96 protein-coding genes and 1 tRNA gene (1 of these 97 only partly in view) are annotated in these 113,376 nt (G+C 73.2%); 70 read left to right on the top strand and 27 right to left on the bottom strand.

Features of this window, described 5'->3' with window-relative positions:
* The 3 genes in view from P2H44_RS23105 to P2H44_RS23095 are tightly spaced (each overlapping or abutting the next) and all read left to right on the top strand, a layout consistent with a single transcriptional unit that may run on beyond the window.
* Positions 1-573 carry the 3' portion of a F0F1 ATP synthase subunit B family protein gene (locus tag P2H44_RS23105; RefSeq protein WP_275767471.1) on the top strand. It extends 183 nt beyond the left edge of the window, so only the last 573 of its 756 coding nucleotides appear in the window; its start codon lies off the left edge, out of view; the stop codon is at positions 571-573.
* On the top strand, positions 566-2,062 hold the full coding sequence (locus P2H44_RS23100) for a F0F1 ATP synthase subunit alpha (RefSeq protein ID WP_275767469.1): 1,497 nt from the start codon (positions 566-568) through the stop codon (positions 2,060-2,062). Before P2H44_RS23105 ends, P2H44_RS23100 begins: the two co-directional genes overlap by 8 nt.
* Positions 2,059-2,874: a F0F1 ATP synthase subunit gamma gene (locus tag P2H44_RS23095; RefSeq protein ID WP_275767467.1), complete on the top strand. Its 816-nt coding sequence runs from the start codon at positions 2,059-2,061 to the stop codon at positions 2,872-2,874. Before P2H44_RS23100 ends, P2H44_RS23095 begins: the two co-directional genes overlap by 4 nt.
* A gap of 7 nt (positions 2,875-2,881) precedes the next feature.
* On the opposite strand, the gene P2H44_RS23090 is transcribed toward P2H44_RS23095, so the two are convergent.
* The 14 genes from P2H44_RS23090 to P2H44_RS23025 all read right to left on the bottom strand — a co-directional run bounded on the left by P2H44_RS23090 (position 2,882) and on the right by P2H44_RS23025 (position 19,792).
* On the bottom strand, positions 2,882-4,282 hold the full coding sequence (locus tag P2H44_RS23090) for an MBL fold metallo-hydrolase (RefSeq protein WP_275767466.1): 1,401 nt from the start codon (positions 4,280-4,282) through the stop codon (positions 2,882-2,884).
* A gap of 73 nt (positions 4,283-4,355) precedes the next feature.
* Positions 4,356-5,309, bottom strand: coding sequence for an LOG family protein (locus tag P2H44_RS23085; RefSeq protein ID WP_275767464.1), 954 nt, complete (start codon positions 5,307-5,309; stop codon positions 4,356-4,358).
* Entirely contained in the window at positions 5,306-8,551 is a 3,246-nt protein-coding gene (locus tag P2H44_RS23080; protein ID WP_275767462.1) for an efflux RND transporter permease subunit, read from the bottom strand. Before P2H44_RS23080 ends, P2H44_RS23085 begins: the two co-directional genes overlap by 4 nt.
* On the bottom strand, positions 8,548-9,564 hold the full coding sequence (locus P2H44_RS23075) for an efflux RND transporter periplasmic adaptor subunit (RefSeq protein WP_275767460.1): 1,017 nt from the start codon (positions 9,562-9,564) through the stop codon (positions 8,548-8,550). Before P2H44_RS23075 ends, P2H44_RS23080 begins: the two co-directional genes overlap by 4 nt.
* Positions 9,565-9,816: 252 nt before the next feature.
* Positions 9,817-11,289, bottom strand: a complete 1,473-nt coding sequence (locus P2H44_RS23070; RefSeq protein ID WP_275767458.1) for a mannitol dehydrogenase family protein — start codon at positions 11,287-11,289, stop codon at positions 9,817-9,819.
* A 75-nt stretch (positions 11,290-11,364) separates the two neighbouring features.
* Complete coding sequence (locus P2H44_RS23065) at positions 11,365-12,132, bottom strand: L-iditol 2-dehydrogenase (protein WP_275767608.1); 768 nt, start codon at positions 12,130-12,132, stop codon at positions 11,365-11,367.
* Between the two features lie 20 nt (positions 12,133-12,152).
* On the bottom strand, positions 12,153-13,157 hold the full coding sequence (locus tag P2H44_RS23060; protein ID WP_275767456.1) for an ABC transporter ATP-binding protein: 1,005 nt from the start codon (positions 13,155-13,157) through the stop codon (positions 12,153-12,155).
* Positions 13,158-13,179: 22 nt separating this feature from the next.
* A complete protein-coding gene (locus tag P2H44_RS23055) occupies positions 13,180-14,010 on the bottom strand; it encodes a carbohydrate ABC transporter permease (protein ID WP_275767454.1) in 831 nt (276 codons plus the stop codon).
* 2 nt (positions 14,011-14,012) lie between these two features.
* A complete protein-coding gene (locus P2H44_RS23050) occupies positions 14,013-14,885 on the bottom strand; it encodes a carbohydrate ABC transporter permease (protein ID WP_275767452.1) in 873 nt (290 codons plus the stop codon).
* 254 nt (positions 14,886-15,139) lie between these two features.
* Positions 15,140-16,450, bottom strand: coding sequence for an ABC transporter substrate-binding protein (locus P2H44_RS23045; RefSeq protein ID WP_275767450.1), 1,311 nt, complete (start codon positions 16,448-16,450; stop codon positions 15,140-15,142).
* Between the two features lie 121 nt (positions 16,451-16,571).
* Entirely contained in the window at positions 16,572-17,531 is a 960-nt protein-coding gene (locus tag P2H44_RS23040) for a sugar-binding transcriptional regulator (protein WP_275767449.1), read from the bottom strand.
* Positions 17,528-18,223: an HAD family hydrolase gene (locus P2H44_RS23035; RefSeq protein WP_275767447.1), complete on the bottom strand. Its 696-nt coding sequence runs from the start codon at positions 18,221-18,223 to the stop codon at positions 17,528-17,530. Before P2H44_RS23035 ends, P2H44_RS23040 begins: the two co-directional genes overlap by 4 nt.
* Positions 18,224-18,341: 118 nt before the next feature.
* A complete protein-coding gene (locus P2H44_RS23030; RefSeq protein ID WP_275767445.1) occupies positions 18,342-18,575 on the bottom strand; it encodes a GDCCVxC domain-containing (seleno)protein in 234 nt (77 codons plus the stop codon).
* A complete protein-coding gene (locus tag P2H44_RS23025) occupies positions 18,572-19,792 on the bottom strand; it encodes an ROK family transcriptional regulator (protein ID WP_275767443.1) in 1,221 nt (406 codons plus the stop codon). The genes P2H44_RS23030 and P2H44_RS23025 overlap by 4 nt, the downstream gene beginning before the upstream one ends.
* Before the next feature lie 243 nt (positions 19,793-20,035).
* Here P2H44_RS23025 and P2H44_RS23020 point away from each other — a divergent pair, with 243 nt between their 5' ends.
* From P2H44_RS23020 to P2H44_RS22880, 29 genes are all read left to right on the top strand, one after another.
* Positions 20,036-20,980, top strand: coding sequence for a carbohydrate kinase family protein (locus P2H44_RS23020; RefSeq protein ID WP_275767442.1), 945 nt, complete (start codon positions 20,036-20,038; stop codon positions 20,978-20,980).
* Complete coding sequence (zwf, locus tag P2H44_RS23015) at positions 20,980-22,446, top strand: glucose-6-phosphate dehydrogenase (protein WP_275767441.1); 1,467 nt, start codon at positions 20,980-20,982, stop codon at positions 22,444-22,446. The genes P2H44_RS23020 and zwf overlap by 1 nt, the downstream gene beginning before the upstream one ends.
* Positions 22,443-23,129, top strand: coding sequence for a 6-phosphogluconolactonase (pgl, locus tag P2H44_RS23010; RefSeq protein WP_275767439.1), 687 nt, complete (start codon positions 22,443-22,445; stop codon positions 23,127-23,129). The genes zwf and pgl overlap by 4 nt, the downstream gene beginning before the upstream one ends.
* Before the next feature lie 59 nt (positions 23,130-23,188).
* Positions 23,189-24,994 (top strand): phosphogluconate dehydratase, encoded by a 1,806-nt coding sequence (edd, locus tag P2H44_RS23005; protein ID WP_275767437.1) that lies wholly within the window; start codon positions 23,189-23,191, stop codon positions 24,992-24,994.
* A 172-nt stretch (positions 24,995-25,166) separates the two neighbouring features.
* Positions 25,167-25,787, top strand: coding sequence for a bifunctional 4-hydroxy-2-oxoglutarate aldolase/2-dehydro-3-deoxy-phosphogluconate aldolase (gene eda / locus P2H44_RS23000; protein ID WP_275767435.1), 621 nt, complete (start codon positions 25,167-25,169; stop codon positions 25,785-25,787).
* Positions 25,788-25,973: 186 nt separating this feature from the next.
* Positions 25,974-26,243 (top strand): DUF3467 domain-containing protein, encoded by a 270-nt coding sequence (locus tag P2H44_RS22995; RefSeq protein ID WP_275767433.1) that lies wholly within the window; start codon positions 25,974-25,976, stop codon positions 26,241-26,243.
* Positions 26,243-26,851, top strand: coding sequence for a Pvc16 family protein (locus tag P2H44_RS22990; RefSeq protein ID WP_275767431.1), 609 nt, complete (start codon positions 26,243-26,245; stop codon positions 26,849-26,851). Before P2H44_RS22995 ends, P2H44_RS22990 begins: the two co-directional genes overlap by 1 nt.
* The gene (locus P2H44_RS22985; protein ID WP_275767429.1) at positions 26,848-27,666 is read left to right on the top strand and encodes a hypothetical protein; all 819 of its coding nucleotides are present in this window, start codon (positions 26,848-26,850) and stop codon (positions 27,664-27,666) included. Before P2H44_RS22990 ends, P2H44_RS22985 begins: the two co-directional genes overlap by 4 nt.
* A 113-nt stretch (positions 27,667-27,779) precedes the next feature.
* The gene (locus P2H44_RS22980) at positions 27,780-29,504 is read left to right on the top strand and encodes a phage tail sheath subtilisin-like domain-containing protein (RefSeq protein ID WP_275767427.1); all 1,725 of its coding nucleotides are present in this window, start codon (positions 27,780-27,782) and stop codon (positions 29,502-29,504) included.
* A 25-nt stretch (positions 29,505-29,529) separates the two neighbouring features.
* The gene (locus P2H44_RS22975) at positions 29,530-29,985 is read left to right on the top strand and encodes a phage tail protein (protein WP_275767425.1); all 456 of its coding nucleotides are present in this window, start codon (positions 29,530-29,532) and stop codon (positions 29,983-29,985) included.
* Between the two features lie 4 nt (positions 29,986-29,989).
* The gene (locus P2H44_RS22970) at positions 29,990-31,615 is read left to right on the top strand and encodes a hypothetical protein (RefSeq protein WP_275767423.1); all 1,626 of its coding nucleotides are present in this window, start codon (positions 29,990-29,992) and stop codon (positions 31,613-31,615) included.
* Entirely contained in the window at positions 31,615-32,142 is a 528-nt protein-coding gene (locus P2H44_RS22965; protein WP_275767421.1) for a phage tail protein, read from the top strand. The genes P2H44_RS22970 and P2H44_RS22965 overlap by 1 nt, the downstream gene beginning before the upstream one ends.
* A complete protein-coding gene (locus tag P2H44_RS22960; RefSeq protein WP_275767419.1) occupies positions 32,139-33,404 on the top strand; it encodes a CIS tube protein in 1,266 nt (421 codons plus the stop codon). Before P2H44_RS22965 ends, P2H44_RS22960 begins: the two co-directional genes overlap by 4 nt.
* A 3-nt stretch (positions 33,405-33,407) precedes the next feature.
* Positions 33,408-33,581 carry a hypothetical protein gene (locus tag P2H44_RS22955; RefSeq protein ID WP_275767417.1) on the top strand — a complete coding sequence of 58 codons (174 nt, stop codon included), beginning with the start codon at positions 33,408-33,410 and terminating at the stop codon, positions 33,579-33,581.
* A gap of 3 nt (positions 33,582-33,584) precedes the next feature.
* The gene (locus P2H44_RS22950; RefSeq protein WP_275767415.1) at positions 33,585-34,667 is read left to right on the top strand and encodes a phage late control D family protein; all 1,083 of its coding nucleotides are present in this window, start codon (positions 33,585-33,587) and stop codon (positions 34,665-34,667) included.
* Positions 34,664-35,344 (top strand): phage baseplate assembly protein V, encoded by a 681-nt coding sequence (locus P2H44_RS22945; protein ID WP_275767414.1) that lies wholly within the window; start codon positions 34,664-34,666, stop codon positions 35,342-35,344. Before P2H44_RS22950 ends, P2H44_RS22945 begins: the two co-directional genes overlap by 4 nt.
* Complete coding sequence (locus tag P2H44_RS22940) at positions 35,341-36,996, top strand: hypothetical protein (protein WP_275767412.1); 1,656 nt, start codon at positions 35,341-35,343, stop codon at positions 36,994-36,996. Before P2H44_RS22945 ends, P2H44_RS22940 begins: the two co-directional genes overlap by 4 nt.
* On the top strand, positions 36,993-37,412 hold the full coding sequence (locus P2H44_RS22935; RefSeq protein ID WP_275767410.1) for a GPW/gp25 family protein: 420 nt from the start codon (positions 36,993-36,995) through the stop codon (positions 37,410-37,412). Before P2H44_RS22940 ends, P2H44_RS22935 begins: the two co-directional genes overlap by 4 nt.
* Positions 37,412-39,601, top strand: coding sequence for a putative baseplate assembly protein (locus tag P2H44_RS22930; RefSeq protein ID WP_275767408.1), 2,190 nt, complete (start codon positions 37,412-37,414; stop codon positions 39,599-39,601). Before P2H44_RS22935 ends, P2H44_RS22930 begins: the two co-directional genes overlap by 1 nt.
* Before the next feature lie 16 nt (positions 39,602-39,617).
* Positions 39,618-42,290, top strand: coding sequence for a phage tail protein (locus P2H44_RS22925; protein WP_275767406.1), 2,673 nt, complete (start codon positions 39,618-39,620; stop codon positions 42,288-42,290).
* A gap of 13 nt (positions 42,291-42,303) precedes the next feature.
* On the top strand, positions 42,304-42,642 hold the full coding sequence (locus tag P2H44_RS22920) for a hypothetical protein (protein WP_275767404.1): 339 nt from the start codon (positions 42,304-42,306) through the stop codon (positions 42,640-42,642).
* Positions 42,643-42,647: 5 nt separating this feature from the next.
* Complete coding sequence (locus P2H44_RS22915; RefSeq protein ID WP_275767402.1) at positions 42,648-42,923, top strand: hypothetical protein; 276 nt, start codon at positions 42,648-42,650, stop codon at positions 42,921-42,923.
* 24 nt (positions 42,924-42,947) lie between these two features.
* A complete protein-coding gene (locus tag P2H44_RS22910; RefSeq protein WP_275767400.1) occupies positions 42,948-43,805 on the top strand; it encodes a hypothetical protein in 858 nt (285 codons plus the stop codon).
* A 13-nt stretch (positions 43,806-43,818) separates the two neighbouring features.
* A complete protein-coding gene (locus P2H44_RS22905; protein WP_275767398.1) occupies positions 43,819-46,116 on the top strand; it encodes a hypothetical protein in 2,298 nt (765 codons plus the stop codon).
* A gap of 28 nt (positions 46,117-46,144) precedes the next feature.
* Positions 46,145-50,452, top strand: coding sequence for a hypothetical protein (locus tag P2H44_RS22900; RefSeq protein ID WP_275767397.1), 4,308 nt, complete (start codon positions 46,145-46,147; stop codon positions 50,450-50,452).
* A gap of 151 nt (positions 50,453-50,603) precedes the next feature.
* A complete protein-coding gene (locus P2H44_RS22895) occupies positions 50,604-52,178 on the top strand; it encodes a hypothetical protein (RefSeq protein WP_275767395.1) in 1,575 nt (524 codons plus the stop codon).
* Between the two features lie 37 nt (positions 52,179-52,215).
* Entirely contained in the window at positions 52,216-54,171 is a 1,956-nt protein-coding gene (locus tag P2H44_RS22890) for an ATP-binding protein (RefSeq protein ID WP_275767394.1), read from the top strand.
* Positions 54,168-62,771 carry a hypothetical protein gene (locus P2H44_RS22885; protein ID WP_275767392.1) on the top strand — a complete coding sequence of 2,868 codons (8,604 nt, stop codon included), beginning with the start codon at positions 54,168-54,170 and terminating at the stop codon, positions 62,769-62,771. Before P2H44_RS22890 ends, P2H44_RS22885 begins: the two co-directional genes overlap by 4 nt.
* Before the next feature lie 113 nt (positions 62,772-62,884).
* A complete protein-coding gene (locus P2H44_RS22880) occupies positions 62,885-63,463 on the top strand; it encodes a fasciclin domain-containing protein (RefSeq protein ID WP_275767391.1) in 579 nt (192 codons plus the stop codon).
* Between the two features lie 138 nt (positions 63,464-63,601).
* Here the strand turns inward: P2H44_RS22880 and P2H44_RS22875 are convergent, their stop codons facing one another.
* Complete coding sequence (locus P2H44_RS22875; RefSeq protein WP_275767389.1) at positions 63,602-64,510, bottom strand: DMT family transporter; 909 nt, start codon at positions 64,508-64,510, stop codon at positions 63,602-63,604.
* Positions 64,511-64,958: 448 nt separating this feature from the next.
* Positions 64,959-66,437 carry a signal recognition particle-docking protein FtsY gene (gene ftsY, locus P2H44_RS22870; protein WP_275767388.1) on the bottom strand — a complete coding sequence of 493 codons (1,479 nt, stop codon included), beginning with the start codon at positions 66,435-66,437 and terminating at the stop codon, positions 64,959-64,961.
* Between the two features lie 336 nt (positions 66,438-66,773).
* Between ftsY and P2H44_RS22865 the strand changes: the two genes are divergently transcribed.
* Positions 66,774-67,745, top strand: a complete 972-nt coding sequence (locus tag P2H44_RS22865; RefSeq protein ID WP_275767386.1) for an endonuclease/exonuclease/phosphatase family protein — start codon at positions 66,774-66,776, stop codon at positions 67,743-67,745.
* 12 nt (positions 67,746-67,757) lie between these two features.
* Here P2H44_RS22865 and P2H44_RS22860 read toward each other — a convergent pair whose 3' ends face one another.
* The 3 genes from P2H44_RS22860 to dapF all read right to left on the bottom strand — a co-directional run bounded on the left by P2H44_RS22860 (position 67,758) and on the right by dapF (position 70,844).
* Entirely contained in the window at positions 67,758-68,324 is a 567-nt protein-coding gene (locus P2H44_RS22860; protein ID WP_275767384.1) for an HdeD family acid-resistance protein, read from the bottom strand.
* 356 nt (positions 68,325-68,680) lie between these two features.
* A complete protein-coding gene (gene mtaB, locus P2H44_RS22855) occupies positions 68,681-69,982 on the bottom strand; it encodes a tRNA (N(6)-L-threonylcarbamoyladenosine(37)-C(2))-methylthiotransferase MtaB (protein ID WP_275767382.1) in 1,302 nt (433 codons plus the stop codon).
* A gap of 4 nt (positions 69,983-69,986) precedes the next feature.
* Positions 69,987-70,844, bottom strand: coding sequence for a diaminopimelate epimerase (dapF, locus tag P2H44_RS22850; protein WP_275767381.1), 858 nt, complete (start codon positions 70,842-70,844; stop codon positions 69,987-69,989).
* Between the two features lie 185 nt (positions 70,845-71,029).
* Here dapF and P2H44_RS22845 point away from each other — a divergent pair, with 185 nt between their 5' ends.
* Entirely contained in the window at positions 71,030-71,440 is a 411-nt protein-coding gene (locus P2H44_RS22845) for a DUF983 domain-containing protein (protein ID WP_275767379.1), read from the top strand.
* Positions 71,441-71,477: 37 nt separating this feature from the next.
* Here the strand turns inward: P2H44_RS22845 and P2H44_RS22840 are convergent, their stop codons facing one another.
* Positions 71,478-72,224, bottom strand: coding sequence for an SDR family NAD(P)-dependent oxidoreductase (locus tag P2H44_RS22840; RefSeq protein ID WP_275767377.1), 747 nt, complete (start codon positions 72,222-72,224; stop codon positions 71,478-71,480).
* 203 nt (positions 72,225-72,427) lie between these two features.
* Here P2H44_RS22840 and P2H44_RS22835 point away from each other — a divergent pair.
* Positions 72,428-72,503: transfer RNA gene (locus tag P2H44_RS22835), tRNA-Lys, on the top strand.
* Positions 72,504-73,966: 1,463 nt separating this feature from the next.
* Positions 73,967-74,839 (top strand): DUF3800 domain-containing protein, encoded by an 873-nt coding sequence (locus tag P2H44_RS22830; RefSeq protein ID WP_275767375.1) that lies wholly within the window; start codon positions 73,967-73,969, stop codon positions 74,837-74,839.
* A 202-nt stretch (positions 74,840-75,041) separates the two neighbouring features.
* Here the strand turns inward: P2H44_RS22830 and P2H44_RS22825 are convergent, their stop codons facing one another.
* The 7 genes from P2H44_RS22825 to P2H44_RS22795 all read right to left on the bottom strand — a co-directional run bounded on the left by P2H44_RS22825 (position 75,042) and on the right by P2H44_RS22795 (position 78,561).
* On the bottom strand, positions 75,042-75,323 hold the full coding sequence (locus P2H44_RS22825) for a hypothetical protein (RefSeq protein WP_275767373.1): 282 nt from the start codon (positions 75,321-75,323) through the stop codon (positions 75,042-75,044).
* A complete protein-coding gene (locus P2H44_RS22820; RefSeq protein ID WP_275767371.1) occupies positions 75,320-75,814 on the bottom strand; it encodes a transglutaminase-like domain-containing protein in 495 nt (164 codons plus the stop codon). The genes P2H44_RS22825 and P2H44_RS22820 overlap by 4 nt, the downstream gene beginning before the upstream one ends.
* Positions 75,811-76,077 carry a hypothetical protein gene (locus P2H44_RS22815; protein ID WP_275767369.1) on the bottom strand — a complete coding sequence of 89 codons (267 nt, stop codon included), beginning with the start codon at positions 76,075-76,077 and terminating at the stop codon, positions 75,811-75,813. The genes P2H44_RS22820 and P2H44_RS22815 overlap by 4 nt, the downstream gene beginning before the upstream one ends.
* Positions 76,074-77,288 carry a tyrosine-type recombinase/integrase gene (locus P2H44_RS22810; RefSeq protein WP_275767367.1) on the bottom strand — a complete coding sequence of 405 codons (1,215 nt, stop codon included), beginning with the start codon at positions 77,286-77,288 and terminating at the stop codon, positions 76,074-76,076. Before P2H44_RS22810 ends, P2H44_RS22815 begins: the two co-directional genes overlap by 4 nt.
* The gene (locus P2H44_RS22805) at positions 77,285-77,602 is read right to left on the bottom strand and encodes a helix-turn-helix transcriptional regulator (RefSeq protein WP_275767365.1); all 318 of its coding nucleotides are present in this window, start codon (positions 77,600-77,602) and stop codon (positions 77,285-77,287) included. Before P2H44_RS22805 ends, P2H44_RS22810 begins: the two co-directional genes overlap by 4 nt.
* Positions 77,603-77,700: 98 nt before the next feature.
* Complete coding sequence (locus P2H44_RS22800) at positions 77,701-78,015, bottom strand: hypothetical protein (RefSeq protein WP_275767364.1); 315 nt, start codon at positions 78,013-78,015, stop codon at positions 77,701-77,703.
* 252 nt (positions 78,016-78,267) lie between these two features.
* Complete coding sequence (locus P2H44_RS22795; protein WP_275767363.1) at positions 78,268-78,561, bottom strand: helix-turn-helix domain-containing protein; 294 nt, start codon at positions 78,559-78,561, stop codon at positions 78,268-78,270.
* Positions 78,562-78,667: 106 nt separating this feature from the next.
* Between P2H44_RS22795 and P2H44_RS22790 the strand changes: the two genes are divergently transcribed.
* The 34 genes from P2H44_RS22790 (at position 78,668) to P2H44_RS22625 (ending at position 112,387) form a co-directional block, all read left to right on the top strand.
* Positions 78,668-78,904, top strand: a complete 237-nt coding sequence (locus P2H44_RS22790) for a helix-turn-helix transcriptional regulator (RefSeq protein ID WP_275767361.1) — start codon at positions 78,668-78,670, stop codon at positions 78,902-78,904.
* A 5-nt stretch (positions 78,905-78,909) separates the two neighbouring features.
* Positions 78,910-79,440: a hypothetical protein gene (locus P2H44_RS22785; RefSeq protein ID WP_275767359.1), complete on the top strand. Its 531-nt coding sequence runs from the start codon at positions 78,910-78,912 to the stop codon at positions 79,438-79,440.
* A gap of 136 nt (positions 79,441-79,576) precedes the next feature.
* Positions 79,577-79,942 (top strand): hypothetical protein, encoded by a 366-nt coding sequence (locus tag P2H44_RS22780; protein ID WP_275767357.1) that lies wholly within the window; start codon positions 79,577-79,579, stop codon positions 79,940-79,942.
* Positions 79,939-80,349: a hypothetical protein gene (locus P2H44_RS22775; RefSeq protein ID WP_275767355.1), complete on the top strand. Its 411-nt coding sequence runs from the start codon at positions 79,939-79,941 to the stop codon at positions 80,347-80,349. Before P2H44_RS22780 ends, P2H44_RS22775 begins: the two co-directional genes overlap by 4 nt.
* Positions 80,346-81,503: a DUF7146 domain-containing protein gene (locus P2H44_RS22770; protein ID WP_275767353.1), complete on the top strand. Its 1,158-nt coding sequence runs from the start codon at positions 80,346-80,348 to the stop codon at positions 81,501-81,503. Before P2H44_RS22775 ends, P2H44_RS22770 begins: the two co-directional genes overlap by 4 nt.
* Positions 81,500-81,718: a hypothetical protein gene (locus P2H44_RS22765; protein WP_275767351.1), complete on the top strand. Its 219-nt coding sequence runs from the start codon at positions 81,500-81,502 to the stop codon at positions 81,716-81,718. Before P2H44_RS22770 ends, P2H44_RS22765 begins: the two co-directional genes overlap by 4 nt.
* Positions 81,715-81,945 (top strand): hypothetical protein, encoded by a 231-nt coding sequence (locus P2H44_RS22760; RefSeq protein ID WP_275767349.1) that lies wholly within the window; start codon positions 81,715-81,717, stop codon positions 81,943-81,945. The genes P2H44_RS22765 and P2H44_RS22760 overlap by 4 nt, the downstream gene beginning before the upstream one ends.
* Complete coding sequence (locus P2H44_RS22755; protein WP_275767347.1) at positions 81,932-83,851, top strand: hypothetical protein; 1,920 nt, start codon at positions 81,932-81,934, stop codon at positions 83,849-83,851. Before P2H44_RS22760 ends, P2H44_RS22755 begins: the two co-directional genes overlap by 14 nt.
* Positions 83,852-83,864: 13 nt before the next feature.
* Positions 83,865-84,311, top strand: a complete 447-nt coding sequence (locus P2H44_RS22750) for a hypothetical protein (RefSeq protein ID WP_275767346.1) — start codon at positions 83,865-83,867, stop codon at positions 84,309-84,311.
* The gene (locus P2H44_RS22745) at positions 84,308-85,015 is read left to right on the top strand and encodes a hypothetical protein (RefSeq protein WP_275767344.1); all 708 of its coding nucleotides are present in this window, start codon (positions 84,308-84,310) and stop codon (positions 85,013-85,015) included. The genes P2H44_RS22750 and P2H44_RS22745 overlap by 4 nt, the downstream gene beginning before the upstream one ends.
* Positions 85,016-85,334: 319 nt before the next feature.
* A complete protein-coding gene (locus P2H44_RS22740; RefSeq protein WP_275767343.1) occupies positions 85,335-87,020 on the top strand; it encodes a hypothetical protein in 1,686 nt (561 codons plus the stop codon).
* Positions 87,020-87,568 carry a hypothetical protein gene (locus tag P2H44_RS22735; protein WP_275767341.1) on the top strand — a complete coding sequence of 183 codons (549 nt, stop codon included), beginning with the start codon at positions 87,020-87,022 and terminating at the stop codon, positions 87,566-87,568. The genes P2H44_RS22740 and P2H44_RS22735 overlap by 1 nt, the downstream gene beginning before the upstream one ends.
* A gap of 2 nt (positions 87,569-87,570) precedes the next feature.
* Complete coding sequence (locus P2H44_RS22730; protein WP_275767339.1) at positions 87,571-87,768, top strand: hypothetical protein; 198 nt, start codon at positions 87,571-87,573, stop codon at positions 87,766-87,768.
* Position 87,769: 1 nt separating this feature from the next.
* Complete coding sequence (locus P2H44_RS22725; protein WP_275767337.1) at positions 87,770-89,401, top strand: portal protein; 1,632 nt, start codon at positions 87,770-87,772, stop codon at positions 89,399-89,401.
* Positions 89,398-89,769: a hypothetical protein gene (locus P2H44_RS22720; RefSeq protein ID WP_275767336.1), complete on the top strand. Its 372-nt coding sequence runs from the start codon at positions 89,398-89,400 to the stop codon at positions 89,767-89,769. The genes P2H44_RS22725 and P2H44_RS22720 overlap by 4 nt, the downstream gene beginning before the upstream one ends.
* Positions 89,726-90,799 carry a hypothetical protein gene (locus tag P2H44_RS22715; RefSeq protein WP_275767335.1) on the top strand — a complete coding sequence of 358 codons (1,074 nt, stop codon included), beginning with the start codon at positions 89,726-89,728 and terminating at the stop codon, positions 90,797-90,799. The genes P2H44_RS22720 and P2H44_RS22715 overlap by 44 nt, the downstream gene beginning before the upstream one ends.
* 67 nt (positions 90,800-90,866) lie before the next feature.
* Positions 90,867-91,619 (top strand): glycoside hydrolase family 108 protein, encoded by a 753-nt coding sequence (locus tag P2H44_RS22710; RefSeq protein WP_275767334.1) that lies wholly within the window; start codon positions 90,867-90,869, stop codon positions 91,617-91,619.
* A gap of 11 nt (positions 91,620-91,630) precedes the next feature.
* Positions 91,631-92,197, top strand: coding sequence for a hypothetical protein (locus P2H44_RS22705; protein WP_275767332.1), 567 nt, complete (start codon positions 91,631-91,633; stop codon positions 92,195-92,197).
* Between the two features lie 255 nt (positions 92,198-92,452).
* Positions 92,453-93,262 (top strand): TIGR04255 family protein, encoded by an 810-nt coding sequence (locus tag P2H44_RS22700; protein WP_275767330.1) that lies wholly within the window; start codon positions 92,453-92,455, stop codon positions 93,260-93,262.
* A gap of 5 nt (positions 93,263-93,267) precedes the next feature.
* A complete protein-coding gene (locus P2H44_RS22695) occupies positions 93,268-93,879 on the top strand; it encodes a hypothetical protein (RefSeq protein WP_275767328.1) in 612 nt (203 codons plus the stop codon).
* Positions 93,880-95,017: 1,138 nt separating this feature from the next.
* Positions 95,018-95,935, top strand: coding sequence for a phage capsid protein (locus P2H44_RS22690; RefSeq protein WP_275767327.1), 918 nt, complete (start codon positions 95,018-95,020; stop codon positions 95,933-95,935).
* Between the two features lie 67 nt (positions 95,936-96,002).
* Complete coding sequence (locus tag P2H44_RS22685) at positions 96,003-96,461, top strand: hypothetical protein (protein ID WP_275767326.1); 459 nt, start codon at positions 96,003-96,005, stop codon at positions 96,459-96,461.
* Between the two features lie 62 nt (positions 96,462-96,523).
* On the top strand, positions 96,524-97,114 hold the full coding sequence (locus tag P2H44_RS22680) for a phage connector family protein (RefSeq protein WP_275767325.1): 591 nt from the start codon (positions 96,524-96,526) through the stop codon (positions 97,112-97,114).
* A complete protein-coding gene (locus P2H44_RS22675) occupies positions 97,111-99,333 on the top strand; it encodes a phage tail protein (protein WP_275767324.1) in 2,223 nt (740 codons plus the stop codon). The genes P2H44_RS22680 and P2H44_RS22675 overlap by 4 nt, the downstream gene beginning before the upstream one ends.
* A gap of 8 nt (positions 99,334-99,341) precedes the next feature.
* Positions 99,342-99,953 (top strand): hypothetical protein, encoded by a 612-nt coding sequence (locus P2H44_RS22670; RefSeq protein WP_275767323.1) that lies wholly within the window; start codon positions 99,342-99,344, stop codon positions 99,951-99,953.
* Entirely contained in the window at positions 99,950-102,160 is a 2,211-nt protein-coding gene (locus tag P2H44_RS22665) for a hypothetical protein (protein WP_275767322.1), read from the top strand. Before P2H44_RS22670 ends, P2H44_RS22665 begins: the two co-directional genes overlap by 4 nt.
* Positions 102,157-105,021 carry a hypothetical protein gene (locus P2H44_RS22660; RefSeq protein WP_275767321.1) on the top strand — a complete coding sequence of 955 codons (2,865 nt, stop codon included), beginning with the start codon at positions 102,157-102,159 and terminating at the stop codon, positions 105,019-105,021. The genes P2H44_RS22665 and P2H44_RS22660 overlap by 4 nt, the downstream gene beginning before the upstream one ends.
* Positions 105,014-107,506, top strand: a complete 2,493-nt coding sequence (locus P2H44_RS22655) for a hypothetical protein (RefSeq protein ID WP_275767320.1) — start codon at positions 105,014-105,016, stop codon at positions 107,504-107,506. The genes P2H44_RS22660 and P2H44_RS22655 overlap by 8 nt, the downstream gene beginning before the upstream one ends.
* Positions 107,503-109,977, top strand: coding sequence for a hypothetical protein (locus tag P2H44_RS22650; protein WP_275767319.1), 2,475 nt, complete (start codon positions 107,503-107,505; stop codon positions 109,975-109,977). Before P2H44_RS22655 ends, P2H44_RS22650 begins: the two co-directional genes overlap by 4 nt.
* Positions 109,978-109,985: 8 nt before the next feature.
* Positions 109,986-110,249: a spike base protein, RCAP_Rcc01079 family gene (locus P2H44_RS22645; protein ID WP_275767318.1), complete on the top strand. Its 264-nt coding sequence runs from the start codon at positions 109,986-109,988 to the stop codon at positions 110,247-110,249.
* Positions 110,246-111,052 (top strand): glycine-rich domain-containing protein, encoded by an 807-nt coding sequence (locus tag P2H44_RS22640; protein ID WP_275767317.1) that lies wholly within the window; start codon positions 110,246-110,248, stop codon positions 111,050-111,052. Before P2H44_RS22645 ends, P2H44_RS22640 begins: the two co-directional genes overlap by 4 nt.
* Positions 111,049-111,249: a hypothetical protein gene (locus P2H44_RS22635; RefSeq protein WP_275767316.1), complete on the top strand. Its 201-nt coding sequence runs from the start codon at positions 111,049-111,051 to the stop codon at positions 111,247-111,249. Before P2H44_RS22640 ends, P2H44_RS22635 begins: the two co-directional genes overlap by 4 nt.
* 56 nt (positions 111,250-111,305) lie before the next feature.
* On the top strand, positions 111,306-111,734 hold the full coding sequence (locus P2H44_RS22630) for a hypothetical protein (protein WP_275767315.1): 429 nt from the start codon (positions 111,306-111,308) through the stop codon (positions 111,732-111,734).
* Positions 111,735-111,829: 95 nt separating this feature from the next.
* Positions 111,830-112,387 (top strand): hypothetical protein, encoded by a 558-nt coding sequence (locus tag P2H44_RS22625; protein WP_275767314.1) that lies wholly within the window; start codon positions 111,830-111,832, stop codon positions 112,385-112,387.
* The last annotated feature ends 989 nt before the right edge of the window (positions 112,388-113,376 follow it).

The raw sequence follows: 113,376 nt of genomic DNA, 5'->3' as shown, positions 1-113,376 counted from the left end.
GCGAAGGCCGAGGCCGAGACCACCCGCGCCGCCCGCGCCGCCGCCCTCGACGCCGCCCACGCCGACGCCGAGAAGGCCCGCGCCGACCTCCTCGCCCAGGCCCAGGCCGAGGCCGAGCGCATCCGCGAGGCCGCCCGCGCCGAGACCGCCCGCCACGCCGCCGAGACCGAGGCCGCCCGCGCCGCCGAGACCGCGCGCCTGGCGCTGGCCGCCGCCCGCCGCGCCCTCGAAGCCCAGCCCGCCGACCGGGCGCTGGCCGGCTACCCCCAGCGCCTCGCCGATGCCCTGGCCGAGATGCCCCCGACCGAGCGCGACGCGCTGCTGAACGCCGGGAACCTCCGCCTCGCCGCCCCCCGCCCCCTGACCGAGGCGGAACTCGCCGAGACCCGAGGCGCCCTCGCCCCGCACCTCCCGCACCCCGAGACGCTGCCCATCGACATCGACCCCGACCTGCTCGCCGGCCTCGACCTGCGCGCCGACACGGGCGTCCTGCGCAACTCCCTCTCCCACGACCTCACCCGCCTCTCCCGCGCCCTGACCGCGCCCGGCGCCGGGGAGGGCCCCCATGTCTGACGCCGCCCCGAACCCGGACTGGACCGCCCGCCTCGACGCCACCCCCCTGGGCCCCGAGGCGGAAGAACTCGGCCGCATCCTCTCGCTGGCCGACGGCCTCGCGGTCGTCTCCGGCCTCCCCGGCGCCGGCATGGGCGAGATCCTGCTGTTCCCCGGCGAGGTCCGCGCCCTCGTCCTGACGCTGGAGGAAGACGCCCTGCGCGCCGCCTTCCTCGACCCCTCCGACGCGCTGCAGGCCGGCGACCCCGTGCGCCGCTCCGGCGAGATCCTGCGCGTCCCCGTGGGCGAGGCGCTTCTGGGCCGCATCGTCGACCCCCTCGGCCGACCCCTCGACGACCTCGGCCCCGTCCCCGCCACGCAGTCGCTGGAGGCCGAGCGCCCCGCCCCCGCGATCATCGAGCGCGACTTCGTCTCCCGCCCGCTGGAGACCGGCGTCCTCGTCGTCGACGCCCTCTTCGCCGTCGGCCGCGGCCAGCGCGAACTGATCGTCGGGGAGCGCGCCACCGGCAAGACCTCGCTCGCCGTCGACGCCATCCTCAACCAGTCCGACGTGATCTCGGTCTACGTGGCGATCGGGGAGCGCACCTCGGCGGTCGAGCGCGTGATCGACGCCCTGCGCGAGGGCGGCGCCCTCGCGCGCAGCATCGTCGTCGTGGCGCCGGCCACCGCCCCCCCCGCGCTGCGCTGGCTCGCCCCCTTCGCCGCCACCGCCATGGCCGAGCACTTTCGCGACGCCGGCGGCGACGCGCTGATCGTCTACGACGACCTGACCAAGCACGCCGCCGTCCACCGCGAGCTCGCCCTGCTGGCCCGCCAGCCGCCGGGGCGCGAGGCGTTCCCCGGCGACATCTTCTACCTCCACGCCCGCCTGCTGGAGCGCTCGGCCCGCCTGTCGCCGGCGAAGGGCGGCGGTTCCCTGACGGCGCTGCCCATCGCCGAGATCGAGGCCGGCGACCTCGCCGGCTACATCCCCACCAACCTGATCTCGATCGCCGACGGGCAGATCGTGCTGTCGGCGCCCCTCTTCGCCGCCAACCAGCGCCCGGCGGTGGACATCGGCCTCTCGGTCAGCCGGGTGGGCGGCAAGGCGCAGCGCAAGGCCCTGAAGTCGGTCTCCGGCCGGGTCCGCCTCGACTACGCGCAATACCTGGAGCTGCGCATGTTCGCCCGCTTCGGCGGCTTCGCCGACGCCGGCATGAAGGCCCGCATCGCGCGGGGCGAGCGCATCGGCGCCGTCCTCTCCCAGGCCCGCTTCTCCCCCCTCTCGCAGCTGACCCAGACCGCGCTGCTGGCGGCGCTGGCCGAGGGCCTGCTCGACCCCGTCCCCCTCGTCGCCATCCCGGCCCTGAAGCCACGCCTCGCCCGCGCCCTCGCCGCCGCCCCCGACGTGACCGAGGACTGGCTCGACGACCTCGACGACGCCCGCCGCGAAACCCTCCTCGCGCTCGCCCGCGACTGCATCGCCGACCTGCCGGCGGAGCCCGCATGACCCGCGCCGCCGACCTCAAGGCGCGTCTCGCCAACGTCGCCCAGATCGAGACCATCGTCTCCGCCCTGCGCGCCGTAGCCCTCGGCCAGCGCCGCGAGGCCGAGCGGCGGCTGGAGGCAGTCCGCGCCCATGAGGCCGCCGTCGCCGGCGCCATGGCCCGGGCCCTCGCCCTCGCCCCGCCGCCCACGGCGCAGCAGGCCGGGCAGGGCGCCTCGCTGCTGATCGTGATGGGCGCCGGCCAGGGCTTCGCCGGCGCTTACGGCGAGCGTCTCGCCCACGCCGCCCTCGCCCAGTCCCCCACGGAGATCTTCGTCCTCGGCCGCCGCACCGCCGAGGCGCTGGAAGAGGCCGACGCCCCCCTGCGCTTCCGCGCCGAGGCCCCGGCCCACGCCGGCGACGCCCCGGCCCTCGCCTCCCGCCTCGCCGACGCTTTGATCGAGCGGCTGGCCCGCGGCGACGTCTCCCGCGTGACCCTCCTCTTCGCCGAACCCGACGCCGAGGCCCTCACGCTGCGCCCCCTGATCCCCTTCGACTACGCCCGCTTCCCCCCGCACGCGGGCCCCGCGCCGTTGCTGACGCTCCCCCCCGAGACCCTCCTCCAGACCCTCGTCGAGGAATACCTCTTCGCCGAGCTCGCCGAGGCCGCCCTCCTCGCCTTCGCCGCCGAATCCGAGGCCCGCGCCGACGCCATGTCCCGCGCCCAGACCAACGTCCGCCGCATCGCCCAGGACCTCGAGCGCGACGCCGCTCACGCGAGGCAGGCCGCCCTGACCGCGGAAATCGTGGAGCTGTCGCTGCACGCGGAGGGGTGAGGCCCGCCTACAGCTCGAACGTCTCCCCCATCCCCGGCGTCTCCACCCGGCGCCCCTCCGGCCCGTTGCGGCGCAGGCGGCCGGCGAAATGCGCCCGCGCCTCGTCCTCGCCATGCACCAGGAAGGTGCGCGTCCTCGGCCCCGCTGCCCGCGCGTGCCAGTCCTCCAGCTCCGAGGCGCCGGCATGGGCGGAGAAGCCGTTGATCGTGTGGATCGTCGCGCGCACCGGGACGTCTTCGCCGAACAGGCGCAGGGTCCTGGCGCCGTCGATCACCCGCCGCGCCGGAGTGCCGTGCGCGGCGAAGCCCACGAAGATCACCGAGCAGTCCGCGTGGGGCAGGTTGTAGCGCAGGTGGTGGCGCACCCGCCCGCCGGTGCACATGCCCGAGCCCGCCATCAGGATCGCGCCGCCCCGCACCCGGTTGAGCTGCATCGACTCCGCCGCCTCGTGCACGAAATGCAGGTTCGGCGGCGCGAACGGGTCGGCGTGCCTGGCGATCATCCCCCGGATCTCCTCGCGGAAGAAGCCGGGGTGGCGCGCGAAGATCCGCGTGGCCGAGATCGCCATGGGGCTGTCGAGGAAGATCTCCATCTCCCGCGGGATCCGGCCCGAGCCCATGCCGTCGAGCAGGTGGTAGAGCAGCTCCTGCGCCCGCTCCAGCGCGAAGGTCGGGATCACGATGTTGCCGCCCCGCGCGGCCGCCTGGCCCACCGCCTCCTCGAACTCGGCCACCGAGTCCGCGCGCGAGCGGTGGTCGCGGTCGCCATAGGTCGTCTCCATCACCACCACGTCGACGTCCGCGGGCGGGCAGGCCGGCCCGATCAGCGGGCTGTCCGGCCGCCCGATGTCGCCCGAGAACAGGACCGAGCGCCGCTCGCCCCCCTCCTCGATCTCCAGCAGGATCGAGGCCGAGCCCAGGATGTGCCCCGCGTCGAAGAAGGTGACCCGCACGCCGGGAAACAGCACGAAGCCGTGCCCATACTGGGCGGTGCGCCCGAAGCGGTCGATCGCGTCCATCACGTCGAGCGAGTCGTAGAGCGGCGGCCGCGCCTTGCCCTTGCCCCGAGGGTGGCGCGCGCGCCGCGCGGCCTCCTCCTCCTGCAGGTGGGCGCTGTCGAGCATCACCAGCCGCGCCAGGTCCCGCGTCGGCGGGGTCGAGACGATCTCCCCCGCGAAACCCCGCGCCACCAGCAGCGGGATGCGCCCGCAGTGGTCGAGATGCGCGTGGGTCAGCAGCAGCGCGTCGACCCGCGCCGGATCGAAGCCGAAGTCGTCGGCGTTGTCCTCGTCGAGCTCGCGCGAGCCCTGGAACAGCCCGCAGTCGATCAGGATCCGCCGGCCCGCCGCCTCGACCAGGTGGCACGAGCCGGTGACTTCGCCCGCGGCGCCGTGAAAGGAGATGCGCATCGGACCCTCCCAGGTCTGGGCCTCGGGGCGCGCGCCGCCCGGGCCTGTCGCCGCCCGCGCCGGGCGGCCCGTTTCAGTCCAGCAGCGGCTTGCGCCGCGCGGCGTACCAGCCGGCGATATGGTCGCGGATCTCGCCCGCGGTCTCGGCGTAGACGAACAGCTCGAGGTCCTCGGGCGCGATCACGCCCTCGTCCACGAGAAAGTCGAAGTCGACCGCGCGCGACCAGAACGCCCGCCCCACCAGCACCACGGGCAGGGGATCGGCCTTGCGGGTCTGCAGCAGGGTCAGCGTCTCGAACAGCTCGTCGAAGGTGCCGAAGCCGCCGGGGAAGGCCACCAGCGCGCGGGCCCGCTGCATGAAGTGCATCTTGCGAAGCGCGAAGTAGCGGAAGCGCAGCGCCAGCCCGTCGGAGAGATAGGGGTTCGGGAACTGCTCATGCGGCAGGTCGATGTTGAGCCCGACCGAGACGGCGCCCGCCTCGCAGCCGCCCCGGTTCGCGGCCTCCATCAGCCCCGGCCCGCCGCCGGTGACGATGGCGATGCGCTCGCCATGGGGGCGGTAGGGCGCGTCGGCCAGCAGCGCCGAGAACTCCCGCGCCACCCGGTACCATTTCGACGAATCCGCCATCCGCTCCGCCCGCCGCAGCAAGCGGGCGGCCTCCGCGTCCGCGGGCGCCTCGGCCGCGGCGGCGCGGGCCGCCGCCAGCGCCCGCTCGGCCGCCGCCGGCTCGGGGATGCGGGAGCTTCCGAAGACCACGATGGCGTGACCGATGCCATGCGCGCGCAGCGCCGCCTCGGCCTTGTAGTACTCCAGCTCCAGCCGCACCCCGCGCGCGACGTCCGATTGCAGGAACCCCAGGTCCTCGTCCGCCAGCCGATAGGCGGGCGAGGCCATCAGCGCCGCCACCCGCGAGGGCGCCTCCGGGTCGTCGCAGGCCGGCTTGGGGCAGGAGCCGGGGACGCGCGGCGGGATCTCCGCCGCCGCCCCGCCCGCCCGCTGGCCTGCCCCGGTCGCCTCGTCCGTCATCTCGCGCCCTCCCTGCCGCCGCGCATCACCCAGTATATGGCCGGGATGACCAGCAGCGTCAGGGCCGTCGAGCTCGCCAGCCCGAACAGGAGCGAGATCCCCAGACCCTGGAAGATCGGGTCCACCAGGATGAAGGCCGCCCCCGACATGGCGGTGATCGCGGTCAGGAAGATCGGCAGGAAACGCACCGCGCCCGCGGCCAGCAGGGCGTCGTGCAGGGGCATGCCGTGCGCCCGCTCCCGCCGGATGAAGTCCACCAGCAGGATCGAGTTGCGCACGATGATGCCGGCGAGCGAGATGAACCCGATCATCGAGGTCGCCGTGAACGGCGCCCCCAAGGCCCAGTGCCCCAAGGCGATGCCGATCAAGGTCAGCGGGATCGGCGCCATGATCGCCAGCGGCAGGGTGAAGCTGCGGAACTGGCCCACGATCAGCAGGTAGATCCCCAGCAGCGCCGCGCCGAAGGCCGCGCCCATGTCGCGGAAGGTGACGTAGGTCACCTCCCACTCGCCGTCCCACAGCAGGATCGGCTCGCGCTCGTCCTCCGGCTGGCCGTAGAGGCTGATGACGGGCTTCGGCAGATCCCCCCAGTCTTCCGCGTCGATGGCGTCGCGCACGGCGATCATGCCGTAGATCGGCGCCTCGAAGCGCCCGGCCAGCTCCGCCGTCACCATCTCGATCGCATGGCCGTTCTTGCGGAACACGGGCCAGGAGCCGGGGACGACCTCGGCCGTCACCACCTCGCCCAGCTCCACGTTGCCCTCGCCGACCCCGGCGGGGCCGCGGGCGGGGACGGGCACGGCCAGCAGCGCCTCGGTCACCTGCCGCTGGCTCTCGTCCAGCCGCACGGTGATGGGGATCGGCCGCACGCCGCCCCCGCGCTGCGAGTAGCCCACCGTCGTGCCCCGGAACAGCAGCGCCAGCGTGTCATGCACCGCCGACTGCTCGACGCCGTGGTAGTCTAGGTTCGCCTGGTCGATCTCGAGCCTGAGGCGGCTCGGCGGCGTGCCGAAGCTGTCGTCCACGTCCACGATGAAGTCGATGCCGCGGAAGATCCCCTCCAGCTTCGCCGCCACCGCGCGGCGCGTCTCCGCGTCCGGCCCGTAGACCTCCGCCAGCAGCGTCGCCAGCACCGGCGGGCCGGGAGGCGCCTCGACCACCCGCACCGCGGTCCCCTCGGGCAGGGCGACGTCTCCCAACCGCTCGCGCAGGTCCAGCGCGATCTCGTGGCTCTGCCGCTCCCGCGCCTCCACGGGGAGGAGGTTCAGCTGCAGGTCCCCCATCTCCGGGTTGGACCGGACGTAGTAGTGCCGCACCAGCCCGTTGAAGTTGAACGGTGCCGCCGTGCCGCCATAGGCCTGGATCGAGGCGACCTCCGGCAGCTCCCCGGCGGTGCGGGCCAGCGCGAACAGCGCCCGCTCGGTATCCTCCAGCGTCGATCCTTCGGGCAGGTCGACGACCACCTGCAGCTCCGACTTGTCGTCGAAGGGCAGCAGCTTCACCGTCACGTCCTGCGTCGCGAACAGCGAGGCCGAGGCCACCGTCGCCGCGAAGACGATCAACAGGAACCCCAGCGCCCGCCCGCGCGAGGCGAGGATCGGCGAGGCCACGGCCCGGTAGATCCGCGCCATCCGCCCCGGCTTCTCGGGGTCATGGCCGCCCCGCTGAGGCGCCACCCGCTGCAGCCGCAGCATGATCCACGGCGCGAAGATCACCGCCACGAAGAAGCTCAGGATCATCGCGGCCGAGGCGTTGACCGGGATCGGGCTCATGTACGGCCCCATCATGCCTGAGACGAACAGCATCGGCAGCAGCGCCGTCACGATGGTCAGCGTGGCGATGATGGTGGGGTTGCCCACCTCGGCCACGCCGCGCAGCGCGACCCGGGTGCGGTCGCCTTCGGGGTCCAGGCGCCAGTGGCGGGCGATGTTCTCGACCACCACGATGGCGTCGTCCACCAGGATGCCGATCGAGAAGATCAGCGCGAACAGCGACACCCGGTTGATCGTGTAGCCCATCAGGTAGCTGGCCGCGAAGGTCAGCAGGATGGTCGCCGGGATGATCACCAGCGTCACCACCCCCTCGCGCCAGCCGATGAACACCACGATCATCGCGAAGATCGAGAGGCTCGCGCCGGTCAGATGGCTGAACAGCTCGTCCGACTTGTGCTTCGCCGTCTCCCCGTAGTTCCGGGTGATCTCCACATCCAGCGCGTCGGGAACCAGCTCCCCCCGCGCCACCTCCAACCTTGCGAGAATCCCCGCGGCCACGTCGACCGCATTCGCCCCCTCGCGCTTCGCCAGCGCGACGGAGACGGCGGGCCGGGGCAGGGCGTCCGGCCCCATCGTCCACGCCCGCTTGTCCGCATCCGCGGGCGCCGAGATCACCCGCGCCACGTCCTTCACGTAGACCGGCCGCCCGTCGCGCGTGGTCACCACCAGCAGCCCCACGTCCGGCACGCCCACCAGAGACTTGCCGGCGAGGATGTCCAGGCTCTCGCCCTCCTGCCGCACCTTGCCCAGCAGGGCCGAGCGGTTGGCGCTCGCGACCTTCCCCACCAGCTGCTCCAGCGTCACGCCGTAAAGCGCCAGCGCCGCCGGGTCCGGCTCGATCCGGATCTCGGAGCGGCTGTCCCCGACGAGGTAGGTCCGCCCCACCTCCGGCGTCTTCGCGAGCTCCGCCAGCAGCTGGCTCGCGACCTCGCCCAGCGAGGCGCGATCCCACCGCGCCGCCGCCTCCGCGGGCAGGTCCGCCCGGGGCGAGAGCGTCAGCACCAGGATCGCCACGTCGTTGATGCCCCGGCCGACGATCAGCGGCTCGGGGATGCCCACGGGCAGCTTGTCGTAGTTGGCGCGGATCTCGGTATGCACCCGCAGCACCGCGTCGTCCTCGGGCACGCCCACGTCGAAGCGCGCCGTCGCCATCACCCGGTCGTCGAGCGTCTGGGAATAGACGTGCTCCACCCCCGGCAGGCGCTGCAGCAGCAGCTCCAGGGGTTTCGCGACCAATTCCACCGCATCGTCCGCGGCCAGCCCGTTCGCCTCGACGAAGACGTCGACCATGGGCACCGAGATCTGCGGCTCCTCCTCCCGCGGCAGCAGCATCAGCGCCACCGACCCCAGCGCCAGCGCCGCGATCAGCAGCAGCGGCGCGAGGGGGGAGTTGATGAAGGCGCGGGAGATGCCGCCCGCGATGCCCAGTCCCGGTTCCTGGCCGGGTTCGCGATCCTCCGAGGCGCTCATTTCGCCCCCTCCCACGCGACCAGCCGGTCGCCGGGCTTCAGGCCGGCCAGCACCTCGACGCCGCCGTCGACGGCGCCGCCGGGCTGCACCACGACCTCGACCGCGCCCGAGCCGGTCTCGAGCCGCGCGAAGGCCACCCCGTGGCGAAGCCGCAGGTAGTCGGTCGGGACCACGATCGCCTCGCGCACCCCGGTCGCGACCTCCAGCCGGACGCGCTCGCCCACGAAGAAGTCGCCGAGGTCGGGGGCCGAGATGTCGACGACCACCTGGCCCGCCTCCAGCTCCGGATAGACCTTTGCAATCACCCCCTCGCCCGCCTCCCCGCCCGACAGCGGCCCGCGGGCGGCGATGCGCACCGTGTCGCCCTCGCCCAGGAAGCGCGCGTGGCGCTCCGGCAGGCGGGCGCGCAGGACGAAGCGCTCGGCGGCGATCTCGGCGATGGTCTCGCCGGGGTTGACGGTCATGCCCTGCACCACGGGGACCGACAGCACCCGGCCGCCCTCGGGCGCCAGCACCGCGCCCTCGTCGCGCCGCTGCACCAGCGCCGCGCGCTCCGCCTCGCGGGCGGCGCGGGTCTCCTCCACCACGTTCATCGCGGTCTGGGCCTGGTCGAGCGTCGCGGCCGGCACGGCGCCGCGGTCGCGCAGCTCGCGCGCCCGGTCGAGGTCGATCCTCGCCTGCGCCTGCTGCGCCTCCAGCGCCCGGATGCCGGCGTCCAGCGCCGCGATCTGCAGGGCCAGCTTGTCGTCCTGCACCCGCGCGATCACCTGGCCCGCGGTCACCGCGTCGCCCTCGGTCACCGTCAGCTCCACCAGCTCTCCGGTCAGGCGGGCGCGGGCGACGGCGCGCTTCACGCTCTCCACCTGGCCGAAGACCGGGCGGCGGTCCGAGATCTCGCGCGCGCTCACCTCCAGCCCCTGCGCCGCGGCGGGCAGGGCGCCCGCGGCCAGCGCCGCCGCGGCCCAGATCGCGGGCGCGAGCCGCAGCCCCGTCGTCCTCAAGCGAATCCGCATGATCCTTCTCCCCTCCGTCCCGGACCGGCGCATCCTGCGCCGCCCGGGCGCGCCCGGCCTTGACATCGCTCAAGCGCCCGGCGTTATATTCGAGTTAGGGAATATAAACTTCGCCCCCGCCGCCGCAAGACGGTCGGGCCGCGCGCGCAAGTGCAGCTCTGCGCGCGCAAAAAGCCCCGCCGGAGGGGTCTCCGGCGGGGCGAGGCTCGGCGATCAAGACGGGGAGGAGATGCCGGACCGCCGGCCGGCGGCTCAGCCGAGATAGTCGGCCAGAACCGCGCGGACTCCGCGCGCATGCAGCGCGCGCAACCAGGTCGCGAAGGTCTCGCGGAAGCCGGGATGGTCGGCCACCGCCCCGTAGACGTCGCGCAGCTCCAGCCAGGCGAGCGGATCCTCCTTCGCCCGCGCCGCCTGCGCGCGCAGCCGGTCCCAGTCGGGATCGTTCGGCGCGATCTCCGCCCCCGCCTCGTCGACGCCCAGGCAATAGCGGGCCCACAGCGCGCTCTCCAGCGCCAGCCCCGGCACGGGGCGGCCGGCGGCGAGATTGTCCTCGATCGAGGGCACGATGAACTTCGGCTGCCGGTTGGAGCCGTCGAGGCAGAGCCGCCGGATCGTGTCCTCGATCCGCGGGTTGCCGAAGCGCTCCTTCAGGCTGGCAAGATACTGGTCCTGCGTGGCGCCGGGCACCGCCTCGACCACGCCGAACACCTCCGTACGCTCCACTTTCTCGAAGAAGGTCGCGACCTGCGCGTCGGCCATCGCGTCATGGGCGAACTCCAGCCCCAGCAGGCCGGAGGGATAGGCGATCATCGCGTGCCCGCCGTTGAGCATGCGGATCTTCATGTGCTCGTAGGGCGTCACGTCGTCCACGAACTGCACCCCGACCTCCTCGAGCGCGGGGCGCCCGGCGGGGAAGCGATCCTCCAGCACCCACTGGCGGAACGGCTCGCAGAAGACGGGGCGCGCGTCGTCCAGCCCGTAGGTCGCGCCCAGGTGCGCGCGCCGCGCCTCGGTCGTGGCCGGGGTGATGCGGTCCACCATCCCGTTGGGGAACGCCACCTCCCCCTCGATCCAGGCGGCGAGGTCCGGGTCCTGGCCCCGCGCCACGCCCAGCACCGCGGCGCGCGTGACGGCGCCGTTGTGGGGGAGGTTGTCGCAGCACATCACGGTGAAGGGCCGCTCCCCCGCCGCGCGGCGCGCCCGCAGCCCCGCCACGATGGCCCCGAACACCGTCGTCGGCCGCTCCGGCGAGGCGACGTCGGCGCGGATCGCGGGATGCTCGGGGTTGAACCCGCCCGTCCGGGCGGAGACGAAATACCCCCCCTCGGTCACCGTCAGCGACACGATCCGCACCGCCGGGTCCGCCATCGCCGCGATCATCGGCCCGTGGCCCTCGGCCACCGGCAGGAAGCCCGCCATCGCGCCGACCACGCGCACATCGTCGCCGCCCTCGCCCATCTCGGTGACCGAGTAGAGGTGATCCTGCCCCGCCAGCCCCTCGCGCATCGCCTCGTCGGCGGGCATCACGCCCGCGCCCAGGATCCCCCAGGCCGGGTCGCCGCCCGCGCGCAGCAGGTCGTCGGCATAGACCGCCTGGTGGGCGCGATGGAAATTCCCCATCCCCACGTGCAGGATCCCCGGCCGCAGGGCCGAGCGGTCGTAGCCCGGGGCCGAGACCCCGGCGGGCAGGGAGCCCAGGGAAGCGTTCGATAGGCGCGTCGACACGGGGGCGACCTCCTGCTTGGTCGATCACGAAAGGAAGGCGGCGGCGCCCGTCGGTCCCGGGGCGCCCGGCCGCCCTCAGCTCATCCAGTTGCCGCCGTCGACGTTGTAGGTCTGCGCGACGACGTAGTCGGCCTCGGCCGAGGCCAGGAACACGGCCATGCCGGTCAGGTCCGCGGCCGTGCCCATGCGCCCGAAGGGGACGGCCAGGCCGACCTCCCGCTTCTTCTGGCCGGGGGCCTTGCCCTCGTATTTCGCGAAGAAGGCGTCGACCCCGTCCCAGTGCTCGCCGTCCACCACGCCGGGCGCGATGGCGTTCACGTTGATGCCGTGGCGGATCAGGTCGAGCCCCGCCGACTGCGTCAGCGAGATCACCGCGGCCTTCGAGGCGCAGTAGACCCCCACCAGCGCCTCCCCCCGACGCCCCGCCTGGGAGGCCATGTTGACGATCTTGCCCCCCGTCCCCTGCGCGATCATCCGCCGGGCAGCGGCCTGCAGGCAGAACAGCACGCCGGCCACGTTGACCGCGAAGACGCGCTCGTAGTCCGCCCGCTCGATCTCCACGATCGGCGCGGCGGTGAAGAGGGCCGCGTTGTTGACCAGAATGTCGATCCCGCCGAGGGCCGAGACCGCCTCGTCCATCGCCGCCTCGATGCTCTCCTGCCGGGTCACGTCCAGGTGCACGGCATGGGCGCCGATCCGCGCGGCCTCGTCCCGCGCGCGGGGCAGGTCGATGTCGGCCAGCACCACCTGCGCGCCCTCGGCGAGATACGCCTCGGCGAAGGCGAGGCCGATGCCGCGGGCCGCGCCCGTGATCACCGCCCGCCGGCCGGTCAGCCGGCCCAGCCCCTTGCGCTCCGCCCCGCTCATGCGATGCGCAGGCCGTCGCGGTCGAAGCGGTGCATCCGCTCCTCGTCCGGGGTCAGGAAGATCGCGTCGCCGTGGTGCAGGCTCACCTCGCCGCCCGCGCGCACCGTCAGCGGCTCCGAGCGGCCCTCCATGTGCACGTGGAAGAACGTGTCCGAGCCCAGATGCTCCGACACACCCACCACGCCCTTCCAGGTCCCCTCTGTCGCCGAGGGCGCGATGTGCTCGGGCCGGATGCCGATGGCATGGGCGCCGCGGCGCTCCGCCTCCGGGCCCTCGAGGATGTTCATCTTCGGGCTGCCGATGAAGCCCGCCACGAAGCGGTTGCGCGGCGTGTGGTAGAGCTCCAGGGGCGAGCCCACCTGCTCGATCTTGCCGGCCTGAAGCACCACGATCTTGTCGGCCATGGTCATCGCCTCGACCTGGTCGTGGGTCACGTAGATCATCGTGGTGCCCAGCCGCTCGTGCAGCTCCGAGATCTCCAGCCGCATCCCCACCCGCAGCGCCGCGTCGAGGTTCGAGAGCGGCTCGTCGAAGAGGAAGGCCGCCGGCTCGCGCACGATGGCCCGCCCGATGGCGACGCGCTGGCGCTGGCCGCCCGACAGCTGCCCGGGCCGCCGGTCGAGGTAGTCGGTCAGGTTCAGCACCTTGGCCGCGTTCTCGATCCGCCGCTCCTGCTCGGCCTTGTCCATGCCCGCCATCTTCAGCGGGAAGGCGATGTTCTTGCGCACGGTCATGTGGGGGTAGAGCGCGTAGCTCTGGAACACCATCGCCAGGCGCCGCTTGGCGGGCGGGAAGGCGGTCGCGTCCTCGCCGTCGATCTCGATCACCCCGCCCGAGACGTCCTCCAGCCCCGCGATCAGCCGCAGCAGCGTGGACTTCCCGCAGCCGGAGGGGCCCACGAAGACCACGAACTCCCCATCCTCGATCTCAAGGTTCAGAGGGGGGATGACGTGGACGTTCTCGAAACTTTTCTTCACGTCCTTCAGAACGATGCGTCCCATGGGGGTTCCCTCACATCCCTTGTTACTTGACCGCGCCGAAGGTCAGCCCGCGCACCAGCTGCTTCTGGGAGAACCAGCCCAGGATCAGGATCGGCGCGATGGCCATGGTCGAGGCGGCCGAGAGCTTGGCGTAGAACAGCCCCTCGGGGCTGGAGTAGGAGGCGATGAAGGCCGTCAGCGGCGCGGCCTTGGCCGCCGTCAGGTTCAGCGTCCAGAACGCCTCGTTCCACGCCAGGATCACGTTGAGCAGGAAGGTCGAGGCGATGCCCGGCAGCGCCATCGGCGTCAGCACGTGGATGATCTCGTCCTTCAGCGTGGCGCCGTCCATCCGCGCGGCCTCGAGGATGTCGCCCGGGATCTCGCGGAAATAGGTGAACAGCATCCAGATGATGATCGGCAGGTTGATCAGCGTCAGCACGACGACCAGCCCCAGGCGGGTGTCCAGCAGCCCCACGTCGCGGAAGATCAGGTAGATCGGCACCAGCACGCCCACGGGGGGCAGCATCTTGGTGCTGAGCATCCACATCAGCACGTCCTTCGTCCGCTTCGCGGGCACGAAGGCCATCGACCAGGCCGCGGGGATCGCGATCAGCAGCCCCAGCACGGTCGAGCCCAGCGACAGGATCACCGAGTTCATGAAGTGCAGGAAGTAGTCCGACCGCTCCTGCACGGTCGCGTAGTTCTCCAGCGTCCAGTCGAAGGCCAGGAACGAGGGCGGCGAGGCGATCGCCTCCGCCTCCGTCTTGAAGCTGGTCAGGATGGTCCACAGGATCGGGAAGAAGATCAGGATCGCGATCGCCCATCCGAAGACGGTCGAGACGACCTTGCGGTTGGTGGTGACGGCGCGGGCCATGATCAGAGGTCCAGGTTCTTGCCGATCATCCGCATCAGGAAGAATGCGACGATGTTGGCGAGGAGGATGGCGAAGACGCCCCCGGCCGAGCCGAGCCCGACGTCGAACTGCAGCAGCGACTGCGCGTAGATCAGGTAGGTGAGGTTGGTCGACGCGTTGCCCGGACCGCCGTTGGTGGTCACCAGGATCTCGGCGAAGACCGACAGCAGGAAGATCGTCTGGATCAGGATCACCACCGTGATCGCGCGCGCGAGATGCGGCAGGGCGATGTGGCGGAAGCGCGAGAACGCGCCGGCCCCGTCCATTTCCGCCGCCTCAAGCTGCTCGCTGTCCAGGCTCTGCAGGGCGGTCAGCAGGATCAGGGTCGCGAAGGGCAGCCACTGCCAGCTCACGATCAGGATGATCGAGGCGAGCGGCGCCTGGGCGAGGAAGTCGAACGGCTCCAGCCCCAGCCCCTTGGCGAGCTGTCCGAACAGCCCGTTCACCGGGTGGAAGAACATGTTCTTCCACACCAGCGCCGAGACGGTGGGCATCACGAAGAACGGCGCGATCACCAGGATGCGCACGATCCCGCGCCCCCAGATCGGCTGATCCAGCAGCAGCGCCAGAGCCACGCCGCCCACGATGGTGATGACCAGCACGCCCCCGACCAGCAGCAGCGTGTTGATCACCGCCGGCCAGAAGGCGGGGTCGGTGAAGAAATACGCGTAGTTCTCGAACCCCACGAACGGGTTCGCGCCGGGCATCAGCAGGTTGTAGCGCAGGAACGAGAAGTAGAGCGTCAGCCCCAGCGGGATCAGCATCCAGCCCAGGAGCAGGATCACCGCGGGCGAGATCATCATCCGCGCCGCCGCGCGGGAATGCTGGGTCGCCATGGCCCGGTTTCTCCGGTTGGGCGCCGGCGTCGCGCGCGGCTCTCGCCGGGGGACGCTGGGGCGCGGTCAGGTCGCCGTCCGAGGGATCTCTCCCTCCGTCCGGCCGGGCGCGGCGCGCGCGCCGGGCGGGACGAGGGGGGAGGGGGCGGTCGGGGCCGGCCGGCCGGGGATCGGCCGGCCCCTCCCGGGGGGCGTGCGGGACCGGCGCCGAGGAAGCGGACGCCGGTCCCCAAAGCGGGGGGACCGATGTGGGGTCAGTACCCGGCCCGCTTCATCTCGCGCTCGGTCAGGGTCTGGGCGTTCGCCAGCGCCTGCTCCGCCGAGATCTGGCCCGCGAGCGCCGCCGACAGCTGCTGGCCCACCGCCGTGCCGATGCCCTGGAACTCGGGGATCGCCACGAACTGCACGCCGACGTAGGGAACCTCGTCCACCGTGGGCTGCTGCGGGTCGGCCGCGTTGATCGACTCCAGCGTCATCTGCGCGAAGGGCGCCGCCTCGAGGTACTTGGGGTTCTCGTAGAGCGAGGTGCGCGTGCCCGGAGGAACGTTCGCCCAGCCTTCCTTCTCGGCCACCAGCGCGGTGTACTCCTTCGAGGTCGCCCACTCGATGAAGGCCTTGGCGGCCTCCTCCTTCTCGGTCCCCGCGGGGACGGCGAGGTTCCAGGCCCACAGCCAGTTGCCGCGCTTGCCCAGGCCGTTGTCCGGCGCCAGCGCGAAGCCGACCTTGTCCGCGACCTCCGAGTCCTTGGGGTTGGTCACGAAGGAGGCCGCCACCGTGGCGTCGATCCACATCGCGCACTTGCCGGTCTGGAACAGGGCCAGGTTCTCGTTGAACCCGTTCGAGCTCGCGCCCGGAGGCCCGTAGTTGGTCATCAGGTCGAGGTAAAAGGTCAGCGTCTCCTTCCACTCGGGGCTGTCGAACTGGGGCTTCCAGTCCATGTCGAACCACTTCGCGCCGAAGCTGTTGGACATGGCGGTCAGGAAGGCCATGTTCTCGCCCCAGCCGGCCTTGCCGCGCAGGCAGATGCCGTAGACCTCGTTGGCCTTGTCGGTGGTGGCGGCGGCGATCTCCTTCACCTGGTCCCAGGTGGGGGCCTCGGGCATCTCCATCCCCGCGGCCTCGACCAGGTCCTTGCGGTACATGACCATCGAGGACTCGCCGTAGAACGGCGCGGCGTAGAGCTTGCCGTCCACCGTCAGGCCGCCCCGGATCGCGGGCAGCAGGTCGTCCACGTCGTAGGAGGCCGGCAGGTCGTCCAGCGGCACCAGCCACCCCTGCTTGCCCCAGATCGGAACCTCGTAGGTGCCGATGGTCATCACGTCGTACTGGCCGCCCTTGGTGGCCACGTCCGTGGTCACCCGCTGACGCAGGACGTTCTCCTCCAGCGTCACCCACTCGACCTTGATGTCGGGGTGCTTGGACGTGAAGTCGTCCGTCAGTCCCTGCATCCGGATCATGTCGCCGTTGTTCACGGTGGCCACGGTGATCGTCGTCTCGGCAGACGCCGCGGTGGCGAGCGCCACGGCCGCGCAGGCGCCCCAGAGGGCGCTGGTCCGCAAGCTCATGAGTTCCTCCCTGGATGAGAACTTGCTTAGGTTGCGAGCAATTGCTCATGTCGGCCCATGCGCTGTCAAGGCCTTGGGCCTTTTGCAGTGCAGCATGTTTTCGGAGGTCAGACGCCCCGGATCAGGCCAGCATCGCCTCGGCCGTCAGCTCGTCGGTGATCAAGCCGTTGACCAGCCCGCCTTTCAGCGCCGCCTTGATGGCGGGGCGCTTCTTCGCGCCCGCAGCGATTGCGACGATCAACTTTTCCTCGACCCGCTCCAGCCGCACGCCCGCGATGCGGGCGTTGGCCCCGGTCTCCAGGTAGGTTCCCGAATCATCGTAGGACCAGCCGGTGATCTCGCCGACCGCGCCCAGGCGGCGCAGCTCCTCGATCTCCTCGAGGGTCAGGAACCCGTCCTTCAGAAGCGGCGGCTCGCCCCCCATCTCGCCCACGCCCACGAAGGCCACGTCGGCGTTCTCGGCCAGCGCCCGCGCCCGCACCACAGGGGGCAGCGAGATGAACAGGTCCCGCTCCTCGGGCGTCGCGGCGACGAGGGGCAGGGGCATGGGATAGTGGCGCGCGCGCACCTTGTCGGCGAGCCGCATGATCACGTCGAAGGCGCTCGCCGTGCCGTCGGGCGCCATGTTGCCGTTCAGCGAGGCGATGCGGTGCTGGGGGCAGTCGATGGCGCGCATCTCCTCGACCATCGCGCGCAGGGTGCGCCCGGTGCCCAGCGCCACCACCAGCGGATCGGGGGCCGAGAAGATGCGCTCCAGCTCCTCGGCCGCCACCGGCGCGATGGCCTTCACCGGGTCCGCGCCCCGCCCGAGGCTGGGCGCGACCCGCGCCCGCTTCAGCCCGAAGCGCTTCGCCAGCGCGCGCTCCAGCTCCATGCACCGGCTGACCCGATGCTCCAGCCGCACGTGGATCAGCCCCTCGGCCACGGCCTTGGCCACCAGACGCTGCGCCCGCTGGCGGGAGATGCCCATCTCCGCCGCGATCTGGTCCTGCGTGGCGCCGCCGACGTAGTAGAGCCAGGCCGCCCGCGCCGCCTGGTCCAGCGGCGTCGCCGCGTCTTCCTCCCGCCGCGGCCCGCTCACGACGCGCCCTCCGTGCAGGAGGCGGCGCGCGCCAGCTCCGGCCGCGTCTCGAAGAAGCGGGCGAAGTCGTCGAACTCGCGATGCGGGCGCAGGTCTCCGGGGTCGGGCAGGGCGATGTCGCGGAAATGCGCGCCCCCGGTGAAACGCCACGCCTCCATCCCCGCCGCCAGCGCCGCGCGCACGCCGTTCTCGCTGTCCTCGATCACCAGGCAGCGCTCCGGCGCGACGCCCGCCTTCCGCGCGGCCAGCAGGAACAGGTCCGGCGCAGGCTTGCCCCGCGCCACCTCCGAGGCGGTCGAGATCCGCCCGGCGAACCGCTCCGCCAGCCCCGCGATCTCCAGGCTGCGCGCCACCCGCGCCGGGCTCGACGAGGTCGCCAGGCGATACGGCGTCGCCAGCCGGTCCAGCGCCGCGGTCACGCCGGGCATCACCGTCAGCTCCGTCTCGAAGGCGGCCAGCAGGCGGCGGCGGTAGTCGGCCTCGAAGCTCTCGGGCAGGTCGACGCCGAAATCCTCGCGGATCACCTTCAGCACCACCGGGTAGCTGCGCCCCAGGAAATGCCGGGCGACGTAGGCGAGGTCGATGTCGATGCCGCGGGTCTTCATCTCGGCCACCAGCATCCGCGCGCTGATCGCCTCCGAGTCGATCAGCACCCCGTCGCAATCGAAGATCACCAGCTCGATCCGCCGCATCCGTCCCTCATCCCCCTGGTCTCGTCGCGCAGCGTGCCACGCGGGGCCGGTCCTGCGCGCCGGTCCCCGAAGCCGCACCCGCGCCCCGGTCTTGTTTGCCGTCGCCCAGGCCCTCGCCTCAGCCGCAGCAGCCGTCGCCCAGCCCCAGCCGCTGCAGCTGCACCGGCGGGCAGGGGACCGAGCCGTAGGAGCAGAACACGCAGCAATCCCCCGCCTTGGGCCGCAGCACGGCCCCGCAGCCCGCGCAGTCGTAGAAGAACCAGCAGGCGTCGGTCGGCATCTCCTCGACCTTCGCGTGTCCGCAGTCCGGGCAGACGATCCGCGAGCGGCGCTCGATCTCGACCTCGGTCATTCGCGGCTCCCTCCCGCTTCGGCGGCGTTCGCCTCCCGCCGGGCCATCGTGCGGCGCACCAGCAGCTCCGGCTCCGGCGCGAACCGGGCCTGGAGCGGCAGCATCGCCGCCCCCAGCACCCGCGCCTCGCCCCCCAGCACGCCCGCGCGGATCGAGACCGGGCTCAGCCCCGTGCGGTCGAAGCGCATCATCGCCTCCCGGGTCTCGTCCAGCAACCGCCGCCGCCAGAGGGGGGGCAGCACGCCGTCGAGCACCACCGCCTCGAAGTCGATCACCGCCAGCGCCGAGACGACGGCCCGCGCCAGCGCCGGCGCGGCCTCCGCCGCCCAGGCCTCGAACACCGCGTCCGCCGCCGCGCCGGCGTTTCCCGCCATGGCCGCCGTCACCTCGATCCCCGCCGCGCGCAGCGCCCGCGCGAGCCCCACGCCCGAGGCCGCGTGGATCAGCTGCCGCCGCCCCCGCCCCGCCAGCGGCATCGAGCCCAGCGCGCCGGCGTTGCGCTGGGCGCCGGGGAACAGCCGCCCGTTCAGCACCACGCCGCCGCCCACGAAGGCGCCGATGTGGATGTAGAGGGCGCTCGCCACGTCCAGCGCCTCGCCCATCAACAGCTCCGCCACGCAGGCGGCGGCGGCGTCGTTGCAGGCCAGCACCGGCTCGCCCGTGGCGACCTCGAGCTCGAGCTGCGGGTCCACCTCCCGCCAGCGGGCGAGCGCGGCGGGCGGCGCGCCCAGCTCGTCCGCCCAGGCGTCCATCTCGCCGGGCAGGGCCAGCCCCACCCCCGCCAGCCGCTTGCGATGCTCCGGCGGCATCGCCTCCAGCAGCGCCCGCGCCTGGCCGGTCGCCGCCGCGATCACCGGGCCGGGCAGGGGCGCCTCCAGCCGCTGGGCGCGGGCGTCCACCACCTCGCCCCGCAGGTCGATCAGCAGCGCCTCGACCGAGCGTCGCCCGATCTTCACCCCCAGCGAGAACGCCCCCGTGCCCGCCACCGTCACCGGCGTCGCCGGCTGGCCGCGCCCCCGCGCGCCCGCGCCCGGCGCCGCGCCCTTCTCGAGCAGGCCCTGCTCCAGCAGCCGGTCCACGATCGACTTGGCGGCCTGCGCGCTCAGCCCCGTGGCGCGCGCGACCTCGGCCTTCGAGGCGGCGCCCGCGCGCAGCACCGCGTCGATCACCCGCCGCTCGTTGTAGGCCCTCAGCCCCGCCGCATCGCCGCCGCGCATCGCCCGCCGATCCTTCCGTTCTCCGCGTCGCGGAAATCCTGCCGGTCGGGCGGGATTAAATCAACCGATATGATTTAATCGTTGACGAATCGAGCCCCCCTGTGGCGCTCTCCGCCTGCCGGGAGGTCCGCCGGCGCGCCTGCGCCGCGGCGCCGCCGGTCCGGCCGCGCGGAGCCAAGGCTTGCGCGCGCCCCGGCCCGCGGCGAGGCTTCTTCGGCGCGCTGACAAGGGAGGCTGCGAGCGATGTTTCTCGTCTGCGGGGAGGCCCTGTGGGACCTGTTCGCGGTCGAAGGGGAGGGGCTCTCCTTCGATGCGCGCGTCGGCGGCTCGCCGCTCAACGTGGCCGTGGGGCTGGCCCGGCTGGAGCAGCGGGCGGGCCTGTTCACCGGCCTCTCGACCGACCGCCTGGGCGAGCGGCTGCTGGGCGCCCTGACGGCCGAGGGGGTGGCGACCGAATTTCTCGTGCGCACGCAACGGCTCAGCACGCTCAGCCTGGTGGACGTCGGCGCCGACGGCTCCCCCCGCTATGCCTTCTACGGGGAGGGGGCGGCCGACCGCTCGATCACCGCGGCCGATCTGCCGAGCCTGGGCGCCGAGGTCTGGGGCCTGCATGCGGGCAGCTATTCGCTGGCGGTCGAGCCGGTGGGCGCGGCGCTGCTCGCGTTCTTCGGTCGCGAAAAAGGCCGGCGGCTGCTGACCCTGGACCCCAACGTGCGCCTCTCGATCCAGCCCGACGTGGACCTGTGGCGCGAGCGGATCGGCCGCTTCCTGCCCTGCACCGACGTGGTGAAGGTCTCGGACGAGGATCTGGGGATGCTCCACCCCGGCCGCCGCCCCGACGAGGTGGCGCAGGAGTGGCTGGCCGCCGGCCCGGCGCTGGTGGTGGTCACCCGCGGCGCGCAGGGCGCGGTCGCCTGGGGGGCCGCGGGCCGGGTCGAGATCCCGGGCCGCCCGGTGCAGGTGGTCGACACCGTGGGCGCCGGCGATACCTTCCAGGCCGCCCTGATCGCGGGCCTGGCCGAGCGCGGCGCCGCCACCCGAGAGGCCGTCGAAGCCCTTGACGCCACGCAGGTTTCCGGCCTGCTCGACTTCGCCGTGCAGGCCGCCGCGATCACCTGCGGACGCCGCGGCTCGGACCTGCCGCGCCGGGCCGAGCTGCCCGCCCCCGCCCCTTCGGAGGATCGCTGATGGTCGCCCGCGTCGTTCCCGTCGATCCCTTCGACCTGGTGGTCTTCGGCGCCACCGGGGACCTCGCGCGGCGCAAGCTGATCCCGGCGCTCTACCACCGCCTGCACGACGGGCAGATGCCCGACGGCGCGCGGGTGGTCGGCGCCGCGCGCTCGGACCTCGACCGCGACGCCTTCCGCAACATGGCCGAGGCCGCGTTGAAGGAGTTCGTGGGCCCCGCGGATCTCGACCCCGAGACCGTGGGGCGGTTCCTCAACTGCGTGGACTACGCCCAGGTCGACGCGACCTCGGACGAGGGCTGGTCGGACCTCGCCGCCGCCCTGCCGTCCGATCCGGCGCGCCCGCGGGCCTTCTATCTTTCTGTCGCGCCCCGCTTCTTCGGCCCGATGTCGGAGCGGATCCACGACGCCGGCCTCTCGGGCGAGCAGGCGCGCATCGTGATCGAGAAGCCGCTGGGCCACGACCTCGCCTCGGCCCGCGCTCTCAACCGCACGCTGGCGGCCTATTTCGACGAGCATCAGGTCTACAGGATCGACCACTACCTGGGGAAGGAGACGGTCCAGAACCTGATGGCGCTGCGCTTCGCCAATGCGCTGTTCGAGCCGCTGTGGAACGCCCGCCACATCGACCACGTGCAGATCACCGTGGCCGAGAGCGTGGGGGTCGAGGGGCGCGGCCCCTACTACGACGGCGTCGGCGCGATGCGCGACATGGTGCAGAACCACATGCTCCAGCTCCTGTGCCTGATCGCGATGGAGCCGCCGTCGGTCTTCGAACCCGACGCGGTGCGCGACGAAAAGCTCAAGGTTCTCCGCGCCCTGGCCCCGCTCGAGTCCCCCGACGACGTGGTGCGCGGACAATATGCGGCGGCGAACGGCACCGCCGGCTATCGCCACGACGCCGAGAGCCCCGAGAGCCGCACCGAGAGCTACATCGCGCTCAAGGCCGAGGTCGCCAACTGGCGCTGGTCCGGCGTGCCCTTCTACCTGCGCACCGGCAAGCGCCTGCGCACCCGCGTCTCCGAGATCGCGGTCGCCTTCAAGGAGGCGCCGCATTCGATCTTCCCCTCCGCCTCCGGGCGCTGGACCCAGAACGTGCTGGCGATCCGCCTTCAGCCCGACGAGGGGATCACGCTGGGCATGACCATCAAGGATCCCGGCCCGGGGGGCATGCGCCTCGCGCCCGCGGTGCTGGACATGACCTTCGCCGACGCCATGTCCTCGACCAAGCTGCGCATGCCCGACGCCTACGAGCGGCTGGTGATGGACGTGATCCGGGGCGACCAGACCCTGTTCATGCGCGGCGACGAGGTCGAGGCCGCCTGGCGATGGGTGGACCCGATCATCGCCGGGTGGGAAGAGAGAGGGGACCGCCCCGTCTCCTACGACCCCGGCTCCTCGGGCCCGGAAGACGCGCTGATGCTGCTGCATCGCGACGGGCGCCGCTGGAGGGAAATCGCCACATGAGCCTGACGCCCGAGATCATCGAATACGACAGCCGCGACGACCAGGCCGGCGGCCTCGCCGACCTGGTCGCAGGCCGGCTGACGGCGGCCGTCGCGAAACGCAACAGCGCCAGCCTCGCGGTGCCCGGCGGGACCACCCCCGGCCTGATGCTGAAGCTGCTGGGCGAGAGCGACGCGCCCTGGGGCCTGATCGCCGTGACCCTGACCGACGAGCGCTGGGTGCCGCCGGCCTCGGCCCGCTCGAACCAGAAGCTGCTGGCGGAGACGCTGTTTCACGGCGCGGCGGCGGCGGCGGAGTTCGTGCCCCTCTACGGCGGCGGGCCGGAGCCGGCGCAGGCGCTGCACGCGGTGAACCTGACGCTCGAGCAGGTGGCGCTGCCGCTCGACGTCGCAGTGCTGGGCATGGGCGACGACATGCACACCGCCTCGATGTTCCCCGACGCGCTGGGGCTGGAGGAGGCGCTGTCGGCCGACGCGCCCCCCGCCGTCGCGATCCGCGCCCCAGGCGCGGAGGAGCCGCGGATCACCCTTTCGGCCCGGGTGCTGCGCGCCGCCGAGCGCCACATCCTGATCCAGGGCCACGACAAGATGCGCGCGCTGGAGCGCGCCATCCAGATCGCCGACCCGATGCGCGCGCCGGTGTGCGCCGTGCTCGAGGGGGCGACGGTGCACTACGCCGACTAGCTCACCCGACAGGCCGGGACCCTCCCCCCCTCGGAGGGTCCGGCCGGCAGGAGGACGTCATGAACCCGACCATCGAGGCCGTCACCGACCGGATCCGCGCGCGCTCCGCCTCCGCGCGGGGGGCCTACCTCGCCCGCGTCCAGCGGGCGGTCGAGGCGGGGCCCGCCCGCGCGCATCTGAGCTGCGGGAACATGGCCCACGTCACCGCCGCGATGGGCCCCGACAAGCTTCCCATCGCCGAGGAGCGGGGCGGCAACATCGGGATCGTGACGGCCTACAACGACATGCTCTCGGCCCATCAGCCGTTCGAGCGGTTCCCCGACCTGATCAAGGCCGCGGCGCGCGAGGCGGGCGGCACGGCTCAGGTCGCCGGCGGGGTGCCGGCGATGTGCGACGGGGTCACCCAGGGCCAGCCGGGGATGGAGCTTTCCCTGTTCTCGCGCGACGTGATCGCGCTGGCGGCCGGCGTGTCGCTCAGCCACAACTGCTACGACGCGGCGATGTTCCTGGGCGTGTGCGACAAGATCGTGCCGGGGCTGGTGATCGCGGCGGCCACCTTCGGCCACCTGCCGGCGATCTTCGCCCCCGCCGGCCCCATGCCCTCGGGCCTGCCCAACGACGAGAAGTCCCGCATCCGCCAGCAGTTCGCCGCCGGCGAGATCGGGCGGGACGAGCTGCTCAAGGCCGAGATGGCCTCCTACCACGGCCCCGGCACCTGCACCTTCTACGGCACCGCCAACACCAACCAGATGCTGATGGAGTTCATGGGCCTGCACCTGCCGGGCGCGAGCTTCGTGAACCCCAACACGCCCCTTCGCGACGCGCTGACTTCCGAGGCCGCCCGCCGGGCGCTGGCGATCACCGCCAAGGGCAACGAATTCACCCCCGTCTCCGAGGTCCTGGACGAGAAGGCCTTCGTGAACGGCATGGTGGGGCTGAACGCCACCGGCGGCTCGACCAACCTGGTGCTGCACCTCGTCGCCATGGCCCGCGCGGCCGGCGTGCTGATCGACTGGTCGGACATGGCCGAGATCAGCGCCGTCACGCCGCTGATGGCGCGCGTCTATCCCAACGGGCTGGCGGACGTGAACCACTTCCACGCCGCGGGCGGCCTGGGCTGCATGATCGGGGAGCTGCTCTCGGCCGGCCTCCTGCATGAGGACGTGAAAACCGTCGCGGGCCCGGGCCTGAGCCGCTACACCGCCGAGCCCAAGCTGAACGGCGAGCGCGTGGCCTGGGAGGACGGGGCGGGGGAGAGCCTGAACCGCGACATCCTGCGCCCCGCCTCCGACCCGTTCCAGAAGACCGGCGGGCTGCGGCTGCTGGGCGGCAACCTCGGCTCGTCCGTCATCAAGATCTCGGCCGTGAAGCCCGAGAACCACGTGATCGAGGCCCCGGCCCGCGTCTTCCACGACCAGGAGGCGGTGAAGGCCGCCTTCAAGGCCGGCGAGTTCGACCGCGACATGATCGTGGTGGTCCGCTTCCAGGGCCCCAAGGCCAACGGCATGCCCGAGCTGCACTCGCTGACGCCGCCGCTGGGCGTCACGCTCGACCGCGGGCACAAGGTGGCGCTGGTCACCGACGGGCGCATGTCGGGGGCCTCGGGCAAGGTGCCCGCCGCCATCCACCTCAGCCCCGAGGCCGCCGACGGCGGGCCGATCGCGCGCATCCGGGACGGCGACGTCATCCGCCTCGACGCCGCCGCCGGCACGCTCGAGGTGCTGGTCCCGGCCGAGGAGTTCAACGCCCGGCCCCCCGCCCAGCCGGACCTGTCGGCCAACCACGAGGGCATCGGGCGGGAGCTGTTCGCCGCCTTCCGCGCCTCGGTCGGCGCGGCCGAGACCGGCGCCGCGGTGGTGGTCTGACCGCCCGAAGCCCCATGGGCGCCCCGGACCCGATCCGGGGCCTCTCGCGGCCTGCAGCCGAGCGCCGGGCGCGCCGGTCCGCAGGCGGCCCCGGGTCAGGCCCGGGGCGCGCGCCCGACCCCCGGGCGGGGAGACCCGCCGCCGTCCGCCTCGTGGACCGGAAGGAAACGCGATGAAGATCGAAGACGTCTGCCGCCTCGCCCCCGTGGTCCCCGTGCTGATCGTCGAGGAGCTGGCCCATGCCGCGCCGCTCGCCAGGGCCCTCTCGGCCGGGGGGCTGAAGGCGCTGGAGGTGACCCTGCGCACCCCCTGCGCGCTGGACGCGATCCGCGCCATGGTCGACGCCGCCCCCGACGCGGTGGTCGGCGCCGGCACGCTGATGACCCCCGACGACGTCTACGCCGCCGTCGCGGCGGGGGCGCGGTTCGGCGTCTCGCCGGGCCTGTCGCACCGGGTGCTGGACGCGGCCGAGGACGCAGGCCTGCCGATGCTGCCGGGCGTCGCCACCCCCTCGGAGGCGATGTCGGGGATGGAGCGGGGGCTGACCCATCTGAAGTTCTTCCCAGCCGAGGCCAACGGCGGCGCGCCGGTGCTGAAGGCCTGGGCAAGCCCGCTCGCCGGCGTCTCCTTCTGCCCCACGGGGGGGATCGGGCTGGGCAATGCGCGCGACTACCTGGGCCTGCCCAACGTGGTCTGCGTGGGCGGCTCCTGGGTCGCGCCGGCGAAGGCGATGGCCGCGGGCGACTGGGCGGGGATCGAGGCGCTGGCGGCCGAGGCGGCGGCGCTGGGCTGAGCGGCGCGCGGACCGGGGGGCGTCACGCCCCCCGCGATACGCCTGTGACGCCCGCGAGACGCACCTGTAACGGCGGGGTGTAACGCTCCGCCGGTCCTGAAAAAACTTCTCCCACGATTTCAGCGCTCTGCGCCTCTGGCACGGGCCTTGCCATGCCTCCCTCCGACCCCGGAGACGGAGCAGGGCATGGCTGCGAGCACCGAGCATGGACGCAACGAGCGCAAGGAGGCGGCGGCGCGCGCCTACGTCAACGCGCTCTCGGTCGACTTCACGCTGGCCGAGTTCACGCTCGATTTCCTGCAGGCGCTGGGCGGTTCGAGCGTGCAGGAGGCCGCCGGCGCCCGGCTGGTGACCGCGCCCGCCAACATGCCCCTCTTCCGCGACGTGCTCTCCGCCGCCATCGCCGACTACGAGCGGCGCTACGGCGCGCTCCACCCCGCGCGGGAGGATCGCTGATGGCCGGCCTCGCCGCGATCCACCAGGCGGGCGAGAGCGTCGTGCAGCTTCTGCGCGCGCGCCGGGACCTGATGGCCGAGCAGGGCGTGCTGGGGCCGGTGCCGGCGGGGCTCGACATCTCCCAGGTGGGGACGGCGCGGCTGACCTCGGCCCAGCCTCCGAACGCGGGGCTGACGATCTGCTGCTACAGCGTCACGCGCTCCGAACAGCCCGTCGCCCGGCCGGCGGCGCGGGAGAAGGCCGACCGCGTCTCGATCGCCGTGGAGCTGGGATACCTGGTGGTCCCCTGGGCCTCCTCGGCGGCCGAGGAGCATGGCGTGCTCGCCTGGGCGATGCTGGAGCTGAGCCGCTATTCGCTGCTCGACCGCTCCCTGCTGAGCGGGGATGCGTGGGAGCGGGACGAGACGCTGCAGATCGTGCCCGAGAGCCTCGCCTCCGACGATCTGTTCCGCATCTGGTCGGCCTTGCAGCTGAGATACCGCCTCTCCGCCACCTTCCGCGCCCGGGTGATCCGCCTGAGCTACGGCCGGATCGAGACGGGCCCGCCGGTGGTCGCCACGCGCTTCGGCTTCGCCGACGCCGACCCCCTCACGGAGGGCTCCGGATGATCGCTTTCGAGCTCCTCGACCGTCGCCTGCTGGCCGCCCTGCGTTTCGTCGATGCGGTGGGCGCGCCCGTGACCTCGCCGGTCGAGGCGCGGGCCGAGGGGGTGGATCCCCGGGCGCTGGGCTGGGCGCGCAAGCGCGACGGCACGCTGCTGCTGCTGCGCGCCCCGGGGCTGGAGGGCCACGCCGCGGCCTTCGACGTCGTCCCCGGCGCGCCGGCGCCGGGGGAGGAGATCCTGACCCTCGACCTGCGCCCCGTCGACCCGGCCCTCGCCCCCCGCCGCGCCCGCATCGCCCTGCCGCGGGACCCGGACCCGGAGGCCGCCGGGAGCCTGATGGCGGCGGCCGAGATCCGCCTCGCCCCGGGCCAGACCGCCGCGGCGCAGGGGCTCGAGGCCTCGGTCCAGGTGCGGGTGCGCCATGCCGACGGCCGCGCGGTGGAGGGGGCGGTGGTGCGCGCCCGCGCCGGCGGGCCGCATCCCGAGGCGTTGGGGATCACCGGGCCTGCGGGCGAGGCGCTGGTGCGCCTGCCGGGCCTGCCCATCGCCTCGCCCGGGCCGGGCGCCACGGTGCTGGCGGACCTCGAGATCGAGCTCGACGCCGTGATCGACGTCTCCGCCGTGCGCCTGCACGCGGCGGCCGAGATCGCCGCCGCCCGAGCCGCCTACGCCGCCCGCCGCACGGGCTTCCCCGATCCCGACGCGATCCTCGCCGCCCTTCTGATCGCCGACCCCGGCGTCGAGACCGCCGCGACCGGGACCGTGGACCTGCGCCCGGGCCGACCGGCCGCCGCCACGCTGACCTGGACGCCCGCATGACGCCCGACCCCAAAGCCGATCCTGAAACCGAGACCCGCTGAGACCCGCAACCCCGAGGACGACGCCGAGGGCCACCCGCCCCGCCCGACCCGCTCACCGCCTGGAGGCGCCCGATGCCGGAATATCTCGCTCCTGCCGTCTACGTGGAAGAGACCAGCTTCCGCGCCAAGTCCATCGCGGGGGTCGGCACCTCGACCGCCGCCTTCGTCGGGCCCTGCGCCCGCGGTCCGATCAGCGCCGGCGCCACGCCCGTGACGCCGCCGCTGCTGACCTCGGTCTCGGATTTCGAGCGCTACTACGGCGGCCCGGACCCGTTGCGCATCGGGGGGAACCCGACGCCCAACTACCTCGCGCTCGCGGTGCAGGCGTTTTTCGCCAACGGCGGCGCGCGGCTCTATGTCGGGCGGGTCGCGGGGGCGGCGGCGGCGGCCCCGACCTCGGGGCCGATCGGGGCCGCGGACTCGGGCGTGTCGCTGACCGCGCGGGCCCCGGCCGGCGCCCGGATCGAGGGGAGCACGGTCAACTTCCGCGTGACCTTCGCCCAGGTCGAGACGGACTCGACCAAGGCCATCGCCCTGCGCAAGCCCGCGGGCACGATGGTGCGCATCGCGGACGAGTACTACGTGATCGGCACCTCGCCGATGCAGACCTCGGCCGCCAACACCAACGCCTTCGACAACCTCGCCGACGGGGGCGCGCTGCGGCTGGTGAGCCTCGCGGTCACTGTCGCGGACCCGACCGGCGTGGTGTGGGAGGCCGCCGACCTCGGCTTCCACAACCGCCATCCCCGCTACGTGGGCGCCGCGATGGGCGCGACGCCGCCCAACGCCGAGGATGCGCTGACCAACCCGGTGCGGCTGGACCTGGACCCCGCGGTGACCGCGGTGGGACTGCGCGTGGCGCTGTGCCAGGCCAGCGGGGCGGGGCGCACGGTGGGGCTGCTCAACGGCTCCGACGGGTCGGGGGCGCCGTCCTCGACCGCCTATGCCGAGGCGCTGACGACGCTGCTCGCGCTCGAGGACATCTCGATCATCGCGGCGCCGGGGGGGGCGGAGCTGGGCAACGGCGCCGCCATCAACCAGGCCCTGATCGCGGCGGCCGAGGCCCGGCGCTCCTACCGCATCGCGGTGCTGGAGACGGCGGCGAACCAGTCCATCGCGCAGGTGCGCGCCACCAAGAGCGCGATCGACAGCTCTCATGCCGCCCTCTACTACCCCTGGGTCACCATGGCGAACCCAGCGGCGGCGACCGACCCCCTGGCGCCGCGCCAGATCGACGTGCCCCCCGCGGGCGCCGTCTGCGGGATCTACGCGCGCACCGACATCGAGCGGGGCGTGTGGAAGGCCCCCGCGAACGAGACCGTCACCGGCGCCATCGGCCTGCAACGCCACGTCCGCTTCGGCGAGCAGGAGGTGCTGAACCCGCTGGGGATCAACTGCATCCGCGCGCTGCCCAACCGCGGCATCCGGGTGTGGGGGGCGCGCACGACGTCGTCGGACCCCGAGTGGAAGTACGTGCCGGTGCGCCGGTATTTCCTCTACCTCGAGGCCTCGATCGACCGCGGCACGCAATGGGCGGTGTTCGAGCCCAACGGCGAGCGTCTGTGGGACAACGTCCGCCAGACGGTGACCGACTTCCTCTACAACGAATGGGTCTCGGGCGCGCTCCTGGGCGCGACGCCTGCGGAGGCGTTCTTCGTGCGCTGCGGCCGGGACACCATGACCCAGAACGACATCGATAACGGGCGGCTCGTCTGCCTGGTCGGCGTGGCCGCCCTGAAGCCCGCCGAGTTCGTGATCTTCCGCATCGGCCAGAAGACGGCCGGCGCGGACGCCTGAGCAACAGGGGCAAAGGAGCTGAACGATGGCTGTTCGCGAGACGCCCTGGGCGGCGACCAACTTCCTGGTGAACATCGGCGACGGGCCGGACGAGAGCTCGGCGCTGGGCGGGTTCACCGACGTCTCGGGGCTGGGCACCGAGATCACCCTGATCGAGTACCGGCAGGGCAACGACAAGGAGAACCGGGTCAGGAAGCTGCCGGGGCTCCACAAGGTCTCGGACGTCACGCTCAAGCGGGGCGTGATGGGGCTGACCAACTTCTGGGACTGGGTGAAGGCGACCCGCACCAGCCCCAACACCGCGCGTCCCGTCCTGATCACCATGATGGACGAGATGCAGGAGCCGGTGCTGCGCTGGAAGCTGATCAACGCCCGCCCGATGAAGTGGACCGGCCCGACCTTCGCGGCCAAGGGCGGCTCGGACGTGGCGATGGAGGAGCTGGTCATCGCCGCCGAGGGCTTCGAGTGGGCGGACGTCTGATCCCATGCCGCGCCCGGGCGTCTTCTTCTCCCACACGCCTCCGCCCGCGCAGGGGCTGAGCGCGCGCGCCGACGTGGCGATGGTCGCGGGCCTGCTGGCGCGGCGCCCGGGCCCCGTGCCCGAGGCGCTGCTGGCGGCGCTGGAGGCGGCCGGCTGGGCCGGCGCGGGGCCCTTCGCCCGCAGCCCCGAGGCGGTCGAGGCGCTGCTCGACTGCCCCGTGGCGGTGGAGAGCTGGGACGAGTTCGACGCCCTCTTCGACTGGCGGGGGCGCACGCCCTCGCCCGGGGACGAACGTCCCGTTCCCAGCCCCACCGGCCTCGCCGTGCGCAGCTTCTTCGCGCAGGGCGGGCGGCGGGCCTGGATCGTGCGCACCGGCGACCCCCTCCCGGTCGTCGTGCCGGGAGAGGACGCGGCCTCCCACCGCGCGACGCGGGCGCTGCGCCTCTCCCTTCCCTTCGCGCAGGAGGCGGCGGCGGATTTCGTCCCCCTGCTGCCGGGTCTCGGGGGCGTGGGGCGCCCCGTCTCCGCCCAGGACCCGGCCACCTGGCGGGGCGCGGCGCACCTGCTGGGGATCGACGAGGCGGCGATGCTGCTGCTGCCGGACCTGCCGGAGCTCTGCGCCGGCCCGCCGGCGCCCGCCGCCGTGCTGCCCTCGCCGCCGCCCCCGCCCGAGGCCTTCCGCCCCTGCGGCCCGCTGGCGACGGACGAGGCGGCCACGCCCGCGCCGCTGCCGCTGTCGGCGCCGCGGCTCGACGCCGAGGGGTTCGCGCTCTGGGCCCGCGCCCTGCGCCACGCGCTGGCGCTGGCCGAGGCGCCGGGCGGCGCCCATCACCGCCGCGACGCGATCCTCATCGCCAGCCTGCCGCGCCCCGCCCCCGGCGCCGGCGAGGCGCTGGCCCCGCTGGAGACGCTGGCGGCGGTGGAGCCCATCGGCGACGGGACCTCGGCGCTGAGCGAGAGTTGGCTCGGCTCCCGCCGGCTTCAGCTCGCCTATCCGTGGATCGCGACGCCCGGCGCCGCCTCCGCGCCCGAGGGGCTGGAGGGGGCCGAGGGGATCGCGGCCGGGCTGATCGCCCGCTCGGCCCTGGCGCTGGGCGCGCATCGCTCGGCGGCGGGCAGGGGGGTGACGGGGGCGACCCGGCTCTCGCCCGAGCTCGGCTCCGGCGAACTGGCCCGCGGGCTGGCGCCGGGGGCCGCGGGGGGCGCCGACTGGGCGGGGGACCGGCTGACGCTGGTGGCCCGCGGCACCTCCGGCTTCAGGCTCGTCTCCGACGCCACCGCGGCCGTGGCGCGCGAGGGGCGGGCGGGGGGCGTCTCGCGCCTGATCGGCGTGATCGAGCGCGCGGCGCGCGAGCTGGGGCAGGCGCACCTGTTCGAGCCCTCCGGCGAGGCGCTGTGGGCCGAGACCCGCGCCGCCCTGACCGGCCTGATGGAGCGTCTGCGCGAGGCCGGCGCCTTCGCCGGCGCGCCGGGCGAGGCCTACACCGTGCGCTGCGGGCGGGACACGATGAGCCAGGCCGATCTCGACGCCGGCCGGGTGATCGCGGAGGTCAGCTTCCGCGCCGCCCAGCCGATCCAGCAGGTGCGGGTGACCCTCGCCCTCGGACGCGCGCGGGAGGCGCAGGGCTGATGCCGGTGATCGCCCCCTCCGGAGAGGACCGCTCGGTCCCCCTCCACGCTTTCGCCTTCCACGTCAGCTTCGACCTGCCGGCCTTCGCGCGGATCGACAAGCCGCTGCTGGGGGGCTTCACCGACGTCACCGGGCTGGAGGCCTCGATGGAGGCGCGCGCGATCCCGGCCGGGGGGCGCAACTACGGGCCGGTGCAGAGGGCGGGGCCGGTGACCTTCTCGACCGTGGTGCTCAAGCGCGGCGTGGTCGAGAGCCGGCACCTTTGGCAGTGGTTCGCGGCCTTCGCCGGCGCCCCGCCCGCGCCGGGCGCGAGCGGCGACGCCGCCGCGGCCAACGGGGCCTGGGGGATGCGGGGGGACGTCACCGTCACGATGCTGCGCGGGGCCGAGCCGGTCTTCGGCTGGGTGCTGCGGCGCGCAATGCCGGTGAAGTTCCGCGCCGGCGACCTGAACGCCCAGTCCGGGGAGCTCGCGGTCGAGGAGCTGCACCTCGCCCACGAGGGCCTCGAGATGGAGGTCGCGTCATGACCGACCTCGCCGTGGGCAAGTTCCGCAACCTCGACGGCGGCGCCGAGCAGGCGGTGGATTTCAACCCCGCCACGCTGAAGGTGAGCCTGACCAACAAGCTCCAGGACGGGGGCGAGGGGGGCGACGGCAACGCGGCGCAGCACACCCGCTCGACCACCGCGAAGCTGGAGATGGAGCTGGTCTTCGACTCGACCGAGACCGGCGCCGACGTGCGCGACCGCACCGGCCCGATCAAGACCATGGCGCTGGTCGCCGTCGACGCGCCGACCCAGCCGCCCCGCGTCTCCTTCACCTGGGGGCGGTTCCTGTTCAACGGCGTGATCGAGAGCCTCAACGAGACGCTGGAGTTCTGGTCGGCCGAGGGCGTGCCCCTGCGCGCGGCCCTGCAGGTGGTGATGCAGCAGGTCGGCGAGGCGGAGATCGGCGACCAGGTCGCCCCCGGCGCGCCCGAGCGCGCGGCGGTGCGCGCGGCGCCCGAGGGCGGCTTCGGCGCGGCGCAGGTGGCGACCGACGCGGGCGACCCCGGCGCGGGGCGCAAGGTGGCCGCGGACAACGGGCTGGAGAACATGCGCATGCCCACGGGCGGCGCGCTGGGCGTGGGCGGGGGCGTGACCCTGCGCGCGGCGGCGGGCTTCCAGGCCTCGGCCTCGGCCTCGGTCGGGGCGGGCGTCTCGGCGGGCTTCGGCGCCTCGGCCGGCGCGGGCATCGGCGGCGGGGCGGGCTTCGGCGCCTCCGCCGGGGCGGGGTTCGGCGCAGGCGCGGGCGGCGGATTCGGCGCCTCTGCCACCGCGGGCGTCAGCTTCGGCGCCGGCGCCCGCGCCTCGGGCGGCGTCTCCGGCGGCTTCGGCGGCGGGGCCGGCGCGGGGATCGGCGGAGGACTCGGGGGCGGCATCGGCGGCGGGGTGAGCGGTGGAATCGGCGGCGGACTATCCGGCGGCGTCGGCGGCGGGCTCTCCGGCGGGATCGGCGGTGGGTTTTCGGCCGGCGGGGCCGTGGGCGGGGGCTTCGGGGCCGCGTCCTCGGTCGGGGCCGGGTTCGGGGCGTCGGCCTCGGCGGGGACCTCGGCCTCGGCGGGGGCGTTCTCGGGCCTGGGCGGCTCGCGCACCCCGGTCGCCGCGGCGCTCGACCCCTCGCGGCTGCTGCCGCCGGCGCCCTCCGGGGGGACCAGTTTCGACGTGACGGGGCGCGCGGTCGCCGGCGGCTCGGCGGGGCTGACGGCGGGGGTCCGCCGCTCGGTCACCTTCTCGACGACGAAAGGATAGGCGATGCCGGTGATCATCGACGAGGTGCAGGTGGAGGCCGCCGCCCAGATGCGCGGCGAGGGCGAGGGCGCGCCGCGCGCCTCCTCCGCCCCGGCGCCCCGGCCCCTGTCGCGCCACGCGCTGCGCGAGATGCTCCGGCGCGAGGATCACCGCCGCGCCAGGCTGGAGGCGGACTGAGCCATGCCCCGCGACGAGGTCCTGCTCAACGCCCGCCCCACCGTCCGCATCCGCGGGCTTGAGATGCCGGTGCTCGACCGCGCGATCCTGTCGATGATGGCGCGCGAGCAGGCGGGGGGCCTGTCGAGCCTGGAGCTGACGCTGCTGGACTGGAGCTCGGCCCCGGACGGGCGCGCGGGCTTCGCGGCGGCGGGATCGGAGAACCCGCTCAAGCTGGGCGCCCCGATCGAGATCTATTGCGGCGACGTCCGCTCGCCCCAGCAGGTCTTCGCCGGGCGGATCACGGCGCTGGAGGCCGAGGCCCCGCGCCACGGCCCGCCGCGCATGACGGTGCTGGCCGAGGACGCGCTCTTCGCCGCGCGCCGCGTGCGCCGTCGGCGGCTGTTCGAGGACGCCTCCCCCGCCGACGTGGTGCGCGTGATCGCCGAGGATCATGGCCTGACGCCGGAGATCCGCGACGGGCTCGACGTCCCGCTCGCCACCTGGGCGCAGGTGGACGAGAGCGACCTGTCGTTCCTGCGCCGGGTCCTCGCCTCGGTCGACGCGGACGCGCAGGCGGTGGCCGAGGCGCTGCAGGCCGGGCCCCGCGCCCGCGACCGGCGCACGGAGGTGGAGCTGGTCTATCCGCGCGACCTGCTGCAGGCGCGGATCACCGCCGACCTCGCCCGCCAGACGGCGCTGACCACCGCCGCGGGCTTCGATCCGCTGACCGGCGAGGCGGTGCGCGCCGAGTCCGCCGACCCTGAGCTGGGCCCGGGGCAGGGGCGCGAGGCCGCCGACATCCTGCGCGCCGAGTTCGAGGCCTGGGAGGGGCACCTGGGCGACCTCGGCGCCGTCAGCCAGGCCGAGGCCGACGCCGCCGCCCGCGCCGCCCAGGGGGCTAGCGCGCGGGGCTTCGTGATCGCCGACGGGATCGCGCAGGGGGACCCGGCGATCCGCGTCGGCTCCCGCCTCGCGCTCGTGGGCGTCAACCCGATGTTCGAGAACGCCTATTGCGTGACCTCGGCCATCCACCGCTTCGACCGGGAGGACGGATACGTGACCGAGTTCATCGCCGAATGCGCGTACCTGGGGGCCGGGGCATGAGCTTCCAGCAGGCCATATCGCTCGCCCAGGCCCGCGCCGCGCAGCCGCGGCTCGCGCAGGTGGTCTCGGTCGACGACCCCGAGGGGCTGGCGCGGGTGCAGGTGCGCCTGCTGGGCGCCGACCCCGACGGCGGGGCCGAGAGCTGGGCGCGCGTCGCCGTGCCCTTCGCCGGGAACGACCGCGGCGCCTTCCTGATCCCCGACGTGGGCGACGAGGTGCTGGTGGTCTTCGCCGGCGGCGACCTGCGCGCGCCCATCGTGGTCGGCAGCCTGTGGAACGGCGCCGACCTGCCCCCCGACGAGGTCTCGGGCTCGGTCGACCGCTGGTCCTTCACCGGCAAGGCCGGCACCCGCGTGGCGATAATGGAGGACCGCGCGGGCGCCGAGCGGGTGGAGATCGAGACGCCCGGCGGCGCCAAGGCCACGATCACCGACGAGGGCGGCGGCAAGGCGGTGATCCGCGCGGGCGGGGCGACGGTGACGCTGCGCCCCTCCGGCGTCAGCGTCGAGACGGGGGCGCAGGTGACCATCGACGCCTCGGCGGTGTCGATCTCGACCTCGATGATGAGCGTCGATTGTCCTTACGTGAACTTCTCGGGGCTAGTGAACTGCCAGACGCTGATGACGACCTCGGTGGTCTCGTCCAGCTACACCCCCGGCGCGGGGAACATCTGGTGATCCGGGCCGAGGCCCCCGCCGCGCGCCGCCAGGCGCGCGAGGCCAGGCGCGTCGCCCGCGCCTCGGGCCGGGCCGCGCGGCGCGCGCGGGAGGCCGAGCGCCCCCCCGCGCCGCCCCACGCCACCGTCCTGCGCCCGCTGGGCGGGGGGGAGGCCAACCTGATCGTGGACGTGGCGGAGGCCGACTTCCTGCCCGCGCTGATGGCCGACCTCATGGCCGACGACTGGCGCGCGCGGATCGAGGCCCGCCGCGCCACGCGTCGGGGCCGCCGGGACGGGTTGATGGAGCTGTCGCAGCCGCTGCACCGCCGCTTCCACCTGGTGCTGCTGGAGGCCGTGTGTCGCGAGCCGGGCTTTCCGCGCGTGGACCCCGCGAAGCTGGTGGGGCTCGGGCTGGTGATCCGCCGCGAGAGCCGCGACGGTCCCCGCGCCTGGATGCGCGAGAACGGCATGGGCCGCGGCTGGCTGGCGGTGGGGGCCGCCGCCGAGCTCGACCCCGATCCCGCCTCCGAGGCCGCGGTGCAGCCCGAGGGCGCGCCCCGCGCCGCCCGCGCGCTGGAGCGCCTGCTGGCCGAACGCCGCGGGACCGCCCGGCGCCTGTCCGAGGACGTGGCCCCCCTCTTCGTCGCCCCGCCCGAGGTCTGCGCCGCCCGCCGGCGCACCATCCTCTACGGCCTGGTCCCGGTGACCAGCGCCGAGACCACCGCCGCGCCCCCGCCGCTGGAGGACCTGCCGGCCGCCGAGGACCGGGGACTGACCAACCATTTCTCGGTCTATCTCAAGAAGCGCTCCGCGCGGTCGCTGCCCCGCGCGGGCCAGGCGCTCGACCCCGAATGGGCACCGCTGGAGCTGTCGGCGGCGACGGGCGACGACCGCAAGCTCTACCGCCTCGCGGTGCTGCTGCGGCAGCTGGGGAGCGAGCTGGGCGCCTTCGGCCCGGGCGAGGACGCCGCCCGCCTTCGCGCCAAGCTCGACGAGCTGCGGCTGCCGGTGCGCATCGACCGCTTCGGGCACGTCCTCGCCTCGATGGGCGCCGCCGACTGGTGCGCGCAGGCGGCGGGGATCCTGGTGGGGGCCGAGCCCAACGCCTCGGGCCTGACCATGCCGTATCGCTGGCCCGAGGTGAGCCAGGAGATGGAGGACGAGCTCCTCGCCCTCGCCCGCGCCTGCCTGACCGCCCGCTTCGCCGAGATCGCGCCCGAGCGGCCCAAGTTCGACGACGACGACGCGCAGTACCGCGTGCGCGCCTTCTGCCGGCTGAGCGGGCACGACCATTGCCCGCCCAGGCTGATCTGGAGCCCGGTCTCCGAGCCGTTCCGGATCCGGCCGTGGTGGGACTCCGACGCGCCGCCCACCCGCGTCTCGCTGCCCGACATCGCGCAGGCGCGCCAGGTTAAGCCCGGCGTCGCCTTCGCCATGCCGCCGGCGCTGGCGAACCTGCTGCAGTCGGACATGAAGAAGCTCAAGGACGGGGAGAAGTCGGGCGGCGGCAGCATGGAGATCGGGTGGCTGTGCTGCTTCTCGATCCCGATCATCACGATCTGCGCCTTCATCGTGCTCAACATCTTCCTGAGCCTGTTCAACATCATCTTCCAGTGGCTGCTGTGGATCCGCATCTGCCTGCCGTTCCCCAAGCCGAGGAGCGACGGATGAGCGGCCCGCGTCCCACCCTCTCGCGGCCCGTGGGTCCGCGCCCCTCGATCGGCTGGCCGCTGATGCCCGTCCCGGACGAGACCGGGGCGCTGGGCTGGCCGGACCTCGACGCCTCCGTGCGCCAGTCGATCGAGATGATCCTGCGCGTCACGCCGGGCGAGCGGCTGATGCGCCCGGCCTTCGGCGCGGGGCTGGAGGCGCTGATCGACCAGCCCAACACGCTCGAGACCCGGGCCCGCGCGCAGGCCGCCGTCATCGAGGCCCTGCGCCGGCACGAGCCGCGGATCCTGCTGGACGACGTCGCCGTCGATCCCGGCGCGGACGAGCGGGAGCTTCTGATCACCCTCAGCTATCGCCTGCGGCCCACGGGAACGCCCGTGCGGCTGACGGCGCGCGCGCCCGTCGGAGGAGCCTGATGCCGATCCGTCCCCCCGCCCTCGACGACCGCGGCTTCGACGATCTCGTCGCCGACCTGCTGCGCCGGATCCCCGCCCACACGCCCGAGTGGACCCACGCGCGGGAGGGCGATCCCGGCCGGGTGATGATCGACCTGTTCGCGTGGCTCGCGGACACGATCCTCTACCGCGCCAACCTGATCCCCGAGCGCCAGCGCCTGGCCTTCCTGCGCCTGCTGGGGGCGGGGCTGCGCCCGGCGGCGCCGGCCTCCGGCCTGCTGGCGCTGTCGCTGGAGGACCGCGCGGCCACGGCGCCGGCGCTGGTGCCCGCCGGTCCGATCGCCGAGAAGCCCGTGCCCTTCGCCGCGCGGGCCGAGACGCTGGTCCACGCGGTCTCGGCGATGTGCGTGCTCAAGCGCCGCCCCGACGCGGACGAGCAGGCCGCGCTCGACGAGGTGCTGCCGGACCTCCAGGAGCTCTACGGCCTCGCCACCCGACCCTCGGGCTACGTCTCGACGCCGGTGTTCCAGGAGGGGGCGGGCGCGCGGGACGTGGCGGGAGAGACGACCGACGGGGCGCTGTGGATCGCGCTGCTGGCGGCCTCGCCCGCGCCCACGCATCTCGACGCCGTGCGCCATGAGCTGGGGGGCGGGGCGGAGGCGCCGCGCCGCGCGATCTCGGTCGGGCTCGCGCCCGTGCCGACGCCGCCGGGTCCGCTGGAGGAGGTGGGGCCGGGCCGCCGCATCCCCCATCGGTGGGAGATCACCACGCCCGACGGTGGGCGGCTGCCGCTGGAGGTGCTGTCGGACGGGACCTCGGCGCTGCGCAGGACCGGGGTGATCCGGCTGCTGCTGCCGGGCGCCGACGACATCGGGGCGCCGACGAACGACGTTCTCTCCGATCACCAGGCGGGGGTGGGCGACCGCCCGCCGCGTCTCGACGACGAGGACGCGGCCGCGCGGCTGGTGTGCTGGCTGAAGATGACGCCCGACCCCGCCCTGCGCCTGACCTCCCTGCCGCTCGCCTGGGCGGGGATCAACGCGGTGGAGATCGAGCAGCTGCGCGCCCATGGTCGACGCACCCTGGGGCAGGGGACCGGCGCCTCGGACCTGGAGCTGTCGCTGGGCGCGACCTCGGTCGAGCCGGCCACCCTGCGCATCGAGGTGGAGGAGGAGGAGGGGATGCGCCCCTGGCGGCAGGTCCCCGACGTGGGCTCGGCCCCCGCCGGCGCCCGGGTCTATGCGCTGGACGCCGAGGCCGGGACGATCCGCTTCGGCGGCGGGACCCGCGGCCTCGCCCCCGCCGCCGGGCGGCAGGTGCAGGCGGCCTTCATGCGCTCGGGCGGCGGCGCGGCGGGCAACCTGCCGGCGGGCGCGATCTCGGCCGTGACGCGTCCCGCCGGCGCCCCGCGGGTGAAGGCGGTCCAGCCGCTGCCCACGCTGGGCGGGGCCGAGGCCGAGAGCCTGGCGGAGGCGGAGCGGCGGCTGCCCGCCGTGCTGCGCCATTCGGACCGGGCGGTGACGGCGTCGGACTACCGCGAGCTGGCGCTCGCCACCCCCGGCGCGGGCATCGGGCGGGTGGAGGTGCTGGAGCGCTTCGATCCCAACGACCGCTTCGTCTCGGCGCCCGGCGCGGTCTCGGTGATGGCGATCCCGGCGCGGGCGGGGCTCGAGGCGCCCGCGCCCCGCGCCGACCGCCCGACGCTGGAGGCGGTGCACGACTGGCTGGACGCGCGCCGGCCGCTGGCGACGCAGCTGTTCGTGGTGGGGGCGGACTACGTGCCCATCGGCGTCTCGGCCGCGGTGGAGCTTGCGGACGGCGAGAACCGCGAGGCGGTGCTCGACGCCGTCTCGACCGCCATCCGCGCGCATCTGTGGGCGCTGGCGCCGGGCGGGCCGGACGGGCGCGGCTGGCCGCTGGGCCGCGCGCTCGACGACCGGGAGATCGAGGTGGCCGTGGGCCGGGTGGCGGGCGTGCGCGCCGTGGCGCCCGCGCGGCTCTTCGTGAAGGACCCCGCCGCCGGCGGCGCCTGGCGGCCGGTTCCCGAGGACGCGACCGGACGCGCGCGCCTGCGGCTGGAGCGCTGGCAGCTGCCCGAACTGGCGATGCTGGCGGTGGCGGAGGGGGACGCGGCCTCGACCACGCTGCCGCCGGCGGCCTCCTCGGGCGACGACTCGATCGCCGTGCCCGTCGTGCCGGAGCTGTGCTGATGGGAGGGCCCGCCCCATGGACGTGAACGGCCTGCGCGCCTGGCCCCTGATGGACCGCCGCGCCCTGGGCTTTGTGCGCGAGGGCGAGGACGCGCCGCGCGACGTGGCCTGGGACGCGCCGGGCGCCTCCGCCTGCGCGGGCCTGCGGCTGGCGCGCCGGCAGGCGGCGCCGGCGCTGGACGAGAACGGGCCCTGGGCGCGCAGCCAGGCCGCGCGGCCGGCGCCGGTCTGCGATCCCGCCGGCTCCTGGGCCTGGTGGGACGGCTCGGCGTTGCATGCCGGCGGCTTCCGCCCCGGCGCCGCCCCCATCCCCCTGCCGCCCGAGATCCCGCCGGGCGCCGAGCAGCCCCAGGACCTCGCCTTCGGCACCGACGACGTCCTTTATGTCGCGCGCAACGGCGCGGTGACCCTGGTCGACCGGCGCGAGCGCTGGGCGCCCGCCCGCGTGGCCCACCCCGACTTCGCCGCACGCAAGCTGGCGCCGGCCGCGGGCGGCGGGGTCTGGGCGCTGGACCGCGGCCGGGGGCAGGTGGCGCGGCTGCTGGGGCGGCCGCTGCGCACCTCTGGCGCGCGGCCCGAGCCCTCGGACGAGGTCTTCCAGCCGGTCGAGCCCAATCCCGATCCGCCCCGCCTGGTCCCGCTGCCCGAAGCGGTGCTGCCGCCGGGCCGGGAGGCCGCGCTGATCGCGGGCTCCGCCGGCGGGCGGCTGGCGCTGATCGCCTGGCGCGACGGGGGCCGGCCCGCGGAGCTGTGGGAGCTGGTCGAGGGCCGCCTGGTCCTGCGCTTCGCGCTGGAGGGGGTGCGCCGCCCGTTCTCGATCGCCTGGATCGGGGAGGGGGCGGTGGCGGCGATGGTCTCCGAGGGGGAGGCGGTCGCGCCGCAGGCCCTGGTCTACGAGATCGACGCCGCCGCGGCCTCGCCGGGTCTCGCCCGGCCGCTGGGGGCGGTGCACCGGGTGCTGCGGCCGTTCCGCACCGCCTTCTGCAACGCGCTCGACGCGACGCCGCGCTACCTGGCGGGGCCGCCGGGCGGGGACGGGCCGGAGGCGCTGCGCGCCCTGCGCCCGCTCTCCTTCGCGAGCTTCGCGCGGCGCGGAAGCATCCGGCCCGGCGCGCTGGACGGGGGCGAGGCGGGCTTCGTGTGGCACCGCGCGGCCTTCGAGGCGGAGGTTCCCGACGGGACCGGCGCGATCCTGTGGGCGCTCGCCTCCGACGACCCCACGCCGCCGCCCCTGCCGGGCGCGGCGGGCGCGCCGGTCTGGGCGCCGCATCTGGTGGGGCGGGCCGGCGCCGGGGAGGTTCCCGCCGACGCGCCGCGGGCCGCCCCGACCGCGCGCGCCTCCGAGCCGGACTACCACCCTGGCGCGCTGGAGGACGGGGCGCCCCATACGCTGCTGCTCCAGCACGCGGGGCGGGTGGTGCGGCGGCTGGCGGGGCGGTTCCTGCACCTGCACGTCGAGCTTCTGGGCGACGGCCGCGCGTCCCCGCGCCTCGCCTCCCTGCGCGTCCATGGCGGGCGGTTCAGCTACCGCGACCGCTACCTCCCCGCGATGTTCCACGAGACGCTGTCGGGCGCCGAGGCCGCCGCCCCCGGCCCCGCCACGCCCCCCGATTTCATGGAGCGTCTGCTCGCCCTCTTCGAATCCCGCTTCACCGAGATCGAGGACCGGATCGCCGCCGCCTGGCTGCTGACCGATCCGGGCGCGACCCCCGACGACGCGCTGCCCTGGCTCGCGAGCTGGGTGGGCATCCCCGAGATCCCGGGCGAGGCGCCCGCCCGCCTGCGGGAGCGTCTGAAGGCCGCCCCCTGGACCGCCCGCCTGCACGGGACCGCCGGCGGCGTGCTGGCGGCGCTGGAGCTCGCGACCGGCGGCGTCACGGTGACCGGCGCGCCCGTCGACCGGCTGGACGAGGCGCCCGCCCCCGGGTCCCTGGCGCTCGCCCGCGACGGGGAGGCGGCGTACCGGGTGCTGACCCTCGGCCTCGCCGATCCGCGTAACGGGGGGGAGGCCGCGTTCCTGTTCGGGGGCGCGGTGACGGGGGGCGAGATCGTGATGGTCGAGGGCTTCCGCCTGCGCCGCACCTTCGCGACGATCCTCGGCGCCGACCTGAGCGACCGCGACAATCCCCTGACGCTGGGGGGCGAGCCCTCGGGCAACTCCATCGTCGGGGACACGCTGATCCTCGGGGAGCGGCGCGCCCGCCGCCTGCTGAACGCGCTGACCGCCACCACCCCGCGCGGGCGGCGGCAGGTGGAGGCGTTCCTCGACCGGCTCGCCCATCGCGCGCTGGTGCTGGTGCGCGAGAGCGCCTCGACCCGCGACCTCGAGCGGCTGGAGGAGGTCGCCCGCGCCGCCGCCCCCGCCCATGTCGAGATCGAGGTGATGCGCGCCGACCGCCCGCTGCGGGTCGCCGTCGCCTCGCTGGTGGGGATCGACACCTATCTCGCCGCGCCGCAGGGGCCGAGGCCCGCGCGGCTCGACCGGCGCACGCATCTCGCGGATGGGGACCAGGTCTGGGGCTTCGGGCGGCTCGACGCCCGGGCCGAGGGGCCGGCGCCGCGGCCGCCCGTCGCCGTGCTCGACGGCCCCGCCTTCGTGGGCGCGGGGCGGGAGTTCCTGCTCTCGTCCGCCCGCTCCACCGCCTTCGGCGGGCGCGACGTCGCCCGCAGCATCTTCCTCTGGGACTGAAGGAGACCCCCCCATGCCCGTGTTCAAGCCCAACGAGCCGATCGTGCAGAAGGAGACGGACGTGCTGGTGGAATCCACCGGCGCCTCGGCCCTGCCCATCGGGCGCCACCGCTTCCGGCTGGTGGTGGTGGACGAGGCGGGCAACGCCTCCGCCCCCGCCTTCCTCGAGGTGATCGTGCAGGACGACGCGGCCCCGACCGCGGTGCTCGACATCCGCGACGTCGAGGGGGTGCGGATCGAGCCGGTGGTGGGGTTCGGATCGAACTTCATCCTCTCGGGCGCCCGGTCGACCGACCAGCCGGAGGGCGGCTCGGGCGTGGCCGAGTACCGCTTCACCCTGGTCGAGGCCTGAGCCCGATGGTCGAGCTCGTCCCCGGCAAGACCCTGGCGCAGAAGGCGCCCGACCTGCTGGTCGAGAACAAGCTGGCGATCGGCCGCTGGCGGTTCCGGCTGGTGGTGGTCGACGGCGCCGGGAACGCGAGCAGGCCGGTCGAGCTGGTGGTGCAGGTGGCCGACGACCCCGCGCCCCTGATCGACGCGCGGCTGCGCGCGCTGCTGGTGGACGACGTCTCGACCGACCTGACCCGAACCGACCTGCGGCTGACCGACGCCGGCCTGCTGCGCCGCCTGTGACGCGGCCCTGACGCGGAGGATGCGATGAGCCTGGACGATCCCCTGGTCCCCTCCGACCCGCTGGAGGGCGCCCCCGCCGCCGAGCGGGTGAACTACGAGACCGGCGTGCTGCTGGACGCGGCCGATTTCCGCGACGAGCAGACCTATCACCGCGGCCGCCTCGCCGCCGCGCTGCGCGCCCTGCACGGCTACGGCACGCTGGCGGGCCTGCGGGTCCGCGCGCCGGAGGCGGGCGACGGAGAGCTGGAATTGCGGGTGGAGCCGGGCCTCGCGCTCGACCGCGCGGGGCGGCTGATGGAGCTGGCGGCGCCCTGGTGCATCCGCCTCGCGCGCTGGTTCGAGGGGCAGGAGACGGCGGTTCTGCGCTCGATCCTGCACGCCCCCCCGCGGGCGCCGCTGGACCCGTGCGTGGTGGTGGACGTGTTCATCTCGGCGCGCAGCTGCGCCGCCGGGCTGACCCCCAGCTTCGCCTCGGGGCCCTTCGAGGGGCGCGACGCGACCACGCCCGCGCGGCTGGCCGAGACCCCGCGCCTGACCCTCGTGCCGCGGGCGGAGGGCGGGCCGGACCCGATCCCCGCGCCGCGGAACTTCTGGCCCGCGCCCGACGCCACGGCGGAGGAGCGGCTGGAGGCCGTGCTCGCCGCCTGGTCGCCGCCCGGCGTCCCCCCGCCCCTGCGCGAGCACGTGGGGGGCGAGGATCCGACCGCCGCGCTGCTCGCGCGGGTCGCGATCCCGGTGACGGTGGGGCCCGAGCCGGGCGCGCGCCCGCAGCTCGACCTGACCCTGCGCACGCAGGTGGACAATTCGCTCCGCCCCTTCATCGCCCTGCCGGGGCGGTGGCAGGGGGCGGCGCTCGACACGTCGGCCCTGATCGAGCCGTGAAGGAGGACGCGCCATGGCGGACCTGACGAAGGCCGGAGCCCGCACCCTGATCGAGGCCGCCGAGGCGCGCGAGATCGCGCGGCTGGCCCGCCCCGACGACCCCGACCTGGTGGAGCGCGGGCGGATCGAGGATGCGCTGGGCGAGGGGGCGCTGGTGCTCGACGGGCTGCGCGCGCGCCCGCGCTGGTTCGACGGGCGGTTCCTGACCGGGGCCGACCTGACCCGCGACCAGGACTACGTCCGCCAGCGCCAGGCCGACCTCGCCCGCGCCTCGGGGACCGGGGTGACGGAGGGGCTGGAGGTCTCGGCCGCCTCGGACGCGCGCGGGGCGGGGCTGGCGATCGAGCCGGGCCACGGGATCACCCCCGCAGGCGAGCTGGTGATGATCGAGACGCGGCGCGAGATCGCGCTGCTGGACCTGGGCGAGACGCGCCGGCTGAACGCCGTCCTCGGCCTGAACCTGGAGCCGCGCCAGCCGCTGGGCCGCCGCTCGGGCCTGTTCATCCTCGGCCTGCGGCCGGTGGAGTGGACGGCGAACGAGATCGCGGCCTACCCGACCTCGATCGGCGGGCGGCGCCGGGTCGAGGACGGCGACGTGATCGAGGCGACCGCGATCACGCTGGTTCCCTGGCGGCTGGGGGAGAGCGCGGGCCTCGCCGACGCCCGCCGGATGGCGGCGCGGGAGATCTTCCTGGGCGAGCCGGCGGGGATGCCGCAGGACATCCTGCCGCTCGCCATGGTGGCGCTGGATCGCGGCTCGCTGCGCTGGATCGACATGGCGATGGTGCGCCGGGAGACGGGCGCCGACACCCCCCTCCAGGTCAGCCTCGGCGCCCGGCCCCGCGCGCTGGCCGAAGCGTTCCTCGTCCAGCATCGCGACCACCTGGCGGACGTGATGACCGCGCGGGCGGAGGCGGGGCGCGGCGGGGCCTTCGCCGCCTCCCAGTCCTTCGCGGCGCTGCCGCCGGCGGGGCCGATGCCGGCCTCGGGCGTGGTGGCGATGGCGGACGGGTTCCGGCAGCTGTGGTTCCCCGCCGAGGTCGACGTGACGCTCGCCTTCGCGCCGGAGGACGAGCTGGCCGCCATCGCCGAGGAGAGCCTCGCCCTGCCGCCCCTCGACCTCGCGACCGAGGGGGCGCTGGACGGGGTGGGGGTGACGGTGATCGCCCCCGTCTCCCGCGCGCGCCTCGCGCGGTTCGAGGCGGCGCTGGCGGGGCTGTCGGTGAAGGCCGCGCCGGGGGCGGAGCTCGCCGGGACGCGCAATCCGGCCGACGGGCTCTCGGCCCTGCTGGGCAAGCGCGCGCGGCGGCGGGCGCCGGAGGGCCCCGCGCCCGATGGGCTGACGGCGGCGGAACGCGCCGAGCTCGACGCCTGGATCGCCGCCTGGGAGGAGGCGCTGGGCGCCCTGCCGACGGCCGGGGGCGCCGCGCCGACGCTGTGGTACGTCCGCCGCCGCGCGGTCCCGCGGGAAGCGGCGCTGACCGGCGTCGCCGTGCCCGTCGCCGGCGACGACGCCCGCGCCGACGCCGCGGTCCGCGAGCGGGCCGAGGCGCTGGGGCTGCTGGAGCGGCTGGAGGCGGTGGCCGAGGTCTCGACCTCCGCCGCCCGCGCCCGGATCGCGGCGTTCCTCTCGGCCCCCGCGATGATCGCGAGCGCGCCGCTGACCGCCGAGGCGGTGATCCTGCTCGAGGCCGCGGCGCCGGAGAGCGGGGGCGGGGACGGCGGCGGCGGCACGGTGGAGACGCCGCCCATCGTCGACATCCCCACCAGCCTGCGCGCGGCGAGCGGCGGCGCCAGCCTCGCGAGCCGGATCGACGCGCTGGCGGCGCTCCGGGCCGGCTCGACGGGCGTGATGCCGGGGGACGCGACTGACTTCCTGCGTCGCCGGGAGCTGTCGTCGAGCGATCCGCGCGCGCTGGTTCCCGCCGGCTCCGACCCGATGGAGCTGCGCCGCGCCACGCTGACCGCGCGCACCGGGGTCGAGCGCATCGCCGTCTCGCGCATCCTGGCGGCGGCGGAGGGGGACGACGGCCCCTCGGTCCTGACCGAGGCGGACGTGCTGGACGTGGCGGCGGACTTCGATCTCGCGGACCTCGGGCTGGGGCTCGCGCGGCTGGAGGGGGCGATGGACGCGCCGCTCGCCGAGGCCGACGCCGCCTGGATCGGGGAGGCGGGCCGCGCGCTCGACCTCGACCGGCTGGGGCTGCGGCTGGAGGGGGAGGCGCTGGCGCAGGCGGCGGCGGGCGTCGCCAAGGCCGCGCAGACCCGCAACGCCGACAGCCTGGGCAAGATCATCGACGAGGCCCTGTGACGACCCGATCCGCCGAGGAGGGCGAGCGATGCGCGTGACCCGAACCCTGGACGAGCCGCTGCGCGACGAGCATGTGCTGGCCGCCGACCCGCCGCTGGCGCCCGTGGCCGACACCTGGCGGCGGCGGATCAACGCCTTCCCCGGCCGGGCGCTGGGCCACCGGGCGCTGAGCGCCGAGCAGGCGGTCAACGCCGGCGTGCAGCGCCTGCGGGGCCGCTCGGTCGCCGCGGGGGTGATCGAGGGGCTGGAGGCCGCGCCCGAGGTCTCGGCGCTGGGGGCCGCGCCTCCCGAGGCCTGGCTGCGGCTGGCGGCGGGCTCGGGGCTCGCGCGCTCGGGCGAGGATCTGCGCCTGCCCGCCGACCGGCGGATCGCGCTGGGCTCGCTGCCGATCTGGGCGCGGGCGGACCTGCTGGACGCCATCGCCGCGGGCGATCCCGCGCCGGCGCCGCCCGCGCCGGGCGCGCCCGACCCCGCCTTCCCCGGCCTGCGCCCCCTGCTGCCGCGGCGCATGGGCCCGGCGCTGGCCGAGGCGCTGGCGGCGCCCGCGGCCGAGGCGCTGCCCCGCGCCGCGGTGCTGGTGCTGGAGCCGACGACGGTCGCGATCCTCGCCGACGCCGCGCGCGACTGCCCCCCGGATCCGCGCGACGATCCCTACGACGACCTGCAGCTGATCGACGGCGCCCGGCTGGCGCTGGCCTTCTGGCCGGCGGAGATGCTGGCGGGCGACGGCGGGGCGGACTACGGCCCCGTGCCCGCGGGGGCGCTGAAGCGCAACGCGCTCGCCCACCGCGTCTTCGCGATGGAGCGGCGCCTGGGCCCGCGCGGCGCCCACCCGTGGGAGGGGCTGGGCCTGCCGCTCGCCCTGGTCGGCTTCGCCCCCGACTGGACGCTGGAATTCGTCGACCGCGCCGCGGTGCGCCGCATGGGCGGCGCGCCGATCCCGCGCACCCAGGTCGCCGAAGGGCAGGGGAGCGCGACCCTGTGGCAGGCGCAGGTCGCCCAGTTCGCCGAACACCTCGCCGACCTGCCGGAGCTGACGGCCGAAGCCTTCGCCGCCGCCTTCCGCACCCTCCCCCCCGTGGGCGGCCTGCCGCGCGACGCGATCGACGTGGCCACCCGGCGGCGCAGCCTGTTCCCCGCGACCGCCCGGATCTCGCTGCGCCCCGCGCCGCTGGAGGAGGTGGGCCTCGCGGTGGACGAGAGCGCGCCGCTCGCCCCCCTGCGCCTCGACCGGGCCGAGACGGTGGAGCTGCTCGCCCCCGTCCCCGCCGCGGTCTACGAGCCGCGGCTCTTCGAGATCGAGGCGGTGGATCCCGCCTTCGCCGCCGCGATCCGGCGGATCGAGCGGGACCGCGCCCACTGGCTCGCCCGGCGCGAATACGTGCGCGCCCGGCGGGAGCGGCTGGCGGCCGCCATCGCCGGCAAGACCCCGGGCTGGGACGAGGCCGCCTCGCCGCCCGAGGAGATGGCGACCGCGGCCGGGCCGCTCGCCGGCGTCCGCATCCGCCGGGTGGCCGCGGGGCCCGAGGAGCAGGGGCACCTCTACCGCGACGCGCCCCGCACAGAGCGTCTGTCCGCCGGCGACCGCCTGTTCGCCTGGGTCCGCGTCGGGGCGGCGGGCGACCAGGCGGCGCTGGGCGTGGCGCTGCGCGCCTACAATCACGAGGGGGCGCTGGGCTGGGGCTGGGGCGATCCCGAGGGGCTGTTCTTCACCGCCCAGACCCCCGGCTTCCGGGCCGGCGCGCTGCCGCCGCAGGGCGTGTGGACGCGCATCGAGGCGCCGTTCTCGGTCCTGGGCGCGGCGCGGAACTTCGACCTCGACCACGTGGTGGTCGGGGGCCTCGCCTTCCGCCAGTCCGCGGGCACGGCGGTGGAGTGGGGGCCCGTGGGTACGATCTCCCCCTCCGGCCGGATCGCCTACTGGCTGCGCGACGCCACGCCCTTCGGCGCGGTCGAGGAATGGGTGGACGGGAACGAGGCGTGGGAGTGGACCGACCTGCCCCCCGTGAGCGGGGAGGAGGGCTTCGGCGTCGAGGCGGGCACCGTGCAGGAGATCGAGGCGCTGATCGGCCGCTGGCCGCAGGGCTACCTCGCCGACGAGTTCGCGGTGCTGCGCGAGCAGGGGCTCGACGCCTTCCTCGACCTGATGAAGTCGCGCATCGACCGCACCAACGACCGCGTCGACCTGGGCTTCGTGCGGGCGAGGGCGGACATCTACCGCCTGCGGCGCTTCATGCTGGGGGGCGACGCGGCGGCGAAGCTGGTGACCTCGCCGGCGCTGGCTGACCTCGCCACGCGGGAGGAGGGGGCGCGGGCCACCTCGGAGAACCTGTCGGCCTTCCTCAAGGCCGCCTACGTGGCGAGCCCGGAGCGCGACCCCGACGATCCGCTCAGCCGGCTGCCGGTGGCCGACGATCCGGTGATCGGCGTCACGGCCGGGGCGACGGCGGGCGCGACGGGGGGAACCCCAACCGCGGGGCGCATGGCGCTGGCCTCGGGGACCAGCCTCTCGGCGCTGTCGGCGGGGGGGCTGACGGGCTTCGGCTCGCGGAGCGACTTCACCTTCGCCGGGGACTTTTCCTTCGCGGACCGGGAGCTGTTCGTGCGCGAGAGCACGGTCAGCCTCGCGGGGCTGGAGGCCAACTTCGCCGCCTACGACTTCGGGACCGACGACGTGCTCGACCAGCGGCCGATGCCGGGCACGGTGGAGCGCACCGCCACGGTCGCCGAGCGGCTGGAGACGGCCCCGGCGGTGGAGGCGCAGGAATACGCCTCGGCCGGGAAGATCGAGGCGCTGGGCGTCGTCGGCGCCCTGATCGGCGGCGGCGCCGCGCGCGAGGGCGTGGCGCTGGGCGACCTCGAGGCGCCGGGCTGGGTCGCCGCCGACGGCGAGGGGACGCCGAGCCTGGCCGAGGTGCTCGAAAGCCCGACCGCCTTCCGCGACCGGGACGCGGTGGCGGGGCGGCACGAGGCCTCGTATTTCGCGGCCGGCGCGGCCTCGATCGACTCCACCGTCTCGCTGCTGCGGCTGATCGAGGGGCGGGTCGCGATCTACCGGCGGGTCCTGGGCGACGCGGGCGCGGTGCGCAAGACGGTGCGCGCGATGGTGGGGCGGGCCGACGCGCGCCTGCGCGAGATCGACGTCGAGGTCGCCGAGGCGCGCCACGACGCCGCCGTCGCCGCCGCCCTGCTGGCCGAGGAAACCGCTCGCGTCGCGGCGGTGAACGCCCGCCGCGCCGCGGTGATCGACCGGCACGTCGAGGGCTTCGTCTTCCGCCGCCCCCGTCGCGCGCCGCTGGTGCGGGAGGTTCCCGTGGCCGCCGTCTCGCCGGCCGCGACCCGGGTGCGGGACCTGGTCTGCCCCCCCGACGACGGCGAGGCGCCCGAGGAGATCCGCGACTACGTGGCCCTGCTGGCCGAGACGCCGGCGGGCTGGTGGAAGGTGGGCGCGGCCGAGATCGCCCGGCTCGACCGCCTGCAGGCCGCGCGCGAGGCGCTGGCGCTGGTGCAGGCGCGCGCCGCCCTGCCGATGGCCGCGGCGCGGGCCGGGGGGCTGGCGGCGCAGGAGACGCCGGGGGGGTGGGCGGTGAAGCGCTCGCTCGCCGCGCGGCGCTCGGCGGCGGAGGCGCGGCGGGCGTCCGCGGCCGGGATCGACCGGGCGGCGGCGGCGAAGCTCGATCTGGCGGCCGCGCGCGCCACGCTGCTGGCGCGGGCGGCGCTCGCGGACCTCGCACAGTCGGCGCTGCGCCGCGCGGCGCTGGCCCGGCGCGTGGCCGAGGAGGTCGAGCGCGTGGGCGACGCCGCCGCCTGCCTGCACGCGGGCTTCGCGCAGGCCGCGCCGGCCGTGCGCCTCGCCTGGGCGCAGGCGCTGAGCGCCTTCGACGATCCCGCGCCGATGGCCGATCTCTCGACCCTGCCGGACTGGGGCCGCCTGCCGCTGGAGCTGCGCCGGGCGCTGCAGGACGTGGTCGACTGGCTCTACGCCCGGCTGGTCCCGGGCGAGGCGGCGGCGCGGGCGGCGATGGACGACCTGGTGCGGATCTGCGCCCTGACCGCGTCGCTGGCGCCGGCGGGGGCGCTGGTGCCCGCGCGGCTGGTCTCCGCCGCCCCGGCGCGGCCGGGGGCGACGCTGCTGCTGTCGGTGGACGTGAGCCGGGTGCGCGCGGGCATGACCGCGGTGATGCGCGACGCGGGCGGGATCGAGATCGTGCGCGCGACGGTGATGGACCTGAGCGACGGCGCGGCCCGCGCGCAGGTGGTGCGCGTGGCGCGCGGCGCGCCCGCCTCCCTCGCCGCCGGCGGACGGGTGGAGCTGATGGCGGAGGGGGCGAGGTGAGCCGCCGCCGGGACGGCGCCGCGCAGGGCGCAGGCGGGCGGCCGCCTCCGGCCGGACGGGAGGCGGCGCGCCCGGTCTTCGGCGGCGCGCGGGACTCGGCGCGGGGCCTGCGCGCGAAGTTCCGACCCGCGCCTCCGGGGAGGCGCGGCTGATGGCCGATGCGCGGGTCGCCACCTGCCGGGTGCGCGGGGCGCAGGGCGCGGCCGGGCGGCTGGCCGCGCTCGCCGCCGACGCCCTGCGCACGGCGCCCGAGCCGGGGGGGCGCCTGCTGCTGCTGCGCCGTCTCGACCTGGGCCTGGCCGCGGCGCGCGGGGCCGGGGGCGATCCGGCGCGCGCGGCGCTCGCCCGACGCGCGGAGGAGTCGCTGCGGCGTGCGGCGCTGGGGGCGGTGCATGGCGGCGCGCCCCATGCGGGGGCCGCGGGCGCGGTGTGGTTCCGCGACGCCGCCGAGGCGCGCCGCCTGCTGCTGCTGCGCCGGGCCGCCGGCGCGCCGCTCTCGGCCTGGTTCTGGCGCCTCGCCGTGCCGGGCGCCGCGCGGCTCGCCCGCGATCCGGCCCCCGGCGCCGCCGCGGCCCTGCTGGCCGAGGCCGCGGTCTCGGACGAGGCGGAGCTGGAGCTCGCCCGCCTGCTGCGCGCGGCGCCCGAGGCGGGCGTGGCCGTGGCGCTGACCCGCCTGCTGCTCGCCGCCGCCGGGCCTGCGCCGGGCGCGCCGCTTGCGATGCGCGGCCCGGCGGGGACCGCAGGCGACGCCTCCCACGTTCCGGTCGAAGACGCCTTGAAGGAGGCCGAAGCCGAAACCGCCCGCCTGCTGCGCGCGGCGCCCGAGGCGGTGGAGCGGGGCCTTCGACAGGCCCTGCGCACGGCGGCGGAGGCGGACGGCGCCCCCCCGCGCTGGCTGCGCCGGGCGGCGCTTCTGGCGCTCGCCCCCGGCCTCGCCGCGGCGCCGCGGCGGCTGGAGGCGCTGGCGGAGGGGGTCGCGACGCCTCCCGGGCGGGGCGAGGGGCGGGCGCGAGCGCAGGGCGAAGGATCCGGCGTCGTCGCGCAAGCCTCGCTGCGCTCGGCGCCCGGGGCGAGCCCCGGGGCGGAGGCCGCGGCGCCTGGGGCGACGACCCGGGAGGCGGAGGCGGGGCGGGCGGCGTCGCGACCGGCCGAGCCGGCGGCGCTCCCCACGCCGGCGGAGGAGATCGAGGCGGAGGCGTTCAGCCCCTCCGCCGGCCTGCTGCTGGCGCTGACGCCCCTGCGCAAGGCCGGCTTCGCGGAGTGGCTGGCGGAGCGGCCGGACCTCGCCCGGCGCGGCTTCGGGCCGGCCTTCGTGCTGCATCTCGCGCAGGTGCACGCCCGCGGCGCCTCGGCGGTGGCGGGCGGGGCGGGGACCGCGAGCAGGCGGCCTGTCGCGCCGCGGCAGGGCGGCGCGGCGGAGCCCCGGGGCGATCCGCTGCTCGACGCGCTGACGCCCTGGCCGCCGGTGGAGGCGGCGGATCCCGCGGCGGCCCGCGCCTGGCGGCAGGGGCTCGACGGCTGGCTGCGCCGGCGGGCGGGGCGGGGGCTGCACGACCTCGCGGCGCGGGGCGGCTGGCTGCTGTGGAGCGACGGGCGGATCGAGGCGCGGTTTCCCGCGGCGGCGGCGGACCTGGCGCTGAGGCGGCGGGGGCTCGACGCCGATCCGGGCTGGGTTCCCTGGCTGGGGCGCAGCGTGCGCTACCATTTCCGGGACGAGCCGCTGTGACCCCCGCGCCCCGCATCCGGCCCCGCGGGCGCTGCCGATGAACGTCGCGGCCTCCCTCCCCCCAGGCGGCGCCGGCGCCCTGCCGCGCGGCGCCCTGCCGGAGCTGGCGCTGGCCGCGCTCGCCGCGGTGCATCGCCCGGCGCAGGCCTTCTCCGACCTCGCGCTCCCGTCGGCCGTCGAGGCGCTGCGCGCGGAGCCCGAGCCGGGGGACCGGGCGCTGGTGCGCCTCGCCGACGCGCTGGCGCTGACGGACGCCGAGCTGATGGCCGCGGCCCTCGTCCTCGCCGCCGAGACCGACGCGGAGGCCGCCCGGGCGGTGGCCGAGGCGCAGGCGCCGCTGGGCGGCTCGCGCCCGCTGATCGGCCTCGCCGCCGCCTGTTTCCGCGCGCTGGGCGCGAGCCCGGATGGGCTGGCGGCCGGGCGCGCCGCCGCCGCCGGCCTGCTGACGCCGGGCCCCGAGCCCGCGGCGCTGCCCGAGCGCAGCCTCGCGATCCCGCTCGCCGTCGTCTCGGCCCTGCGCGGCGGGGCGCTGGCGCCCGAGGGCGTGCGCCGCCTGCGTCCCGGGGCCCTGCCGATGCCCGTCCCGGTGCTGGAGGCCGCGCAGGCCCGCGGCCGGGCGCTGGCCGAGGCCCCCGCCGGGCCTGGCGACGCGGTCGGCCCCGGCCTGGTGATCCGCGCCGGCGCGCGGGCCGAGGGGCTGCGCCTCGCCGCCCTCGCCGCCGCCGCCGCGGGGCTGGAGCTGGCGGAGGTTCCGGCCGAGGGGGCGCCGCCTGCGGGCCTCGGCCCCTGGCTGCTGGCCTCGGGCCTCGCCCCGGTCTTCGCGCCGGCGCTGGCGGCGGGGGATCGCTGGTCGCCCCCCGACCTCCCCGGCTGGCGCGGCCCCTGGTTCGCGCTGGCGGGCGCCGAGGGGCTGGTGGAGGCCGAGCCCGCCCCCGCCGACTGGACCCCGCCCGCCCCCGACGCCGAGGCGCGGGCGCGGCTGTGGCGGGCCGGCGGCCTCTCGCCCGAGGACGCGGCGCGCGCGGCGCAGGGCTTCCGGCAGGGGCCGGCGCGGATCGCGGAGGTCGCGGCCTTCGCCCGCGCGGGCGCCTTGGCTCGCGGGGCGGAGGCGCCCGGCTGGGAGGATCTGCGCCAGGCCGCCGCGCGCGGGGCAGAGGGGCTCGCCCCCGCCGCCCGCCTCGTGCCCGGCGCGCCGGCGGACGAGGCGCTGGTGCTGCCCGCGGCGCTGCGCGAGGCGATGGCGGCGCTGGTCGCCCGGGCGCGGGTGCGCGACCGGCTGCACCTCGGGCTGGGCCCCGCGGCGGCGGCGCGCCCGCGCACCGGGCTCGCGGCGCTGTTCTCGGGCGAGAGCGGGACGGGCAAGACGCTGGCGGCGAGTTGGTTCGCGGCGCGGCTGGGGCTGCCGCTCTACCGCGCGGATCTGGCGGCGCTGACCTCGAAATGGATCGGGGAGACGGAGAAGAACCTCGACGGGCTGTTCTCGGCCGCGGCGCGGGCCGACGCGGTGCTGTTCTTCGACGAGGCCGACGCGCTCTTCGCCGCGCGCACCGACGTGGGCGACGCCCATGACCGCCATGCGAACGCGCAGACCAACTACCTGCTGCAACGCATCGAGAGCTTCGAGGGCGTGGCGATCCTGGCCAGCAACAACCGCGAGCGCTTCGATCCCGCCTTCACCCGGCGCCTCGACGCGATCCTGGATTTCCCGATGCCCGAGGCGCCGGCCCGCGCGGCCCTGTGGCGGGCGCACCTGGGCGAGGCCTGCGCGGTTCCGTCCGCCGAGATCGACGCGCTGGCGATCGGGGCGGACCTGGCAGGCGGGCACATCCGCAACGCCGTCTTCGCCGCCGCCGCCCGCGCGGCGGCGCAGGGCCGGGGGATCGAGGCCGCGGACCTGTGGGCGGGGATCGCCGAGGAATACGCCAAGCTGGGCCGGCCCGCGCCCGCGCGCCTCTCGCCCCGCCTCGCCCGTCCGGCGCGGGGGGAGGGATGAGCCGCCCCCCCCTCCTGGTCCGCGGGCGGGAGGAGGGCCGCCCCCGCGCCGCCCCCCGCCTGCAGGCGAGCGCGGCGCTGGAGGCGCGGCTGGAGGCGCGCGCCCTGCCGGGGCGGCTCGAGGGCCGGCTGGAGGCGGGGGCGGAGGCGCGGCTGGCGGGCCTGCTGGACGCGCGGCTGGGGGGCGAGGCGCGGGCGGGGCTCGACGCGCCCCTCCTGCGCCCGGCCTACCTGCGCCAGCCCGAGGGCCCGGGCGCGCCGCGCGACGAATCCCCCCAGGCGCTCGCCCGCTCCGCCCGCGACCGCGGCGGTCGGGAGCGCGCGCCGCCGCCCCCCGCCGGGATCCTGCGGGGGCCGGCGATGGGGGAGGGGGGAGAGGCCGCGCGCCCCGATGCGGCGGCGGGGCTGGGCGGAGGGCCCGGGGAGGCCGAGGCGCGCCCGCCCCCCGTGCCGGCGCCGCGGGAGGGTGACGCCGCGGCCGGCGCGCGGGACGAGGCCGCCCCCGCCGATCCCACGCAGGCGGAGGCGATGAGGGGGCGGGCGGAGGACGCGCCCGGCGCCGGGGAGGAGGGGGCTCGCGAGGACGAGACGCGCGAGGACGCGCCGGGCGGCGCGGGCGTAGAGACGGAGCCGGAGGGCGAGGCGGAGGCCCCCGCCGGGGAAGAGGTCGTCGGCGCGGGGGAGGAGACGCCGGAGGAGGAGGCGCCGCAGGAGGATCGGGCCCGCGGCGGTCGTCGGCGCGGGCGGCGAGGGCGCGGCGGGGGCGGGGAGGAGAGCGGCGAGCAGGGCGTGGAGATCCGGCGCGACGCCGTCTCGCTGCCCCGGCCGCGGGTGGAGCTCGACGCCGACGTGCCCGGCTTCGACGCGCCCCGGCGGCTGGACGTCGAGGCCAAGACCCGGCCCAGGGACGAGACCGAGGAGGAAGGCGCGCGCACCGAGCCGCCGGGCGACGACCACCGGCGCGCCTACGAGGAAGCGGCGGCGGAGCTCGCCCGGCTGCACGCCGCGCTGCGCGCCGATGCGGCGAGCGAGCAGGCGCGGTTCCGCGCGCTCGCCGCCACGCTCGCCGACCGGCGGCAGGCCGCGCTCGACCGGGCGCTGGCGGAGACCGACGCCGGCCTCGACGCCGCGTTGCAGGAGGTGGCGGCGGGGGAGGCGGCGGCGCTGGCGCTGGCCGCGCGCATCGCCCGCGACGGACGCAGGCGCATCGCCGGGGCCGCCCAGACGGTGCGCGACACGCTGAAGGACCGCGCCGAGGAGGTCGACCGCGCCACCGCCGACCAGCGCGACGACGGCGCGGCGATGGAGACCTGGGCCGCCGATCGCGGCGACGAGATCTCGGCCGAGGGCGACGCGGGGCAGGGCGCGCTGAGCGGCCTCGCCCGGGCGCCCGGGCCGCCCTGGCCGGGGAACCTGCGCGGGGCGGCCATGCGCGGCGCGGTGGACGAGGTCCTCCAGACCCGCGTGCCCCCGGTGGCCAGCGAGCGGGCGGAGAAGATGGGCGTCGACCGCGACGCCCACGCGGCCCGGCTGATGAACGCGGGGATGCAGCTCCAGCAGGACGTGATCGCCGCGCTGCAGCCCTTCGACGACCTGCTGACCGGCTTCCGCGTCACCGGCCCCGCCGACGTGCAGCGGCAGGAGACGGCGGCCTACGACGGGCTGGGCAAGGCCGAGCGCCGGCTGAAGCGCTCGCTGCGCGAGACCGCCGCGGCGACCCGCGCGGCGCTGGCCGAGCAGCATGCCGCCCAGCGCGAGGGGCTGGCGGAGAGCGCGCGGACCGCGGCGCGGATCGAGGCGCAGGCGCTGCAGGCCTCTGGCCAGGCGGCGCTGGAATCGCGCCGGGGCCTGGCCGAGGCGCAGCCCGCCACGCTGCGGATGCTGCGCGAGAGCTTCCTCGCCAACCGCAGCCAGCCCCCGGACGTCTTCGCGCGCATCGTGCGCGACAGCGCCCAGGCGGCGGCCGAGGGCGCGGCGCGCAAGGTGCACGAACAGCGCGGCGCGCTCGACCGCGGGGCGACCGGCGCGCTCGACCGGGCGCGGGCGCAGACGGCCGCGGCGGCGGCGGGGCTGGCCGAGGCCGCCTCGCGCGCGGCCGACGCGATGCGCGCGACGGGACAGGAGACGGCGAGCGGGCTGCACGAGGCCGCCGAGGCCTCGCGCCCCGGGGTGCGGCGCATGGCCGATCCGGTGGCCGCGGTGCTCGACGACTATCCGCAGACGCCCTCGCGGGTCTTCGAGGAGATGCTCCGCGCGCTCGAGGCCGACATGCGCGCGGCATGGCTGACGCTGCATGCGGCGTGGAGCGAGGAACCCTCGCAGTCGGGCGGCGGCGAGGGCGGCGCGAGCGAAGGGGCGCAGACCCGCCCCGCCGGCCCCGCCCAGCCCGCCGCCACCGTCGAGGCGCCCACCGTCTTCGTCGACCGCGCCTGCGCCACGGGAGAGGACGCCAAGACCGGCGACGCGCCGGTGGGCGAGCGCATCTCCGGCGACCGGGACACGGTCGCCGCCAATGTCGCCCAGCGCTACAACGACCTGCGCACCGCCTTCGCCCCGGTGTTCCCCGACGGCGAGACCATCCTGCGCCCGCTGCGGGGCCTGACCCGCAGGCGCGGCGCGGCGGTGGAGGAGCAGTATTCCGGCGACCTGCGCGCCCGCATCCGGCGGGAGATGTGGAACGGCCTGCACACCGGGCGCACCATCCGCGCCAACATCCGCGCCGCCATGGCCTGGCTCGACGGCCGCCCGCTCGACGCCGCGCGGCACGAGCTGGATGCGGCGGTGGTGCTGTGGAACGACTCCGACCGGGTGGACGAGGTGATGAAGTCCCTCACCCCCGCCCAGATGGCCGCCTTCAACGAGAGCGCCGAGGCCTCGGGCCTGCTGTCGGAGGTGGCGGAGGATCTCAACGACGAGGACCGCGCCGTCTTCGATCTGCTGATCGAGGGCGACGTGAACGCGGCCGAAGGGCTGCGGATGCAGGACCGAATGGCCGACCAGTCGAGCCGACGGGGCGACCGGCGGGCGGATGCCGCGGTCGACCTGATGCGCCAGGTGCAGGGGAGCGCCGGCGCCTCGGCGCTCGCAGGGGCGGGGGAGTTCGACACGGCCCAGGAGCGCGAGGCCCGCCGCGACGCCGCCTGGCAGGAGATCCTGACCGCGGCCGGCAACGCCGCCCCCACCCAGCGCGACGCCGACGGCAATGCGCTGACCGGGCGCGAGGCGCTGATCGCCTACGCCACGCGCGACGTCGTCTACTACGAGGATACCGGCGGCCCCCATGGCGGCGGCCATTACGAGCGGCGCGTGGACCGGGTGCGCGACGAGCAGCGGCTGCTGATCCGCAACCTCGCCGAATATCCCGCCGACGCGCCGGAGGTCCGCGCCGCGACCCTGCTGGTCGAGGACACCCGCGCCGGCGGCGCCAAGGACGAGCGGGTGCGCCAGGCGCTGGACGATCCGGAGCTGAACGCGGGCCTCGCCAACCCGCTCGACCCCGAGGCGGTGGCCGCGGCCGGGCGCAAGGCCGAGGAGGCCCGCGCCCGGCGCGACTACACCTTCCGGCTGCTGAACCTCTACCGGAACGGCCCCGACGCGCCGGACCGCGACCCGCAGGAGATCCGGGCCGAGCTGGGCGAGAGCCTCGCGCGCGGAACCGACGACCCCGCCCGCGGCGAATACCTGCGCGCCATGGCGACGGGGGAGCTGCACGACCCCGCCGTGGCGGTCGCGGCCTTCAACTACGCCATGGACGGCGCCGGCACCCGGGACGAGGTGCTGAAGGCCCAGTTCCGCTCGATGTCGCGCGAGCAGGTGGACGCGGCGACCGAAGCCTACAACGCCGCCCACCCCGGGGGCCCGCCGCTCTACGAGCGCATCGGGCTGTTCGACGAGGGGAACTTCTGGGACTCCGAGACCTCGGGCGATGCCGCCAACGAGCTGGAGGTGCTGACCCTCGGCGTGCCCCGCAACGACCGGGAGCGCATGGAGGTCGCGGCCCTGACCGCCCGCCAGCAGCAGGAGAGCGCCGACAGCTCGCTCTTCGGCCCGGGCGTGGCGGGGGAGCAGTACGAACGGCTGGGCGAGGCCTACACCGGCCTGCTGGATGCGGCGGGGGTCGAGGAGGGGGACTTCGACAGCCACGGCCGCCTGCGGGTGCGCGGCCCGGACGGCGAGACGCTGACGCTGGGCAATTTCGACGAGACGGGCGGCTTCCGGCCGCCGCCGGGGACGGACGCCACCGCGCTCGCCCAGCAGATGATCGCGGCGCGGGGGGCGGCGGAGGGCTACAACCAGGCCGTCGACAGCGTGGCCAACGTGATCTCGACGGCGATCGTGGTGACGGCGGCGGTGGTGACCTCGGCGCTGACCGGGGGGGCGGCGGCCTCGATCTGGCTGCCGGTGCTGGTGACCATGGGCGCGGGCGTGGCCGCGATGGGGGTCAACGCCGCGATCAAGGGCAACCGCTACGGGCACGAGGAGATGGCCCAGGACTTCGCGATGACCGTGGTGCAGGCCGCGACCGCGGGCGTGGGCGCGGCGGTGGGCGCGGGGATGCGCGGGGGCGGCACGGCGGTGAAGGCGCTGTCGGGCCGCCTGTCGGTGGGCGAGAAGGCGCTGGAGCGCTTCGTCACCTCCCAGGGCGGGCGCTTCGCAGGCTCGCTGGGGCTGGCGGACGAGATGCTGATCGGCGGGATATCGGGCGCGATGGGCTCGGGGGGGAACGCGCTCCTCGACGACCGCGCCTGGGAGGAGGGGCGCTGGGGCGAGGAGTTCGGCCACTCGATGCTGCGCGGCTTCCTGTCGGGCGGGCTGGCGGCGGGGGCGATGCGCCCGTTCAGCCGGGCGGCGGGGTCGCGGCTGTCGGGGACCGGCGGGCCGGGCGCGGGGCCCGAGCGCTTCGGGCTGGGCGCGCAGGCGATGATCAAGGGGCTGGGCTCGGGCGTCTCGGGCTCCGGCTCGGCGGCCTTCGACATGGCCTACGACCATTCGCGGGGGCGCGACGTCGGCTCGTTCCACGACGCGGTGACCTCGGTGATCCGGGCCGGCGCGCAGAACGCGGTGCAAAGCTGGGGGGAGGCGCACGGCGAGGCCTTCGGGGATGCGAGCGGCCTTTCGCGTTCGATGCAGGGCCGGCGGATCGTCCCCCGCCGCGTGCCTTCGCCCTCGGGCCCCGAGGGCGCCCGCGCCCGGCCGCCGGAGGAGGCCGCGGGCCCCGCGCCGCGTCCCGCCGAGGGACCGCAGGAGGCGCCCGCCCGGCGCCCCGCGCCCGGCGCGCCCGAGGCGGCCGACCGGCCCCCGGCGGAGGCGGCGCGCGCGCCCAACGCGTCGGAGGCAAGGGACCTCGCCGAGACGCTGGACGCGGTCAGCGTCGGCCTCGAGCTGGGCCTGACGCCCGAGCAGGTCGCCCCCACCCGCATACCCGGCCCGGACCCCGACGCCGCCGCGCCGCCCCGCCCGCAGGCCGAGGCCCCCGTCCCGCGCCCGGGCCCGGAGACCGAGGCGCCGGCCGCCCCGCGCCTGCCGGGCGGCGAGGGGCCCGCGCGGGGCCGCGCCACGCCCCCGCCGCTGCCCGAGGCGATGGGCGGCCCGCCGCGGCCCCTGCCGGACGTCGACCCGATGCCCGAGGCGACGGTCATGCAGTCCTCGGACCCGACCAGCCGCGACGACCACATGCTGATGTACCGCAACTCCATCGGCGACGACCCCGCGCGGGAGGCCGCGATCTACCGCAACGCCGAGACGGGCGAATACATCGTCGTTCAGGGGGAGGAGCGGGTCGTCTCGGTCGGCACGCAAGGCGAAGGGCTCGCCGGCCCCGCGGCCGAGGGGCATTCGCAGCGCTGGAAGGAGCTGCTCGACTCCGACGCCGGGCGCTGGGAGCTGGAGGCGCACCACCAGCCCGGCGTGGATCCCACGGACGGGCGGCTGGGCGCGCACCGCCTGCCCTCGGGCGCGGGGGGCGACTTCTCGGTCCTGATGGGGGAGAGCCGGGCGGCGGGGGGCGGCCGGCGCGTCTCGGAGATCCACGTGGGCGGGGAGATGGAGCCTTCGACCCGCTTCTCCTACGACCCCGACGCCGCCGAGGCCCGCTTCCGGGTGGAGTTCCACGATCCCCGCACCGGCGCCTCGCGCTCGCAGGACTTCGACAGCCTCGACGCCTACGCCCGCTGGTTCATGGCCGAGACCGGGCAGGCCATGCCCACCGCCTTCGACGAGGGCCCCGCGCAGACCCTGCTGCACGGCACCCACACGGGCCACGGAGAGACCATCCGGCGGGAGGGGATCGACCTGCAGGCCGGCGGCGCGCGGGAGCAGGACTTCGGCGCCGGCTTCTACATGGCGCGCACCGAGGCGGACGGGCAGGCCTACGCGGATCGCACCTCGGCCAACGGGCGGGCGCGGGCGGCGGCGGAGGGGCGCGACGCCGCCGACCCCCTGCATTCCGTCGAGGGCGAGGTGATGCGCGGGACCCTGCCGCTGTCGGAGCTGGGCTCGGTCGTCGACGTGCGCCCGGGCGGCGCCCACCGGGAGCTGTGGGTGGAGTTCCTCGGCCAGCCGCTGCTGCCGCGCGGGGCGGCGATGACGCGCGCGCAGGTCGATGCGGTGATCGCCGATCCGGGGGGCTATCCCTCGCATTACGTGCACCTGACCACCAAGGGGGACCGCGCCTCGGCCTTCGAGGCGTTCCTGCGCCACCATGGGCTGGACCCCGACGTGGTGGTGGGGGACCTCGGCGGGCTGGGCACCGCGGGCACCGGGACCGGCGAGCAGGTGATGATCCGCAGCCCCCGCGCGGCCCGGCGGATGGAGCGGGCGATGGGCGTGGGCGTCCACGCGGACGTGCGCGACGCGCCCCTGCATCCCGACGCGCCCCGCACGCCCGAGGGCCAGGGCGGCGGCGGGCGGCCTCCCGGCGCGGCGGACGCCGACCTCCCCCCCGCGATCCGCGAGGCGCTGGCCGAGACCGAGGCGCTGCCCCCCGGCATCCGCGCCGCGCTGGCGGAGACCGAGGCGCAGCAGGCCGCCGCCGCCCGCCGCGCCGCCGCCGCGGCCGAGGAGGCGCTGCCGCCGCTGATCGAGCAGGCGCTGGCCGACACCGCCGCGCGGGAGGCGGAGCGCGCCGCCCTCTCCCCCGTCGACCGGGCGCTGGCGGACATCGATTGGTCAAGCGATGACAGGCCCGCGGGGCCTCCGCCGCCGGAGGCCGCCCGGCAGGGGCCCGAGACGCGCGCGGCGGGCGACGCCGCCGTCGCCCGGGTGCGCGAGATGATCGAGACGCGCATGGGCGCCCCCGCCGCGCGGCGCCTGGACGAGCTGCTGCTGGTCGGCGGCCCGCACATGCGCCGGATGCTGCTGGCCGAGACGCTCGACGGCCGCCTGCTGGCGCGCGGGCGGCTGGCGCAGGCGCTGGCCGAGCCGCTGGGCGCGCGCCTCTCGCAGGACGAGATGGACGCGCTGCGCGAGGTGCTGGTCGACCGCGGGCGCGACGACGCCCCCGAGGCCCCCGACGCCGAGATCCGCCGCGAGGCGGAGGAGCGGCTGGCCCGCTGGGCCGAGCACGGGATGGGCGCGGACGAGGCGGCGGCGATGCTCGCCGCCGACGCGCGGCTCTACGACAACCCCGCCGCGCAGCTCGACGGGGCGACCCGGCGCTACGGCTACGGCCGGCATCGGCGCGACGAGATGGCGGCGGCCGAGGCGCCGGTGCTGGCGACGGCGCGGGACCGGGTGGCGGATCCGGCGCTGGAGGTGGAGGGCAAGGCGGAGCTGTTGCGCGCCCTCGACCACCCAGACGCCGAGCAGCTGCGCCGCTTCGCCTACGCCACCCTGCCGCGCGACGGGGGCGGGGAGTGGGACCTGCTGGCGCAATGGGGCGCCTACCGGGACATGGTCGGCGCCCACAACCGCGGGCTCGAGGCCGGCGCCGCGCCCCGCGCGGTCACCGCCGAGGGGTTCATGGCCTATGTCCGCGGCCACCAGCGGCGCACGCAGCTTCCGCGCGTGTCGGAGGTGGAGAGCGCCTTCCAGACCTTCGGCGTCGAGATCTCGGGCCCCACCCATCCCGTCGACGCCGAGTTCGCGGTGCTGAAATGGGCGCAGGAGCCCGACCCCGACCGCGGCCCCCACGCGACGCGCAACGAGCCCAACGCCCCCGGCTCGGATCTGCTGGGGGTGAACCGGGAGACGGGGCAGATCCTCTACGTCGACGACAAGGCCTGGCAGGTGCGCAGCGACGGGCGCGACGAGATCGACGCGGTCGGCGCCCTGACCCGCAACCTGGCGGGCAACATGGAGGACGACGCCGCCGCGCTCGACCTGCAGCTGCGCGCGATGGCCGAGGCGGGGGTCGAGGTCGACCCGGTGATCGCCGACGTGCCCCGCCGCCTGCGGGAGGCGGCGGCGGCGGTGCGCGACCAGTTCTCGCCCGAGACCTTCGACCTCGAGCGTCACGGGCCGCGGCTGGCGCGGCTGATGGCGCATTTCGACATCCGCCTCGCCGTCACCAACGCCCGCCCCGGCGGGCGCCGGCGCGAGGACGTGACCGACAAGCTCAAGAAGGCGGGGGTGGAGTTCCTGACCGGCTCGGTCCAGCCCTGAGGCGGGGGTGAGGGGGGGATCACGCGTGCGTGAGCGGGAAACCTTCGCGGTCCCGCCGCGTAGCTCTCCATGACCGGGCCCGGGAACAGGGGCCCGCAGCAGGAGAGGTTCCCATGACCGACATTCGCCGCGCCGCCGCCCTCGCCGTCTTCGCCGCCGCCGCCTCGATGGGGGCGGCCGCGATCGCCGCCTCGGACATGGCGGGGGACAACCCGATGGTCGGGGGGGCGCCGATGTACGCCTCCAAGACCATCGTCGAGAACGCCGTCAACTCGAAGGACCATGAGACGCTGGTCGCCGCGGTGAAGGCCGCGGGGCTGGTCGACACGCTCTCGGGCGAGGGGCCGTTCACCGTCTTCGCGCCCACCGACGCGGCCTTCGCGGCGCTGCCCGCGGGCACGGTCGAGACGCTGCTGAAGCCCGCCAACAAGGCGACGCTGCAGAAGGTTCTGGCCTGCCACGTGGTCTCGGCCAAGGCGATGTCGACGGCGATCAAGGGGATGATCGCGGACGACGGCGGCGTGCACCCGGTGCCCACCGTGGGCGGCTGCACGCTGAAGGCCTGGAACAACGACGGCAAGATCATGCTGGAGGACGAGCGGGGCGACGTCGCCTCGGTCACCATCGCCGACGTCGAGCAGTCGAACGGCGTGATCCACGTGATCGACGCGGTGATGCTGCCCAGGGGCTGATCGCCGCGCGCACGGACCCCCGCGGTCCGTCCGTCCGGTTTCTCGCTCGCACCCATCCCACCGGACGGAGCGCGGGGATGCGGCCGGCGCCCCAGGCGCCGGCCGCATGCCGTTCGGGGGCGGCCGGCCGGCGTGGGCTCAGGCGGCGATCTGCACGAGGGCGGCGCCGGCGGCGATCAGCGCCATCAGGCCGGCGCGGGCGGGGCCCACCGGCTCGCGCAGCACCGCCCAGCCGATGAGGGCGGCGAAGATCACCGAGGTCTCGCGCATCGCCACCGCCTCGCCGACCTTGTCGAGCCGGGTGGCGAGCATCACCGCGCCGAAGGAGACGAAGGCGATAAGCGCCCCGATGAAGCCGCGCACGAGCAGCGGCGGCAGGGGCAGGCGCGCCTCGGGCGCCATGCGCGCGCGGCGGCGGGCGGCGAGGATCGGGAAGGTCCAGCCGTCGGCCACGAAGAACCAGGCGAGGAAGGTCAGCGGGTCCGCCGACTGCCGGATGCCCCAGGCGTCGTAGGTGGTGTAGAGCGCGATCAGCACCCCGGTGACGAGGGCGAGGCCGATGGCCGCCAGCATCGTCTCGGACTGCAGGGAGCGGCCGCGCAGGTTCAGGCCCGACAGCGCCATGATCCCCCCGGAGAGGAGGGCGACGCCGGCCCACTGGCCGGGCTCGAAATGCTCCCCCAGCGCCAGCGAGGCGAAGATGACGGTGCAGATCGGCGCTGTGCCGCGGGCGACGGGGTAGACCACCGTGTAGGCGCCGCGCTGGTAGGCCATGGCCTGCACGCACTTGTAGACGGTGTGGATCACCCAGACGCCCAGCAGGATCGGCCAGATCTCGGGCTCCGGCCAGGGCAGGACGAAGAGCGCGGCGAAGAGCGCGAGGATGAAGACGAAGAGGTCGATGGCGCCCCGGCTCTCCCACGGGCCGTAGCGGGATTTCTGCAGGGCCCCGAAGCAGGCGTGGGCGACGGCCGAGAGCAGCGCGAGCCCCAGCGCCACGTCCCCGGCCCAGGGCGTGCCCTCGACGGAGAGGATCCATTCGGTCATCCGGAGGCCCCGCCCGCGAAACGCGCGCGGCCCGCGCGGTGCGCGACGCCGGCCCCGGGGACCCCGAGCGCGACGCCGGTGCGCCGCCGCGGGCGGGAGGCCAGCCCCATGCACGCGCGGCGCGCGGCGGCTCCCTCGCGAGGGCGCAGGGCGGAGGGGTCCAGGATCTCCCCCCTCCGCGCGTCGCGCCGAGGGCGGAGGCCGCCGCGCGACGCGCGCGCCTCCGGCAGGCCCTCCGCCCGCGGCGGCGGACCGGCGTGGCGCCTGGGGCGGGCGGCGCCCGGCCCGAAGGTCGGCGCGATCCGGGCCTGAGAATTAGAGGCCGGCGCCGGGGAGGCGGCGGGCAGGCAGGGCGCGGGCAGGGCGGGCGCGGGGAGGGATCCCGGAGGCGCGGCGTGCGCCGCTTCCCGGTTCCTTCCCCAGTGCGCGCCCGCGCCTGCGGCTTGGCTCACGCGTCGGCTCCGGTGAGGGCGCGGGCGAACTCGTCGGGGTCGAAGGGGGCGAGGTCCTCGATGCTCTCGCCCACGCCGATCGCGTGGATCGGCAGGCCGAAGCGGTCGGCCAGCGCCACCAGCACGCCGCCCTTGGCGGTGCCGTCGAGCTTGGTCATCACCAGGCCCGAGACGTCGGCGGCCTTCTGGAACAGCTCCACCTGGCTCAGCGCGTTCTGGCCGACCGTCGCGTCCAGCACCAGCAGGGTGTTGTGGGGGGCGGTCGGGTCCTTCTTGCGGATCACGCGCACGATCTTCTCGAGCTCGGCCATCAGGTCGGCGCGGTTCTGCAAGCGGCCCGCGGTGTCGATCATCAGCAGGTCCGCGCCCTCGGCCTGGGCCTTGGTCATCGCGTCGAAGGCGAGGCTGGCGGGGTCCGAGCCCTGGGGGGCGGTCAGCACCGGCACCCCCGCGCGCTCGCCCCAGACCTGGAGCTGCTCGACCGCGGCGGCGCGGAAGGTGTCGCCGGCGGCGATCACCACCTTCTTGCCCGCGGCGCGGAGCTGGGAGGCGAGCTTGCCGATGGTCGTGGTCTTGCCCGAGCCGTTTACGCCCACCACCAGCACCACCTGCGGCTTCTGCCCGGTCAGGGGCAGGGGCCGCGCGACGGGGTCGAGCACCCGCGCGACCTCGGCCGCGAGCAGGCGCTTGATCTCGGAGGCGCCGACCTTCCGGCCGTAGCGTCCCTCGGCGAGGTTGGCGGAGATGCGCAGCGAGGCGTCGACGCCCAGGTCGGCCGCGATCAGCAGCTCCTCGAGGTTCTCCAGCAGCGCGTCGTCGAGCACGCGGCGCTTCTCGATCAGCGGCGCGGGGGAGGCGGCGGGGGCGGGAGCCACGGCCGGCGCCGCGGCGGGGGCGGCGGGCGCAGGCGCCTCGCCGCCGCCGCGCAGGCGGGCGAAGAAGCCGCGGCGGGGCTCGGCGGCGGGCGCTTGGGGCGCCGGCGACTGCGCTGCGGGAGACTGCGGTGCGGGAGAGTGGGGCGCAGGCGACTGCGGCGCCGGGGTCCGGGGCGCGTCGGGGCGGGCGGCCTCGCGCGGGGTCTCGGCGGGCGCTTCGGGGCGGGGCGCGGGCGGCATCTCGGCCGGGGGCGGCGCGGGGGTCTCGCGCGGCGGGGCCGGGGGCGCCTCGGGGGCGGGGGTGGGAACCTCGCGCGGGGGCTCGGGGACCTCCGGCGCGGGCGGGGGGGTCCTGGTCGGGGTCTCGGGCGCGGGCCGGGTCGGCGCCTCGGGCGGGGGCGCGGCGGGGGTCTCGGGCGCAGGGGCGGGCGCCTCGGGCGGCGGCGGCGCGGGGCGCTCGGAGGGGCGCGGCGCCGGCGTCTCGGCCGGGGGCGCGGGGATCTCCTCGGGCTCGCCCTCGGCCATCAGCTCGTCGAGGCCCTGCCCGATCCGGTCCGAGGACTTGAAGAGGCGGGACTTGAGCTTGTTGAAGAACGACATGGAAGATCCGATGAGCTGCCGCGCGGCGGAGGTCCGAACCCGGTCGGCATAGCGCGTAGGGGCAGGCGAGAAAAGGCCCGGCGTCGGGGCGAGCCGCCGGAGCCGCCGCGCGACGCGCCCGCCCGGGGCCGCCCGCGCGCCCGCGGCGGCGGGCGAGGCGTCGCGCCCGGGGCGGGCGTCTGTGGCTCCGCACGCGGCGCCCGACGCGGGCCGGGCGGGGCAAGGGGGCGGGGCTGCGGGGCGCAGGGAACCGGCGACGCGGCCCGCCGGAGGCGCTAGCATGACGTGGCGTCCCGCGCCTCGCGCCCGTCCCGCGTCCCTTCGTCCGGAGGCCCCATGTCCGCGCCGCTGCCCGACATCCGCACCGCGCCCGCGCAGGTCCAGGCCGAGGCGGCCGCCCTGCGCGCGGCGCTGGACGCGCAGATCCCGCCCAAGCGCGACATCGACCGCAACCTGCTGCTGGCCACCTGGAACATCTGCCAGTTCGCCTCGCTGTCGGACGGCTGGGAGGAGACGGGAGGCAGCCCCGTGCGCAACTGGCGCGGCCTGCACGCGATCGCCGAGATCGTCTCGCGGTTCGACGTGATCGCGGTGCAGGAGATCAAGGGCGACCTGCGCGCGCTGCGCACGCTGATGAAGACGCTGGGGCCGGAGTGGGGGTTCCTCGCGACCGACGTGAACCGGGGAGACCGGGGGAACGACGAGCGGATGGGGTTCCTGTTCGACCACGCGCGCGCCCGGCTCTCGGGCCTCGCCGGGGAGCTGACGATCCCGCTCGAGGGGCTGGAGGACAGCCCGCTGCGGGCCTTCGCGCGGGCGCCCTACGCGGTCAGCTTCCAGGCCGGGGCGCAGACCTTCATCCTCGCGGTCTGCCATGTCTTCTACGGCGACGACGGGCCCGTGGCGCTGGAGGAGCGGCGGCGCGAGATCGACGCCTTCGCCCGCTGGATGGCCGACTGGGCCGAGACCACCAACCGCTGGCACCAGGACCTGCTGGTGCTGGGCGACTTCAACATCGACCGGATGGGCGACCCGCTCTACGAGGCCTTCGTCTCCCGCGGGCTGCGGGCGCCGGAGGCGCTGCACGCCGTCCCCCGCACGATTTTCCAGAAACCCAGCTTCTACGACCAGGTGGCCTGGTTCGAGTCGGGCGACGGCGCGCGCGGGCTGACGATGGAGCTGCTCTCGGCCGGCGGCTTCGACTTCCGGCCGCATGTCTACGCGGACCCGCCGATGCCCTCCCGCTCGCTCGCCGCGCGGATCTCGGACCACTTTCCGTTGTGGGTGGAGTTCCGCGCGGCGGGGTGAGGGGCGGCCGCCTCAGGCCTTCTCGGCCTTGCGCGCGGCGAGGCCGAGCGCCAGCAGCGCCGAGCCGTCGGAGACGAAGGCGATGCCCGCCAGCAGCCCCAGCAGCCACAGGGCCGAGCCGGGGAAGGAGGCGTAGATCACCAGCGCCATGATCACCGCGGCGACGCCCGCGGCCGTCATCCAGCCCCAGCCCTGGGCGGGGCGCATGCGCAGCCCCTCGACGATGCGCACCGCGCCGGAGATGGCGAGCATCAGCACGATCACCAGCGAGAAGGCCATCAGCCCGGCCAGCGGATCGAAGATCACCAGCAGGGCGCCGATGATGTAGACGGCGCCGATCAGCAGGTGGCCGATCGCCTCGCGCCAGCCGCCCTTGCCGAAGCTCTGCGCCACCTGGGCGATGCCGGCGAGCAGGAAGGCCACCCCGATCCAGGCGTTGATCGCGACTGAGGCCAGGAACGGCGCGAGGATCGCGAAGACGCCCATCACGATCAGCAGAAGGCCGATCCCGACCAGCCACTTCCAGTTGCGCACCAGCACGTCCGGCATGGGAAAGGGAACCTGGGTCTGCGGGGTCATGGCGACTGCTCCTGTCTGGGGACTCCCGGGATACTTCGTCGGGAATCGGGCGGGTTCAACCGTGGAGCGCGATCAGGTGACGGTCGCGCGCGTCCGGAGCGGCCTGCGCGGAGGGTTTCGCGAGGGCGCTGTGAGAGGCGGGGAAGGCAGGCGAGAGGCCGATTATCAGCAGCGGATGGAGGCAAAGATCGCCGCCGGGCGTCAGGCGCGGCGGCGGGTCCGAGGTCCTCTCGGACGGTCTCCGGCGGCGACCGGCGCCTGCGGGGGAAGGCCGAAGGCAGCGTCTGCGGCGCGCCCAAGCCCGCCCGCAGGGCGCCTCCGGGCCTGCGCCTGCGCCCCCTGGGCGCAGGTCCGCCTCAGGCGGCGATCAGGCGCTCGCCGTCGCGGGCGGCGACGCGGACCTCGAGCAGCTCGCCGGGCGCGGCGGGGCGGGGGAGGATCACCTCGGCGAAGCCTTCGGAGCGGCCGCGGGTCTCGGTCTCCATCACCAGGCGCTCGGTCGCGCCGACGCGGCCGTCGAGCCAGGCGTCGCGCGCGGCCTCGCCCACGGCGCGCAGGCGCGCGGCGCGCGCCTTGCCCACGGACTTGGCGACCTGGGGCATGCGGGCGGCCGGCGTGCCCTTGCGGGGGCTGTAGGGGAAGACGTGCAGCCAGGTCAGGCCGCACTCCTCGACCAGCTTCAGGGAGTTGAGGAACATCTCCTCCGTCTCCGTGGGGAAGCCGGCGATCAGGTCGGCGCCGAAGACGATGTCGGGCCGGGCCTTGCGGATGTCCTCGCAGAAGCGGATCGCGTCGTCGCGCAGGTGGCGGCGCTTCATCCGCTTGAGGATCATGTCGTCGCCCGCCTGCAGCGACAGGTGCAGGTGGGGCATCAGCCGCGCGTCCGAGCCCACCGCGTCGACCAGCGCCGGGTCCGCCTCGACCGAGTCGATCGAGGAGATGCGCAGCCGCGGCAGGTCCGGGACCAGCCGCAGGATCCGCTGCACCAGGTCGCCCAGCGGCGGCTTGCCCGGCAGGTCGGCGCCCCAGGAGGTGAGGTCGACGCCGGTCAGCACCACCTCGTTGTAGCCCTGCGCGACCAGCCGGCGGATCTGCTCGACCACCACGCCTGCGGGCACGGAGCGGGAGTTTCCGCGGCCGTAGGGGATGATGCAGAAGGTGCAGCGATGGTCGCAGCCGTTCTGCACCTGCACGTAGGCGCGGGCGCGGGTGCCGAAGCCGTCGATCAGGTGGCCGGCGGTCTCGGTCGCCGACATGATATCGTCGACGCGGATCTTCTCGGTGTCGCCGATCAGGTCGGGGCCGCCGTTGGAGCCCAGCTTCTCCTCGGCCTTCAGGCGGGCCCAGGCGGGAGCCTGCATCTTCTCGGCGTTGCCCAGCACGAGGTCGACCTCCGGCATGCTGGCGAAGGTTTCGGGCTCGGTCTGGGCGGCGCAGCCGGTGACGATCAGGCGGGCGCCCGGGTTCTCGCGCCGCAGCTTGCGGATGCGCTGGCGGGCCTGGCGCACGGCCTCGGCGGTCACGGCGCAGGTGTTCACCACCACCGCGTCGCCCAGGCCCTGCTCGGCGGCGAGCGCCTTCATCGCCTCGGTCTCGTAGGCGTTCAGGCGGCAGCCGAAGGTCTCGAAGACCGGGGGGGCGGGTCGGTCCTGGGCCATGGGCTCACGCCTCCAGCGCCGCGAGGAAGGAAGGCGAAAGCTCGGCCTCGAAGACCGAGGCGACTGGGCCGGCCATCACCACGCCCTCGTCGCGCCAGTCGATCTCCAGCACGCCGCCGTCGAGCACGACCTCGGCCCGGCGCCCGGTCACGCCCCGCCGGGCGGCCGCGACCACCGCCGCGCAGGCGCCCGAGCCGCAGGCGAGCGTGACGCCCGCGCCCCGCTCCCACACCCGCAGCCGCAGGCGGTCGGGGGCGAGCAGCGAGATGAACTCGACGTTGGTGCGCTGGGGGAACAGGGGGTGGGTCTCGATCTGCGGGCCGCGGAGGGCGAGGTCCACCGCCTCGGCGTCGTCGACCACGAAGACGCAATGGGGGTTGCCCATCGACACCGCCGCCGGCGCGCCGGGCAGGGGCAGGGCGAGCGTGTCCACCGCCTCGGCCAGCGGGATCTCGGCCCAGTCCAGCGCCGGCGGGCCCATGTTCACCTCGATCAGCCCGTCGTCGCGCCGCCGGCCCGAGAGCCGCCCGGCCTGGGTGCGGATCTGCGCCATGCCGCGCCCCGTCTCGGCCAGCAGCAGCGAGGAGACGCAGCGGGTGGCGTTGCCGCAGGCGCCGGCGGTCGAGCCGTCGGAATTCCAGAAGATCAGGCCCGCGTCCGCCTGCGCGTCGCCCAGCTCGGCCGGGTCCACGATCTCGGCCAGCTGGTCGAAGCCCACGCCGCGGTGACGGTCGCCCAGCGCGCGGGCGAGCGCCGGCGTCACCCGGGTGCCGCCCCCGCGCGCGTCGATCACCACGAAATCGTTGCCCAGCCCGTGCATCTTGCGGAAGCGCAGGGCGGCGGAGGGTGCATCCTTGGCCATGGCGCGCATATACGCGCGCGCGCCCCGCCGCGCCAGCCCCGCGCGCCGCTCGGGCCGGCCCCGCGCCCTGCGCCCGGCGGGAGGCGGATCTGCGTCCCACGCCTCTGCCACGGGGTCGCGCCCGGCTTGCGCCGACTCGGCGCGGCGGTCACCTATGCGCCCGAAACGAAGGAGAGGATGCGTCCATGCCCGACGAGACCGCCCGCCCCGAAGCCGACCCCGCGCAATCCCCGCACGACTCCGCCGTCGAGCGCGTGCCCGCCGAGGCGCCGATGGGCCAGACGCTGATGCGCGGCTGGCGCGGCCGCTGCCCGCGCTGCGGGCAGGGGGGCCTGTTCCGCGCCTACCTCAAGGTGCGCGAGGAATGCCCCGCCTGCGGACAGTCCTTCCGCGGCCTGCGCGCCGACGACGGCCCGGCCTACGTCACCATCCTGATCGCCGGCCACCTCGCCATCCCGCTGATGTACTGGGGCGCGGAGTGGGAGAACATGTGGGTCTCGGTCGCCGCGATCTCCGCGGTGGTGCTGGTCGGCTCGCTGGCGCTCCTGCCGCGGGTGAAGGGGGCGTTCCTGGGCGTGCTCTGGCGAAGCGCCTGAGGGGGCCGCGCGCCGGGGAAACCGGCGCGCGGGCGCCTCACTGGGCGGTGTAGCCGCCGTCCACCACGTGATAGCCGCCGGTCATGAAGCTGGCCCGGTCGGAGAGCAGGAAGGCGATCAGCTCGCCCACCTCCTCCGGCCGGCCGAGCCGCTTGACCGGGTGCAGCTGCACGATGGGGTCGAGGTCGGCGACCGCGTTCTCGACCAGCGGCGTGCGGATGTAGCCGGGGCCGACCGCGTTGATGCGGATGCCCTGCTCGGCGTAGTCCATCGCCGCCGCCCGCGTCATGCCCACCACCGCGTGCTTCGCGGCGACGTAGCCCACCGCGTTCGCCCGTCCCACCGAGCCCAGGATCGAGGCGATGTTCACGATCGCCCCGCCGCCGGCCTTCAGCATCTGCGGGATCTGGGCGCGCATGCCCAGGAACACGCCGGTGAGGTTGATGGCGATGATCCGCTCCCAGTCCTCGACGGTCTGCTCGTGCACCGGGGCGCGCACGCCGGCGACGCCGGCGTTGTTCACCGCGAGGTTCAGCGCCCCCCAGCGGGCGACGGCGGCCTCGACCGCGCGGGCGTGATCGTCGGCCGAGGCGACGTCGGCGACGGCGACCTCGGCCTCGCCGCCCGCGTCGCGGATCTCGTCATGGGTGGCCTGGGCGAGCTGGCTGACCACGTCCGAGACGACGACCCGCGCCCCCTCGCGCGCGAGCTGCACCGCCGTGGCGCGCCCGATGCCCGAGCCTGCTCCGGTGACCAGCGCCACCTTGCCGTCGAAGTCCGGCATCGCGTTCCTCCCCGAATGGTCCGGCGGCCGGTCGCCGCGCGGTTGTTGTTTTGTATGGCTGTCTTAGCGTCCGCCGCCCCGCTCTCCAAGCCCCGCGCGGACCGCGGCCCGGCGCGGCGGCGCTCGCTGCGCGGCCTCGACGTCGCGGACGCGTCGCGAACGCTTGACCCCCGCCGCCCGGCCCCCTATCAGGACCCCCGGTCGGGCCGTTAGCTCAGTTGGTAGAGCAGCTGACTTTTAATCAGCGGGTCGCAGGTTCGAATCCTGCACGGCTCACCAAAATCAATCACTTAGCGGGATGGTTGTCCGAGCGTCCGACGGCGTCCGAGTCGGATGGTCAAGGCGGGTATCCAGAGCATAAAACACTAAGTCACTGTAGAAATTCTAGCCGATCGTGAACATTGAGCTCACCTTAGAGAAGTGGTTCCCAACAAGGTTGATTCCACCAATTTTCAGACCTTCGGAATTTCCATGCACGTTCAGTCCAAATGGTCGGAGGTCGACCTTATCGATTTCAGCTGTATTCGCTCCAGTCTCTCGCACTGATAAGATGATCGTTCCGGAGAAAACAACCTGCGTGCCGCCAAACATGCTTACAACAGACACTGATTTCTCAAGTGACTTTGACGCTGAAACTATTTCACGCAGCTTGCCGCCTGATGGGGTAGATATCCACACTAATGGGGGATGGCCTCGCCCAATGAGAATTGGGCTCTCGCCTGAAACATCTAATAGATAGCCGCCGCCGTCGAGCACATTGCTGCAGAAAATGAGCCGGTCGTACGGACGGTAGTTGCTCGGCAGTCGATCTTGTCTCGCCACTTTACTCACCGCCTTCTAGAGATTGTTTGGTTGGCTCGTGTCTGTCGAAAAAGCTTTGAATGTGCCTCAGTATGCGTGCTTTCTCAGTGGGCATTAAGAACCCTGCTCGGGGAATTATTACGCAGAGAAGAAAATTAAATACAATAAAACCTGCAATTATCGCGACAACCTTCTGCTCCGCAATGCTGATTCCGGCGATGCCATCTTCTATAAACTTCGGCACTAGTGGGACGAAATACCCAATGCCAATAAGCAGACTGGTCCTGGAAAGCGAGCAAAACACTGATGATCCTCGCTTGATTTCGTTGAAATCGGCAAGGCTGAGACTGTAATCCATTGTGGTTGTTTTTGAAAAAGCTTCGCTCTTTGAAATATTTATTGGCTTTTCTAGGTGTTGGTTCTTATACTCACTCACTTCGGGCACCTATTTATTTGACTGAATTCTTGGTCAATAAGAGAATTCAGGCGCTCAAAAATGGCGCGAGTTCTTGGTTGCATGGTGTAAGCGAGTGATCATGCGCGCCGCTGCGACCTTGCCTCATGTCCAGCACCGAGATCAGTCTAGGGGGCGCTGGCGATATCCGGCAAGGAGCAAAGCGCCCGCCCGAGTTCTGCCCGTGCTTTCAGTTCGCCCTGGTTGGGTTGGCAGTCAATTGATGGATGGCAGGTTTGAGTTGTCCATTGCTTCCAAAGATCAGGTGTCTGGTGCGATGGCCTTTGAGCGCTGGACGGGGTCTGCATTGGAAATTCGGTCAAAGCGCTCTCTCGATCGGATGGGTGTCATCATTGCCAGTTGGCTACTTGCTCGGCTCGTCGACAAGCAAATCTGTGCGCCTGTCTACCAATCGGTTCGCTCGTTGTTTTGCGCAGGTGGCGAATCAAATTGACTCACTGTTCAGACGTCGTGATTTTTCTGGATCATGGGCAACGCTGCTTCTGAATACGGATACGTTCTATATGTCGATGAGGCTGGCGACGACGGTCTCAAGCAGGTTCGTCCGGTAGATCCGGAGGGCGCCAGCGAGTGGCTCTGCATTGGCGCGGTTCTCGTGCGTGCTGCGAATGAGCACGAGGTAGTCGAGTGGGTTCGTGAAATTCGCGATGCAGTGCGGGCGCGACAGGGTCCAGCGCTGCACTACAGGAAACTGCAGCCATCTAGGCGCTTGAGGGCGGCTAGTATACTCTCTGAGAAACCGCTGCGTTCGTTCGTTGTTGCGTCGAATAAGCAAAATATGAGGGGGCACCGTAACGAGCGAGCTGCAATTCGTGGTGGGCAGCAGTATTTCTACAACTACTGCGTTCGATTGTTGATGGAGCGGGTTACGGATTTTTGTGCATGGCACTCTGGTGAGTATCGTGGAAATTTGCCATACATTAGGGTAATATTTAGCAAGCGAGGGGGACACTCCTATCAGCAGACGAAAGCATATTGGGAGATATTAAAGGCTCAGGCTAGTGGAAATTCAACCTATTTGCAAAAGTGGCAAATTCGTCATGAAACGCTTCGCTTCGGTCTCGTGGAGTACGTTTCGCACGATCGAGTCGCAGGCCTGCAGTTGGCTGATATTGTTGCAAGCGCCTTCTACCAGGCGGCTGATGCTAGATCTAAAAAATGGGACATTGAGCCCGCAAAAGCTCTTCGGCCCCGCATTGCGCTTGAGCCAAGAACTATTAGGCCGGGCCAGGTCGCGGCGGACTACGGGGTTGTGTTGCAGCCGACTTCAAAGAGAGAGCTTGGTGTTCTGACGGCTGAGCAGCGCAAGATATTTCAATTTTATGGTTATGATATCTAGAGTTAGGGGGAGTTGCGGGCCCTGGTCCCTGTGAACTGCCAACGATAGGCTGCCATCCGATGGGCAACCGTTCAGCAGTTTTCCGCCCGCTCAAATGGAGGGCGGAGAGGGCATTCTCCAGCGTATCCCGCAAACGCGATCGTCCGATAGTTGGGGACAAATGTAAAGTTGGACGCCTCCGCGCTCTCGCTGATGCGCTGGTCTAGTCAGTGGGGGCGGCGGGTACTTCTTGCCTGTCGATCATGCGGCCGACCCAGGGATCCGTTTTTCGCGGCCGGCTGCCCAACTCATGCTCGAGATCCCGGAGGAGGGAGCGAAGCCGCTCGAGGCTACGTCCCTGATCGAGTTCGGTCGGCAGGGCGAGGACCCCCGCGGCCGCCATCATCCGATGCTCAGCTTCGATCCGGTCCTGCGTGGCAATGATCTGGCCGAGATGGTTGCAAAGCTCGGAATGGCACCGCTCGAGGAGAAGGCGGTTCGTCATGTCGGGAGACCTCCGAAGCTGATCGCCGCGGCCAGGGCGGCGGCGAAGATCACGCCGGCGGCGAAGATCCCAAGCGGGAACATCTTCACCAGCAGGCGGAGCGGACTGGTCCGGTATCGCCAGACGTAGTGCGGGCGAGAGCTCACGAACCCCTCAGCTGAGCGGACGACAGGGCTGACGTTGTCGAAGCGGAATCGGCCCAGATCCGTCTCGAGCTCGCCGACCGCGTGCCCGCCGTCCGGCGTCTCGACATGCCAGAGCGTGGCCTTGCCGCTGAATATCAGGGCGCGGATCATCGGCCAGGTCCCGCCGTAGACCTTGGCGAGGACGGTCAGGCTGAAATCCTCGCAGTCCCCCACCAGCTGCGGCGGCGAACCCTGCGGGCGCATCACGCGCCAGCGATCGAACCAGCCGTCTGGGCGATAGACGAACTGGCGGCGCACCTCCTCGAAGGCCTCGAGGAGGGCGGCGTGGGGAATAGGCGTGGTCATCCGAGATCCTCCCGGCTCAGGGCCGGCGCGCGCCGGGCGTGGCGCTTCGCCTTGAGCGCGGTCTTTCGCGCGGCCGCGGCCCGGATCTTGGCGTCCTTGTCCGCCGCCTTCCTGCGCCGCTGACGGCTGCCCTTGGTCTTGCGGGGGGTGTCGTCCCAGAGCGCGCGCTGGCGCGCCAGGCGGGCCTCTGCGCGGCGCGTGCCGGCATCGGCCTGGCGGCCGCCGTCTCCGGTCAGGCCGGTGAGAAAGTCCGAGAGCTTCAACGGTCGTCCTCCGGTTCGTCGGCGGCCGGACCACCCGGGCGCCGCATGGCTTCAACGGCCCGCTTCGCGCCGGCGAAGGAGGCGGGGTTGTAGGTCTGGCCGAGGCGGGCGTTCTTGTCGGACTGGTTGCCCAGCCCGTCCGCGCGGTCGCGTTCGGTGGAGCCGCCCTCGCGCGACCACCACGCCCAGGAGCGGCGGAGGTCGCGGAACTGGACGTCGCGCAGCGAGGGCATCCGCTTCGCCGCGGCTTTGCGGATCTCGGCGAAGCGGTGGCGGAAGTGGTCGTCGAGGTAGGCGGCGCCATCCTCGCGCGCGATCATGGGTGCGTCGGGATCGGCGCCGGCGGCCTCGAGCTCGGCGCGTCGCGCGGCGATGCGGGGGAGCAGCTCGGAATGCAGCGGGATCGCGGCCGACTTCTGCGAAGATCCCGCCCGGGCCTTCGAGCGGGCGAAGCGCCAGACGTCGTCCGCGCCGAACTCGCCCAGCGTGGCCGCCAGGACGTCGGCCTGACGCTGTCCCTGATACCAGGCGAGAGCGATCGCCAGCGCCATCCCGGGCCAGCCCTTGCGCTCGGCCGCGGCCAGCAGGGCGTCGAACTCCTCCCAGCTCAGAACGCGGTCGCGCGGCGGCGGCGTGGTCAGCTTGAGGCGGGTGGCGGGGTTGTGCTGCACCCAGCCGATCCGCTCCCCGTAGGAGAACAGGACCGAGAAGACGCGCACGTCGTGCACGGCGAGGCTCTCGCCGCTCTCACGGTGCAGCGTCTCGAACCATTCGTAGACGATCGGCTTGGTGAAGGTCGCGGCACGCGCGTCCCCCCACTTCTTCTCGATCCGCCGGAGGGTGGCGTCATAGTCGCGCTGGGTCGCGGGGCGCAGCTTCGTCCAGGCCGGCGACTGGCGGTAGCGCGCGGCAAGGGCCGAGACGGTGCGCGTCGCGCCGGCGGTCAGCGTTACGCCCTCGCGCGCCTGCAGCACCTTGCGGTTCAGGCCGGCGGCCTGGCGCAGCGACCAGGTCAGCCGGTTCGGATCGAGCTCGACCGGCTCGAACCCCAGCTGGCGCGCGGCCGAGGAGGGCTCCCACCACAGACGCCAGGATCCGTCGGCGCGGGGGCGGTCGCGGAGCCCGGCGGGCGGCGGCTCGCGCCGCGCCTCCAGCTCCGCGAGCGGACCGAGGCGCGGCGGTTTCGGGCGGGAGGTGGGGCGGCGGCTCATGCTTGCGCCGCCCTGCGCATCAGGATCGCGCGGTCGACCGCGAGATCCTCGGGCGAGAGATCCGGAACCCCGGCGACGGACGCCGGCGGGCGGTCCATCCAGGCGAGGACCTCACCTGTCCGCCATAGGTATTCCCGCCCGGCCATGCGCGCCGGCGGCGGGAAGTCCTCCTCGTCCTCGAGCCGCCGACGTGCGCCGCGGAAGGATTGGGCGGAGGCGTAGCCCAGCAGGTCGGCGACCTCGGCCGAGCGGACGAAGACGCGGGGCGGCTGAACCGCGGGGTTCGAGAGGGAGGGGCCGGGCGGCGTTCTCATTCGCGAGCCCTCCGCGTCGCCAGGCCGACCCCGAGGCCGGCGAGAAACCCGCCCAGGCCGCAGAGGAACAGCGCGAAGCCGATGCTCTCGGCCATGGCTCAGCCCTCCCCCAGCATCTTCGTCGAAGGGCTCAGGGGAGGTGCGAGCGTGATGACGTTTGCCCGCGCCAGATCGGGGAGCGGCGTGCGGGATCGCTCGCGCCGGCTTGCGAGCCTGTCGGCGACGGTGCGGATCCGAGCGGCTTCCGCCCTGCGGGCCTGCAGCTCTCGCAGCGCGGCGGGCGCGCAGAGGCACAGAAGCGCAACGCCCTCGGCGGACGCGCGCCGTTCAAGCACCTGGTCGGCGACGTCGGCCAGTTGGTCGAGGACTTCGTCGCTGATCGGCGGCAGCGGCGGTGGAACGGGTGCAGGCATGAGGCCCTCCTATTGCGGATTGCCTCAGAATATGAGCACAGCTAATCCATTCTTCAAGCCAAAAAACTAGCCACGCTCATATTGTGGCCGGCGATGAGATGCTAAGGTCCCCTTTGGGCTGCGTTGGCAGTCCAAAAAAATTAGGGGCGGAAATGACAAGATACTCCCGAGAGCTGGCGGCCGTATTGGGCCAGCTGGATGCATCAAGCCGGAGGCGTGTTTATTTGTATGCGGTGAAGTTGAGGTTGGGGGCTATTGCCCGGCAAGCCGTTTTGCAAGCTGCAGCAGTGCTGCTTGATCTTCTTCCGACAGCGTGCGCGCGACGTCGAGAATCTCAAACGGGAGGCGTGCGTCTTCGGGGCGCTCGAAAAGGTCGCTCACGCTCACATTGAGCGCCTTCGCCATGAGTTCGAGCGTTTCCAGGCCCGGCCGATCACGGCCGCGCTCGATATGACTAACCATGGATTGCGTAATCCCGGCGGCCGCGGCGAGCTCTTCCTGGGTGATCCCGGCCGCCCGTCTGATATCGCGCACTCGAAGCTTCATGGGCCCGCTTATGAATGGGGCTAATGTTGCCGTCGATATGCCGAGGCTCATGTTTCGGGTTCGCTAAGATTGACAGAAATATGGGTTTGGCTAATATGAGGCCGCCATGCACCCACTCGCAACCTACCGAGCAGAGAAAAACCAAACGCAGGCCGCGCTCGCGCACGAGCTCGGCGTCTCCCAGAGCTTCGTCTCGATGCTCGAAACCGGAAGGGAGCTTCCGGGTTTGCGGTTGGCGCAACGGATCGAGGCGCTGACCGAGGGAAGCGTCCCCTGCAGCGTCTGGGTCAACAACACGAAGGGCACGAATTCGACCGAGCGCCCGACCCTGGCCGCGGAGTGATCGAGATGGATGAAAGCACTTCCGAGATCGTCAGTCTTTCGCGGCAGGCCGCGAGCGGCGGCGTGATCCTCCGCGGTCGGATGGAAATGGAGCCGCTTCCCAGCCTGACCGATTACCCCGATGCGTTCTTCGCGGTTCTGCGCAAGCCGCCCGATCGCGCCTCGGATCTTCGCGCGCGTCTGCTGCGGGAGTGTGGATCAGCCCTCCCGTCCGGCCTCGAGCCGCATGAGAAGGTCGTCCAGGGCGAGCTCGATCCCGGGGCGGAAGGTTGGATCCGCCGCATCCGCCGCCTCACCGAATGCGCGTCTCAGCCCATCGGCATCTGTCGCGCCGCTGCGCACGAAAGCGATCATTGCCGCTTCAAGGATCGCAATATGCTCGCGCTGCGTGCGGATCGCATGGGCCAGTTCCTCGATCGCAGCGCGCGTAATGGACTGGATATCGGCCAGCTCCGCGACCTGTTGCTGGATCGTTTTCTTCGGCGGCTTCGCCATCTGTCGAATCTCCCCTTTGCAATCCGGGGATGGTGGCGGTGAGCCGGCGCCTCCTCAACCTCGTTCCTCCCTGCGGCCGTGGCTCCTCGGCTCGGCCGCCCTCGGCCGGATCCCGCCCGCCGCCTGTCCCCTCGGGGCGAGCGGGATCCGGCCACCTTTTTCGGGAGGCGCAACCCTGATGGACGCCGCCCGCTCCCCCGTCGTCGCCTTCGGGCTGGCGGCCGCGGCGCGGGCCCTGGCCGCCAAGCAGCGGCCGCTGACGCGCGAGGAGATGGGCGAGCTTCGCCTGCGGCGCGTTCGCTGGATGCCAGGCCGGGACGACGTCGCGGAGGCGCTGGCCGCGTTCCTCGCCGCCGCCCAGGACGACGACCCTGCGACGCGGGAGGCGGCCGCCGCGCGGTTCCTCGCGGACCTGGCCGTCCTCGAGGACGGCGTCCCGCTCGCCGAGGCGCACGCGCATCGCGTCGAGGCCACCGTCGCCCGGATCGAGACCGAGTGGGGGCAGGGCGCATTCGATTGGCAGGAGAGGGCCGACTTGCGATGACCGGACAGCTCGAGCTCACCGCCATCGAGGGCGGGGCAGGGAAGGGGGATCGCGTGCCCCCCATGAACGCGGCCGACAAGGCGCTGGTGGCGGTGCTGACCGCCGCCATGGTCTGCAGGCGCCCGCACCCGTCACATCTGCGGCTCGCCATGGCCGACGTCGCCGACCTGATGCCGCGGCTCACGCCGCTGCACCCGACGACCCTCGCCCTGGCCGGCGCGGCGCGCGAGCTCCTCGAGCTCGGCGAGGTCGCCCGCATCGGCGACGAGGAGACGACGGCGAGCCCGCACTTCTGGCGCGCCTGGTATGCGCTCGAGGACGCGCTGGCCCTGATGTGGGCGCGGCGTGCGGGAAAGGCGGTCGAGCTCGCCGACGTCGGCGCCGACGCGCGGCGGGCGGGCCGATGACCCGCGCCGGCCTCACCGACTTCCAGGCGATCGTCGCGCAGCTGCAGGCGCAGCCCGAGACGGTCGCGCGGCGCTACGCCCCGAACGGGCGTCGCGACGGGCCGGTCTGGCGCGCCCTCAATCCCGGCCGCGCGGACCGCAGCGTCGGCAGCTTCTGGGTCAACCTCGCCGGCCCGCACGTCGGACGCTGGCGCGACGAGGCGACGGGGGAGGGCGGCGACATGCTCGACCTCATCCAGCTCGCGCTCGGCTGCGACCGCGCGGCGGCCGTGCAGGAGGCGCGGGCCTTCCTCGGAATCGCGGAGGACGAGACGCCCGAGCAGCGGGCGCTCCGCCGGCGCGCGGCCGAGAGAGCGGCGCGCCAGGTCGAGGAGGCCCGGGCACAGGCGGAGGCCGACGCGGCGAAGAAACGGGCCCGGGCGCGCGGCCTGTGGATGGGCGCCGCGCCGATCGAGAACACGCCGGCCGCCGCCTACCTGACGGGGCGCTGCGTCGGCATCGGCGACCTTGGCCGGGCGCCCAACGCCCTGCGGTTCGTGCCGAGGCTGCGCCACTACCACGAGGACGAGGAGACCGGCGAAGTCTTCGAGGGCGAGTGGCCCGCCATGGTGGCGGCGGTCCACGGGCCCTGGCGTCCGGACGCCCCGCCCGAGCTGATCGGCGCCCACATCACCTGGCTCGCCCCGAACGGGCGCGGCGGCTGGGGCAAGGCCCCGGTCCCCAAGCCCAAGAAGGTCCGCGGCCAGCACCGAGGCGGCTTCATCCGCCTATGGAGCGGCTGGGGGCCGCGAGGCGGCAAGGGTCGGCCGATCGCCCAGGCCCGGGAGGGCGCCCGCCTGTTCATAGCCGAGGGGATCGAGGACGCCTTGAGCGCGGCCGTCCTGCTGGGCGACGCGCCGGACGTCTACATCGTCGCGGCCCTGAACCTCGGGAACATGGAAGCCGTCGAGCTCCCCCCGCAGCTGACCGACGTCACGATCATCGCCGACCAGGACCCGGGAGAGAAGCAGCGCGCCGTCATCGAGCGCGCGGCCGTCCGCCTGGCGGGCGAGGGCCGGCGCGTGGGCGTCTGGCGGAACCACCACGGCGGCAAGGACCTCAACGACGCCCTCCGAATGGCGCGGGCGGCCGAGCGCAAGGAGGGCGCAGCATGAGAACCGAAACCAAGATCCGGCGCGTGGTCGGGGCGCCTGCGAAGGCGCTCGAGCGGTCCAGCACCGGCAACCGCGGCGCCGCTCGCCAGATCCTGAAAGAGGCTCGCGACCTGGCGGCCGAGGCGCGGGACGGGCTGGTCGAGCAGCTCGAGCAGCTGCAGGCCGGGCATGACGCCATCGTCGCCGCGCTTCGCGATCTGGATGCGCCGCGATGAACGGCGCGGACGGCTTCCGGCTTGCGCCGCGAGGGCGGCGCAGCGACCCCGAGAGCGTGCCGTTGCAGCTGGTAGGCGGGGTCACCTTCCGCTCGCTCACCGCGGCGGCGCAGAGCTACGGCGTCCCGTCGTCGTGGGTGGCGGAGGCGTTCAGCGATCGGGTCCCGGTCGCCGCGGTCGTCGCCGCCCGTCGCAGGCGGGCAGGGGGCGTCCATGGCGGAACCTGACGGGCCGCAGCGACCGACGTTCACGGTGCTGAGGGGCGAGCTCGAGAGCGCGCCCGAGGCGGCCGCGCCGGCGGCTCACGGCCAGGGGCAGGAGCTTTCAGAGAAGGCCCGCGACCACGTCGAGAAGCAGACCGGCAAGCGCCCGGCGAAGCGGCAGGGCCCGCCCGACGGCGAGCGCCGCAGCGGCGAGATCTACGCCGGGTGTCCCGTCCAGGCCCTCGGGGTGGAGGGCTCGCGCTCCTGGTATCTCGACTGGCTCGGCCAGGTGCGGGACCTGGTGAAGCACGACCGCGACACCATCCGCCACGTCTTCGGCGGGCGAACGGACGTGTTGAAGGAGCGGTTTCCGCGCCTCTCCAAGGACGGCAACTCGGTCATCGGCTGGGACCAGGAGAGCGCCGCCGGCGCGATGCAGCGGGCGGCCGCCGAACAAGGCGTGTGGAACCCGCTCGAGCGGCTCCGCGGCGTCGGCGCCTGGATCGACGCGGACGGCGGCGTGGTCATGCATTGCGGCGATGCGATCCTGTTCCGGGGCGACTGGCTGCAGCCGGGCGAGCATGAGGGGTTCGTCTACCCCTCGGGCCCCCGGATCCCCCGCCCCCTGAAGATCGACGGCCCGGGCCCGGAGGCGGCCGCGGCGAAGGCGGCGGAGGAGCTCGAGGCCCTTCTCGCAACGTGGAGCTGGTCGCGCGGCGAGCTCGACGCCCAGCTCCTCCTCGGGTGGCTCGGCTGCGCCATGTTCGGCGGGGCGCTGCGCTGGCGCCCGCTGGCGTGGATCACCGGCGGGCCTGGATCCGGCAAGAGCACGCTGCAGGAGGTGGTGCGCCACGTCGTAGGCGGCGAGGGCGCGCTGCTGCAGAGCTCCGACGCCTCGCCGGCGTCGATCTGGCAGATGCTGGGGGCGTCCACGCTCCCCGTCGCGCTGGACGAGATCGAGCCCGACGTGGACAACCGAACCCGCGTCGCCGGCGTCATCAAGCTCGCGCGCCAGGCGGCGAGCGGCGGCGTGATCCTGCGCGGCGGCGCCGACCACAAGGGCAGCGAGTTCAAGGCCCGGTCCTGCTTCCTGTTCTCGAGCATCCTGCGCGCGGCGATGCTCGACCAGGACATCAGCCGAATGGCTCTCCTCGAGCTCGACCCGCTCCCCAAGGACGTCACCCCGCCGGCGATCCGCCCCGGCCGCCTACAGGAGATCGGGCGCGCCCTGCGCGGCCGCGTCGTGGCGGAGTGGGGGCGCTGGCATCAGACGCTCGAGCTCTACCGCAACGCGCTGGCGGCCCAAGGCCACGGCGCCCGCGGGGCCGACCAGTTCGGCACGCTCCTCGCCATGGCCGACATGCTGACCGAGACGGGCGCCCCCGCGATCGGCCGATGCGAGGGCTGGGCCGAGAAGCTGGGGGCCACCACGATCGCCGACCAGGTCGACGCGGCCGAGGACTGGCAGCGGTGCGCTAGCCACCTCCTGGGCCAGCAGCTGGACGCCTGGCGGGCAGGGACCCGCCATTCGGTGGCGTCGCTGGTGTGGAGCGCCGCCGACCTGCCGCGCCACCGGGACGACGTGGCGCCCGACCAGAGAGAGGCGCAGGCGTTCCTCGGGCGCGTCGGAATGAAGATCGAGGGGCGCGGGAAGGATGCGCTCCTCCTGGTCGCAAACCGTCACCCCCAGCTCGCGCGGCTGTTCCAGGACACGCATTGGCACGCCGGCGCGGGTCAGACGGGCGTGTGGATGCAGTCGTTCAAGCGCGCGCCGGGCTCAACCTCGCCGGGAATGCGCCGCTTCGACGGCTTCCCGGCGAAGTGCATCGCGATCCCGGTCAAGCGGCTCCTCGAGCTGGACGACCTCACCCCCGACCCGATGCCGGGCGAGACCTCCGCGCCCGAAACTTCCACGTTCCCAGACCGCTAGGATCTCAAGGCCCATGAGACGCACCCGCGCCCATCGAGAACCGCTTGCGCCCGCACCCGGACCCATGGTCGGATGCCTTGACCCGCATCGGCGCAGGGCGATTGATCGCCCCTCGGTTGTGCCTTCGGCGGGGATCGCAGCTGAAACCGGGTTCGGGGGCGGTTGCGGGCCGGTTGCAGCCCGGTTGCAGGTGATTTCCCATCTGTTCCAAGGGTTTCCGGCCAATCTGAAACCGTGCAACCGAAAATCGACTCCCGCACGCCCGCGAGGCGCAGGCGTGCGCGCCTACGCGCGCGCGTGCAATTTCGGTTTCACGGTTTCAGAAGAGATATATGTATCTGATAAGAAAGGGAAAACCGCTGAAACCAGCCTGAAACCGGGCCGCAACCGGGTGGTTGCACGGTTTCAGAATGCTCGCAACCCGCTGAAACCATTTAAAAAAGCGGGAAAATCGGCATGAGCGGCGGGAAGAAGACCGGCCGTGCCCAGGCAACGGCCAAGACCGCCGCCGAGCGGGTGGCGAAGGGGCGCGAGACGGCCGAGCAGCTGTCCCTCCTGGCCCCCGCCGCCGGCGACCAGGCGCAGAACGCGGGAGACCGTGCGCCCGTCGCCGCCCAGGGCGAGGGTCCGCGCGGGCCCGGCCGCCCGGCGGGCGCGCGGAACCGGGCGAAGCGGCCGGAGCTCCGCCGCTGGCTCGCCGCCCAGGGCTTCCAGCAGCCCGAGCAGGTGCTGGCGAAGCTGGCCGGGCTCGACCAGCGCGGCCGGGATCCGCTCGAGCTCGCCATGGCGCGGGCCGAGGCGCTCCTGGCATGGGCCGAGGAGGGCGCGCGCCCCACGGTTGGGGCCGACGGCAAGCAGACCGGGGCGACGACGGGCCAGCGCCTCGAGCTCGCCCTCACGTTCTGGCGCGAGCAGCGCGCCGCGAACGAGGCGCTCCTGCCCTACGGACTGGCGAAGGTCACGCCGGACACCAGCACCGCCCCGCCGGTCACGGTCATCAACCTGCCGGGCGCCGCCCAGGGCCAGCCGGGCGACGCCGCGCAGCTGGTCGAGGGCCGCGCCGAGCCGGTCGGACCGTCCGACTTCGCGCCGCCGCCGCTCCCGGCTCATGTCCTGCGAAATCAAGGGCTTGCGGATGGCGAAGATCCGGAGGGCGACGCATGACGTCGGACGCTTTCGCCAAGTCTCTGATCTGCAAAGGCAAATCCGAAGCCAACCCGCTGATTGAAAATCATCGGGCGTCGGACGCCTGCGGCCTCGCGCTCGCGCCTGGTCGTGCCCGCCCGGCCGCCCAGGCGATCGCGCGCCCCCCCGCCCCCCCTCGCGCGCGCGAGGCGCGCCCGCCCGCGGGCGCCCCCGGGGGGGCGCGGCCGCGCGCAGGGTCCATGCCCCTCCGTCCGACCCCGTGCAGCCATCCAGGCAACCCCGCGGGTCGCGACATGGCGCGAAACCTGGGGGATCGCCCCGGGGTCGGGGGGAAGCGATGACCGGGCAAGGGGGGATCGGGGCGGAGAAGGCCGCCGAGCTCGAGGGCATGGGGGCTGCGGAGGCGGTTCGGGAGATCCCCGGGGGCGCGACCGGGCCGATGCCCTCTGCGGGCCATGTGACGTTCCCCGGCCCGGTGGCGCAAGCGTTCTTTTTCGATGATGCGGACGTGAACATCATCATGGGGCCGGTGGGGTCGGGCAAGACGACGACCACCGTTCAGTCGCGGATCCGGCGGGCGGTGATGATGCCGCGCTCCACGATCGACAGGGTGCGGCGCTACACGCTGGGCGTCTTCCGCCACACGTATCGCGAGCTCTGGTCGACCACGATCCCGTCCTATCTCGAGGCCGTGCCGAAGGCGTTGGGGACCTGGGCCGGGGGGCGCGGGGATCCCGTGACCCATACCGTGCATTTCGAGGACGAACACGGCTCGATCGAATGGACGGCGGCGTTCCTGGCCTTCGGCGACGACCCGGCCGCGGCCATGCGCGGCGTCCAGGTCACGGATGCGTGGCTCAACGAGTTCGACACGCTCCCCGAAGACGTCTTGATGCTCGCGATCGGCCGCATCGACCGCGCGCCGGCGCGCACGCACTTCGCCGGATACCCGCCCGAGCACTCGAGCTATGGTCAGATCGTCGGCGACATGAACGCGCCCAGCGAAGACCAGTGGGCGCATTCGTGGACCGACACGGCGAAGCTCGCCAGGCTCGAGCGCGAGATCAACGAGGGGCTCGCCGAGGGGCAGAAGCGGATCCGCCTGTCCTTCCACCGCCAGCCCGGCGCCCGCGAGCCGGGGGCCGAGAACCTCGCGAACCTCGGCGAAGGCTACTACCGCCGCCAGGTGGCGACCATGAAGCTCCGCGGGCGGGGCGACATGATCCAGCGGCTTGTCGACAACAAGCCGACCTTCATCCGCGTGGGCGAGCCGGTGTTTCAGCGGGAGTTCAACCCCGCGATCCACGTCGCGCCCGAGCGGATCCAGGCGGATCCGGAGCTCCCGCTCCTCGTGGGGCTCGACCAGGGGTTCACGCCGGCCGCGGTGGTGGCCCAGAACCTCGGGCCGCTGCGCTGGCGGTTCCTCGCCGAGCTCATGTTTCCGACCGAGCACCTCTTGGCCCACACGTTCGGCGAGCGGTTCGCCGACCTGATGGACGAGCGGTTCCCCGGAATGCGGATCGAGGAGGCCTGGGGCGACATGGCCGGCGAGGCGGGCGCCGCCCAGGCCGAGGAAAACGCGACGTGGAACCGGGAGTTCGGCAAGGCCGCGGGCGTGGTGGTGCGGCCCCAGGTTCTCGGCGGCAACCGCATCCAGCCGCGCCTCGAGGCGATCCGCGCCCCCCTCGAATACCTGCACGAAGGGCAGCCCGGGCTCCTGGCCGATCCGTCGATGCTGTTTTTCCGGGCCGGCATGGAGGCGCAATACGTCTGGACCGAGAAGGTGGACGACAGCGGGAACAAGCGGAAGGTCCCCGACAAGTCGAAGCCCGTCGCGAACGTGCTGGATGCCGCCGGCTACCTCCTGTTGTCCAAGCACCGCCTGCAGGCGCGCGGCATGTTCACGCCTCGCGCCAGCTCGGCTGCGCGGCGGGGAGCTCCTGACCGCGGGAGCCCCGGGTTGCAGGTCGGTTGGGACCTGGCGAACCCCTACGGCGGCGCAGGCGACGGGGGGATTCTGTGATGCGGGCGCCTCTGACCGGGCGCCCCTGGCGCGACTTGAGCCTGACCCCCCTGACGTGCGGGCCGGCGCTCCGCGTCCTCCAGGAGCTCGACCCCCAGGACCGCAGGGAGGCCGGTTGCGCGCTGAACGGAGACGCGAGCCCCGACTTCCTGCTGCGCGAGTTCCTCCGCCGCCAGGGGGAGGGCGGGCATGTCTTCGTCGCCTGGTCGCATCGGCCCGAGGGGGGCGCAGATCCCTTCGCCATCCTCGGCGTCGCCGCGATCATCGCGAGCGGCGTCGGTTCCGCCGCGCTCCTGGCGCGCCGGCATGACCGCTGGCGCCCCCAGCTGCGTGCGCTGGCCTTCGCCCTGCGCGTGGATCTTCCGCCATGGGCGCGCCTGCAGGGGTTTCACCGCCTCGAGGCGCGCAGCTGGTCCGACCACCCCACCGCCGGGACGCTCCTGGGGGCCATCGGCTTCCGTCACGAGCTGCGCCTGGTCGGCTTCGCCGCCGGCGGGGCCGACTTCGACCTCTACGCCCTGTCCACCCGCCCCAGCCCCGGAGCCTGACCATGTGTCTGTTCAACTCTGCGCCGAAACCGATCGCCGCGCCGATCGTGCCCAGCACGTCGTCGCCCGAGGCGAACCGAGAAGCCGCCTACGCCCGGCGAATGCAGCAGATGCGGGCGGGCGCCGCGGCCAATATCCTGACCTCGCCCTCGGGGATCCCCGCGTCGCGGCCGTCGAACCGCCAGCTGGGGGCCGCGTGACATGATGGGCGACACCAAGGACCCGCGCGCCGTCGCGGCGATGGACGCATGGTCGGACCTGAAAGGTAGCCGCTCCCATCATGAGCAGGATTGGGAGGAGATCGCCCGCCTGATCCGTCCGCAGCGGGGCAACTTCACCACCGCGGACCCGAGCCTCCCGCGGAACGAAAAGCCGTTCAGTTCGGCCCCGATCGTGGCGCAGTCGAATTTCGCGTCGGGGCTCTACGGCACCCTGACCAACCCGGCCAACCGCTGGTTCGAGCTCGGGACCTCGGATCCTCAGCTTAAGACCTTCCAGCCCATGCTTGAGTGGCTCGACGTCTGCACGTCGATCATCCTGGCGAGCTTCTCCCCCTCCGTCTCGCCGTTCTATTCGCAGACCGCGAGCCTGTTCGGCGACGTGGCGTCGTTCGGCAACGCCGGGCAGATGGACGAGCAGCCCCCGGGCGAACGCCGGATCCTCGACGTGACCCTGTCGCTCGCCGAGCTGGTCGTGTCGATCGACGGATACGGGCGCGTGGACGAGTGGGTGCGGCGCTTCAAGCTCAGCGCCTCGGCTGCGGCGCGGCGCTATGGGTTCGACAACCTGCCCGAGCGCATCCGCGACGCCGCCGAGAAGGGCTCGCGCGACAAGTTCGTGTTCTTCCAGCATGTCCACATCAACGACGGGTTCCGCAAAGGGCTGATCGGTGCGCGCGGCAAGCGGTGGGCGTCGATCCACGTCTCCGAGGAGGCGGCGGCCGTCGTCCGGCATTCCGGCTTCGCGGACATGCCGGTGCTGTTCCCGCGCTGGGACGTCGAGACGGGCGAGAGCTACGGCCGCGGGCCCGGCTGGATCGCGCTCGGATCCGCCCGCAGGCTCGACCTGACCGACAAGGCGAACCTGCGCGCCGCCCAGCGGGCCGCGGACCCGACGCTCCTCGCGCCGGACCGCGACGTGATCCCCCTGCGCGGTCGGATCCGGCCGGGCGCGCTGGTCTACGGCGGCGTCGACCCGGCCGGGCGGAAGATGCTGCAGACGCTGGACACGGTTTCGGGCGTGCCCCTGTCGATCGAGCAGCGCGCCGCCGCCCTCGAGGAGGTGCGCGACGCCTTCCACTGGTCGCTGATGCAGCTGGCCGGGCGCACCGGCATGACCGCAACCGAGGTCATCGAGCGGCAGGAGGAAAAGCTGCGGCTGATGGCGCCGCACATGGGCCGCGTCCAGGAGGAGTTCCTGGCCCCGAAGGTCGCCCGGCGCTTCCAGCTCCTCCTCGCGGCCGGCCAGATCCCGCCGCCCCCGCGCGAGGCCGAAGGCGCGGACCTGACGGTCGAATACACGTCGGCCGCGGCCATGGCGGCGAAGTCGGCCGAGGGCGCGGCGACCGTCCGGCTCCTGGCCGACCTGACGCCCCTCGCGCAGATCAAGCCCCGCGTGCTGGACCGCCTCTCGGAAGACGACGTTGTCGAGGTCCTCGCCGAGGCCCGCGGCGCGCCGGCGAAGCTGCTGCGCTCGCGCGAGGAGGCCGACGCGCTGGGCAAGGCGCGGGCCGAGCAGCAGCAGGCCCAGGAGCTCCTCGCGGCCGCCCAGGCGGGCGGAGGCATCGCGAAGGACCTGGCGGCCGCGCAGGGGGCCATGGAGGGCGCGGCGTGATCTTCGATCGACTGGCGATCCTGTTCGCCGACCTGGTCCCCGATCCCGGCGCGGAAGCTCGCCGGACCATCCGGCGCACGGTATCGGCCCGGGCTCGCCGCTGGGGGCGCGCCGCGGTCGCGGATCCGCGCCTCGCGGCCGACGTCCTGGCGCTCGGCGGCGTCCACGAAACCACCGCGCGCGACGGCCGGACAGGCGCCGTCGTGCTCGACCCCAACGAGCTGGCGCACGCCGCCGGACGTCGCGACCTGGCCCTCGAGCTGGTCGCCCTGATGGGCGTCACGCCCTTCGAGCTTCGCGAGCTGATGCTGCAGGAGAACACGCATGAAACGCATGATGACGATTTGGGCCCGGGCCCTCTGGCTTGACCCGCTGTTTCGCGGCCCCGAGGGCGGCGGCGATGGGGGCGACGGCGGCGCAGGAGCGGGCGGCGAGGGCGGCCAGGGCGGCGCGGCGGGCGGAGGCGCGGGCGGCGAAGGCGGCGCCGGCTCGGGCAGCGAAGGCGGAGCGGCGGGCGGCGGTGCTGGCGGCGAGGGCGGCTCGGGCGGCGCGGGAGGCGACGGAAGCGTCAAGCCCTGGCATGAGCGCGACGGACTGCTGACCGGCGAGGAACGCGCCTGGCTGAAATCCAAGGGCCTGAACCAGGACATGAGCGAGGACCTCCTGGTCCGGGCCCTGCGCAGCTACCGCCTGGCGGAGGGCAAGATCGGGAGGCCGGTCGAAAGCTTGCTGGATCGTCCCGGCAAGGACCAGCCGGTCGCTGAGTGGATGAAGGCGAACCGCGAGACGTTCGGGATCCCCGAGGCCGCCGAGGGCTACGAGATCCAGCGGCCGCAGCTCCCCGAGGGCATGGAGTGGGACGAGGGGCTCGAGGGGCGGTTTCGCGAAGTCGCCTACGAGAGCGGCATGACGCCCGGCCAGGTGCAGGGAGCCGTCAACCTGTTCGCGGAAATGCAGACGGCGCAGTTCCAGGGCGTCGCGAACGAGCTCGCCGAGGCGACCACCGCCATGCGCAAGCAGCTCGAGCAGGAGTGGGGCGACCAGTATCCGGCGAAGGTCAATCTCGCCCAGCGGGCCGCCCAGGCGCTCGGGGAAAAGGCGAAGCTCGACAACGAGCAGATCCTCGCCATCGGCCAGCTGCTGAAACCGAAGGTCGGGGACGCCGGCATCATGAAGCTGTTCGCGACCATCGGCGAGGCGATGGGCGATGACGGCTTCGTCGGCAGCGACACCGCCGGCGGGCTCGGCGCGACGCCGGCCGAGGCGAAGGCCGAGCATGATCGGTTCGTCGGGCCCGAGGGCGAGTATGGCAAGGCCATGAAGGCGGGGGACCAGGCCGCGCTCCGCCGGCTCAATCCCCGCCGCCTGCAGCTCATCAAGCTCTATTCGGGCAGCTGAGGCGCCCCCGACGCATCGGCGGGGCGGCGCTGGTTTCGCCCCGTCCACCTCTCGCAAGGAGCGCGGTATGCGCGAGATATTCCCGACCGCCCTCGGCAACGTCCTGTCGCACGAAGGCGGCTACGTGAACCACCCGGCCGATCCCGGGGGCGCCACGAACCAGGGCGTGACCCAGCGCACCTATGACGGCTGGCGCATCGCGAACGGCCTGGCGCCTCGCTCCGTCCGCCTGATCGAGGCCGACGAGGTGCGCGCGATCTACCTGGCGCAGTATTGGGCCGCCGTGGCGGGCGACCTGCTCCCCGCCGGGCTCGACTACGCCGTGTTCGACTTCGCCGTGAACAGCGGCCCGGCGCGCGCGGCTCGGTTCCTGCAGGCGGAGCTCGGCGTTCCCCAGGACGGCCAGGTCGGCGCCATCACGCTCGCGGCGGTGCGCGGGGTGAACGATATCGAGGGGCTGATCGGCCGCCTCTGCGAGGCGCGCCTCGCGTGGATGCACGGCCTGTCGACGTGGAGGACGTTCGGCCGAGGCTGGACGCGCCGCGTGATGGGGCAGCGCGACGGCGCGCAGGACGACGACACCGGCGTCATCGACCGCGCCGCGTTCATGGCCCGCGGGATCGCGCAGCCGCTGCCGATCGCCCCGGCGCCCGGCAGGGCGGTCCCCGTCACGGCCGACGACGACCTGGCCGAGTTCCAGACGGCCCTGCGCGCCCTCAACGCCAGGCACGGCCTGCCCTCTCCCGGCCGCAGCGACGGCTTGTGGGGCCCGGCCACCGCCGGCGCGACCCTGGCCCTTCACCGTTTTATGGCCGCATAGGAGGCTCCCCGATGCCGCTCCCTCTCATCGCCGCCGCTCTGGCCCCGGTCCTCGCGTCCGCCGCCCCGTCGCTCCTCGGTCACATCATGGGCCCGAGCGGCGCGGCCGTGGGCGAGGCCGCCGTGTCCGTTGTCGAGGCCGTCACCGGCCAGGAGATCCGCACGCCTGCCGATGGGCGGCGCGTCGCCGAGATCCTCGAGGCCAATCCGCAGCTGCTGGCCGACCTGCAGGTCCGCCTCGCCGAGCTGGACGTCCGCGAGCTCGAGCTCGCCAACGCCGACCGCGCCGACGCCCGCGCCCGCGACGTCGCGCTTGGCGGCGAAGGCGTGCGCGCGAACGTGATGCTGATCGCCGCGTTCGTGGGGATCGTCGCCATCGCCGGCGTCTGGGCCGCGTCGATCATCTGGGCGCCGCCGGAGGCGAAGGCCGAGGTCGCCGGGCTGATGGGCTTTCTCAGCGGCATCGGCGGCATGTTCGCCCGCAACATCGGCTCGGCCTTCGATTTCGAGTTCGGTTCGAGTCGAGGGTCGCGCGAGAAGACGGGCGCGTTGGAGCGGTTGGGCCGGACGGGTCGGTGATCTAGAGAAGAGAGCTAGGGCGAGGGCAATGCGAGGTTTTTGCAGCTCAACAAGCGCATGTCTGTGAACTAGCGCAAAGCAGGAGAGTGGGGCAGTACGCTGGTCTCAAACAGGTCGAGCTACGCCATAGGAACGCAGCTGTTCGTACGCCAACGCGCCGCATGCTGGCGACGATCTATCGCGCGATCTATCTATGCGCTGCGCTGAATTGCGTGACAATGTCGTCCGCGGAGGACGAATCACTAGGTGTGCAGTATGTGGATTCCGATACACGAAACTCATGCGATAGACCGGGTTCGGCTTATTGTTCAATATGATGAGCTTGTTCCTCGCAAAGTTGTTTCACGCGCAGCGGCACATATTCTTGAAGACCCGGAAGCATTTGGATTTGACACTGTAGAGACTGTGTCCCCGCCAAGCGATAAATCGCTGAATCTTATGCTATCTCCTGATGCTAGACTCCAGGTTGCTGGAAATGAAGGCCACGTATTTAAGTGTCTCGACGCCGAAGAGGTGGTCGAGGAAGCGGGATTTCGCTCGTCCCGCCTTGGCTATCTTACGCGACAGTATGGGCGGTGGGAGTCGCTTTACTATAGAGTGGAGCAGATTTTTTCCGCTGCGTTTGATAAATTGGAAGATATTGTGGGTCCGGAGCGCATTACGCTTGAGTATTGGGATGCCTTCACCTTCGACGGGCAACCCGAAGGTGGTGATCCGCTCGAACTACTATGCAGAGATACGGTAGGTATACCTCCGGAGGCCATCCAGCCAGGTGCCTTGTGGCACACCCACGTGGGTTGGTTTGCTCCAATTTTCGGGCGTCGCACACTGATCAACAGAAATATTGACGTGCAAGTTATAGATGTGAATGGTGAATCGCGCCTAACTGTGAAGATTTATACATCGGCCTCGCTGAGAAGTACTGAAAATGAACTTAATTTCAGAGAAATTCTTGAGTATTTGAATTCACTGCATTCTGCATCAGGATATGCGTTTGGGCGTGCGCTAAAGGAGAAATATCGTGAGTCAATCAATTTAGACTTGGCAAACTACAGGGCGGAGTAGCGGTGATGCGTGTTCTAAGTGAGACGACGGTCGCTGAAGATCGGCCAGCCATCTACGATGACGTCATGCGGGATAGTCGGGTTAACCATCTCCGAGATGAACTAACCGAGGATACTATACGCCTGCTTACGATGTATCATCGTCTACAGGTGCAGTTGGGTGGCCAGTCGTCGGTTGGCTCGCTTGAGGGATGGCGGTCCGCAAGTAGCCTGCAGCAGTTTGCTCCGTCTGAAGACTGGTCGATCGTGTTGCAAGACGGGTCCGCGAGTACTCTGCGCCAGATTAGCGAAATTGAGGAGCATCTTCGTTCTCAAGGCTCTGAGAGTGGAAAAAAGTTGTTAGAAAATGCCCGCGATGCGGCGGCATTTATGGAATTTTGGCCAAGCGATTTGCCTGAGCCGGATGCAGATTTGCTTGATGCCGAGGGTGTTCTTCTGGAGTGCTACCGTGATAATGGAACTATATTGGCATCTTTTGATTTTTGTGAGTCGGGGCGTGTTTTTTATACTATACTCAATGGTCAGCTGGTAGTCGAAAGCAGCGATGCCGCGCTTTTAGATCGAGTGCGACTGAAGGCGATTTCCCGAGTAGTTCGCGGGTCGCTTTCCGAAGCTTAGGCACGTGTAGCAGTGACGCAAGATGCAGAAGCTTTAAGGGCGCTCTTGGACGCCTGGGCAAATTCCGAGCCCCGACCTTCCCCGGCCACGCTGCCCGCATCGTGCGCGTGTGAGTGGGCGTCGAGTCCAACGGGGTCCCCGGGACAGATCGTCGACGATGAGCCGCTTATCCTATTTATTACTTCTAGGTACATGTTGGATCTCAAGCGGAGGCGCGCATTCACATCGGCTGGTTTGAGCAATGTGCTCAAGGGTGGATTATCATCCGTTCGAGCCAGCCATGCGGGCGATGAAGAGATATGTAGAACTGCTGATGCAATACATGGCGGTCTGAATGGGGGGGTGGCTGATAAGTTTTGCGGCATTGTGGCTATTCTGGAAGTATTGGTTCGTCATGTGCGAGATCGGTCTCAGGGATTTTCGGCATTCTGTGTCTACGAAACGCCTGCGGAACGCGTGGGTGAGGGTCAATATTCTCGACCGGCTCATGCGGACATAGTTTCAAGTATATTTCCAGATGATCGAAATGAAGTGCAAATAATACGCGGAAGGCTTTACAATGCGATTAAGGAACATGGAAGTGAGTTTTCTGCGGAATCATTTAGGGGCGGGCTCATAAGTCATACTTGTCCCAAAGCCTTAATTAGTGGAGAAGTTGTTGCTAGCGCTTGGGCGAAGCCCGAAGTGGGTGCGCAATAAAGTTATCGAAATCTGAGAGTTGCTTAGCAAGGTCTGAGGCGAGTAATTCTTGTTAGTCGATGCTCGAGATAATTAATACGAACTTTGGCGACGGAGATGGGTTAGTTAGTGGCGGGGGGTCGGTGTGTGGGTCATTTTTACTGATTGGCGCGATCAACTATTTGGTTGTGCGTCTCTGTGCGTATGCCTCGATCAGGACTGGGCGATTCCAGTAGGGCTAGGCTTGACGATTTCTTATTGACACGGAATCGGCCCATTCGGCAGATTCGCTACGTTGCTCGCTTCGGCGGGCGGCAGTCCGGGCAACCGCACCCCCAGCGGTCCGGCTGACGGCGGGAGCAGACCGCCGCGAGACGCCTGCGTCATGGCGAGGAGGGTCCGGCGTTCCGGGCAACCCTACCGGCAACCCCACGCTATCGGTCGCCAGTAGGGATTTCCCATGTCCTTTGACCAGCTGGTGGAAGCCCACCACAAGACCACGTTCGCCGCGACCTTCGAGCTGGCCCTGCAGCAGAACGGTTCCAAGCTCCGCCCGTTCGTGGCCGAGCAGCCCTGTTCGGGCGAGGGCGCCACGGCCGCGGACCTGATCGGCGAAATCAACTACCAGCGCGGCACCGGCCGCCGGCGTTCCAACATCGAGAACGTCCCCGGCCGGACCCGGCGCTGGCACGTCTTCCCCGATCCGATCGAGACCGGCCAGTATCTCGACAGCGTCGACAAGTTCCGGATGATCGAGGATCCGTCGTCCAAGCTGATGATGGCGCACACCCAGGCGATCGGGCGCGGCATCGACGACACGATCCTCGGCATCAACCCGGACGGCACGCTCTACCAGGGCGGGATCCTCGGGAAGATCGCGGAGGGCAAGACGCCGGGTGCCGCGACCAAGGCGCTCCCCGCCGCCCAGACCACCGTTCACGACGGGGCCGGCCTGACCATCGCCAAGCTGCGCGCCGCCCGCAAGCGGCTCGGGCTGGACGAGAACGACCTGGACCGCGTGACGCCCACCATGGCGATCACCACCAACCAGCACGACGACCTGCTGGGGATCGTGGAGAACGCCTCGAGCAACCTGAACATGCTCGAGCAGCCGCACATCGTGAACGGCAAGGTCACCCGCCTGATGGGCTTCCAGTTCGTGGAGATCAACCGCCTGCCGACCCTGGCGGCGGGGATCCGCAGCTGCCCCGTCTGGATCAAGGACATGGTCGAGCTCGGCGTCTGGCAGGACGTGAAGCCGGATATGTGGAACGACACCCACGCCCGGAACACGCCTTACTGCCACGTCGACGCCTACATGGACTGCGTCCGCATCCAGGACGCGGGCGTGCACGTCGTGGAGTGCCAGGAGAGCTGACCGGCCGGGCCGGGCGCTGATCCCGGCCCGCCCCTTCTCCCCCAGACCATCCGAAAGGGCCTGACCCATGGCCGTCGTCAAAACCCTGTCCAACCTGTTCCGCGATCCGCTGACCCTCGGCGCCGTCCCCGACGCCCTCCAGGTCAAGGGCGTTCGCCGCTGCGCCGTAGGGACCGTCTCCAACGCCGCCACCGACAGCAGCGGGTCGACCTACAAGCTCTGCAGCGTCCCCTCCCACGCGATCATGCACCCCGACACGGTGTTCGACGTCGAGAACTGGGGGTTCGCCCAGGTGGTGATCGGCTCGCTGACCGCCACCGACCAGATCGCCGACCAGACCAAGGCCACCGAGAACCTGGTGACGCCCTTCGCCTGGGGCGACGCGAACCACGGCAAGCGCCTGTGGGAGGTGCTGGGGCTGGCCGAGGATCCCGGCGGGATCATCGACCTCTACGCCCACGCCGAGGCGGCGGCCGTCAGCGCGGGCTCGATGCCGTTCGCGGTCGAGTGGATCGACAGCCAGTGATCCCCGCCGGGGCGGCCGCGCGCCGCCCCGGTTGACCGCTTCCCCGAGCTCGAGGCGCGCCCGTGTCGCAAGCCATCGCCGCCAGCCGCATCGCCCAGCAGGCGTTCCGCTATGCCGAAATGGCGCCTCTGTCGTCGTTCGGCGACGACAGCGACCAGGCGCGGGCGGCGGCCGAGCAGCTCCCCATCGCGCGCGACGACTACCTGCGCCGGGCCGACTGGTCGTTCGCGTCCAAGCTTCTCAGCCTGCCGGAGACGACGCCGGAGGTCGCCGACGAAGACCTCCCCCACGCCTACGTCCTGCCGCCGAGCGTCCTTGCGGTCCGCAACGTCTGGCCCGAGCTCACGCGCTGGCGCCGGGACGCCGAGCTGTTGCTGTGCGCCGACGAGCCCGGCCCCCTGAAACTCCGCGTCACGGTCCAGGTAGACAACGAAAACCGTCTGCCGCCGGACTTCCGCAACGCGGTCGCCTACCTCCTCGCGGCCCGCCTCTCGCCCGTCTACGCCACGTCGGCCAACCGGGCGACGTCGCTCGAGCAGCGGGCCGAGGCCGCCCTGGTCGCCGCGATGCGCGCCGATCGCGGCCAGGCTTCGGCCGAGCGGTGGGACGGCGGCGTGGACGAAGGCGACTGGTCGGACCTGGTGACGCGATGACCAGGTCCGCGCCCCCGCAACGCTCCTTCGCATCCGGCGAGGTTTCGCCGACGCTGGCCGGCCGGACCGACTACATCCGCGTCCAGACCGGCGCCGAGACCTGCCGGGGCTTCATCGTCACCCCGGAGGGCGCCGTCACGCGCGCGCCCGGCACGATCTATGAGGGGCGCACCAAGGACGACGCGCCGGCGCGCCTGGTCGAATTCGAGTTCAACACCGACGACGCTGTCTTGCTCGAGCTCACGGCCGGGTGGCTCCGCTTCTGGCGCTATGGCGAGCAGGTCATGGGACCGAGCTCGCCCTACCAGGTCGCGACGCCCTGGTCCTTCTCCCAGGTGAAGGGCCTGAAATGGATCCAGTCCGCGGACCGGATTTTCATGGTCGACGGCGCCCAGGCCCCGCGGCGTCTGAGCCGGACCGCGCTGGACGACTGGACGCTGGACCTCGCGCCCTTCACCGGCGGGCCGTTGCGCCCGTGGAACACCGACGAGAGCGTCACCGTCGAGGCCGATGGAGAAACCGGCACGGTCACCCTGACCGCGACCGGGGGCGACGTGTTCGACGCCGGCATGATCGGTTCCGTCTTCGCCCTGCGTGTGGTCGACTGGTCCGACGTGCCCCTCTGGACGGGCAACACCGACTTCGCGGTGGACGACCTGGTGCGTTACGACGGGCGCGTCTACCGCTGCGCCGACGCGGCGGCGACCGCCGACAAGAACGTCTCCCCGCCGACCCACGACAAGGGCACCGTCCTCAGCACCAAGGGCGGCCCGAGCTGGCAATTCCGCTCGACCAACACGGGCCTGGTGGAGATCACCGCCGTTGCGTCCGGCACGTCGGCGACGGCGAAGGTGGTCGACCGGATCCCGTCCGAGCTGGTGGGCGCCGGGACGTGGGAGTGGGCGCCGGGCGCCTGGTCTGACCTCTACGGCTGGCCGGCCGCGGTCTGCCTGCACGACCAGCGGGCGTTTTTCGCCGCGACCCCGACCGAGCAGCGGACCGTCTGGGGATCCGCGATCGGGACCATTCTGGATTTCGCGGAAGGGGTGAACGCGGACCAGGCGTTCGCCTATTCCATCGCGGCGCAGCGGGGCCTCAACGCCATCGTCTGGGTCGCCTCGAGCGACAAGGGCCTGAGCATCGGCGCGACGGGCGAGGTTCACGGCGCGCGGAGCTCGATCGGCGACGAGACGGTCTCGGCCGAGACGGCGGCGTTCGGCGTCGTCGCCACCGTGGGCGCGCACCATGTCCAGCCGATCGCGCCCTCCGGCCGGCCGATCTACATATCCCGCGACCAGACCCGCGCCGTCGAGTTGCGGTATTCCCTCCAGGACGACGGCACCAAGCCCCGCGTCCTGTCCATGCCGGCGCGCCATCTGGGCGCCGACCGCTTCGACGTCATCGCCTGGCAGTCCTCGCCGCTCCCCATTGCGTGGATCGTGCGCAAGTCCGGCGACCTGGTCGCGATGATCTACGATCCCGACGAGGACGTCCTAGGCTGGTGCAGGGTTCCCGTCGCCGGCGGCGTGGTCGAGGAGGTCGCGGTCACGGCGGCGCCCGACGGGGGGGAGGACGAGGTTCGCCTGGTCGTGCGCCGCGAGATCGGCGGGGAGACGCGCCGGCATATCGAGCGCCTCTCGCCGTTCTGGGGGCTGCTGACCGGCGAAATGAAGATCGCGGAGGCGAACCACCTTTACGCAGCGAAGGAGTTCGTTTTCGAGGAGCCGGCGACCAAGCTGACAGGGCTTGACCACCTCGAAGGCGAGACGGTCCTGGTCTGGACGGACTACGGCCAGTTCGGACCGTTCGTCGTCGCGGCCGGGAAGGTCGCGCTCGACTTCGCCGTAAACCGCGCCTTCGTCGGCCTCGAGGACAAGACCCAGCGCCTGCGGCCGCTCGACTTCTACGCCCCGACGCGCACGGGCGACGGGATGGGGCGGCCGGTCAAGCTTTCGCGCATCGGCGTCCGGCTTCTGCGATCCGCCGGCTACAAGATCCGTTCCGTGATGCGCGAGTGGGGCAAGGCCGACACGCTCGGAAGCTGGATCGAGCGGCGCGGCGGCGACGTCCCCGGCGAGCTGGTGACGGGCTGGTCGGGCGTGGACTGGCCGAACGTCTCGACCGGATTTGCGCCGCAGGTGACCGCCGATATCGAGCCGATCGGCGCCGCCCCCCTCACGATCCTGGCCCTCACCCCGACCGTGGAGGCGCAGGAGTAATGTGCATCATGGCCGCCGCCGCCGCGCTGCCCGCGCTCGCCGCCGCCGGCGGGACCGCAGCCGCGGGAACGGCCGCCGCCGCCGGGACCGCCGCCGCCGCGGGCGCCGCCGCCGCCGGGACGGCCGCGGCCGCCGGGACCGCCGCCGCCGGTCTGAGCCTCGGCCAGGTCGCACTTACGGCGGGATCCCTGATTTCCGCGGGCGGGACGGTCTTGGCGGGCGTCCAGCAGTCGCAGCAGGCCAGCGCCTACGCCAAGGCGCAGGAGCGCCAGGCGGCCCAGGAGCGGATGCTTGCCGGCGTCGAAGATGAGCGGATGCGCGCGCGGATGCGCCAGGAGCTCGGCCGCATGTTCGCGGGCCTCGCCGCGCGAGGCGTGTCGCTGGACAGCCCCTCGGCCCTGCTTCTGGGCGACCGCGCCGCCAGGGAAACGAGCTTCGCGAGCCAGGATGTGCGCAGCCGCGGCGGCGCCCGCGTCGCGACCCTGTCGGCCTCGGCGCGTCAGTCGCGCGCTCTTGGCGGCTCGGCCCTCCTCAACGGCGGGATCGGCGCGGCCGGCTCGCTCCTGACCAAGGCGCCCGACCTCTGGCCGTCCCTCGCCGATCGGAAGGTGTTCGCGTGAGCCGGCTGCAGGTTCCCACCGCGCCGATCCGTGGCGGCGCGTCGGCGACCCCGCCGCCCCCGGTTGACGACGGCGTCGGCCGGACCGTCGCGGAGTTCGGCGAGCGCATGTATGCCGGCGGGCAGGCGCTCGAGCAGGACCGCCTCACCTCCGAGCTGACGCGCGCGCATGTCGCGGTCGCGAACGGGATCGCGGATCTTCGCCTCGAGCTCGAGCAGGAGACCGACCCCGACCACATCGACGCCGCCTGGGAGGCGCGCTCCGAGGAGCTCCGAGCGCGCGTCTCGGAAGGGCTGGACGAGCGCAACTCCGATCGGTTCGCGGCGTCCTGGGCGTCCGTCACGAACCCGGCGAAGCTCGAGCTCGGGCGTCGCGCGATGGAGCTGCGGCGCGAGCGCGCCCTGGGCGACCTGGCGGCGCGCGCCGACGCGGACGCGCTCACGCTCTACATGAGCGCAGCCGACCGGGAGGAAGCCGCCGGAGCCTATGCGGGCCAGGTCATGAGCGCGGTTGCGCTCGGCCACCTTCCGGCGGACCGCGCCGCGCGCATCGTCAACGGCTACCGCGCCAAGCTCGCGACCGGCGCCATGCGTCGGCTGCAGTCGACCGAGCCGGCGCGCCTGGTCGAGCTGATCGACGCCGGCGAGTTCAATGACGTCCCGGCCGACACACGCGAGCAGTTCCGGGCCGCCGCCTATGCGGCCGCCGAGACGGACGCGGAGGCGGGTTTCCGGGCGGACCTGACCCGCGGCCTGTCGGACAGCCCCTCCCAGCTGATCGCCGATATCGACGCCGGCGCCTACGACGACGCGCCCGAGGACATGCGGGCGAGCTACCGCGCCCAGGCGGTGGCGGCCGAGCAGGCGCAGGTCGCCGCCTCGGCCCGGGCGAACAAGACCGCGCAGACCGAGGCGGAGACGGAGGCCGATCGCGATCTCGCCGCGCTGATCGACGTGGCGCGCACCGGCCGCACCCATGTCGATGAAGCGCGGATCCTGGCGGATCCCGTGGCGAAGACGCGCCCGGGCTACCAGGACGCGCTCGGGGTGATCCAGCTGCGCGCCGCCGGCGTGCCTCAGATGACGCCCGCGCAGATGCGGGCCTACCTCACCGGAATGAAGTCGCGGCCCTCGGCCGGGCCTGAGGACGCCGCCGCCCAGGCCGCGCTCGAGGCGGCGATCCCGGCGGCGGAAGCCGCCTGGCAAAGCGACCCGATCGCCCAGGCGCGGCAGACGAACGTGCTGCCGACGCCCGAGCTCCCGTCCGACCTGTCGTCCCCGGCGAATTGGGCCCGCGCGCTGGCCGGTCGGCGTTCCGCGATCGCGAGCCTGCAGGCGTCGGGCTACACCACGTCTTTCGCCCCGTTCAGCGCCGAGGAGCTCGAGCGCCTGCAGGGCATGGCGGCCGTCAGCGCGTCCCCGGAGCAGCGCGCCCAGCTGGCCCAGATCCTCGCGAGCTCCTTCCGGGGCGACGAGGCCGTGAAGGTCTTCGAGGCCGTGGCCCCGAAGGACCGGGCGTTCGGGCATTTCGGGCTTCTGCTGGCGGCGGGCTCGCGTCCGGCAACCGCCATGATGGGGTTCCGCGGGGCGTCCGCCATCGCATCGGGCGCGGTCGAGCTGCCGAAGAAGGGCGACGCCGCGCGCCGCGAAGCCTACGGCGAGGAGATCGGCGACGCCCTTACGCTGGTCCCAGGGCATGAGGACGAGATCCTCGCGGGCGCCCGCGCCATCTATGGCGAGCTCGCGCGCGGGATGGATCCCGAGAGCGACGAAGCGGATGCGGCCTGGCGGCGGGCGGTGCAGCTGTCGCTCGGCCGAGGCGCGGCGAGCGCCCGCGCCGACGCCGGCGGCGTGCAGGAGGTGAACGGACGCAAGACGCTGCTGCCGCTCGACCTCACGGCCGACGACCTCAACGAAACGATCTTCGACGGGCCGTGGGGCGGCGGAGACACGCGGCGCAAGGCGGTCTTCGACGCGCTTTCCGCGCTCGCCGGCGGCGCGCCGTCAGCCCTGTCCGGCCCGCTGACCGCCGACGACATGGACGAAATCTCTTTCGCCGCCTCGGCAAGCGGTCTGTGGCGCGTTCAGGTGCGCGACGTGAACGGCGGTTGGCGCGACCTGGTCGCCCAGGGCTCCGGCGCCGTGATCGAGCTGGACCTGCATAAGCTCCTGTCCGACGTGCGCGGCCGCCTCCCGGTGCGGCCATGACGTTCTTTCTGTCCGACAAGCCCACGAAGGCCGCGCCAGTGAACGTCGCGCCCGAGCGCCCCGCCGGCTGGTGGGAGACGGCGGGCGCCGCGTGGAACCAGACGCAGGTTCTGCAGGACACGCTCTTTCACGGGGAGATGACGGACCGGGCGCTCCTCGAGGAGATCAACGACCAACTGGGCGACGCCTCGCCCTATGTCGGCGACGGCCTGCAGATCGCGTGGGAGCGGAACGGCCGCTGGGATCCGATCCGGGCGAAGGTGCTGAGCGCCGCTGCGCGCGCGGCGCGAAACGAGCCGGGCATGTGGGGTTCGCTTCCCCTGAACGAGGACGCGTTTCGCCAGGAGAGCCGCCGCCGGCGGATGGCCGAACTCGAGGACGCCCAGGCGACGCTCGCCATGGGGTCCGGCATGGCCGCCGAGACGCTGGGCGGCATGGCCCGCGCGACCACGGACCCGGTGAGCCTCGCCATGCTTCCCGCCGGCGGAAGCGGGAGCCTCCTGCGGATCCTCGTCACGGAGGCCGCGCTGGGTGCGGCGGGCGAGGCGATCGCCCTGCCGCAGCAGTATCGCGTCGCCCAGGAGCTCGACCAGCCGGACCCTGACCCTCTCGTGCAGATCGGGCTCGGGGCCGCGGCGGGCGGCGTTCTGGGGACGGCGCCCGTCGCGGTCTCGCGCGGCGCGTCGCGCCTGGTCGGGCGATCGGAGACGGCCGGGGCGCAGCGGCCCGCGAACGCGCACCCGGCCGACCATGAGGCGCGCGCCGCGTCCGCGGAGGCCGCAGTTCGGGAGGGGCGGTCGATCAACGTCTCGCCCCCGGTCGCGGATGCGCAGATCGCGACGGCGGCCCGCCGGATCGTGGGCGCGGAGAGCGGTGGGCGGGCGGCCGCGAAGAACTCCGAAAGCACCGCGACCGGACTGGGCCAGTTCATTGAAAGCACCTGGCTCGAGGTGATCGGCCGCAATCGTCCTGACATCGCGGCGGGGCGGACGCGCAAGGAGCTTCTCGCGCTGCGGAAGGATCCCGACCTGTCGTGGGAAATGACGGTCGCTTACACCCGCGAGAACGCCGCCACGCTCGAGGCCGCGGGTCTCTCGCCGTCCATCGAAAACCTCTACCTCGCCCATTTCCTCGGCCCAGGCGGGGCGGTGCGCGCGCTGACCGCCGATCCCTCCGCGCCGATCTCGCGCGTGATGGACGCCGACCAGATCCAGGCGAACCGCAACATTTCTTACGGCGGCCGCAAGCTCCCCGGCTGGACCGTCGCCGACCTCCGCCGCTGGTCCGAAACCAAGATGGGCCTGGCCGAGGATCCCGGCGACGCCTGGCGCGCCTCGAGCCGCCGGGGCTATACCGCGCCCGACCAGGTGACGACGCCGCAGGGAACCCGCGTCGCCGTGACCTACGAGGTGGTCGACCTTGACGAGCTGATCTTTGCGACGGGCGGCCGGCAGAACCGCGACCGCTCCCGGCCCGCCCCCACGGCGGAAGTCACCCGGCGCGCGGCCGAGCTCGATCCCGCCCTCCTGATGCCGGCCGCCAGCGCCGGCCACGGCGCCCCGATCGTCGGCCCGGACCGGATCATCGACAGCGGCAACGGCCGCGTCATGTCGATCCTGCACGCCGCCCAGCACGTCCCCGATCGGTATGCGGCGTATGTCGAGACGATCCGCTCGCAATTCGAGATCCCCGCGGGCGTCAAGCGGCCCGTCCTGGTCGCCGTGCGCGAGGAGCTCGACGGCCCCACGCTCGAGCGGTTCGTCCGCGAAGCCAACTCCGACAGCATCGAGCGGTTGAGCGCGACCGAGCAGGCGCGCACCGACGCGGCCGCGATCGACCGGGACCTCCTCGGCCTTTACGACCCCGAGGCGGGCGGGCCCTTCGGGGCCGGCAACGTTCGCTTCGTGCAGGGCCTGGTCGACCGTCTCCCGCCGGCGGAGCGCGGCCAGGTGCTGACCGCCGATCGGCGGCTGTCTGCCCAGGGCCGGGAGCGTCTCCGCTCGGCGCTGTTCTCCCGGGCCTACGACGCGCCCGACCTGACCGCCGCCCAGGCCGAGCAGGGCGGAGGCGACGTGCGGTCGATCGTGGAGGCGCTGACCGACGCCGCGCCGGCGTGGGCGCAGATGCGCGCCGCGGTCGAGGCCGGCGAGATCGGCGAGGCGTTCGACCTGACGGCGGATCTTCTGGACGCGATCCGCCTGGTGCAGCAGGCCCGGCGCGAGGCGGCCGAGCAGGGCGTCAGCGTCCGAGGGGCGATCGAGGACGCCCTGGCGCAAGGCGATATGTTCGGCGGCGGCCCCAGCCCCGCGACGGCGCGCCTGGTCGGGATCCTCTACCGCGGCGGGCAGGCCCGTTCTCGCGAGGCGATGGCCGACACCCTGCAGCGGTTCGCGCTCGAGGCCCGCACTGTCGGCGCCGCCGACGACCTCCTGGCGGGCGCAGGCGTCCGCGGGCCGCTCGACGTTCTCGACACCCTGTCGGCCCGCCTCGAGGCGGAGCCGCCTCGGGCGGGCGATGCGCCGGACGGCGCCGACGCGGGCGCCGATGGGGGTCCCCAGGTCGACGTCGCCGGCGTGGACGATGCGCGCTGGAACGACGGTGCGAGTTCGCCGGCGGCGATCGAGGGCGCGGCTCAGGCCGAGGCCGAGCTGCGTCAGGAAATCGGCGCGCCGGGCGAGATGGACGAGATCCGCGCCGCCATGGACGAGATCCGCGCGGCGACCGGCGGCGACTTCACGATCGACACCCACGGGCCCGAGGGCACGCTGGCGGCTTCCGAGATCCTCGCCGACCTCGAGGCCGATTTGGAGTTCGTCCGCGTCGTGGAGATCTGCGGTTACGGGGGCGCGCGCAATGCCTGATCTTCGCGACTGCATTCAGAGCGCCATGGAGGATCCCGACGTTCGGCTCGACCCGACCCGCGGGGGCATGGCCCAGCAGCTGTTCGACGAGCTCAAGGCGAAATATCTGGGCTCCATGCCGGACGGCGCCGCCTCCGCCCAGGCGGCGGCCGACGTCCAGACGATCCTGCGCGAACGGCTGCAGAGCCGCCGGCATGTCGTCCTCAATCAGCTCCGCGTGATGCGCGATCATGAGCGGCTTGTCGCGGGGACGGCGAGCGAGGAGCTCGGCTCCGAGATCCTCGCGACGCTGGAATACAACCCGAACCGGCCGAACGCGCCGGCCAGCGTCAACGCCCTTTCGAGCGCCTACCGCCAGGAGCTGTTCGGCATGGTCGGCGACCTCCTGCGCCGCCACGGCCGCGACGCGCTCGGCCGGATCCGCAACCCGGCCCAGCTGCGCAACGTCCTGCGCGAGGCGCACGGTCAGGCGACGGGCGATGCCGCGGCGCGGCAGCTGGCCGACGCCTGGGCGCAGGCGGCGAAGCGCGCCCGATCCCTGTTCAACGCATTCGGGGGCGATATCGGCGAGCTCGCCGATTGGGGCGTCCCCCACACCCACGACGCCGTCCTGCTGCGCGAAGCCGGGGCCGCCAGCTGGTCGGCCTACATCGAGCCGCTTCTGGACTGGTCGCGGATCCTCGATCGCTCGACCGGCCAGCCCGTCGCCTCCCAGGATCGCGGCGCTTTCCTCGCGGATATCTGGTCGAACCTGGCGACGGACGGCTGGGACGATCGGCTCCCCAGCTTCGGGATGCGCGGGGCGGCGCTCTACAACCGGCGCGGCGACGCGCGCGTCCTGCACTTCGCCGACGCCGACGCCTGGCTCACCTACAACGACGCCTTCGGCCGATCGGATCCGCTCGACGCCATGCTGGGCCACCTGTCGGCCATGGCCCGCGATATCGCCCTGATGCGCCGCCTCGGGCCTAACCCGGCCGGGGGGCTCGAGCACTTGCTGCAGGCGGCCGAGCGCAAGGCGATGCTCGAGGGCAAGGCCCCGCTGGCGGGCCGGATCAAGCAGGGGACGGGCGCCACCGCCCGGGCCATGCTGGCGGTGCTGAACGGCACCGGCGGCGTCCCGGCGAACGAGACCTTGGCGCGGGCCATGTCGACCGTGCGCTCCTACCTTCCCGCCGCGCAGCTGGGCTCCGCCCTCCTGTCCTCCGTCTCGGATCTGGTGACGGTGCGGCTCGCGGCGAAGACCACCGGGCTTAACCCGGCGGGCGTCATGGGCCAGGCGATGCGGCTGGCGAGCTCGGCCGAATACCGGGAGATGGCGGCCGCCGGCGGCTGGATCGCGGAGCGCCTGGGCGAGATGGCCGGAGGCGCGTCGCGCTACTACCACGAAAGCTATTCGAGCGAGATCGCCGCCCGCCTGTCGGGCCTGGTGATGCGCGCGAGCGGCCTCGCGCAATGGACCGACCTGCACCGTGCCGCCTTCCGCATGGAGTTCGCCGCCGACCTCGGGCGTCACGTCCGCGCCGGCCGGGGGCTGGACGACATGGGCGAGCTCGGCGCGCACCTTCGGGCCCGCGGGATGGACGATGCGACCTGGTCCCAGATCGCAGACCCCGCGCTCCTGTTCTCGCCTCGCCCCGGCGTGGACCTCCTGTCGCCCATCGTCTGGCGCGAGAACGCCCTGGCGGCGGGCATGGATCCGGCCGACGTCGAGAACGCCGCCACCGCCTTGAGCGCGATCGCCGAGGAGCAGATGACGCTCGCGGTCCCGACGCGCAGCATCCAGGCGACGGCCATGCTGAACGACCAGGCGAAGGCCGGCACGATCGGCGGCGAGCTGGTCCGCTCCGTCGCGGTCTACAAGGGTTATCCCCTCGCCCTGATGATCGGGCATTTCCGGAACGGCATGGCCCGGGGGAACACCGCGGCGCGGGCGCAATACTTCGCGTCGCTGATCGCCATGACCACGCTCGCCGGCGCCCTGTCGGTGCAGCTCAAGTCCATCGCCAAGGGCGACGACCCCCGGCCCATGGACGACGTCGGGTTCTGGGCGGCCGCCATGTTCCAGGGCGGCGGCCTCGGGATCTTCGGGGACTTCGTGAAGTCGGAGAGCTCCCGCGTCGGCGGCGGCCTGGCCGAGACGATCTTGGGCCCGGTCGCCGGCGTCGCCGGCGACGTGATCCGCATCGGCGCATCCAACGTCGCGCGCGTCAGCGAGGGGCGGGATCCGCTGATCGGACGGGACGTCGTCAACCTGGCGCGCCGCTACACGCCCGGGTCTTCGCTCTGGTATGGGCGCCTCGCCGTCGACCGCCTGGTCTGGGACCAGCTGCAGGACGCGCTCGACCCCCAGGCGCAACGCCTCTGGCGCGACCAGGAGAAGCGATCGCGCCGCGACTACGGAACGTCCCCCTGGTGGCGCAAGGGCGAGACCGCGCCGTCGCGTGGGCCTGACCTCGCCAACGTTCTCGGAGACCAAAAATGACCGTCGAGGCGTTCACGTCCGCAGAGACTTACACGATCATGGGCCGCGGCCCCTACGCGGTGCGCTGGCCCTACGGCTCGGCCGACGACCTGTTGGTCGAGGTGGTGATCGCCGCAATCTCGACGCCGCTGATCCTCGATTACAACTTCGAGGTGACGCCCTCGCCGATCGACGGAGAGGCCGCCCCGGAAGGCGAGATCAAGCTCTCCCAGGAAGTCGCGGACGCCTACGAGGGATGCGAGCTGCGGATTTCGCGGGAGGGCCTGATCGAGCAGGGCTGGGCCTCCGCCGGCGGCCCCCGCGAGACCGGCCTCGAGCGGCAGCTGGACCGCCAGGTGAGGATCCTGCAGGACCTGCGCGACCGCATCGGGCGATGGTCCGACGACCTCGGCCGCGTGCTGCGCGTCCCCTCCTACGAGGAAGCCATCAAGGCCCTGCCGGAGATCAAGGCCCGGGCCGGCCGGCTGCTGGCGTTCGACGGGACCGGCCGGCCGACCGTCTGGGATGGAACCGTCACCGTGACGGCCACCGGCTCGCACGTCTTCTCCACGATGATCGCCGCCGCGCTCCTGGTGATCCCGGCCCCGCTGCAGCGGATCGAGGTTCACGGGCATTCGGTCGAGAACGACGGCGGGCACGGCGCCTATGCGCGATGGGTGGCGCCGGACGAGGAGACGACGACCCCCGCGCACCTGGGCTGGTTCACCGACGCCGCGGGGCAGATCTGGGAGCTGGACGAAGCCAACGCCCGAGCCGAGCAGTTCGGGGCGAAGCGCGACGCGGTGACGGACGATATCGCCGCGCTCCGGGCGTGCGAGGACTATTGCCACGTCATGGGCGCGACCATGCGGCTCCTCGGCGGCACCTATGCGATCGGGGACGTCTGGCAGCCGGACGGGCACGAGGCCATCAACATCGTCGGCGCGGGGATGACCAAGACCGCGCTGCTGGCGCTGAGCGCCTCGGCCGGGTTCCGCCCGATGGACTGCGCGCGGGGCACCATCCGCGACGTGCTGATCCGCTGCGAGAGCGTGGCGCCCTACGGCATCCGGCTTCGGGGATCCGGCGCGGGCAACGTCACCAGCTGCGGCGGCTGGGTCATCGAGCGCGTGTGGGTGACGGGCGCGACCACCGACCATTTCCGGTTCGACGGCCAGGCCGACAACTGGTCATGGACGAACAGCCGCGCGTCGAACCTGCCGGAGGACACCAGCAACCCGTTCGCCTGCGTCCGCTCCGACACCGTCGGCCGGATGCTGGGCGGCACCGTTGGCGGAACGCCCGGCTGGGGCCTGCACACCACCACCCAGAACGAGGAGAACGGGGACCCGAGCAAGGCCGATGCCGACCGCGTCTCGGCGATCGGCACCAGGTTCAACGCCTGCGGCGCGGGGTTCGTTCTCCACGATGGGAACGGCGAGTTCACCAACGGACAGCACACCACGTTGTTCGTCTGCTACTTCGAGAACTGCGGCGTCCGCTACGCCGGCGCGGTTCCGACCCGCGATGCGATCGCCTTCTGGGCCACGAACGGCGGCGGCATCACCATCAGCGGTTCGCGCAAGCTCGCGTGCAACTACGCCAAGATCCTGTTCCGCGCCGAGCTGGGATCCGTCATCAACTACTATGCCGCGTCGGCGCTGCAGGGCGGCCAGGTCGAGCAGTTTGAAGACGTCGTCTTCTGGGCCTGCGACGAGACCAGCCATATCTTCATTCACGGCGAGCTCAGGTTCCGCGAGAAGGACCTGAACAAGGACAAGACGTTCACGCCAGGCAAGGGCTCGGCCGTCGAGCGCGTGATCCCCACGCCCTATTTCACGGACACGCTCGGGCAGGTGGACGTGTTCCAGCCGGCGCCCGGGCGCGACGGGTTCGGCGTCAACTTCGTGGGCGGGAAGAAGCTCTATGAATTCGACGGCACCAGCGCCGCGGGCTGGACGCCGGAGAACCTGGCGGGCGGCTACCCGACCACGTCGACCGCGGCGGGGACCTTCCTGACCAAGGGCTCCTCGATCCACGTCAAGGGCGACGGGGTCACGCTCGGCGTGAACCGCATCAAGCGGAAGCTCTACTTCCCCGAATACGCCCTGACGCTGGTTGCGATCCGCGCGGCGGTCTTCCTGAAGCTCGGCACGGTCAGCCACCCGCGCGTGAAGATCTGGGCGGACAACGAGGGCGTCGCCGACCCGACCGACTACGGCCATCTGTATTCCGGGCGCCGCTATGAGATCGACCTGCTGAAAGAGAACGGCGACCCGACCGGGGAAACCAAGCTCTACGAGCTGGGGCAGACCGAGCTCACCGAGGCCGACGCCGGCGAATGGCGCTACCTGCAGGTGATCCCCTTCATCGTGGACGCCTCGGCCGAGATCCTCGTCTCCATCACGATCGACGCAGGCTCCGAATACGCCTCGAACGATGAACTCTACATCGACCGCGTCGAGGCGATCCCCTTCACCCACAGGTTCTGAGGCCCACCATGGCGAACCCCTTCAACGGCCATTCCCCCGCGCGCTGGGGCGTCGGCTCCGACCTGGCGCCCGTCACCCCCAGCGACACCGTCGCCCTCGAGACGCCCGCGATCGGGCTTTTCGTGGAGGGCGCCGGCGACGTCGTGTTCGTCTCGGCCGCCGGTGCGACGCGGACGGTGAACCTCCCGGCCCATGGCTACCTCGCGGTCGCCGTGCTGCAGGTCCTGGCGACCGACACCACGGCGACCGGGATCCATGCGGTGATCCCGTGAGGACCGGCGCGCTCTCCGCATCAGCGAGCCTGGTCGCGATCGCGGCGCAGCGGCGGTTCGGCGGCGCGCTCGAGAAGGCGACGGCCGAGGGCTTCGCGGTCCAGAGTTGGGACGCTGGCGGCACGCCGATGCGCGGCATCATGATTACCTCGAGCACCCCGGGAAGCGTCATCGTCCCCGGGAACTATCGCCGCGTCACCATCGGCGGCGGGGGCTCCGGAGGGATGCGCAGCAACGGGCGGGCCGGTGGCGGCGGCGCGGGTGAACTCGTGGTCGAAGAGATCGTGGCGCTGGCCGCAGGAGATTTCACCGCGGTTATCGGTGCTGGTGGCGCAGGAATTTCCGGGTTCCCTGAGGCGAATGGCAATGCTGGCGGTAATACGAGCTGGACCGGAAATGGGGCGAACTTGACCGCTATTGGCGGCGGCGCTGGCGGCGGGGTGACCGGGGGGGTTGGCGGCAATGGCGGATCGGGAGGCGGTGCGCCGGTGCAGAGCACGACGCCAGGCTTGTCCATCGCCAGTGCGGGCGTGGGCTTCAACGGCGGGATCGGTTTAGGCGACCCCTACGGTGGTTCAGGCGGAGGCGCGGGAGGGGCGCCGCCGGATGATACGGCTTTCGGGATCAACCCCGGGCCGGGGGTCACGCTCACCCTGCTGGGCATGACCTACACCGTCTGCCGCGGCGGCGACGGCAACCTCACCGTTGCGGTGGCAGGGGACGGCTACGGCTCCGGGTCTTCGGGCGGGTATGCCAGCCTTGCCGGCGGCGATGGGCTGATCGTCCTGGAGTGGCCCGCATGAGCGACGACCATTTCCTCGCTGAGGTCGGCCCTGACGGCGCCGTCGTGAACGTAATCAAGGTGGCGCCCGAACGCCGCGCGAAGGTCATCGCTCGCCGCGGCGGCTCATATGCGCTGACCCCGGATCCGAACGGTCGACCGGCCGCGATCGGGCTCGTCTACAACTCCGCAACCCTCCGCTTCGAGGATCCCCAATGACGACCTGCAACCTCCCTGCCTGGGCGGCTCGCGCCCATGCGATCGCGTGCGCGCTCATGATCCAGACGACCGCGACGCGCGCGGCCGCCGCGGCCGGCTCGCTGACCCCCACGGCCGCCCGTTCGTTCGATGCCTTCATCAACGCCAGCGGCGCGCAGGCCGAGGCCCTGGTCGCAGAGGCGAGCGCCGCGGCGATCACGGCGCGCCTGACGGACTGGCTTCGCCTCTCCACCACGGCCGAGCTCCCCGACGCCGGCGAGACGCCCGGCGTCCTGGTCGCCTTCGGCGCCATGCAGCAGGCGGGGCAGGCGGCGCGGGACGCCTGGTTCGCGATCGAGGGCGGCGACCTGCCGGGCTGGTCCACGGTCATCGAGGGCGACGCCCGCCGCAGCGTCGAGGGCGCGTTCCCGGCAGCGGGCCTCGCCGGCTACATCGCGGCTCTGGACGCCCTGACGGCCGCGCTCGATCCCTTGGCGCCGGTCTAGTGGTGGAGCCGGCCGAGCGAGGAGAGCAGGCCGGGCAGGGCCCCCAGCGCGAAATGCGCAGGGCGTGGTTGCGCGAGCGCCTGGTGAAATGGGCGGTGGACCATCTGATCCTAGGCGCGACCGTGGGCGTCGTGGCGCTGACCACCCCGCTCCTTTCGCAGGCGGTCGCGGTCTGGCGAACGCCTCAACGGTTGGACGTCGCGCTCGCCAGGATCGAGGAGGCCCAGTTGAAGCTCGCGCAGACGGTCGGCGAGCTTCGCAACGAGGTGCGATCAGCCACGGGGGAGGATCGGGTCATCCGCCAGCCTCCGGGCCTCAGCTACATCAAGGAACCTGTGCGGGCGGGCGAGAACGTCGTTCTGATGCTGGTGGTGGGACGGACCAAGCTGGGCGCGGATTGCCTCCTCACCCGCTGGACGCCGCTTTTCACGGACGAGCGGAACGTCGCCACGCCCGGCCGGAAGGCGGGAGCGCCCGAGGTGCAGCGCCAGATCGGAACCGACGTGACGACGATGCGGATCGAGATGGTCCCGCCGCAGCTGAGGCCGGGGCGGATTACTGTCGTCCTGGTCCTGGACTATGTGTGCGACGGTCAACGCGTTGCGGACAAGACCGATCCGGTCGCCTATTACTTGCTGGCCGCGGGCGACTGACGGCGCTCGTGCGACCACAATGGCCGCTCGGGCTGGTCCTCTAAGTCACTGATTATTAATAATTTTGGCCTGACTTTTAATCAGCGGGTCGCAGGTTCGAATCCTGCACGGCTCACCATAAACCCCAAGGGGTTACGCTGGCGGCGCTCAGGGGGCGTCATCCTTAAGCAACCACCCAGCAACCACCGGCGAACACTCACTCCCGCGCGGGTGCAGGGCTGCGCGGCGCACTTGTGGCAGATCAGCAGTATCGCCATGAGTCAGCGTGAACTGCCGGTCAGCCTGCGGGGGCCGCGCTAGCCGAAGCCCACCGACGCTCCGCGCGCAGCAAGCATCGGCTCTTGGCAGCTCCCGCCGGATGCAAGGCCGATTCAGGTGATCGCCCAGCATTCGGAGGATGCCCGCCTAGCAAGTTGCGGCGCCTTCGCTGACCCTGCGCCCGCGAGTGCCGCCACGCCATCGCAACAAGAGTCGCCATTGCTCAGGTTTGAGGCACTCTCTTTCGACGAAATCGGCCCTTGCCTGACCTTCGCGCCGGGTGCAGCCAATTACCGGAAGCAGGCTCATTGGACTCGGCTTTTGTGACTGCCGCTATTGCGCAGCGAGACAAACGCAAGCTGTATATCAAGCGGTAACGCCCTCGGATAACCAGCTAGGTTCGCGCCGGCACGGCGCATGCCTGACGTTGTTCTGACTGGGCAGTCGCGCGTTTGAGCGCCCGAGCCTATCAAGGAGGTCCACCGCAACGTGCTTGCTATTGCAAGGCTAAGTCAGCAACACCGGCCCTACGCTTCGCATTCCCGCTGTAATGCCAAGCAAAATCAGGTAGACATCATCTTCGCCGGGTTCGAAATGAATATTGACTAAGAGCGTGTTTGAGAAGCGGGATTCCCTCGGCCTTGGCCGTATGATTCATGGGGCGTCGACCTTCACCAACCCGGATCGACGCCTTGCCCTCCCGCCCCGGCTACGCCACCGACCTGACCGAC

The organism is Albimonas marina (assembly GCF_029223255.1).
Taxonomy (GTDB): Bacteria; Pseudomonadota; Alphaproteobacteria; order Rhodobacterales; family Rhodobacteraceae; genus Albimonas.
This window is presented reverse-complemented; position numbering and strand designations above follow the sequence as displayed.

What these genes read in the sequence shown, in the direction of transcription:
- P2H44_RS22690 (WP_275767327.1), top strand. Translation starts at nt 95,018, where the DNA reads ATGTCCTTTGACCAGCTGGTGGAAGCCCACCACAAGACCACGTTCGCC.
- P2H44_RS23090 (WP_275767466.1), bottom strand. Translation starts at nt 4,282, where the DNA reads ATGCGCATCTCCTTTCACGGCGCCGCGGGCGAAGTCACCGGCTCGTGC.
- P2H44_RS22860 (WP_275767384.1), bottom strand. Translation starts at nt 68,324, where the DNA reads ATGACCCCGCAGACCCAGGTTCCCTTTCCCATGCCGGACGTGCTGGTG.
- P2H44_RS22995 (WP_275767433.1), top strand. Translation starts at nt 25,974, where the DNA reads ATGGCTGCGAGCACCGAGCATGGACGCAACGAGCGCAAGGAGGCGGCG.
- P2H44_RS22715 (WP_275767335.1), top strand. Translation starts at nt 89,726, where the DNA reads ATGAAACGCATGATGACGATTTGGGCCCGGGCCCTCTGGCTTGACCCG.
- P2H44_RS22685 (WP_275767326.1), top strand. Translation starts at nt 96,003, where the DNA reads ATGGCCGTCGTCAAAACCCTGTCCAACCTGTTCCGCGATCCGCTGACC.
- P2H44_RS22880 (WP_275767391.1), top strand. Translation starts at nt 62,885, where the DNA reads ATGACCGACATTCGCCGCGCCGCCGCCCTCGCCGTCTTCGCCGCCGCC.
- P2H44_RS22655 (WP_275767320.1), top strand. Translation starts at nt 105,014, where the DNA reads ATGCCTGATCTTCGCGACTGCATTCAGAGCGCCATGGAGGATCCCGAC.
- P2H44_RS22725 (WP_275767337.1), top strand. Translation starts at nt 87,770, where the DNA reads ATGATGGGCGACACCAAGGACCCGCGCGCCGTCGCGGCGATGGACGCA.
- P2H44_RS22985 (WP_275767429.1), top strand. Translation starts at nt 26,848, where the DNA reads ATGATCGCTTTCGAGCTCCTCGACCGTCGCCTGCTGGCCGCCCTGCGT.
- P2H44_RS22730 (WP_275767339.1), top strand. Translation starts at nt 87,571, where the DNA reads ATGTGTCTGTTCAACTCTGCGCCGAAACCGATCGCCGCGCCGATCGTG.
- P2H44_RS22910 (WP_275767400.1), top strand. Translation starts at nt 42,948, where the DNA reads ATGAGCCTGGACGATCCCCTGGTCCCCTCCGACCCGCTGGAGGGCGCC.
- P2H44_RS22895 (WP_275767395.1), top strand. Translation starts at nt 50,604, where the DNA reads ATGGCCGATGCGCGGGTCGCCACCTGCCGGGTGCGCGGGGCGCAGGGC.
- P2H44_RS23045 (WP_275767450.1), bottom strand. Translation starts at nt 16,450, where the DNA reads ATGAGCTTGCGGACCAGCGCCCTCTGGGGCGCCTGCGCGGCCGTGGCG.
- P2H44_RS22950 (WP_275767415.1), top strand. Translation starts at nt 33,585, where the DNA reads ATGCCCCGCGACGAGGTCCTGCTCAACGCCCGCCCCACCGTCCGCATC.
- P2H44_RS22745 (WP_275767344.1), top strand. Translation starts at nt 84,308, where the DNA reads ATGAGCGGCGGGAAGAAGACCGGCCGTGCCCAGGCAACGGCCAAGACC.
- P2H44_RS22780 (WP_275767357.1), top strand. Translation starts at nt 79,577, where the DNA reads ATGGACGCCGCCCGCTCCCCCGTCGTCGCCTTCGGGCTGGCGGCCGCG.
- P2H44_RS22960 (WP_275767419.1), top strand. Translation starts at nt 32,139, where the DNA reads ATGACCGACCTCGCCGTGGGCAAGTTCCGCAACCTCGACGGCGGCGCC.
- dapF (WP_275767381.1), bottom strand. Translation starts at nt 70,844, where the DNA reads ATGGCCAAGGATGCACCCTCCGCCGCCCTGCGCTTCCGCAAGATGCAC.
- P2H44_RS22810 (WP_275767367.1), bottom strand. Translation starts at nt 77,288, where the DNA reads ATGAGCCGCCGCCCCACCTCCCGCCCGAAACCGCCGCGCCTCGGTCCG.
- ftsY (WP_275767388.1), bottom strand. Translation starts at nt 66,437, where the DNA reads ATGTCGTTCTTCAACAAGCTCAAGTCCCGCCTCTTCAAGTCCTCGGAC.
- P2H44_RS22695 (WP_275767328.1), top strand. Translation starts at nt 93,268, where the DNA reads ATGCGTGTTCTAAGTGAGACGACGGTCGCTGAAGATCGGCCAGCCATC.
- P2H44_RS23100 (WP_275767469.1), top strand. Translation starts at nt 566, where the DNA reads ATGTCTGACGCCGCCCCGAACCCGGACTGGACCGCCCGCCTCGACGCC.
- P2H44_RS22820 (WP_275767371.1), bottom strand. Translation starts at nt 75,814, where the DNA reads ATGACCACGCCTATTCCCCACGCCGCCCTCCTCGAGGCCTTCGAGGAG.
- P2H44_RS22660 (WP_275767321.1), top strand. Translation starts at nt 102,157, where the DNA reads ATGACGTTCTTTCTGTCCGACAAGCCCACGAAGGCCGCGCCAGTGAAC.
- P2H44_RS22710 (WP_275767334.1), top strand. Translation starts at nt 90,867, where the DNA reads ATGCGCGAGATATTCCCGACCGCCCTCGGCAACGTCCTGTCGCACGAA.
- P2H44_RS22890 (WP_275767394.1), top strand. Translation starts at nt 52,216, where the DNA reads ATGAACGTCGCGGCCTCCCTCCCCCCAGGCGGCGCCGGCGCCCTGCCG.
- P2H44_RS23020 (WP_275767442.1), top strand. Translation starts at nt 20,036, where the DNA reads ATGTTTCTCGTCTGCGGGGAGGCCCTGTGGGACCTGTTCGCGGTCGAA.
- P2H44_RS22650 (WP_275767319.1), top strand. Translation starts at nt 107,503, where the DNA reads ATGACCGTCGAGGCGTTCACGTCCGCAGAGACTTACACGATCATGGGC.
- P2H44_RS22750 (WP_275767346.1), top strand. Translation starts at nt 83,865, where the DNA reads ATGAGACGCACCCGCGCCCATCGAGAACCGCTTGCGCCCGCACCCGGA.
- P2H44_RS22830 (WP_275767375.1), top strand. Translation starts at nt 73,967, where the DNA reads ATGGGCAACGCTGCTTCTGAATACGGATACGTTCTATATGTCGATGAG.
- P2H44_RS22770 (WP_275767353.1), top strand. Translation starts at nt 80,346, where the DNA reads ATGACCCGCGCCGGCCTCACCGACTTCCAGGCGATCGTCGCGCAGCTG.
- P2H44_RS23035 (WP_275767447.1), bottom strand. Translation starts at nt 18,223, where the DNA reads ATGCGGCGGATCGAGCTGGTGATCTTCGATTGCGACGGGGTGCTGATC.
- P2H44_RS22785 (WP_275767359.1), top strand. Translation starts at nt 78,910, where the DNA reads ATGGATGAAAGCACTTCCGAGATCGTCAGTCTTTCGCGGCAGGCCGCG.
- P2H44_RS22945 (WP_275767414.1), top strand. Translation starts at nt 34,664, where the DNA reads ATGAGCTTCCAGCAGGCCATATCGCTCGCCCAGGCCCGCGCCGCGCAG.
- P2H44_RS22865 (WP_275767386.1), top strand. Translation starts at nt 66,774, where the DNA reads ATGTCCGCGCCGCTGCCCGACATCCGCACCGCGCCCGCGCAGGTCCAG.
- P2H44_RS22700 (WP_275767330.1), top strand. Translation starts at nt 92,453, where the DNA reads ATGTGGATTCCGATACACGAAACTCATGCGATAGACCGGGTTCGGCTT.
- P2H44_RS22630 (WP_275767315.1), top strand. Translation starts at nt 111,306, where the DNA reads ATGATCCAGACGACCGCGACGCGCGCGGCCGCCGCGGCCGGCTCGCTG.
- P2H44_RS22825 (WP_275767373.1), bottom strand. Translation starts at nt 75,323, where the DNA reads ATGACGAACCGCCTTCTCCTCGAGCGGTGCCATTCCGAGCTTTGCAAC.
- P2H44_RS22800 (WP_275767364.1), bottom strand. Translation starts at nt 78,015, where the DNA reads ATGCCTGCACCCGTTCCACCGCCGCTGCCGCCGATCAGCGACGAAGTC.
- pgl (WP_275767439.1), top strand. Translation starts at nt 22,443, where the DNA reads ATGAGCCTGACGCCCGAGATCATCGAATACGACAGCCGCGACGACCAG.
- P2H44_RS23075 (WP_275767460.1), bottom strand. Translation starts at nt 9,564, where the DNA reads ATGCGGATTCGCTTGAGGACGACGGGGCTGCGGCTCGCGCCCGCGATC.
- P2H44_RS22675 (WP_275767324.1), top strand. Translation starts at nt 97,111, where the DNA reads ATGACCAGGTCCGCGCCCCCGCAACGCTCCTTCGCATCCGGCGAGGTT.
- P2H44_RS22885 (WP_275767392.1), top strand. Translation starts at nt 54,168, where the DNA reads ATGAGCCGCCCCCCCCTCCTGGTCCGCGGGCGGGAGGAGGGCCGCCCC.
- P2H44_RS22990 (WP_275767431.1), top strand. Translation starts at nt 26,243, where the DNA reads ATGGCCGGCCTCGCCGCGATCCACCAGGCGGGCGAGAGCGTCGTGCAG.
- P2H44_RS22900 (WP_275767397.1), top strand. Translation starts at nt 46,145, where the DNA reads ATGCGCGTGACCCGAACCCTGGACGAGCCGCTGCGCGACGAGCATGTG.
- P2H44_RS22920 (WP_275767404.1), top strand. Translation starts at nt 42,304, where the DNA reads ATGCCCGTGTTCAAGCCCAACGAGCCGATCGTGCAGAAGGAGACGGAC.
- P2H44_RS22635 (WP_275767316.1), top strand. Translation starts at nt 111,049, where the DNA reads ATGAGCGACGACCATTTCCTCGCTGAGGTCGGCCCTGACGGCGCCGTC.
- P2H44_RS22805 (WP_275767365.1), bottom strand. Translation starts at nt 77,602, where the DNA reads ATGAGAACGCCGCCCGGCCCCTCCCTCTCGAACCCCGCGGTTCAGCCG.
- P2H44_RS22735 (WP_275767341.1), top strand. Translation starts at nt 87,020, where the DNA reads ATGCGGGCGCCTCTGACCGGGCGCCCCTGGCGCGACTTGAGCCTGACC.
- P2H44_RS23060 (WP_275767456.1), bottom strand. Translation starts at nt 13,157, where the DNA reads ATGGGACGCATCGTTCTGAAGGACGTGAAGAAAAGTTTCGAGAACGTC.
- P2H44_RS22760 (WP_275767349.1), top strand. Translation starts at nt 81,715, where the DNA reads ATGAACGGCGCGGACGGCTTCCGGCTTGCGCCGCGAGGGCGGCGCAGC.
- zwf (WP_275767441.1), top strand. Translation starts at nt 20,980, where the DNA reads ATGGTCGCCCGCGTCGTTCCCGTCGATCCCTTCGACCTGGTGGTCTTC.
- P2H44_RS23050 (WP_275767452.1), bottom strand. Translation starts at nt 14,885, where the DNA reads ATGGCGACCCAGCATTCCCGCGCGGCGGCGCGGATGATGATCTCGCCC.
- P2H44_RS22845 (WP_275767379.1), top strand. Translation starts at nt 71,030, where the DNA reads ATGCCCGACGAGACCGCCCGCCCCGAAGCCGACCCCGCGCAATCCCCG.
- P2H44_RS23025 (WP_275767443.1), bottom strand. Translation starts at nt 19,792, where the DNA reads ATGCGCGGCGGCGATGCGGCGGGGCTGAGGGCCTACAACGAGCGGCGG.
- P2H44_RS23095 (WP_275767467.1), top strand. Translation starts at nt 2,059, where the DNA reads ATGACCCGCGCCGCCGACCTCAAGGCGCGTCTCGCCAACGTCGCCCAG.
- P2H44_RS22955 (WP_275767417.1), top strand. Translation starts at nt 33,408, where the DNA reads ATGCCGGTGATCATCGACGAGGTGCAGGTGGAGGCCGCCGCCCAGATG.
- P2H44_RS22935 (WP_275767410.1), top strand. Translation starts at nt 36,993, where the DNA reads ATGAGCGGCCCGCGTCCCACCCTCTCGCGGCCCGTGGGTCCGCGCCCC.
- P2H44_RS23085 (WP_275767464.1), bottom strand. Translation starts at nt 5,309, where the DNA reads ATGACGGACGAGGCGACCGGGGCAGGCCAGCGGGCGGGCGGGGCGGCG.
- P2H44_RS22755 (WP_275767347.1), top strand. Translation starts at nt 81,932, where the DNA reads ATGGCGGAACCTGACGGGCCGCAGCGACCGACGTTCACGGTGCTGAGG.
- P2H44_RS22965 (WP_275767421.1), top strand. Translation starts at nt 31,615, where the DNA reads ATGCCGGTGATCGCCCCCTCCGGAGAGGACCGCTCGGTCCCCCTCCAC.
- P2H44_RS22740 (WP_275767343.1), top strand. Translation starts at nt 85,335, where the DNA reads ATGACCGGGCAAGGGGGGATCGGGGCGGAGAAGGCCGCCGAGCTCGAG.
- P2H44_RS22795 (WP_275767363.1), bottom strand. Translation starts at nt 78,561, where the DNA reads ATGAAGCTTCGAGTGCGCGATATCAGACGGGCGGCCGGGATCACCCAG.
- P2H44_RS22840 (WP_275767377.1), bottom strand. Translation starts at nt 72,224, where the DNA reads ATGCCGGACTTCGACGGCAAGGTGGCGCTGGTCACCGGAGCAGGCTCG.
- P2H44_RS22875 (WP_275767389.1), bottom strand. Translation starts at nt 64,510, where the DNA reads ATGACCGAATGGATCCTCTCCGTCGAGGGCACGCCCTGGGCCGGGGAC.
- mtaB (WP_275767382.1), bottom strand. Translation starts at nt 69,982, where the DNA reads ATGGCCCAGGACCGACCCGCCCCCCCGGTCTTCGAGACCTTCGGCTGC.
- P2H44_RS23030 (WP_275767445.1), bottom strand. Translation starts at nt 18,575, where the DNA reads ATGACCGAGGTCGAGATCGAGCGCCGCTCGCGGATCGTCTGCCCGGAC.
- P2H44_RS22645 (WP_275767318.1), top strand. Translation starts at nt 109,986, where the DNA reads ATGGCGAACCCCTTCAACGGCCATTCCCCCGCGCGCTGGGGCGTCGGC.
- P2H44_RS22790 (WP_275767361.1), top strand. Translation starts at nt 78,668, where the DNA reads ATGCACCCACTCGCAACCTACCGAGCAGAGAAAAACCAAACGCAGGCC.
- P2H44_RS22980 (WP_275767427.1), top strand. Translation starts at nt 27,780, where the DNA reads ATGCCGGAATATCTCGCTCCTGCCGTCTACGTGGAAGAGACCAGCTTC.
- P2H44_RS23055 (WP_275767454.1), bottom strand. Translation starts at nt 14,010, where the DNA reads ATGGCCCGCGCCGTCACCACCAACCGCAAGGTCGTCTCGACCGTCTTC.
- P2H44_RS22670 (WP_275767323.1), top strand. Translation starts at nt 99,342, where the DNA reads ATGGCCGCCGCCGCCGCGCTGCCCGCGCTCGCCGCCGCCGGCGGGACC.
- P2H44_RS22905 (WP_275767398.1), top strand. Translation starts at nt 43,819, where the DNA reads ATGGCGGACCTGACGAAGGCCGGAGCCCGCACCCTGATCGAGGCCGCC.
- P2H44_RS23080 (WP_275767462.1), bottom strand. Translation starts at nt 8,551, where the DNA reads ATGAGCGCCTCGGAGGATCGCGAACCCGGCCAGGAACCGGGACTGGGC.
- P2H44_RS22930 (WP_275767408.1), top strand. Translation starts at nt 37,412, where the DNA reads ATGCCGATCCGTCCCCCCGCCCTCGACGACCGCGGCTTCGACGATCTC.
- P2H44_RS22705 (WP_275767332.1), top strand. Translation starts at nt 91,631, where the DNA reads ATGCCGCTCCCTCTCATCGCCGCCGCTCTGGCCCCGGTCCTCGCGTCC.
- P2H44_RS22925 (WP_275767406.1), top strand. Translation starts at nt 39,618, where the DNA reads ATGGACGTGAACGGCCTGCGCGCCTGGCCCCTGATGGACCGCCGCGCC.
- P2H44_RS22970 (WP_275767423.1), top strand. Translation starts at nt 29,990, where the DNA reads ATGCCGCGCCCGGGCGTCTTCTTCTCCCACACGCCTCCGCCCGCGCAG.
- P2H44_RS22975 (WP_275767425.1), top strand. Translation starts at nt 29,530, where the DNA reads ATGGCTGTTCGCGAGACGCCCTGGGCGGCGACCAACTTCCTGGTGAAC.
- P2H44_RS22765 (WP_275767351.1), top strand. Translation starts at nt 81,500, where the DNA reads ATGAGAACCGAAACCAAGATCCGGCGCGTGGTCGGGGCGCCTGCGAAG.
- edd (WP_275767437.1), top strand. Translation starts at nt 23,189, where the DNA reads ATGAACCCGACCATCGAGGCCGTCACCGACCGGATCCGCGCGCGCTCC.
- eda (WP_275767435.1), top strand. Translation starts at nt 25,167, where the DNA reads ATGAAGATCGAAGACGTCTGCCGCCTCGCCCCCGTGGTCCCCGTGCTG.
- P2H44_RS22775 (WP_275767355.1), top strand. Translation starts at nt 79,939, where the DNA reads ATGACCGGACAGCTCGAGCTCACCGCCATCGAGGGCGGGGCAGGGAAG.
- P2H44_RS22915 (WP_275767402.1), top strand. Translation starts at nt 42,648, where the DNA reads ATGGTCGAGCTCGTCCCCGGCAAGACCCTGGCGCAGAAGGCGCCCGAC.